103 protein-coding genes, 1 tRNA gene and 1 other RNA gene (2 of these 105 running past the window's edge) are annotated in these 114,132 nt (G+C 68.5%); 71 read left to right on the top strand and 34 right to left on the bottom strand.

The window, feature by feature from the left end:
• The 8 genes from J7I44_RS06375 to J7I44_RS06340 form a co-directional block, all read left to right on the top strand.
• Positions 1-26, top strand: the 3' end of a protein-coding gene (locus J7I44_RS06375; RefSeq protein ID WP_209617612.1) for a MurR/RpiR family transcriptional regulator. It extends 826 nt beyond the left edge of the window; only the last 26 of its 852 coding nucleotides appear in the window; the start codon falls outside the window, past its left edge; the stop codon is at positions 24-26.
• 330 nt (positions 27-356) lie between these two features.
• Complete coding sequence (locus J7I44_RS06370) at positions 357-1,121, top strand: L,D-transpeptidase family protein (RefSeq protein WP_209617610.1); 765 nt, start codon at positions 357-359, stop codon at positions 1,119-1,121.
• Complete coding sequence (locus J7I44_RS06365; protein ID WP_209617608.1) at positions 1,118-2,377, top strand: dicarboxylate/amino acid:cation symporter; 1,260 nt, start codon at positions 1,118-1,120, stop codon at positions 2,375-2,377. Before J7I44_RS06370 ends, J7I44_RS06365 begins: the two co-directional genes overlap by 4 nt.
• A gap of 58 nt (positions 2,378-2,435) precedes the next feature.
• Positions 2,436-3,569 carry an NAD(P)/FAD-dependent oxidoreductase gene (locus tag J7I44_RS06360; protein WP_209617605.1) on the top strand — a complete coding sequence of 378 codons (1,134 nt, stop codon included), beginning with the start codon at positions 2,436-2,438 and terminating at the stop codon, positions 3,567-3,569.
• Between the two features lie 157 nt (positions 3,570-3,726).
• Positions 3,727-4,326, top strand: a complete 600-nt coding sequence (locus J7I44_RS06355) for an anthranilate synthase component II (RefSeq protein WP_209617601.1) — start codon at positions 3,727-3,729, stop codon at positions 4,324-4,326.
• Positions 4,323-5,369 carry an anthranilate phosphoribosyltransferase gene (trpD, locus tag J7I44_RS06350; protein WP_209617598.1) on the top strand — a complete coding sequence of 349 codons (1,047 nt, stop codon included), beginning with the start codon at positions 4,323-4,325 and terminating at the stop codon, positions 5,367-5,369. The genes J7I44_RS06355 and trpD overlap by 4 nt, the downstream gene beginning before the upstream one ends.
• An 81-nt stretch (positions 5,370-5,450) precedes the next feature.
• Positions 5,451-6,245 carry an indole-3-glycerol phosphate synthase TrpC gene (trpC, locus tag J7I44_RS06345; protein ID WP_209617595.1) on the top strand — a complete coding sequence of 265 codons (795 nt, stop codon included), beginning with the start codon at positions 5,451-5,453 and terminating at the stop codon, positions 6,243-6,245.
• A gap of 4 nt (positions 6,246-6,249) precedes the next feature.
• Entirely contained in the window at positions 6,250-6,924 is a 675-nt protein-coding gene (locus J7I44_RS06340) for a haloacid dehalogenase-like hydrolase (RefSeq protein ID WP_209617592.1), read from the top strand.
• Positions 6,925-7,112: 188 nt separating this feature from the next.
• On the opposite strand, the gene crp is transcribed toward J7I44_RS06340, so the two are convergent.
• Positions 7,113-7,808 (bottom strand): cAMP-activated global transcriptional regulator CRP, encoded by a 696-nt coding sequence (crp, locus tag J7I44_RS06335; RefSeq protein ID WP_342451875.1) that lies wholly within the window; start codon positions 7,806-7,808, stop codon positions 7,113-7,115.
• A 273-nt stretch (positions 7,809-8,081) separates the two neighbouring features.
• Here crp and speD point away from each other — a divergent pair, with 273 nt between their 5' ends.
• The gene (gene speD / locus J7I44_RS06330) at positions 8,082-8,867 is read left to right on the top strand and encodes an adenosylmethionine decarboxylase (protein WP_091334588.1); all 786 of its coding nucleotides are present in this window, start codon (positions 8,082-8,084) and stop codon (positions 8,865-8,867) included.
• Between the two features lie 63 nt (positions 8,868-8,930).
• Positions 8,931-9,620, top strand: coding sequence for an extensin-like domain-containing protein (locus J7I44_RS06325; RefSeq protein WP_209617589.1), 690 nt, complete (start codon positions 8,931-8,933; stop codon positions 9,618-9,620).
• Between the two features lie 100 nt (positions 9,621-9,720).
• Here J7I44_RS06325 and coq7 read toward each other — a convergent pair whose 3' ends face one another.
• A complete protein-coding gene (gene coq7 / locus J7I44_RS06320) occupies positions 9,721-10,362 on the bottom strand; it encodes a 2-polyprenyl-3-methyl-6-methoxy-1,4-benzoquinone monooxygenase (RefSeq protein ID WP_209617586.1) in 642 nt (213 codons plus the stop codon).
• A complete protein-coding gene (locus J7I44_RS06315) occupies positions 10,359-11,567 on the bottom strand; it encodes a (Fe-S)-binding protein (RefSeq protein ID WP_209617583.1) in 1,209 nt (402 codons plus the stop codon). The genes coq7 and J7I44_RS06315 overlap by 4 nt, the downstream gene beginning before the upstream one ends.
• 131 nt (positions 11,568-11,698) lie before the next feature.
• Here J7I44_RS06315 and rplM point away from each other — a divergent pair, with 131 nt between their 5' ends.
• From rplM to J7I44_RS06295, 4 genes are all read left to right on the top strand, one after another.
• Complete coding sequence (rplM, locus tag J7I44_RS06310) at positions 11,699-12,127, top strand: 50S ribosomal protein L13 (protein ID WP_209617581.1); 429 nt, start codon at positions 11,699-11,701, stop codon at positions 12,125-12,127.
• An 8-nt stretch (positions 12,128-12,135) separates the two neighbouring features.
• The gene (gene rpsI / locus J7I44_RS06305; protein ID WP_209617579.1) at positions 12,136-12,528 is read left to right on the top strand and encodes a 30S ribosomal protein S9; all 393 of its coding nucleotides are present in this window, start codon (positions 12,136-12,138) and stop codon (positions 12,526-12,528) included.
• A 54-nt stretch (positions 12,529-12,582) separates the two neighbouring features.
• Positions 12,583-12,656, top strand: a tRNA-Gln gene (locus J7I44_RS06300).
• 314 nt (positions 12,657-12,970) lie between these two features.
• Complete coding sequence (locus J7I44_RS06295) at positions 12,971-14,548, top strand: MASE1 domain-containing protein (RefSeq protein WP_209617576.1); 1,578 nt, start codon at positions 12,971-12,973, stop codon at positions 14,546-14,548.
• 286 nt (positions 14,549-14,834) lie between these two features.
• On the opposite strand, the gene J7I44_RS06290 is transcribed toward J7I44_RS06295, so the two are convergent.
• The gene (locus tag J7I44_RS06290; RefSeq protein ID WP_209617571.1) at positions 14,835-15,317 is read right to left on the bottom strand and encodes a hypothetical protein; all 483 of its coding nucleotides are present in this window, start codon (positions 15,315-15,317) and stop codon (positions 14,835-14,837) included.
• 321 nt (positions 15,318-15,638) lie between these two features.
• On the opposite strand from J7I44_RS06290, the gene J7I44_RS06285 reads away from it, so the two are divergent.
• On the top strand, positions 15,639-17,525 hold the full coding sequence (locus J7I44_RS06285) for a chloride channel protein (protein WP_209617566.1): 1,887 nt from the start codon (positions 15,639-15,641) through the stop codon (positions 17,523-17,525).
• 247 nt (positions 17,526-17,772) lie between these two features.
• On the opposite strand, the gene rpiA is transcribed toward J7I44_RS06285, so the two are convergent.
• The 6 genes from rpiA to J7I44_RS06255 form a co-directional block, all read right to left on the bottom strand.
• The gene (gene rpiA, locus J7I44_RS06280) at positions 17,773-18,408 is read right to left on the bottom strand and encodes a ribose-5-phosphate isomerase RpiA (protein WP_209617562.1); all 636 of its coding nucleotides are present in this window, start codon (positions 18,406-18,408) and stop codon (positions 17,773-17,775) included.
• 57 nt (positions 18,409-18,465) lie between these two features.
• Positions 18,466-18,933, bottom strand: a complete 468-nt coding sequence (locus tag J7I44_RS06275; protein WP_209617559.1) for an EVE domain-containing protein — start codon at positions 18,931-18,933, stop codon at positions 18,466-18,468.
• Between the two features lie 118 nt (positions 18,934-19,051).
• Positions 19,052-19,657, bottom strand: a complete 606-nt coding sequence (locus J7I44_RS06270) for a 5-formyltetrahydrofolate cyclo-ligase (RefSeq protein ID WP_209617556.1) — start codon at positions 19,655-19,657, stop codon at positions 19,052-19,054.
• An 86-nt stretch (positions 19,658-19,743) separates the two neighbouring features.
• Positions 19,744-19,928, bottom strand: a non-coding RNA gene (gene ssrS / locus J7I44_RS06265) — 6S RNA.
• A gap of 7 nt (positions 19,929-19,935) precedes the next feature.
• On the bottom strand, positions 19,936-20,253 hold the full coding sequence (locus J7I44_RS06260; protein WP_209617553.1) for a cell division protein ZapA: 318 nt from the start codon (positions 20,251-20,253) through the stop codon (positions 19,936-19,938).
• Positions 20,253-20,477 (bottom strand): TIGR02449 family protein, encoded by a 225-nt coding sequence (locus J7I44_RS06255; protein ID WP_209617550.1) that lies wholly within the window; start codon positions 20,475-20,477, stop codon positions 20,253-20,255. The genes J7I44_RS06260 and J7I44_RS06255 overlap by 1 nt, the downstream gene beginning before the upstream one ends.
• 167 nt (positions 20,478-20,644) lie before the next feature.
• On the opposite strand from J7I44_RS06255, the gene J7I44_RS06250 reads away from it, so the two are divergent.
• From J7I44_RS06250 to cydB, 4 genes are all read left to right on the top strand, one after another.
• Positions 20,645-21,211 (top strand): UPF0149 family protein, encoded by a 567-nt coding sequence (locus J7I44_RS06250; RefSeq protein ID WP_209617547.1) that lies wholly within the window; start codon positions 20,645-20,647, stop codon positions 21,209-21,211.
• Positions 21,169-22,518, top strand: a complete 1,350-nt coding sequence (locus J7I44_RS06245) for an aminopeptidase P N-terminal domain-containing protein (protein ID WP_245187963.1) — start codon at positions 21,169-21,171, stop codon at positions 22,516-22,518. Before J7I44_RS06250 ends, J7I44_RS06245 begins: the two co-directional genes overlap by 43 nt.
• Positions 22,519-22,892: 374 nt before the next feature.
• Positions 22,893-24,296, top strand: a complete 1,404-nt coding sequence (locus J7I44_RS06240) for a cytochrome ubiquinol oxidase subunit I (RefSeq protein ID WP_209617540.1) — start codon at positions 22,893-22,895, stop codon at positions 24,294-24,296.
• A 2-nt stretch (positions 24,297-24,298) separates the two neighbouring features.
• A complete protein-coding gene (gene cydB, locus J7I44_RS06235) occupies positions 24,299-25,309 on the top strand; it encodes a cytochrome d ubiquinol oxidase subunit II (protein ID WP_209617538.1) in 1,011 nt (336 codons plus the stop codon).
• A gap of 329 nt (positions 25,310-25,638) precedes the next feature.
• On the opposite strand, the gene pepQ is transcribed toward cydB, so the two are convergent.
• From pepQ to rph, 8 genes are all read right to left on the bottom strand, one after another.
• A complete protein-coding gene (pepQ, locus tag J7I44_RS06230; protein ID WP_209617532.1) occupies positions 25,639-26,958 on the bottom strand; it encodes a Xaa-Pro dipeptidase in 1,320 nt (439 codons plus the stop codon).
• 103 nt (positions 26,959-27,061) lie between these two features.
• Entirely contained in the window at positions 27,062-27,409 is a 348-nt protein-coding gene (locus tag J7I44_RS06225; protein ID WP_209617529.1) for a PilZ domain-containing protein, read from the bottom strand.
• Positions 27,406-29,535 carry a DUF1631 family protein gene (locus J7I44_RS06220; RefSeq protein WP_209617525.1) on the bottom strand — a complete coding sequence of 710 codons (2,130 nt, stop codon included), beginning with the start codon at positions 29,533-29,535 and terminating at the stop codon, positions 27,406-27,408. Before J7I44_RS06220 ends, J7I44_RS06225 begins: the two co-directional genes overlap by 4 nt.
• Before the next feature lie 68 nt (positions 29,536-29,603).
• Positions 29,604-29,951: a hypothetical protein gene (locus tag J7I44_RS06215; protein ID WP_209617522.1), complete on the bottom strand. Its 348-nt coding sequence runs from the start codon at positions 29,949-29,951 to the stop codon at positions 29,604-29,606.
• Entirely contained in the window at positions 29,948-32,218 is a 2,271-nt protein-coding gene (locus J7I44_RS06210; RefSeq protein WP_209617519.1) for a DUF1631 family protein, read from the bottom strand. Before J7I44_RS06210 ends, J7I44_RS06215 begins: the two co-directional genes overlap by 4 nt.
• Positions 32,219-32,296: 78 nt before the next feature.
• A complete protein-coding gene (gene hemW, locus J7I44_RS06205; protein ID WP_209617515.1) occupies positions 32,297-33,463 on the bottom strand; it encodes a radical SAM family heme chaperone HemW in 1,167 nt (388 codons plus the stop codon).
• 2 nt (positions 33,464-33,465) lie between these two features.
• Positions 33,466-34,062, bottom strand: coding sequence for an RdgB/HAM1 family non-canonical purine NTP pyrophosphatase (gene rdgB, locus J7I44_RS06200; RefSeq protein ID WP_209617511.1), 597 nt, complete (start codon positions 34,060-34,062; stop codon positions 33,466-33,468).
• 3 nt (positions 34,063-34,065) lie between these two features.
• A complete protein-coding gene (gene rph, locus J7I44_RS06195; RefSeq protein WP_209617508.1) occupies positions 34,066-34,788 on the bottom strand; it encodes a ribonuclease PH in 723 nt (240 codons plus the stop codon).
• 76 nt (positions 34,789-34,864) lie between these two features.
• Here rph and J7I44_RS06190 point away from each other — a divergent pair, with 76 nt between their 5' ends.
• From J7I44_RS06190 to J7I44_RS06160, 7 genes are all read left to right on the top strand, one after another.
• Positions 34,865-35,728, top strand: a complete 864-nt coding sequence (locus J7I44_RS06190) for a YicC/YloC family endoribonuclease (RefSeq protein WP_209617504.1) — start codon at positions 34,865-34,867, stop codon at positions 35,726-35,728.
• Positions 35,725-36,387, top strand: a complete 663-nt coding sequence (gene gmk / locus J7I44_RS06185) for a guanylate kinase (protein ID WP_209617501.1) — start codon at positions 35,725-35,727, stop codon at positions 36,385-36,387. The genes J7I44_RS06190 and gmk overlap by 4 nt, the downstream gene beginning before the upstream one ends.
• 114 nt (positions 36,388-36,501) lie before the next feature.
• Entirely contained in the window at positions 36,502-37,329 is an 828-nt protein-coding gene (locus J7I44_RS06180) for an ABC transporter ATP-binding protein (protein WP_209617498.1), read from the top strand.
• Positions 37,326-38,096: a lipid asymmetry maintenance ABC transporter permease subunit MlaE gene (gene mlaE, locus J7I44_RS06175; RefSeq protein WP_209617495.1), complete on the top strand. Its 771-nt coding sequence runs from the start codon at positions 37,326-37,328 to the stop codon at positions 38,094-38,096. The genes J7I44_RS06180 and mlaE overlap by 4 nt, the downstream gene beginning before the upstream one ends.
• A 20-nt stretch (positions 38,097-38,116) precedes the next feature.
• Positions 38,117-38,977, top strand: coding sequence for an outer membrane lipid asymmetry maintenance protein MlaD (gene mlaD / locus J7I44_RS06170; RefSeq protein WP_209617492.1), 861 nt, complete (start codon positions 38,117-38,119; stop codon positions 38,975-38,977).
• A gap of 26 nt (positions 38,978-39,003) precedes the next feature.
• Entirely contained in the window at positions 39,004-39,675 is a 672-nt protein-coding gene (locus J7I44_RS06165) for an MlaC/ttg2D family ABC transporter substrate-binding protein (protein WP_209617489.1), read from the top strand.
• Complete coding sequence (locus tag J7I44_RS06160; protein ID WP_209617486.1) at positions 39,672-39,971, top strand: STAS domain-containing protein; 300 nt, start codon at positions 39,672-39,674, stop codon at positions 39,969-39,971. The genes J7I44_RS06165 and J7I44_RS06160 overlap by 4 nt, the downstream gene beginning before the upstream one ends.
• 98 nt (positions 39,972-40,069) lie before the next feature.
• Here the strand turns inward: J7I44_RS06160 and J7I44_RS06155 are convergent, their stop codons facing one another.
• On the bottom strand, positions 40,070-40,900 hold the full coding sequence (locus J7I44_RS06155) for an MlaA family lipoprotein (protein WP_425599746.1): 831 nt from the start codon (positions 40,898-40,900) through the stop codon (positions 40,070-40,072).
• Between the two features lie 187 nt (positions 40,901-41,087).
• Between J7I44_RS06155 and rpoZ the strand changes: the two genes are divergently transcribed.
• The 7 genes from rpoZ (at position 41,088) to J7I44_RS06120 (ending at position 49,295) form a co-directional block, all read left to right on the top strand.
• Complete coding sequence (rpoZ, locus tag J7I44_RS06150) at positions 41,088-41,381, top strand: DNA-directed RNA polymerase subunit omega (RefSeq protein WP_209617480.1); 294 nt, start codon at positions 41,088-41,090, stop codon at positions 41,379-41,381.
• A gap of 112 nt (positions 41,382-41,493) precedes the next feature.
• On the top strand, positions 41,494-43,653 hold the full coding sequence (locus J7I44_RS06145) for a RelA/SpoT family protein (protein WP_209617477.1): 2,160 nt from the start codon (positions 41,494-41,496) through the stop codon (positions 43,651-43,653).
• Positions 43,654-43,771: 118 nt separating this feature from the next.
• The gene (locus J7I44_RS06140) at positions 43,772-44,155 is read left to right on the top strand and encodes a RidA family protein (RefSeq protein ID WP_091334502.1); all 384 of its coding nucleotides are present in this window, start codon (positions 43,772-43,774) and stop codon (positions 44,153-44,155) included.
• Between the two features lie 101 nt (positions 44,156-44,256).
• Positions 44,257-46,371, top strand: coding sequence for an ATP-dependent DNA helicase RecG (recG, locus tag J7I44_RS06135; RefSeq protein WP_209617474.1), 2,115 nt, complete (start codon positions 44,257-44,259; stop codon positions 46,369-46,371).
• Between the two features lie 80 nt (positions 46,372-46,451).
• Positions 46,452-47,384 carry a nucleoside hydrolase gene (locus J7I44_RS06130; RefSeq protein ID WP_209617467.1) on the top strand — a complete coding sequence of 311 codons (933 nt, stop codon included), beginning with the start codon at positions 46,452-46,454 and terminating at the stop codon, positions 47,382-47,384.
• A 120-nt stretch (positions 47,385-47,504) separates the two neighbouring features.
• A complete protein-coding gene (locus J7I44_RS06125; protein ID WP_209617464.1) occupies positions 47,505-47,750 on the top strand; it encodes a type B 50S ribosomal protein L31 in 246 nt (81 codons plus the stop codon).
• A 249-nt stretch (positions 47,751-47,999) separates the two neighbouring features.
• Positions 48,000-49,295 (top strand): citrate synthase, encoded by a 1,296-nt coding sequence (locus tag J7I44_RS06120; RefSeq protein WP_209617461.1) that lies wholly within the window; start codon positions 48,000-48,002, stop codon positions 49,293-49,295.
• A gap of 219 nt (positions 49,296-49,514) precedes the next feature.
• On the opposite strand, the gene J7I44_RS06115 is transcribed toward J7I44_RS06120, so the two are convergent.
• Entirely contained in the window at positions 49,515-50,189 is a 675-nt protein-coding gene (locus tag J7I44_RS06115; protein ID WP_209617445.1) for a hypothetical protein, read from the bottom strand.
• Positions 50,190-50,262: 73 nt separating this feature from the next.
• Entirely contained in the window at positions 50,263-52,794 is a 2,532-nt protein-coding gene (locus J7I44_RS06110; RefSeq protein ID WP_209617443.1) for a penicillin-binding protein 1A, read from the bottom strand.
• A gap of 251 nt (positions 52,795-53,045) precedes the next feature.
• Here J7I44_RS06110 and J7I44_RS06105 point away from each other — a divergent pair, with 251 nt between their 5' ends.
• The 11 genes from J7I44_RS06105 (at position 53,046) to J7I44_RS06055 (ending at position 65,339) form a co-directional block, all read left to right on the top strand.
• On the top strand, positions 53,046-54,104 hold the full coding sequence (locus J7I44_RS06105; protein ID WP_342451874.1) for a pilus assembly protein PilM: 1,059 nt from the start codon (positions 53,046-53,048) through the stop codon (positions 54,102-54,104).
• Complete coding sequence (locus J7I44_RS06100; protein WP_209617439.1) at positions 54,104-54,742, top strand: PilN domain-containing protein; 639 nt, start codon at positions 54,104-54,106, stop codon at positions 54,740-54,742. The genes J7I44_RS06105 and J7I44_RS06100 overlap by 1 nt, the downstream gene beginning before the upstream one ends.
• Positions 54,739-55,410: a type IV pilus inner membrane component PilO gene (locus J7I44_RS06095; protein WP_209617436.1), complete on the top strand. Its 672-nt coding sequence runs from the start codon at positions 54,739-54,741 to the stop codon at positions 55,408-55,410. The genes J7I44_RS06100 and J7I44_RS06095 overlap by 4 nt, the downstream gene beginning before the upstream one ends.
• Positions 55,407-55,949 carry a pilus assembly protein PilP gene (locus J7I44_RS06090; protein ID WP_209617433.1) on the top strand — a complete coding sequence of 181 codons (543 nt, stop codon included), beginning with the start codon at positions 55,407-55,409 and terminating at the stop codon, positions 55,947-55,949. The genes J7I44_RS06095 and J7I44_RS06090 overlap by 4 nt, the downstream gene beginning before the upstream one ends.
• Before the next feature lie 53 nt (positions 55,950-56,002).
• Entirely contained in the window at positions 56,003-58,198 is a 2,196-nt protein-coding gene (locus tag J7I44_RS06085) for a type IV pilus secretin PilQ (protein ID WP_209617430.1), read from the top strand.
• A gap of 160 nt (positions 58,199-58,358) precedes the next feature.
• On the top strand, positions 58,359-59,354 hold the full coding sequence (locus tag J7I44_RS06080) for an AAA family ATPase (protein ID WP_209617425.1): 996 nt from the start codon (positions 58,359-58,361) through the stop codon (positions 59,352-59,354).
• On the top strand, positions 59,354-60,283 hold the full coding sequence (locus J7I44_RS06075; protein WP_209617422.1) for a DUF58 domain-containing protein: 930 nt from the start codon (positions 59,354-59,356) through the stop codon (positions 60,281-60,283). Before J7I44_RS06080 ends, J7I44_RS06075 begins: the two co-directional genes overlap by 1 nt.
• A complete protein-coding gene (locus J7I44_RS06070) occupies positions 60,283-60,774 on the top strand; it encodes a DUF4381 family protein (RefSeq protein ID WP_245187983.1) in 492 nt (163 codons plus the stop codon). Before J7I44_RS06075 ends, J7I44_RS06070 begins: the two co-directional genes overlap by 1 nt.
• Positions 60,767-61,765 carry a VWA domain-containing protein gene (locus tag J7I44_RS06065; protein ID WP_209617417.1) on the top strand — a complete coding sequence of 333 codons (999 nt, stop codon included), beginning with the start codon at positions 60,767-60,769 and terminating at the stop codon, positions 61,763-61,765. The genes J7I44_RS06070 and J7I44_RS06065 overlap by 8 nt, the downstream gene beginning before the upstream one ends.
• On the top strand, positions 61,762-63,657 hold the full coding sequence (locus J7I44_RS06060) for a tetratricopeptide repeat protein (RefSeq protein ID WP_209617413.1): 1,896 nt from the start codon (positions 61,762-61,764) through the stop codon (positions 63,655-63,657). The genes J7I44_RS06065 and J7I44_RS06060 overlap by 4 nt, the downstream gene beginning before the upstream one ends.
• Positions 63,654-65,339: a BatD family protein gene (locus J7I44_RS06055; protein ID WP_209617410.1), complete on the top strand. Its 1,686-nt coding sequence runs from the start codon at positions 63,654-63,656 to the stop codon at positions 65,337-65,339. Before J7I44_RS06060 ends, J7I44_RS06055 begins: the two co-directional genes overlap by 4 nt.
• On the opposite strand, the gene J7I44_RS06050 is transcribed toward J7I44_RS06055, so the two are convergent.
• Positions 65,326-65,853: an O-acetyl-ADP-ribose deacetylase gene (locus J7I44_RS06050; protein ID WP_209617407.1), complete on the bottom strand. Its 528-nt coding sequence runs from the start codon at positions 65,851-65,853 to the stop codon at positions 65,326-65,328. The genes J7I44_RS06055 and J7I44_RS06050 overlap by 14 nt on opposite strands.
• 53 nt (positions 65,854-65,906) lie before the next feature.
• Between J7I44_RS06050 and J7I44_RS06045 the strand changes: the two genes are divergently transcribed.
• The 7 genes from J7I44_RS06045 to J7I44_RS16955 all read left to right on the top strand — a co-directional run bounded on the left by J7I44_RS06045 (position 65,907) and on the right by J7I44_RS16955 (position 77,771).
• Entirely contained in the window at positions 65,907-66,374 is a 468-nt protein-coding gene (locus J7I44_RS06045) for a MarR family winged helix-turn-helix transcriptional regulator (protein WP_209617404.1), read from the top strand.
• A 215-nt stretch (positions 66,375-66,589) separates the two neighbouring features.
• Positions 66,590-67,702, top strand: a complete 1,113-nt coding sequence (locus J7I44_RS06040) for an efflux RND transporter periplasmic adaptor subunit (RefSeq protein WP_209617401.1) — start codon at positions 66,590-66,592, stop codon at positions 67,700-67,702.
• A 193-nt stretch (positions 67,703-67,895) separates the two neighbouring features.
• Positions 67,896-70,991, top strand: coding sequence for an efflux RND transporter permease subunit (locus tag J7I44_RS06035; RefSeq protein WP_209617398.1), 3,096 nt, complete (start codon positions 67,896-67,898; stop codon positions 70,989-70,991).
• 70 nt (positions 70,992-71,061) lie between these two features.
• Positions 71,062-72,534 carry a Wadjet anti-phage system protein JetA family protein gene (locus J7I44_RS06030; RefSeq protein WP_209617395.1) on the top strand — a complete coding sequence of 491 codons (1,473 nt, stop codon included), beginning with the start codon at positions 71,062-71,064 and terminating at the stop codon, positions 72,532-72,534.
• Complete coding sequence (locus tag J7I44_RS06025; RefSeq protein ID WP_209617392.1) at positions 72,531-73,163, top strand: DUF4194 domain-containing protein; 633 nt, start codon at positions 72,531-72,533, stop codon at positions 73,161-73,163. The genes J7I44_RS06030 and J7I44_RS06025 overlap by 4 nt, the downstream gene beginning before the upstream one ends.
• Positions 73,150-76,572, top strand: coding sequence for an SbcC/MukB-like Walker B domain-containing protein (locus tag J7I44_RS06020; protein ID WP_209617389.1), 3,423 nt, complete (start codon positions 73,150-73,152; stop codon positions 76,570-76,572). Before J7I44_RS06025 ends, J7I44_RS06020 begins: the two co-directional genes overlap by 14 nt.
• Complete coding sequence (locus J7I44_RS16955) at positions 76,569-77,771, top strand: Wadjet anti-phage system protein JetD domain-containing protein (RefSeq protein ID WP_209617387.1); 1,203 nt, start codon at positions 76,569-76,571, stop codon at positions 77,769-77,771. Before J7I44_RS06020 ends, J7I44_RS16955 begins: the two co-directional genes overlap by 4 nt.
• On the opposite strand, the gene J7I44_RS06010 is transcribed toward J7I44_RS16955, so the two are convergent.
• Positions 77,751-78,263 (bottom strand): hypothetical protein, encoded by a 513-nt coding sequence (locus J7I44_RS06010; protein WP_209617386.1) that lies wholly within the window; start codon positions 78,261-78,263, stop codon positions 77,751-77,753. The genes J7I44_RS16955 and J7I44_RS06010 overlap by 21 nt on opposite strands.
• Positions 78,264-78,553: 290 nt before the next feature.
• Between J7I44_RS06010 and J7I44_RS06005 the strand changes: the two genes are divergently transcribed.
• Positions 78,554-78,943: a hypothetical protein gene (locus J7I44_RS06005; protein WP_209617384.1), complete on the top strand. Its 390-nt coding sequence runs from the start codon at positions 78,554-78,556 to the stop codon at positions 78,941-78,943.
• A gap of 53 nt (positions 78,944-78,996) precedes the next feature.
• On the opposite strand, the gene J7I44_RS06000 is transcribed toward J7I44_RS06005, so the two are convergent.
• From J7I44_RS06000 to J7I44_RS05990, 3 genes are all read right to left on the bottom strand, one after another.
• On the bottom strand, positions 78,997-80,433 hold the full coding sequence (locus J7I44_RS06000) for a M20/M25/M40 family metallo-hydrolase (protein WP_209617382.1): 1,437 nt from the start codon (positions 80,431-80,433) through the stop codon (positions 78,997-78,999).
• Between the two features lie 306 nt (positions 80,434-80,739).
• Positions 80,740-81,141 (bottom strand): large-conductance mechanosensitive channel protein MscL, encoded by a 402-nt coding sequence (gene mscL, locus J7I44_RS05995; protein WP_209617380.1) that lies wholly within the window; start codon positions 81,139-81,141, stop codon positions 80,740-80,742.
• Positions 81,142-81,187: 46 nt separating this feature from the next.
• Positions 81,188-81,874 carry a fumarylacetoacetate hydrolase family protein gene (locus J7I44_RS05990; protein ID WP_209617378.1) on the bottom strand — a complete coding sequence of 229 codons (687 nt, stop codon included), beginning with the start codon at positions 81,872-81,874 and terminating at the stop codon, positions 81,188-81,190.
• 186 nt (positions 81,875-82,060) lie between these two features.
• Between J7I44_RS05990 and J7I44_RS05985 the strand changes: the two genes are divergently transcribed.
• The 4 genes from J7I44_RS05985 (at position 82,061) to J7I44_RS05970 (ending at position 86,567) form a co-directional block, all read left to right on the top strand.
• The gene (locus J7I44_RS05985) at positions 82,061-83,293 is read left to right on the top strand and encodes an efflux RND transporter periplasmic adaptor subunit (protein ID WP_209617375.1); all 1,233 of its coding nucleotides are present in this window, start codon (positions 82,061-82,063) and stop codon (positions 83,291-83,293) included.
• An 82-nt stretch (positions 83,294-83,375) separates the two neighbouring features.
• Positions 83,376-84,062: an ABC transporter ATP-binding protein gene (locus J7I44_RS05980; protein ID WP_245187962.1), complete on the top strand. Its 687-nt coding sequence runs from the start codon at positions 83,376-83,378 to the stop codon at positions 84,060-84,062.
• Between the two features lie 10 nt (positions 84,063-84,072).
• Complete coding sequence (locus J7I44_RS05975; protein WP_209617371.1) at positions 84,073-85,239, top strand: ABC transporter permease; 1,167 nt, start codon at positions 84,073-84,075, stop codon at positions 85,237-85,239.
• Between the two features lie 11 nt (positions 85,240-85,250).
• A complete protein-coding gene (locus tag J7I44_RS05970) occupies positions 85,251-86,567 on the top strand; it encodes an ABC transporter permease (RefSeq protein ID WP_209617368.1) in 1,317 nt (438 codons plus the stop codon).
• A gap of 88 nt (positions 86,568-86,655) precedes the next feature.
• On the opposite strand, the gene J7I44_RS05965 is transcribed toward J7I44_RS05970, so the two are convergent.
• From J7I44_RS05965 to J7I44_RS05945, 5 genes are all read right to left on the bottom strand, one after another.
• A complete protein-coding gene (locus J7I44_RS05965; protein ID WP_209617364.1) occupies positions 86,656-88,074 on the bottom strand; it encodes a short-chain fatty acid transporter in 1,419 nt (472 codons plus the stop codon).
• A gap of 209 nt (positions 88,075-88,283) precedes the next feature.
• Positions 88,284-89,195, bottom strand: coding sequence for a drug/metabolite exporter YedA (gene yedA, locus J7I44_RS05960; protein WP_209617362.1), 912 nt, complete (start codon positions 89,193-89,195; stop codon positions 88,284-88,286).
• A 27-nt stretch (positions 89,196-89,222) separates the two neighbouring features.
• A complete protein-coding gene (locus tag J7I44_RS05955; protein WP_209617358.1) occupies positions 89,223-89,609 on the bottom strand; it encodes a VOC family protein in 387 nt (128 codons plus the stop codon).
• Positions 89,610-89,757: 148 nt separating this feature from the next.
• Complete coding sequence (locus J7I44_RS05950; RefSeq protein ID WP_209617355.1) at positions 89,758-90,624, bottom strand: methylated-DNA--[protein]-cysteine S-methyltransferase; 867 nt, start codon at positions 90,622-90,624, stop codon at positions 89,758-89,760.
• Positions 90,625-90,696: 72 nt separating this feature from the next.
• On the bottom strand, positions 90,697-90,969 hold the full coding sequence (locus J7I44_RS05945) for a hypothetical protein (protein WP_209617351.1): 273 nt from the start codon (positions 90,967-90,969) through the stop codon (positions 90,697-90,699).
• 75 nt (positions 90,970-91,044) lie between these two features.
• Here J7I44_RS05945 and J7I44_RS05940 point away from each other — a divergent pair, with 75 nt between their 5' ends.
• Complete coding sequence (locus J7I44_RS05940) at positions 91,045-91,386, top strand: Rieske (2Fe-2S) protein (protein ID WP_209617348.1); 342 nt, start codon at positions 91,045-91,047, stop codon at positions 91,384-91,386.
• 111 nt (positions 91,387-91,497) lie between these two features.
• Here the strand turns inward: J7I44_RS05940 and J7I44_RS05935 are convergent, their stop codons facing one another.
• A complete protein-coding gene (locus tag J7I44_RS05935; RefSeq protein WP_209617338.1) occupies positions 91,498-92,580 on the bottom strand; it encodes a polysaccharide biosynthesis/export family protein in 1,083 nt (360 codons plus the stop codon).
• Positions 92,581-93,237: 657 nt separating this feature from the next.
• Between J7I44_RS05935 and J7I44_RS05930 the strand changes: the two genes are divergently transcribed.
• The 9 genes from J7I44_RS05930 (at position 93,238) to J7I44_RS05890 (ending at position 104,619) form a co-directional block, all read left to right on the top strand.
• Entirely contained in the window at positions 93,238-93,672 is a 435-nt protein-coding gene (locus tag J7I44_RS05930; protein ID WP_209617335.1) for a low molecular weight protein-tyrosine-phosphatase, read from the top strand.
• A gap of 24 nt (positions 93,673-93,696) precedes the next feature.
• Complete coding sequence (locus J7I44_RS05925) at positions 93,697-95,913, top strand: polysaccharide biosynthesis tyrosine autokinase (protein ID WP_209617332.1); 2,217 nt, start codon at positions 93,697-93,699, stop codon at positions 95,911-95,913.
• Positions 95,914-95,953: 40 nt separating this feature from the next.
• The gene (locus tag J7I44_RS05920) at positions 95,954-97,336 is read left to right on the top strand and encodes a UDP-glucose dehydrogenase family protein (protein WP_209617893.1); all 1,383 of its coding nucleotides are present in this window, start codon (positions 95,954-95,956) and stop codon (positions 97,334-97,336) included.
• A gap of 143 nt (positions 97,337-97,479) precedes the next feature.
• Positions 97,480-98,697 (top strand): polysaccharide pyruvyl transferase family protein, encoded by a 1,218-nt coding sequence (locus tag J7I44_RS05915; protein WP_209617329.1) that lies wholly within the window; start codon positions 97,480-97,482, stop codon positions 98,695-98,697.
• Between the two features lie 14 nt (positions 98,698-98,711).
• The gene (locus J7I44_RS05910) at positions 98,712-99,617 is read left to right on the top strand and encodes a glycosyltransferase family 2 protein (RefSeq protein WP_209617328.1); all 906 of its coding nucleotides are present in this window, start codon (positions 98,712-98,714) and stop codon (positions 99,615-99,617) included.
• Between the two features lie 2 nt (positions 99,618-99,619).
• Positions 99,620-100,678: an EpsG family protein gene (locus J7I44_RS05905; RefSeq protein WP_209617325.1), complete on the top strand. Its 1,059-nt coding sequence runs from the start codon at positions 99,620-99,622 to the stop codon at positions 100,676-100,678.
• Positions 100,679-100,854: 176 nt separating this feature from the next.
• Positions 100,855-102,312, top strand: coding sequence for an asparagine synthase-related protein (locus J7I44_RS05900; RefSeq protein WP_209617322.1), 1,458 nt, complete (start codon positions 100,855-100,857; stop codon positions 102,310-102,312).
• Positions 102,309-103,406 carry a right-handed parallel beta-helix repeat-containing protein gene (locus J7I44_RS05895; RefSeq protein ID WP_209617319.1) on the top strand — a complete coding sequence of 366 codons (1,098 nt, stop codon included), beginning with the start codon at positions 102,309-102,311 and terminating at the stop codon, positions 103,404-103,406. The genes J7I44_RS05900 and J7I44_RS05895 overlap by 4 nt, the downstream gene beginning before the upstream one ends.
• 43 nt (positions 103,407-103,449) lie before the next feature.
• Positions 103,450-104,619 (top strand): glycosyltransferase family 4 protein, encoded by a 1,170-nt coding sequence (locus J7I44_RS05890; RefSeq protein ID WP_209617315.1) that lies wholly within the window; start codon positions 103,450-103,452, stop codon positions 104,617-104,619.
• 212 nt (positions 104,620-104,831) lie between these two features.
• Here the strand turns inward: J7I44_RS05890 and J7I44_RS05885 are convergent, their stop codons facing one another.
• The gene (locus J7I44_RS05885; protein ID WP_209617312.1) at positions 104,832-105,986 is read right to left on the bottom strand and encodes a right-handed parallel beta-helix repeat-containing protein; all 1,155 of its coding nucleotides are present in this window, start codon (positions 105,984-105,986) and stop codon (positions 104,832-104,834) included.
• A 751-nt stretch (positions 105,987-106,737) separates the two neighbouring features.
• Positions 106,738-107,892: a right-handed parallel beta-helix repeat-containing protein gene (locus tag J7I44_RS05880; RefSeq protein WP_209617308.1), complete on the bottom strand. Its 1,155-nt coding sequence runs from the start codon at positions 107,890-107,892 to the stop codon at positions 106,738-106,740.
• A gap of 470 nt (positions 107,893-108,362) precedes the next feature.
• Between J7I44_RS05880 and J7I44_RS05875 the strand changes: the two genes are divergently transcribed.
• The 5 genes from J7I44_RS05875 to J7I44_RS05855 all read left to right on the top strand — a co-directional run.
• Complete coding sequence (locus tag J7I44_RS05875) at positions 108,363-109,817, top strand: tyrosinase family protein (protein WP_209617305.1); 1,455 nt, start codon at positions 108,363-108,365, stop codon at positions 109,815-109,817.
• Positions 109,818-110,183: 366 nt separating this feature from the next.
• Positions 110,184-111,368, top strand: a complete 1,185-nt coding sequence (locus J7I44_RS05870; RefSeq protein WP_209617302.1) for a right-handed parallel beta-helix repeat-containing protein — start codon at positions 110,184-110,186, stop codon at positions 111,366-111,368.
• Positions 111,369-111,510: 142 nt separating this feature from the next.
• Positions 111,511-112,392 (top strand): glycosyltransferase family 2 protein, encoded by an 882-nt coding sequence (locus J7I44_RS05865; RefSeq protein WP_209617299.1) that lies wholly within the window; start codon positions 111,511-111,513, stop codon positions 112,390-112,392.
• Positions 112,393-112,538: 146 nt separating this feature from the next.
• Entirely contained in the window at positions 112,539-113,234 is a 696-nt protein-coding gene (locus J7I44_RS05860; RefSeq protein ID WP_209617296.1) for a sulfotransferase family 2 domain-containing protein, read from the top strand.
• A 408-nt stretch (positions 113,235-113,642) separates the two neighbouring features.
• Positions 113,643-114,132, top strand: the 5' end (the start) of a protein-coding gene (locus tag J7I44_RS05855; protein ID WP_209617285.1) for a glycosyltransferase family 2 protein. It continues 503 nt past the right edge of the window; the window shows 490 of its 993 coding nt (coding positions 1-490); its start codon is at positions 113,643-113,645; its stop codon lies off the right edge, out of view.

The raw sequence follows: 114,132 nt of genomic DNA, 5'->3' as shown, positions 1-114,132 counted from the left end.
GAATCCAGTTGATGCTGGAGCCTTAAGGTGGCCGCGCAGACGTTCCCGGGGCTGCAGCCCTTGAGCCCCTCTCCCCCCGGGAGAGGGGTTGGGGAGAGGGTCCGCCCAGCGCGCGCACCCCGCTCCGCCCGGACCCTCACCCGCCTGTCGGCACCCTCTGCCGACGGGAGAGCGATTCGCCTTTGGGGGTTACGGCAGGCGCTTCGACTTCGGCCTGTGGCCTACGCTCAGCGCGACCGGCCAGGAAAAGCCGAACAGCGCAAGCGGGCATCGAAAACGTCATCGCAACCGTTCGCCCTGAGCGTAGCGAAGCGGAGTCGAAGGGCATCCCCCCTCACCTCAGGAGTATCCCGGTCATGCGCAACGTCGTGCTGCTGACTTTCGCGCTCGCCTTCGTCGGCAACGCTCTCGCCGCCAGTAACGAATCCACCGCCTGGTCCGACGCCCGCCAGATGGTCGTGGTCACCACGCCCAGCTGGAACGTCAACCACGGCATCTTGCGCACCTACGCGCGCACGGCCGGTGCCTGGAAGGAAATCGGAACCGCCGCGCCGGTCACCCTCGGCAAGGCCGGGGCCGCCTGGGGCCTGGGGCTGAATGCGCCGCGACACGACGGCCCGGTCAAGCGCGAGGGCGACCTGCGCAGCCCGGCCGGCGTGTTCGACATCGGCGAGGCGTTCGGCTACGCGGCCAACGCCGATACCGCCATGCCCTACCGCGCGCTGAGTGCCACCGATTACTGCGTCGACGTCAGCGGCTCGCCGCAGTACAACCGCATCGTCGACGCCAAGGTGGTGGGCGAGAAGGCGGTCGAGGGTTCGACCGAGCCGATGCGCCGCGACATCCACGTTCATGGCGACCAGCGCTACGCCCAGGGCTTCGTGATCGAGCACAACCCGCAGCAGCGTGCGCAGGGTGGCAGCTGCATCTTCGCGCATCTGTGGAAATCGCCGGTCGATGCCACCACCGGCTGCACGGCGATGGATCCGTCGTTGATGCACCGCCTGCTGGCCTGGCTGCGTCCGGACGACCACCCGGTGTTCGTGCTACTTCCCACGCCCGCCTATGAAAAGCTCCAGGCCGACTGGCGCCTGCCGGCGCTCGGGGATGCCGCCCGATGAGCCCCACCGCGCGCGTGCTGGGCGGCCTGGCGGCCGGCGCCATCCTCGGCCTGGGCCTGGCGGCATGGAATCCGCTGGTCGCCACGCAGGTGGCCGACGTGGTGCAGCCGATCGGCAAGCTGTGGCTCAACGCATTGCAGATGACCGTGGTGCCGCTGGTGCTGGCGCTGGTGGTGGTCGGCGTCAACACGGCGACCGACGCGGCGGCCTCCGGACGCATCGCGCGGCGCGCTATCGTGGTGTTCATTCTGTTGCTGCTGCTCGGCGCGCTGTTCACCGCCGCCGCCGCGCCGGCGCTGTTCTCGCTGTTCCCGCACAACCCGGCGCTGCGCACCGCGTTGGATCATGCGGTCGTCGGCACGGCCGCCCAGACCGGCCCGGTGAGCTGGTCGGCCGCGCTGGTGGCGATGATCCCAAGCAACGCGATCATGGCCGCCGCGCAGAGCGCGATGCTGCCGCTGGTGGTGTTCGCGCTGTTCCTGGGCTTCGCCCTTACGCGGATTGCGCCGGCGCGCCGGGCGATGCTGGTGGAATTCTTCCAGGCCATCGCCGACGCCATGATCGTGATCGTGCGCTGGGTGCTGTGGGTGGCGCCGCTGGGCGTGTTCGCGCTGATCCTGGGCGTGTGCGCGCGCTCGGGGCTGGGCATGCTGAGCGCGCTGGGCGTGTACGTGCTGGCGGAGATCGTGCTGTACCTGGCGGTGACCGCGATGATGTACGCGGTGGCCGTGGTCTGGGGCGGCGAGAAGCTGCGCCGCTTCGCCAGCGCGCTGCTGCCGCCGCAGGCGGTGGCGATCAGCACGCAGTCGTCGCTCGCGTCGCTGCCGGCCATGCTGGAGAGCGCCGGGCAGCGGCTGGGTTACCCCAGGCAGGTCAACTCGCTGGTACTGCCGATGGCGGTCACCCTGTGCCGCCTGACGAGCCCGGTGCAGTACCTGACCTCGGCGGCGTTCATCGCCTGGGCGTACGGCATCGACCTGTCCGCCACCCAGCTCATCGCCGGCGCGGTGCTGGCGGTGGTCATCAGCCTGGGCTCGGTGGGCCTGCCGGGCGCGGTCACCTTCATCGCGACCAACCTGCCGGTGGCCCAGTCGATGGGCCTGCCGGTCGGGCCGCTGGGCCTGATGCTGGCGGTCGACACGCTGCCCGACGCCTTCGCCACCCTGGGCAACGTCACCGCCGACGTGACCGCCACCAGTGTGGTGGCGCGGCAGTCGCGCGAGGTCGCCCCGGCGACGCACGCGGACAACGGATAAGCCGCCTACTTCCCCACCTCTCCTGCCACAGGGGAGGGAATCCTCAGACGAGTCGCGCATGCAATCGATCGAAACCGATGTGATCGTGATCGGCGCCGGCATGGCCGGCGCCTCGGTGGCCTACTTCCTCGCGCCGCACGCACGCGTGCTGGTGCTCGAGCGCGAGAGCTACGCGGGCATGCATTCGACCGGCCGCTCGGCCGCGCTGTTCAGCGAGACCTACGGCTCGCCGCAGGTGCGCGCGCTGACCCGCGCGACTCGGCCGTTCCTCGACAACCCGCCCGTGGGCTTCGCCAGCGCGCCGATCCTGACGCCCCGCGGCGCCACCGTGATCGGCACCGCCGCGGACGCCGAGCGGGTGCGTGCCGAGTACGAGGCGATCCTGCCGTACACGCGCGACCTCGAACTGCACGACGCCGCCCGCCTGCGCGCGAGCGTGCCGGTGCTCAGGCCCGAGGCGGCGCACATCGGCATGCACGAGCCGGGCGCGGCCGACATCGACGTCAACGAACTGCACCAGGGCTTCCTGCGCGGCCTGCGCGCGCGCGGCGGACAGCTGCGCCTGGACGTGGCCATCCGCGCGATCGAGCGCACCGCCGCCGGCTGGGAAGTCGATGCGGGCGAGACCGTCTACCGCGCACCGCTGCTGCTCGACGCCGCCGGCGCCTGGGCCGACCAAGTCGCACGGATGGCCGGTGTCGCGCCGCTGGGCCTGCAGCCGAAGCGCCGTTCGGCCTTCGTATTCGAGCCGCCGGCGGGCATGGATGTGCATCGCTGGCCGTTCGTCTGCGACATCGCCGAGACGTTCTACTTCAAGCCCGACGCCGGCCTGTTGCTCGGCTCGGCCGCCAACGCCGATCCGGTCGATCCGCACGACGTGCAGCCGGAGGAGTACGACATCGCGCTGGGCATCCACCACATCGAGCAGGCCACCACCCTGGAAATCCGCCGCCCGACCCGCACCTGGGCTGGCCTGCGCTCCTTCGTCGCCGATGGCGACCTGGTCGGCGGCTTCGCGCCCGACGCCCCGGGCTTCTTCTGGGTCGCCGCCCAGGGCGGCTACGGCATCCAGACCAGCGCCGCGATGGGCGAATGCTGCGCCAACCTGGCACTGGGGCGACCGTTGCCCGGGCACCTGGCCCAGGCCGGCATAACCCCGGCCATGCTCGATCCGGCGCGCCTGCGACGGTGACCCGAACTTCCGCTGCCAGGTCCCGCCAGGATGCAGATCTGCGGCGGCGTCCAGCATGGCCTGAAACGCACCGCGGCCGCTGGCGGGTTGCCCCGCCTGAAGCGCCTGCCGCCTGGCCCGGCTATCATGCCGATTGGCCCGTCGCCGCGTATCCACCATGCTCTTGATGATCGACAACTACGACAGCTTTACCTTCAACCTCGTCCAGTACCTCGGCGAGCTGGGGCAGGAGGTGCGGGTGGTGCGCAACGATGCGCTGGACGTGGCCGGCATCCGCGCGCTGAAGCCCTCGCACATCATGATTTCGCCCGGGCCGGGTACGCCGGACGACGCGGGCGTGTCATTGGCGGTGCTGCGCGAGCTGGCCGGGGAGATTCCGGTGTTCGGCGTGTGCCTGGGCCACCAGGCGATCGGGCAGGCGTTCGGCGGCAAGGTCATCCGCGCCAAGCAGATCATGCACGGCAAGACCTCGCCGGTGCGCCATCGCGGGCAGGGCGTGTTCGCCGGCCTGCCGGACCCGTTCGAGGCCACGCGCTATCACTCGCTGGTGGTCGAACAGGGCTCGCTGCCGGACTGCCTGGAAGTCACCGCGTGGACCGAACACGCGGACGGTTCGATCGACGAGATCATGGGACTCAGACACAAGACGTTGCCGGTCGAGGGCGTCCAGTTCCACCCCGAATCGATCCTGACCCAGTACGGCCACGACCTGCTCGCCAACTTCCTTGGCCTGCCGCGGCGGAAGCTGGCTGCATGAGTCCGCGCGAGATTTCGATCACGCCGCAGGAGGCGCTCCAGCGCACCATCGAACACCGCGAGATCTTCCACGACGAGATGATCGCGCTGATGCGCCAGATCATGCGCGGCGAGGTCAGTCCGCTGATGACCGCGGCGATCATCACCGGCCTGCGCGTCAAGAAGGAAACGGTGGGCGAGATCACCGGCGCGGCGCGGGTGATGCGCGAGCTGTCCGCCAGGGTCGACGCGCCGGCGCATCCGCATTTCGTGGACATCGTCGGCACCGGCGGCGACGGCGCGTCGAGCTTCAACATTTCCACCGCCTCGATGTTCGTCGCCGCGGCGGCCGGCGCGCGCGTGGCCAAGCACGGCGGGCGCAGCGTGTCGTCCAAGTCCGGCAGCGCGGATGTGCTCGAGGCGCTGGGGGCGGTGATCGATCTGGGTCCGGCGCAGGTCGCCCAGTGCATGGAGGAAACCGGCATCGGTTTCATGTTCGCGCCGAACCACCATCCGGCGATGAAAGTGGTCGCGCCGGTGCGCAAGGAAATGGGCGTGCGCACGCTGTTCAACATCCTGGGACCGCTGACCAATCCGGCCGGCGCGCCGAACATCCTGATGGGCGTGTTCCATCCCGACCTGGTCGGCATCCAGGTGCGCGTGCTGCAGGCGCTGGGCGCGCGGCACGCCATGGTCGTGTGGGGCCGCGACGGGATGGACGAGATCTCGCTGGGCGCGGCCACGCTGGTCGGCGAGCTGCGCGGCGGCGAGGTGCGCGAGTACGAGATCGAGCCGGAGGACTTCGGCCTGGCGATGGCCTCCAGCCGCAACCTGCGGGTGGAAAGCGTGGACGAGTCGCGCGCCATGCTGCTCGATGCGCTCGGCGGCCGCGCCGGCGTGGCGCACGACATCGTCTGCCTCAACGCCGGTGCGGCGCTCTACACCGCGGGTGTGGCAGGTGACATTGACGAAGGCATCGCGCTCGCGCGCCAGGCCATCGCCAGCGGCGCCGCGCATGCGAAAATGGTGGAATTCATCGCCGCGACGCGCCGGCTCGCCATGTAGGAGCGCACTCGTGCGCGCCCGGCGCCCGGCAGCCGCCCCGTTGGCTTTCCGCGCACAGCTGCGCTCTTACCGTTCGACGCCATGACCGACATCCTGCAACGTATCCTCGCCCGCAAGGCGGAGGAAATCGCCGAGCGCAGCGCCGCGCTGCCGCTGGCCGAGCTCGCCTCGCGCATCGAGGACCTGCCGCCCACCCGGGGCTTCGCCGCCGCCATCGAGGACAAGCTCGCCGCCGGCCTGCCGGCGGTGATCGCCGAGGTGAAGAAGGCCAGCCCGAGCAAGGGCGTGATCCGCGCCGACTTCGATCCGGCCGCGATCGCGCGCAGCTATGCCGCGGGCGGCGCGGCCTGCCTGTCGGTGCTGACCGACAGGGACTTCTTCCAGGGCAGCGAGGCGTATCTGCAACAGGCGCGCGAGGCCTGTGCGCTGCCGCTGCTGCGCAAGGACTTCATCGTCGACCCCTACCAGGTGTACGAGGCCCGCGCGATCGGCGCCGACTGCATCCTGCTGATCGTTGCGGCGCTGGACGATGCCGCACTGCTGGAACTGTCGCTGCTGGCCGCCGAGCTCGACCTGGATGTCCTGTGCGAAGTGCACGATGCCGCGGAGCTGGAGCGTGCGCTGGCCCTGCCGGTGCCGCTGATCGGGGTGAACAACCGCAACCTGCGCAGCTTCGAGACGACGCTGGACACCTCGCTCGCGCTCAAGCCGCGCATGGCCGACGACGACCGAGTGTTGGTGGCCGAGTCCGGCATCCACACGCGCGAGGACGTGGCGCGCCTGCGCGAGGCAGGCATCCACGCCTTCCTGGTGGGCGAGGCGTTCATGCGGGCCGGGGACCCGGGCCAGGCGCTCGAGCGGCTGTTCGCGGCCTGATGCCATGGACGGGCAGGACACCCCCGCCGCCGACGCACCGCCGGTCGTGCTGTTCGATTTCGACGGGGTGCTTACTCACGCCGATACCTATGAGCTGTTCATCCGCGAGCGCTATGCACGCTCGACCTGGCGCCAGCTGCTCGCCCTGCTGGCGCTGCCGGGGCTGATGCTGCTGTGGCCGCTGACCCGTCGGCTGCGCCGGCCGCTGGTGCACATCGCGCTGCTCGGGTTGGACGAGAAGCGCTACCGCGCCGTGATCGATGCATTCGCTGGCGAGCTGGTGCGACGTCCCGGCCAGTTCTGCCGCGACGGCGTGCGCGCGCTGCGTCGACACCAGGCGGCGGGCGAGCGGGTGATCGTGGTGACCGGTTGCGAGCACATGCTCGTCGAGAGCCTGCTTGCGCAGCTGGGGCTCGTCGGCGTGGAGGTGGTCGCCTCCCGACTCAAGCCCGGTCCCTTCGGCCTGCGCCTGGCGCACCACAACATCGGCGCCGGCAAGCTCAAGGCGCTCACCGCGCACGGCGTGCCCGCCTGGCAGCGCGCCTATGGCGATTCGTTCAACGACCTGCACATGCTCAAGGCCGCGGCCGAACCGGTGCTGGTCAACGGCACGCCGAAGCTGTGCAAGCGGATCGAGCGGGCGTTGGGCCGGTCGCTCGAGCGGGTGGCCTGGCACTGACCCGCACCGGCTCCGCGCCGGGCCGGGGCTTGCAGGGTCGCGCCGTACTGCGCCCTCGCGCACCGACGGCTGCATCACGAATCCCGCCTGCTCGTGCGAGCGCGCGGACGTCTGCATGATCTAACGGCCGAAAACGTCGCGGCAGCCCTGAGGCTGCCGCGTTACCGGAAGGCGTTGAGCGCGAAGCCTCAGCGCGTGCCCTTGACCACGATGGTCTTGCCGGACACGTCGATCATGCCCTGCTCTTCGAGCTGCTTGAGCACGCGACCGACCATCTCGCGCGAGCAGCCCACGATGCGGCTGACCTCCTGGCGCGAGATGCGGATCTGCGTGCCGTCCGGATGGGTCATGGCGTCGGGCTCCTGGCACAGGTCCAGCAGCGTGCGCGAGATGCGGTTGGTGACGTCCATGAAGGCCATGCGGCTGACCTGGCGCGACGTGCGCAGCAGGCGGTTGGTCAGTTGCGAGCCGATCGCGAAGAGGATTTTCGGGCACTCCTCGCGCAGCGGGCCTTCCATCAGCTGGAACAGGCGCTCATAGCTGATCTCGGCCATCTCGCACGGGGTGCGGCTGCGCACGATCGACTCGCGCTGCGCCTGCTCCACGAACAGGCCCATCTCGCCGATGAACTGGCCGCGGTTCAAGTAGGCCAGGATCAATTCGCGACCCTGCTCGTCCTCGGTGCAGACCGCCAGCGAGCCCTCGATGATGTAGTAGAGCGTGTTGGCCGGATCACCCGGGCGGATGATCGCGGTCTTGCCGGGGTAGCGCCGACGATGGCACAGGGCCAGGAAGCGCTCCATCGATGCGGGGTCCGGCGCGAAGCTCAGTGGTGCCTGGGACCGTTCGAATGCCTGCTGGAGTTGGTATTTGAGTTGCGCCACGAGGGTATCCGCTGGTTGAGCCACGGCGCTGCCGCCAAGGCCTTACCATGCATCACGCGTCTCGGCTGATCAAGAGATGACGCGGCTTGCGGGCGTGAGTTCTGTTTTCCGGGGTTTTGCCGCATACTTCGCAGTCTTTCGGCCAAGCTGCATACCAGCCGGAACCCTGGGTCGCGCAGGATGAGGGTCCTGGCGCGCCTTTTTCTTTTCGCGGGGACCCTTGCTGCTAACCCGCCTCATCTGCTGGCCGCATTCCGGCCATGGAGAGTCGCCGTGGTGAAACCGCTCCCGCGCCTGCGCCTGCAGGGCTTCAACAACCTGACCAAGGCCCTGAGCTTCAACATCTACGACATCTGCTACGCGGTGTCCGAAGACCAGCGCCAGCGCTACATCGAATACATCGACGAGCAGTACGACGCCGATCGCCTGACCCAGATCCTCACCGACGTGGCGGAGATCATCGGCGCGAACATCCTCAACATCGCGCGCCAGGACTACGATCCGCAGGGTGCGTCGGTGACCATCCTTATTTCCGAGGAGCCGGTGGTGGAGAAGCTCGGCCGCGACACCATCTCCGGTGCCGTGGTGGCGCACATGGACAAGAGCCACATCACCGTCCACACGTACCCGGAAACGCATCCGCACAACGGCATCGCGACCTTCCGCGCGGACATCGACGTGGCCACCTGCGGCGTGATCTCGCCGCTGAAGGCGCTGAACTACCTGATCGACAGTTTCGAGTCGGACATCGTGGTGTGCGACTACCGCGTGCGCGGCTTCACCCGCGACGTGAAGGGCAAGAAGCATTTCATCGACCACAAGATCAACTCGGTGCAGGACTACCTGGCGCGTCACATCCGCCAGAAGTACGAGATGTTCGACGTCAACGTCTACCAGGAAAACATCTTCCACACGAAGATGCACATCAAGGACTTCGACCTGGACACCTATCTGTTCGAGGCGCACGCGGACGACCTCTCGTTCAAGGAGCGCCAGCGCATCGAGTCGCTGCTCAAGCGCGAGATCGAGGAACTGTTCCACGGCCGCAACCTGATGTAACGAAACCCCGCCGCGAGGCGGGGTTTTTCATTGTGCGCACAGGGCGATGCCCATGCCTGGTCCATGCGCGCCTTCCTGCTGTTCCTGCTGCTGCTCGCCCTGCTGGCGCTGGTGTGGTCGCGTGGCTGGCGTCCGCCGGATCGCTACAACCCGTGGGCGCCGCTGGACCTGCGTGCGCCGCCGGACCTGTTCTTCCGTTACAAGCTGGACCGGCTGGGACGCGAGCCGCGCGCGTGCAGGGCGGCGTTGGCGCAGGCGGGCGCGCGCTTTACACCCTTGCCCGACCGCGACGGCCCGGGCGCCTGCGGCTGGATCGATGCGGTTCGCCTGCGCGGTACCGGCGCGGCGGCGATCGAGCGACCGGCGATCGTTTCCTGCCCGCTGGCGGCAACCCTGGTGCTGCTCGATCGCCAGGTGTTGCAGCCCGCCGCCAGGCAGCTCTATGGCACAGCGGTGCGCCAGGCCGACCACGTCGGCAGCTACGCGTGCCGCAACATCTACGGCCGTGCCAGCGCCCCGCTCAGCCGCCACGCGCGGGCGGCCGCGATCGATCTGACCGGCTTTGTGCTGGCGGACGGCCATCGGCTCGATATCGCCGGCGACTGGGATGCACGGGGCAGGGCGGGCGCCTTCCTGCATCTCGTGCACAACCGCGCCTGCGAGGTGGCCGGCCTTGTGCTGGGGCCGGACTACAACCGCGAGCACCGCAGTCACTTCCACGTGGAAGCGCAAGGCTGGGGCTACTGCCGCTGACTTGCCGCCTTGGCAGGAGCGCGCTTGCGGGTGGCGCCTTGGTTATCCGCCGTCAAGCGAAAGCATCGCCCGCAAGCGAGCCTGCACGAGCCGGTCGGCATCAGATGCGGTAGGCAATGCCCTTCATCACCAGCGAGCTCAGGTGCATGAGTCCCGGAATCGGGAAGGGCAGATCGATGCCGCCGCGCGCCTTGGCGTTGTCGCCATGGCGTACTTCGTCGGCCTGCATCTGTGCGAGCACAGCGCGCGAGCGCTCGTCCTGCCGCGGCAGGCGTTGCAGGTGATCTTCCAGGTGGGCTTCCACCTGCCGCTCGGTTTCCACCACGAAGCCCAGGCTGACCTTGTCGCCGACCAGCGCGGCGGCGGCGCCGATGGCGTAGCTGCCGGCGTACCACAACGGGTTGAGCAGGCTCGGCCGGCTGTCCAGTTCGCGCAGCCGCTGTGCGCACCAGGCAAGGTGGTCGGTCTCCTCGTCGGCGGCGTGCTGCAGGTGCTGGCGCGTCTCCTCGTCGCGCGCGAGCGCGGCCTGGCCGTCGTACAGCGCCTGCGCGCAGACCTCGCCGGTGTGGTTGATGCGCATCAGCCCGGCGGCGTGGCGGCGCTCGGCGTCGTCGAGCGGCGCGTCGTCCAGCGATGTGGCGGGGGAGGGGCGCGCGGCTTCCGGCGCACCGGCGACGGTTTCCAGGGCGCGCTCGATGCCTGCCAGCAGGCGGTCGAGTGGAGAAAGCGTGCGAACGTTCATGACGGATGTCCCGGGATAAGTTGCCGTGCCAGCAGTACCAGCGGATGCAGGGTTGGTACAGCGATCTCCTGCCCGGCCAAGCCCGCGGCCAGGTGCACGCGGCAACCGATATTGGACGACAGCAGCGCCTGCGGCGCCAGCGTTGCGATGGCCTCGAGCGTGGGAGCGCGCAGGGCTGCCGCGCGCTCGGGGAATTCAAGCATGTGGCTGCCAGCGGCGCCGCAACAACGTGGCGGGAGTAGCGTCACCTGCAGCTCCGGCACGCGCGCGAGCAGTGCCTGCAAGGCATCGCCGCTGCGCGCCACATTCTGCTGCGTGCACGGCAGATGGAGCGCCACGCGTTCGGAGAGCGGGCGGAAGTGCAGGCGGTCGGCCTGTGCCGCGAGCAGGGGGTAGGGATCCACGGTCTCCACGCCAGGCAGGGCGTGCCGCAATTGGCCCAGGCAGCCGGGGGTGACCGTCACCAGGATCGCGGCGCCACTGGCTCGCCAGCTTTCCCGGACGCGCCGGGCCGCGCGCGCGGCCGCCTGCGCGTGGCCACCGTGGGCGTCGAGCGCGCCACAGCAGAAGGCCGGCAGGCGTGTCACCGGATGGCCGGCAGCCTCGAGCAAGGTGACCGCCGCCTGCTGCGCGGATGCGTCGTCGACGCTGCCGACGCATCCGGGAAAAAGCGCCACCCGGGGCAGCGCCCGTGTGCGCCGTGATCTTGCGGGGATCGTCTGCGGCTGCGGCTGCGGCTGCGCGGCCGGCGGCAGCGAGGCGATGGCCAGGGCCGCACGCCAGCGCGAGCGCTTTGGCAGCCCGCGTGCGAGGCGCGCAAACCAGCGTCGCAGGCCGGGGAACCTCGTCCATCGCACGAGCGTGGGCCGCTTCGCCAGCGCGAGCAGCACGCGTGGCCGCCCCGGTGCGGGCCCGAGCAGGGCGCGCGTTTCCACCAGCAGCTCGCCGAAGCGCACGTGGGCGGGACAGACTCGTTCGCAGTTCAGGCAGCCAAGGCAGTGGTCGAGAGGCTCGCGCAGTTCGTCCGAAACCGGCGCCAGCCCGTTGGCAAGGGCGGCGGCAATGGCGATGCGCCCGCGCGGCGATTCGGCTTCGTTACCGTCCAGCGCATAGGTCGGGCACGCCGGCAGGCACAGGCCGCACTGCACGCACTGGTCGGCCAGCGCGGCGATACGCGCGGACTTGTTCTCGGGCATGGCGGACATGCTATCATTGGCAGCTCACAGTCGGCCGACCGGCAGGCTTGCGCGATGGATGAAAGCTCCGTTATCATCTCGCGCCTTTGTTCCACCGATTCCGCTAACCGCCCTCGTGGCGGCAGACAGGTATTCTTGAAATGAAAACGTTCAGCGCCAAGCCGGAAAGCGTCAAGCGCGACTGGTACGTGGTCGACGCGACGGGCAAGACGCTCGGCCGTCTCTCCACCGAGATCGCCCGTCGCCTGCGCGGCAAGCACAAGCCGGAGTTCACCCCGCACGTCGACACCGGCGACTACATCGTCGTGGTCAACGCCGACAAGGTCGCGGTCACCGGCGCCAAGCTGGACGACAAGATGTACCACCGCTTCACCGGCTACGTCGGCAACCTCAAGACCATGAGTCTGAAGGACATGCTGGCCACGCACCCGGAGCGGGTGATCGAGATCGCCGTCAAGGGCATGCTGCCGAAGAACCCGCTGGGCCGTGCGATGTATCGCAAGCTCAAGGTGTACGGCGGCGCCGACCATCCGCATACCGCCCAGCAGCCGCAGGCGCTGGAGATCTAAGGAAACCCATGGCTATCCAGCAGAATTACGGCACCGGCCGCCGCAAGACCTCCGCCGCCCGCGTCTTCCTGCGCAAGGGCAACGGCGCGATCGAAGTCAACGGCAAGACCCTCGACCAGTTCTTCGGTCGCGAGACCTCGCGCATGATCGTGCGCCAGCCGCTCGAACTGACCCAGAGCACCGACAAGTTCGACATCAAGGTCACCGTCGCCGGCGGCGGCATCACCGGCCAGGCCGGTGCCATCCGCCTGGGCATTGCCCGCGCGCTGATCGAGTACGATGAAACCCTGAAGTCGCCGCTGCGCAAGGCCGGCTTCGTGACCCGCGACGCCCGCGAAGTCGAGCGCAAGAAGGTCGGTCTGCACAAGGCCCGCCGCGCCACCCAGTTCTCGAAGCGCTAACATCCGCTTCGAGGGACGATGCAACCGGTCAGAGCGCATCGTTCCCAAGGGTTTTGGGAGATCGTCTAACGGTAGGACAACGGACTCTGACTCCGTTTATCTAGGTTCGAATCCTAGTCTCCCAGCCAAAAAAAAGAGGCCCGCCATTGGCGGGCCTCTTTTTTGCATGTGTGGTGGCGTGGCGGAAAACCGGCGTCTCCATTTTCTGCAGCGGGTGCCCGCATGCCGATCCTGCGACATAGGGCACAGTGGCGCAGCGGCGCCAAACGTTGCATCGGCCCCGCTTGCGCTAGGATGGGCGTTGTCGGCGCGGCCGCGGTAGGTTGTTGGTTTCACTCGTTTTTCACGCAAAGAATTGTTGTATAGGCGGAATAACATGTCGACGTGGACCGGTCGCGGAATTGGGGCGATTCAGGCCATCCATGCCAAGGGGGTAAGGACAATGCGGACAAGGATCTGGGACAACATCTGGCTTCGACAGCTGGCAGTCGCAGTCGGCTATGCCGTCAGCTACACGCTGCTGCGCGAGATTTCGTTCTCCCATTGGGTGCTGTTCGCTGGCCTGCGCCTGTGCGCGCTCATGTTGATGCCTTACCGCTACTGGCCGGCCCTGCTGGTCGGTGAATTGCTGCCGCTGGGCTACATCAGCTTCGATTGCATGGAGCAGTACGGCTGGATGTGGTCGGCTGTGATGGTGGTGCCGCCCATCGGCCTGGCCATGCCGATCGTCCGCTTCTGCAGGGAGCAGCACCGCCTGTTCCCATCGCGTTCGATCACCAGCATGAACGTGTTTCTGCTTTGCGCGTTGCTGGTCTCGTTTGTCTGGACCTTCGCCGATACCACAGCGCTGGTTCTGGCTACGGCCCAGTCTCCGTATGACTATCGCGCGGCCGCGGGACGGTATTTCCTCGGCTCGTATACCGGCATCCTGACCGTCGTGCCGCTGGTGCTGGCGGTACGAGAGAAGTTGATGGGCATGGCGATGAGGCAACTGCTGGCATCGATGTCCGAGAACCGCCTGGTGCTTGAAACCGTCTCTCTGCTCTTGCCGGCGCTGGCGCTGCTGGTTTGGCTCGCCTCGGGTGTCGCCGGCGATGCAAGCCAGGCCGCCCGGATGGCGATGTTCCTGCCGGTCGCCTGGCTGGCGCTGCGCCACGGCTGGCACGGGGCCGCGATAGGCGGCACCGCGGCGAGCATCGCGGTGATCCTGACCATGCCCGTGATGCATGACCACGAAACCGTGCAGGCCCAGGCATTCATCGCCTTCACCTCCACCACCATGCTGATGCTTGGCGCGCGGATCGCAGTGCTGCACCAGCGTGAGAGGCAGGAACGCACGGATTCGCGTCTGGCTCTGGCGATGGCGCAGCGCAACGTCTACCTGGGTGAACTGCAGCTGCGGCAGACCTCCTATGCGCTGGAACAGATGAGCGGGGCGATCCAGGCCTCCTACACGCAACTGCTCGGCAGGTTGCGTTGCCTGCTGCCCGGAACAGACGAGCGCACTTACTATCGCCAGGCGGCGGTCGCACAGCACCAGATCTACCGCCTTGCCGATTCGCTGTATCCACTGTCCTGGCGTGACCGCGGCCTGCCTGCGGCGTTGCGCGAGGGTTCCATTCCGCGTGCGCTCGACGAAGGCGGCATCGTTTACTGGTGCGACATCCAGGGCGAGATCGATCAGCTTTCCACCAGTGTCCACATGGCGCTGTACCGGTTGGCGTCGGAAGCCATTGCGCTTGCCTGTGCCAAGCGCAACGTCAGCAAGGTTCGCGTGCGGCTGCGTGGTGGCCAGTCCGGCGGACGGCGCTGGGCGGTGCTGTGCGTCGACAGTGACGTCGATTACGAGCGGCTGGCGCGCGTGCGCTGGGATGACATCCAGTCGGCGCTTGGCGGGAGCGGCATGGGGCTGGGGGCACTCAAGGACCGCGCCGGCATCTTCGAAGGCAAGGTGCATGCGCGCGCTCACGGTACCGGCAGCCGGATCAGCCTGATCCTGTTCGATCCGGAACTCGTCTGACCTGCGAGCATCCTTCTGGCAATCCTGGGGACAGGATGCCTTTTGCCAGTTCGGGCGAGGGTTGAAGGGCTCGCCGAGCGCTTGATCAGCCGCCGCCGTCGTTCGCAGCTTGTTGGGCGCAAGAGGACAGTAGGGGTGATCACCGTATGCGGAGTGCGCCAGGCCGTGACGACGCCGGCGGTCCCGGGCAGCTCACTGATCCTGCCGTCATCCATCCTTGGCAGGCCGGGAAACAAAAAAAACCGCCTCAAGGGCGGTTTTTTCGTCTCGCATCCATTGATGATGCCTACGGCGAGTGGCTGCTGCACTCTTCCGGATCATCGCAAGGGGCAGCTGTCGCCGTGGGGCTGGCGGGAGCCGCCGTGAACGTGACGGTGCCATCGCTCATAGGCACGGCCTGCAGCTTGACACTACTGCTCTGGTAGACCGTCTCTGCGTACGAAACCAATGCTACGGCCGTACTGCTGGTCAGGCCCGTCTGCTGCGGAGTGGAGAGTCGCTGCGCATCGCGCCCCATGGGCAAGACCAGAAACTGCCCGTTGATATTGGCGAAGGCCACGCGCACGTTACCGAAGAGGTCGTTCACCTGAACGTACTGCACGCCATTGTTGGCGAACGTGTACACATGCCAATGCGTGCTTGCGCTCACGTCCTGTGCATTCGGCCAGGCTTGACCCAGGCCCGTGCCTGTAGCCGCCACGGCAGAGGCAGAAAAGCCCATGACGACCAAGCCCGCGAGAAGTGCGCGGCGCGGCAGGATTTTGATCATAGCCATGTCCCCTTTTGTTGGACTGCTCACTGATTGAGCAATCGCACTCTACCTTCCAATAGTGATTTTTTCGCGAAGACGCGCTCCGAAACTGAGCGTCACGTTAAGTTTTCCGAGGCCTACGGGGGCTCGCCCGTGGCAGTCGTCGAGTGCCTCGGTGCGGCGCCGCATCAAACGTGCGGCATGGCGCCAGGGTGACATGCGCCTTCGCTGGAGCGGTAACGCCAGGCCCCGGGGCGCTGGACGGGCGCCAGGGAGCCCGCCGCTCTTCGGTTCCTTGACCTGGAGGCGTAAAATCCCCGTTTTACCCGCGGTATTTCCATGACTTCCCCCTCCGAGAAGCCGGCGCCCCCGCCGGGCGTGCGCCTGGAAGGCAGCACGGACGCCTTGCCCCTCTCTCCCGCGCTGGGGGTCAGCCTCGATGCTACGCGCATGCCCCGTCGCTCCACCCTGGTGGATCGGCGGGTGTTGCGGATCACTGCGGTCTCGGTGGTGCTGGGTCTGGCGGCAGCCCTCATCGCGCAGGTGCTGACCTCGCTGATCGGGCTGGTCACCAACCTGGCCTTCTATGGCCGCGTGTCGACCGAATTCTCTTCCCCGGCTGGCCACCACTTGGGCGCCTGGGTGATCGTGGTGCCGGTGATCGGCGGTCTGATCGTCGGCGCGATGGCGCGCTGGGGTTCGCGCGCCATCCGTGGTCACGGCATTCCCGAGGCAATGGAGCAGGTGCTCCTCAACGAATCGAAGATCCCCCCGCGGATCACCTTCCTCAAGCCGGTGTCCTCCGCCATCGCGATCGGTACCGGTGGGCCGTTCGGCGCCGAGGGCCCGATCATCGCCACCGGCGGCGCACTCGGCTCGTTCATCGGGCAGCTCCTGCGGGTCACCGGCGGCGAGCGCAAGGTATTGCTGGCGGCCGGTGCCGCCGCGGGCATGGCCGCGGTATTCGCCTCGCCGGTGGCGGCGGTGGTGCTGGCGGTGGAACTGCTGCTGTTCGAACTGCGCCCGCGCTCGCTCATCCCCGTCGCGCTGGCTACCGTGGCGGCCACCTCGGTGCGTTATGCGTTCCAGGGAACCGCGCCGGTCTTCGCGATGCCGGCCCTGGCCGAGCCGGGTGCCGTCGCGCTGGCCTGCTACGTGGGCGTCGGTGCGGTGCTGGGACTGATCAGCGTCGGCGTGACCCGCATCGTCTACGGCATCGAGGATGCTTTCGAGAAGCTGCCCATCCACTGGATGTGGTGGCCGGCGCTCGGCGGCATCGCAGTGGGCGTGGTCGGCTATTTCGCGCCGCTGACCCTGGGCGTGGGCTACACCAATATCGAAGGCATCGTCAGCGGCGAGTTCACCCTGCACACGCTGTTCTTCCTCTGCGTGATGAAGTTCATTTCCTGGTCGATTTCGTTGGGCAGCGGTACCTCGGGCGGTACGCTGGCGCCGCTGTTCACCATCGGTGGCGCGCTCGGCGCGCTGATCGGCCTGGGCCTGGCCGCCCTGCTGCCGCAGTTCGGCATCGACCCGCGCATCGCGGCGCTGGTGGGCATGGCGGCGATCTTCGCCGGCGCCTCGCGCGCACTGTTGACCGCGGTGGTATTCGCATTCGAGACCACGGGTCAGCCGGCCGGCCTACTGCCGCTGCTGGGCGGCTGCACCGCCGCGTACCTGATCTCGGCGCTGATGATGCGCAACACCATCATGACCGAGAAAATCGCCCGCCGCGGCGTGCGCGTGCCTTCCGAATACGCGGCCGACTATCTCGACCAGGTGGCGACCGGCGATGCCTGCACGCGCGCCGTGGTGACCCTGCGCACCACCCAGATCCTGGGCGAGGTGCGCCATTGGCTGAACGAGGGTTCGTCCGAGTCGCAGCATCAGGGTTACCCGGTGGTCGACGAGAACAACCAAGTGCTGGGCGTGCTGACCCGGCGCAGCCTGCTCGATCCGCAGTGGTCGTACTCGCTCGCGCTGGGCGATCTGGTCACGCGTCCGCCGATCATGGTCAAGGAAGATCACTCGCTGCGCGAAGCGGCCGACCACATGGTTGCCGAGCAGGTCGGACGGCTGATCGTGGTGAGCAAGGACGCGCCGCATCGCATGGTGGGCATCATCACACGCGGTGATCTGCTGAGTGCGCACAAGCGCCGACTGCGAGAGGCGCGGCAGGCCAGCCGGCACCTGCGCTTCGGACGGAACGGCGTGCGCACGGTCTGACGCGCGGTCGTTGCCAGGTGGGCTTCGTCCCACCACGTTGCCGGAAGGAGGGCTGAAGCCCACCCCGCGGCGGCACGCGAAACCGATTTTTCTCGTGGCTGGTCGTGACCGCGCCGGGATCGGGTGCGACTCGGCCTCCAGCGCACCGGTTCGCCCGAGCTGAGTCACGGTTGTTGCAGGGTGGGCTTCAGCCCGCCGCGACGTTGCAGGACGGTGGGCTGAAGCCCGCCCCACCGCGCCATGCGGCCTACATTTCCTTGTCGCCGACCAGCACGATGTCCGCGGCACGCCGCGCGAACAGGCCGACCGTGACTACGCCCGGGATCTGGTTCAGTTCGGCCTCCAGCGACACCGGATCGGTGATCTGCCAGCCGTGCACGTCGATCACCCAGTTGCCGTTGTCGGTCACCACGCCGTCGCGCCAGACCGGTTGGCCGCCGCGCTTGACGATCTCGCGGCCGACCAGGCTGCGCGCCATCGGAATCACTTCGATCGGCAGCGGGAAGCGGCCAAGCAGATCCACGCGCTTGCTCGAGTCGATGATGCATACGAACTTCGCGCTGGCCTCGGCGATGATTTTCTCGCGCGTCAGTGCAGCGCCGCCGCCCTTGATCAGGCGCTTGTGCGGATCGCACTCGTCGGCGCCGTCGACATAGAGCGACAGCGGGCCGGTGCTGTTGAGGTCGAGCACTGGAATGCCGTGCCGCTTCAGTTGCGCGGTCGACTGCTCGGAGCTCGACACGGCGCCATGGATGCGGTCCCTGATGCCGGCCAGCGCGTCGATGAAGAAGGCCACGGTCGAGCCGGTGCCGACGCCGACGATGGCGCCGTCCTCGACGTAGCGGAGGGCGGCCTCGCCAGCGAGACGCTTTTCGTTGCTCATGGACGTTTTCCTTGGGGGTCTTGCCGGCCAACCAGCGGGCTGGCGTTGGAGGGGTGGCTACTCGAGCGCCAGGATGAAATTCCAGTCCTGCGCGTCCACCGGCATCACCGACAGCCGGTTGCCCTTGCGCACCAGCGCCATGTCCGCGAGCGCAGGCTGGTTCTTGAGCTCATCCAGCGTGATCACTCGCTTGAGCTTGCGGACGTACTTGACGTCCACCAGCATCCAGCGTGGTTTGTCGCGCGAGCTGGCGGAATCGAAATACTTGCTCTTGGGGTCGAACTGGCTGGGGTCCGGATAGGCCTCGCTGGCCACCTCGGCGATGCCGGCGATACCAGGTTCGGCGCAGTTGGAGTGGTAGAAGAACACCTTGTCGCCCTTGCGCATGCCATCGCGCATGAAGTTGCGCGCCTGGTAGTTGCGCACGCCGTCCCACGGCTCGCGCTTGCGCTGCCTGAGGTCGTCGATGGAGAAGGTGTCCGGCTCGGATTTCATCAGCCAGTGAGAGTAGGGCCGCTCGCTCATCGGGACCTCGGGACGCGGAGATGTGGCAGGTGTGCGTGCTGTGCCCGAACGGCCTGCCGCGTATGGGCGTCGGGGACGAAGGTTCCACTACGGGCTGCGGAGGCGGCAGCTGTCGCGCTCACGGCGTGTCTTCCGCGTGGCAGTCGATCAACTCGCGGTCGGTGGCGATGTAGTCCAGCGGCACGTCCCACGATTCGGACTTGATGGCCGGCAGTTCCTGAAAATCGTACGCGACGCCCACCAGCAGAGGCTCGGTGGGGCGCGCCTGATCGTTCAGGAACGCAAAGCTGCGGTCATACCAGCCCCCGCCGTAGCCGAGCCGGTGACCATGGCGGTCGAAGCCCAGCAGCGGAACGAGCACCAGGTCGAGCTGGAACGGCGCGAACCACTCTCGCGGCGCCACCGGCTCGGGGATGCCATAGCGGTTGGGCTCGACATCTTCGCCGGCCGACCAGGGCGCAAAGCGCAGTTCGCGGTCCTGACCCAGCACCGGCAGCAGGAAGCGCTGGCCGCGTGCGGCCAGTGGCGGAATCACCAGGTTGAGGGGCAACTCGCCGTCGCAAGCCCAGTAGCCGGCCACGCGTGCGTCGGTGTGGTACTCGGGGAGTTGTTCGAGGCTGTGCCTCAGGCCCTGCGCAGCGGCAATGCGTTGCGCTGGCGTCAGGGCGCGGCGGCGAGCGGCGAGATGCTGGCGCAGTTCGCGGCGTTGGGCGGTGGCGTCCACGGCGCATCTCCTGGAAGACGGCGCGACCGGCGCCGCTCGCGCCCGGCCGGCGTTGCGTCAACGTCAACCAGGCGGGGAAAGGGGTGGCGTCAACCACGATGCCGCTGCCCACCGAACGACCTTGATCCGCTTGGATCAGGTGGGAGGGCTACATGGCCTTAAAGGCTTTCCGCACGCGGCGGACATGCACAACAACCATGTGAAGCCGACCCGGGGCCGTATATAGGAACAAGGCAAATGTAGAGTGTGCTGGCGCACACCGCAGAAAACGCCGGGGCCTATCTTACTTGCGCGTCGAGCGCCGCTTCAAGCTTGCGGCGCAATGCAGCGAGGCCGTCAGTCACGCTGCGATCAGCCCCGTCGTGCTGCTTGCGCAGGCCCAGGTATTCGTGGGTGACGCTGATCGCCGCCAGCACCGCCAGCCGGTCGAAACCCGGCGTACGTGCATTGGCGCGAAGCTCGCGCATCTTCTGGTCGAGAAAGGTGGCCGCGGCGAGCAGGCCGTCCCGTTCCTCCGGGGCGCAGGCGATCAGGAATTCGCGATCCAGCAGGCGCAGCGCGACCGGCTCGGAAGCGGGGGAGGGCGTGCTGCTCATCAGCCGTTGTTCTCGAGGGCTTTCAACCGTTGGATCATCGCCTCGACGCGGGTGCGCGCCTGGTCGTTGCGCGCCATCAGGCCCGCCCGCTCGTTGGCCAGCTGTTCCTGGCTGTGCCGCAGGCTGCGGTTCTCCTCCTGCAGCCGGCGCACGAGGTCCAGCAGGCGGTCCAGCTGCTGGTTCAGGGTGGCCAATTCCTGCTGGACGGGATCGGGCGTGCTCATGGTGTGAAATATACCAAGCCTGCCGCGCGAAAAGGTGCGGCACTTCCCCGTAGAACCGCACTCCGTGCGCGACCGGCCTTGGGGCGGCCCCCGGTCGCGCACAAAGTGTGCTCCTACCCAGGCTTCGGCGGATTAGACTGGGTGGCCGATTCCCATGGAGAGCCCCGATGACTGGCAGCGATATGCTCGGTTACGACGAGCTGGATGCCGCGCTCGTGCGCATGCGCGTCGGCGCGGACGCCAGCGAACTGCATGGCTCGCTGTGCGGTTTCCTGGCCGGTGGCGGCGCGCTGGACAAGCAGCGGCTGTTGACGGCGCTGGAGTTCGAGGGCGGCGAGACAGTCGTGCCGGCGCCGCATGACCAGGCGCTGCTGGAGCGGTTGGCGACCCAGTCCCGCGGCGAGCTGGCTGATCCCGAACTGGGCTTCGAACCGTTGTTGCCGGCGGACGACCGCCCACTGGCCGAACGCGCCGAGGCGCTGGTGGAGTGGTGCCGCGGCTTCCTTGGCGGTTTCGGCCTGGCCGGCGCCGGCGCGCATGCGAAGTTGTCGGACGAGGCGCAGGAGATCCTGCGCGATTTGACCACCATCGCCAGCTCGGCGTTCGATTTCGGCGACGAGAGCGAGGACGAGGATGCGCTGATCGAGGTGCACGAGTTCGTGCGCATGGGCGCGATGTTGTTGTTTGCCGAATGCCACAGCGCCCAGCGCCCGGCGAACGACACGCTGCATTGAGCATTGCGATCGCGGAATTCGCGCGCCGGCGACGTCAGCTGATGCGCATGGCCGGTGCCGACGCGGCGCTGCTGATCGCCGCCGCGCCCGAGCGCATGCGTAACGCCGATGCGGCCTGGCCGTACCGGCAGGATTCGGACTTCCATTACCTCACCGGCTTTCCGGAAGCGGACGCCGTGCTGGCGTTGCTGCCCGGTCGCGCGCACGGCGAAGCGGTGCTGTTCTGCCGCGAGCGCGACCCGGCGCACGAGCGCTGGCACGGCGAGGTGGCCGGCACCGAGCGCGCGGTCAGTGCGTTCGGGCTGGACGACGCGTTCCCGATCGAGGACATCGACGACATCCTGCCCGGCATGATCGAGGGGCGGGCGCGGGTGTACTGCCACTTCGGGCGCGAGCCGGATTTCGATGCGCGCCTGCTCGGTTGGATGCGGCGTCTGCGGCAGTTGCGTGGCGGTGGCGTGGTGCCGAAGGAGTTCGTGGCGCTGGGGCATCTGCTGCACGACCTCAGGCTCTACAAGTCGCGCGGCGAGCTGAAGCTCATGCGCCAGGCCGCGGGCATTGCCGCCGAAGCGCACGTGGCGGCGATGGCGGCGGCATTGCCCGGACGCCTGGAGTACGAGGTCGAGGCCGAACTGCTGCGGGTGATGCGCAGCCGGGGCGCGGTGCCGGCGTTCCCGCCGATCGTCGCCGGTGGCGTCAACGCGTGCACCATGCATTACGTAGCCAACCGCGCGCCGCTCAAGGATGGCGACCTGTTGCTGATCGATGCCGGCGCCGAGGTGGACTGCTATGCCTCCGACATCACGCGCACCTTCCCGATCAACGGCCGCTGGTCGCGCGAGCAGCGCGCCCTGTACGAGGTGGTACTGGCTGCGCAGCAGGCGGCGATCGACGAGGTCAGGCCGGGTCGCCCGTTCGACGCCGCGCACCACGCGGCGGTGCGGGTGATCGCCGAGGGGCTGTGCGCGCTGGGGCTGCTCAAGGGCGCGGCCGATGCGGCGATCGAGAGCGGGGCGTACAAGACCTTCTTCCCTTCCAAGACGGGCCACTGGCTCGGCCTGGACGTGCACGACGTGGGCGATTACCGCGTCGATGGCGACGCGCGCCTGCTCGAGCCGGGCATGGTCGTGACGGTCGAACCGGGCATCTACGTGCCGCCCGACCTGCGCGGCGTGGGCGAGCGCTGGCGCGGCATCGGCATTCGCATCGAGGACGACGTGGCGGTGAGCACCGACGGGAACGTGGTGCTCACGGAGGCCGTGCCGAGGGAGCCGGAGGAGTTGATGCGGGTGCTGGGCGGGCGCTGAGCGCTCGCGCGCGAGCTGGTTCGTGCGAGGGAATACATGACGAGCCGTGGTGTGCGCCGCCGGATCCGCCGCTGCCCCATCCTGTCCCGAGGGAGCCGACTCACGCTCTGCAGGGACAAACCCGTTCGCACTGGGCGTAGCCGGCAGGCCGAAGTCGAAGCGCTGGCCTCAAGACCCGCGCCGGCAGCGCTCCTTCGGCAGAGACTGCCGGCAGGCGGGCGAGGGTCAGGGCGCCGCGCGGCGCCCGGATGCAACCATCCATCTTCCGTCGAGCGTTCCTGCGGCACCACGCCGCGCGGCAGCCTGTCGCGATGCCGCAGCCATCACGCCATCCATGTCTATAGTCGACGACGCCCTTCCCCCGGGAGTGAAGCATGCCGACTGCCGAGTTCCTCTCGCGCCTGCAGTTCGCGTGGGTGATGTCCTTCCACATCCTGTTTCCCGCCTTCACCATCGGCACGGCGGCGTGGCTGGCGTTCATCGAGGGCGTCTGGCTGGTCAAGCGCACGGACCTGTGGCGCGACCTGTATTTCTTCTGGCTGAAGATCTTCGCCGTCGCCTTCGGCATGGGCGTGGTGTCGGGCATCGTGATGAGCTTCCAGTTCGGCACCAACTGGGCCGGCTTCTCGATCGTCGCCGGCAACGTGGTCGGGCCGTTGCTCAACTACGAGGTGCTGACCGCGTTCTTCCTGGAGGCCACGTTCCTGGGCGTGATGCTGTTCGGCTGGAAGAAGGTCAGCGACGGCATGCATTTCCTGGCCACCTGCATGGTCTCGCTGGGAACGCTGTTGTCCTCGTTCTGGATCATGTCCGCCAACAGCTGGATGCAGACGCCGGCGGGCTACGACATCCGCGATGGCGTGTTCTACCCGGCGGACTGGTGGCAGGTGATCTTCAACCCCTCGTTCCTGGTGCGGCTGCCGCACATGGTGCTGGCCGCGTTCATTTCCACCGCCATGGTGGTCGGCGGGGTTTCGGTCGTCTATCTGCTCAAGGGACGCTTCGTCGACCGCGCCGGGGCGATGCTCAAGCTGGCGCTGGCGTTCCTGGCGATCGTCATCCCGATCCAGATCGTGATCGGCGACATGGCGGGCCTGAAGGTGCGCGAGTATCAGCCGGCCAAGCTGGCTGCGATCGAAGCGCGCTGGGACACCGCGAGCAGCGTGCCGCTGGCCCTGTTCGCATGGCCGGACGAGCAGGCCGAAACCAACCATTACGCGGTGGAGGTGCCGCACCTGGGCAGCCTGATCCTCACCCATTCGTGGGACGGCGAGGTCAAGGGCCTGAAGGACTTCCCGCGCGACGAGCGGCCGCCGGTCAAGATCCCGTTCTTTTCCTTTCGCGTCATGGTCGGCCTGGGCCTGCTGATGCTGGCGCTGGCGCTCACCGGCCTGTGGCGCTGGAAGCGCGGCAGCCTGCTGCGCGACCGCTGGTACCTCAGGGCGTGGGTGGTGATGATCCCTTCCGGCTTCATCGCGCTGCTCACCGGCTGGTGGGTGGCCGAGGTCGGCCGCCAGCCGTGGGTGGTGCAGGGGCTGATGCGTACCTCGCAGGCGGCCACGGTGCTGCCGGCGTCCAGTGTGCTGGCCTCGCTGATCACCTTCGTGGTGGTCTATCTCGGCATCTTCGGTGCCGGCATCTGGTACCTGTTCAAGCTGTTCCGTGACGGTCCGCTGCCGGCGCCGCAGCGCGGGCAGCCGGCCACGCCGGTGCACGGCAGCCACCACCGCACGCCGGCGCGTCCGCTGTCGGCGCCCGACGACCCGATGGGAGACTGACGATGGACTGGGCGACCGTGCTCCCCGTGGTGTGGTTCTTCATCATCGGCTTCGCGGTGATGATGTACGTGTTGCTGGACGGCTTCGTGCTCGGGCTGGGCATCCTGCTGCCGTTCGCCGACGACGAAGACCAGCGCGACCACATGATGAACACCGCCGCGCCGATCTGGGACGGCAACGAGACCTGGCTGGTGCTCGGCGGCGCCGGTCTGATGGCGACCTTTCCCAAGGCCTACGCGATCGTGTTGTCGGCGCTGTACCTGCCGATCCTGGCGATGCTGATCGCGCTGATCTTCCGCGGCGTGGCGTTCGAGTTCCGTTTCAAGGCACATACCTCGCGCTGGCTGTGGGGCGTGGCCTTCAGCGTGGGCTCGGTGGTCACCGCCTTCGCGCAGGGGCTGATCCTGGGTGCGCTGGTCGAGGGCATGCCGCTGACCGGCGGCAAGTACGTGCAGGGCGCGTTCGGCTGGTTCAGTCCGTTCGCGGTGATGACCGCGGTGGCGGTGGTGTTCGGCTACGCCTTGCTCGGCGCCACCTGGCTGATCCTCAAGACCGACGGACGGCTGCAACGGATCGCGTTCGATCTGACCCGGCCGCTGATGCTGGCGGTGATCGGCTTCATGCTGATGGTCAGTGCGTGGCTGCCGTTCCTGGATTCGCAGCTGATGGAGCGCTGGTTCACCGGCGCGCACATCCTGTGGCTGTCGCCGGTGCCGATCCTGACCGTGCTCAACGCCATCACGCTGTGGCGAGCGGTGCTGAAGAACCGCGAAGTGCAACCGTTCGTGCTGGCGCTGTGTTTCTTCGCGCTGGGCTTCATCGGGCTGGTGGTCGGCATGTGGCCGAACATCGTGCCGCCAAGCATGAGCATCTGGGAGGCCGCCTCGCCGCCGTCGTCGCAGGGTTTCGTGCTGGTCGGGGCGGCGTTCCTGATCCCGGCGGTGCTGGCCTATACCGTGTATTCGTATCGCGTGTTCCGCGGCAAGGTACTGGCTGGCGAGGGGTATCACTGAGGTTCGGGATTCGGGAGTCGGGATTGGGGATTCGGGAAAGCGAAGCACGGCTCCGCTCTGACGAGTCCCGAATCCGGACTCGCGGCTCGCGGCTCGCGGCTCGCGGCTCCCGGCTCGCGGCTCCCGGCTCCCGGCTCCCGGCTCCCGGCTCCCGGCTCCCGAATCCCGAATCCCGAATCCCGAATCCCGAATCCCGAATCCCGAATCCCGAATCCCGAATCCCGAATCCCGAATCCCGAATCCCGAATCCCGAATCCCGAATCCCGAATCCCGAATCCCGGGTGCGCGCGACCCGCATCGCCCACAACTGGGCTCCGACGGGTCTCCCGCTAGAGCAGGGCGAAGGCGTCGCGGGTGAGGTTCTCCGGCGCGCCGTCGCTGCACACCACGTCGTCCTCGATGCGGATGCCGCCGTAGGGCCGGAACGCATCGACCCGGGCCCAGTCGACATCCTTCGCCGCCGGGTTCGCGCGCAGCTCGTCCAGCAGCATGTCGATGAAATACAGGCCAGGCTCGATGGTCACCACCATCCCGGCCTCGAGCACGCGGGTCATGCGCAGGAACGGGTGGCCTTCCGGACGCGCAATGCTGCCGCCGCGCTCGTTCTGCTGGAACCCGGCCACGTCGTGCACCGCCAGGCCGATCGGGTGGCCCAGGCCATGCGGGAAGAACGCCGAGGTCACGCCGCTGGCGACCGCCGACTCGGGGTCCATGCGGATGATGCCGTGCTCGCGCAGCACGCTGGCCACCAGGTGGTGGGCGTGGATGTGCAGCTCGGGGTAGCTCTGGCCGGCGCGCACCTTCGAGGCCAGCTCGCGCTGGGCGGCGTCCATGCTGTCGATCAGCGCCTGGAAATCGCCGGCGCCGGTAGCGGCGTAGGTGCGCGTGATGTCGCTGGCGTAACCGGCGCAACTGGCGCCCGCGTCGATCAGGAACGAGCGATGCACGGACGGCGGCTGGCGGTCGAAGTGGCTGTAGTGCAGCACCGCCCCGTGCTCGTTCAGGCCCACGATGCTCGAGTAGGGAAGCTCGGCGTCCACCTGCCGCGCGGCGGCGAGGTAGGCCATGTGGATGCCGAACTCGCTCTCGCCGTTGCGGAACGCCGCTTCGGCCGCGCGGTGCGCGCGCGTGCCGATACGGCTCGCCTCGCGCATCAGCGCCAGCTCGTAGGGCGTCTTGTAGCTGCGGTGCCAGTGCAGGTAGTTCATCACCGGCTCGGGGTTGTTTGCCTGCACGCCTTCGATGGACGGACAGGCCGGTCCGATCACGGCGTTGCGGCCCTGCTTCGGCAGTGCGGCGACGGCGTCGGCGTCACTACGCACGACCTGGATGTCGAACTGATCGACCCAGTAGCCGCTGGGGGCGGCCGGCACCACGTGCCAGTAGTCGCGCGGCTGTACGAACACCAGCTTCGGTTTCGCACCGGGCTCGTACACGATCCAGCTGCCCGGCGCGTCGGTCAGCGGCAGCCAGTGGCGGAAATGCGGGTTGGAGACGAACGGGAAGTCCTGGTCGTCGAGGAACTTGTTCAGCGGCTTGCCCGCGGCGATTAGCAACCGGTCGAAGCCGCCCAGCGCGAGCGCCTTGTCCGCGCGTTCGCGCAGGGTGGCCAGGTGTTTGGCGTAGAGCGGGGCGAGATTCTCGGTCATGCGGCGTCCTTCATCGGGCGGCGGGCGCGAAGGCGGTCCCGCCGGTGGGGAGACTGCCCATGATCGCGCGGTGGGCCGCCGAGGGCCACCCTTAAAGAAAACCTCAGCCGGGCATGTCGAGCCAACGCTGGAGCTGCGCCGATTCGACGTCGCCGATGGCGATGATGCGGTAGCCGGCCCAGACCTGGCCGGGCGTGGCCGCTTCCTCGTGCCACTGCTCCTGCACGCCCACTTCGATCGTCGGCGTCGCTTCGGCCAACCCTGGCAACGGGAGCCGCAACTGGTAGATCGCCTCGTTGCGTGGCGCCTCGCTGCCGATCAGCAGCATGCCGCTGGCCGACAGGTTGCCCAACTGGCCCATGCGCCGGCCGCTGATCGCATCGACCACTTCGGCGGCGATGTTGACCGGCTTGCGATGGGCGCGGCGGCTTTCCTGCGGGTTGGGCGTCACGAACGGGCTCCGGGTATCGGTGTCGCCTGGCGCAGGCTGTCGGTCAGCGCGCGCCAGGCACGGTCCAGGTCACTCTCGTTAGCGGCCGGTACTTCGCGGACTTTACCCGCGGCGATCGCCTGGGCGAGATCGGCCAGGCTCATCTCCTCGGCGCGTTGCCCATGGCGCGTCACAAACAGGCCGCGCGCGGCGCGTGGCGAATACCAGGCCAGCTTGCGCGAGACCCGGCTGCCGTCGGGCTGGACGAATTCGAACCAGCCGCCGGGATGCCGGCCAAGGCGTTGATGCAGGCGCAAGGCTTCGGCCGAGGGCACGGGCGCCGGGGCATGAGTCGGCGGCGCAACTTCGCCCGGTCCATGCCGCTGTTTCAGGCGCATCGCCAGACTGGTAAGCCCTGCCGGTTCGCCTTCCTGCATGACCGCACCGGCGCCGATCAGGCGTTGCGCGATTGCGGTGGCCTCCTCGCCGTGCATGCCGATCTGTTGCAGTCCGGCCACCACTTCGGCTTGAAGGGCATCCAGGTTGCCGGGAGGGAGGCGGCCGAGCAGCTGGTCGGTGATCACCAGCCGGCGGGCGAAGGTGTCGCTCTGCTCGCCGTGGCGCAGCAGGGTCAATGCCAGCACGTCCGACCAGGCGTGTTCGAGCAGTGCGCGCAGCGCGGCGCGCGGTGGTGCCTTGGCGAGCTGCCCGGCGAGCAGGTCGGCGGCGCGCTGGCGAGCCTGTTCCAGCCGTTCGCGGCCTTGCATCGCCTCGACGTGCCGACGCTCGGTGACCTGGGCCTTGCGCTGCTGCTGGGCGATCTGGCGCTCCAGTTCGGCCGCAAGGTCCGCATGCAGCGCAGGCGTGGGCGGTTCGCGGTCGAGGCGTTCGAGCAGTTGTTCCAGCGGCGCCACCAGGCCGCTTTCGCTCCCTTCCAGCCAGTCGCGGGCCGCTTCGAGCAGGTGGTCGAGCAGCTGGCGGGCCGGCTGTTCGCGATGTTCAAAAAAGCCTTCGTCCGCCAGGGCGGCGCGCAGCACGGGCAACTGCACTCGGTCGAGCAGATCGCGCGCAGCGGCCTGGGGTGGCTGCTGACGCCGCAGGGTGTCGAACAGCCGGGCGATCAGTTCCAGCGCGTCGTCGGCGTCCGGGCCAGGCAGGATGGGGACGGCGTCGATCGGCTGCCCCGCGTTGAGCTGGTCGACCAGCGCTTCGCGCAGGCGCGGAGCGCGCCGGAGCATGTCCGGGTCCACCCGCCGGCGCGAAAGGTTGGCGAGTGCGGCATCCAGTTCGCCCGTGCTGGCAAAGCGCGCGTGGCCTGACACCGGACGCGGGCCGCGTTGGCGGGTGAGCAGTTCGCGCAGGCCGGAGGGCCTCGCCGGTGCGCCGGAGGTTTCGGCGGCCGGCGCGGGAGCCGCCGGGAGTGGGCGCGGAGGGCGGGGTGGCCGCGGCGAGCGCGGTAGCGGGAAGGGACGCAACCGCGGCAGGATGCCGGCGTTCGCCAGGTGGTTGTTGACCACCTCGTGCAGCGGGGTCAGGCCCTGGATCAGCTTGCCCTCGACCGCCTGCAGCAACAGCAGGTGGTGCTCGGCGGGCAGCCCGAGCGCCGCGCTGGAATCGCGGAACGCCCTGGCCATCGCCTGCGGGCCCAGCGGCATAGCCTCGCTCTCCAGCGGCGGCGTGCCGATCAGCACCGCCAGGCGATAGCTCAGCTCCACCAGCAGCGGGCCGCCACGCGCGGCGCTGCGGGCGACCAGCTGGTCCAGCGCAGCGGTCATCTCGTGCTCGATCGGATCGAGCAGGCTCAGGGTCAGGCGCACGGGTTGCGCCCTGGCCTCCGCCGGCTGCGCGCCCAGTTCCAGCAGCGCGTGGTCGATGCTTTCGATGAAGCGTTGCTCGAATGCCTGGCGCTCCTGCACCAGGCGCTGGCGAGTGGCCTGGTAGCGCTGCTGGTCGATGTGGCTTCGGGCGCTGGCTGCGTGCTCGTGCAGGGCGCGGTCGAAGTCCGCCAGGCATGTTCTCAGTGGCCCGGACAGCCACTCACGGCACAACTGGCGGATTTCGTCGACCAGACGGCGTGTCTTCGCCGGCCAGTGCGCCGGCGGGGCGACTGGGCTCGAGCGCGACCGGTCCGGTTGTTCGACATCCATGGGAAGCCTTGCATACCACGATGTCTGCGAGTCTATGCCGATGAGGCAGGCGCGTCACGGTGGCCGGTTCAGGCCCGCTGCAGCCAGTGCGCGAGGGTCAGCGCATCTTCCGGGGCGATCGCGATGATGCGGTAACCGACCCACATCTGGCCGGCGTTGGCGGCCTGGTGCCACTGCTCCTGCAGCCCGATCTCGATGGCCCGGGCGCCAGGGCGCCCATCGGCCAGTGGCAGACGGGCCTGGAACACCGCTTCGCTGCGCGGGCGTTCGGGAGCGATCAGCAGGACACCGCTGGCCGACAGGTTGCACAGGTGGCCCAGCGGCCGGGTGCTGATGGTGTCGGTGACCAGCGGCGAGGCGGCCGTGCGCTTGCGCGGCGCGCGGCGCTGGTCGAACGAAATGACCTGGGCGGTCATGCGCGGGCGGTCGGGCGCTGCAGGCTGCCGGTGAGTGCGCGCCAGGCGCGGTCGAACAGTCCGTCGCGTGGCACCAGCTGTTCGCGTACCCGGCCGCCGGCGATGGCCGAGGCCAGCTCGCGCAGGTTCATCTCCGCCACCCGCTGGCCGCGCCGGTTGACGAACAGGGTGTTGCCCGACAACGGCGAGAACCACGCCAGCTTGCGCCGTTCGACGGCACCGGTATGCGTGTCGATGAACTCGAACCAGCTGCCGAACGGCAATTGCCGCAGGCGGTTGTGGATGCGCGCTTCCAGTGGGCCAAGCGGGGGTTCGGCGGCTTGCGGGGTGGCCGGGCGCGTCTCCTGGCCGCGCTGCTCGCCCAGGCGCTGGCGTTGCTTCAGGCGCAAGGCTAGGTCGGTCGCGCTGGGCGGCTCGGCCGCCAGCGCGTAGGCGGCCAGCGCTGGCATGTCGGCCGCAGCCGGCGCCGGTATCGTCGTCCCGACCGGTTCGGCCGATCTGGGAGATTCGCCACCGCCGATCAAGCGTTGGGCCACCTGTTCGGCTTCCTCCGCCTGCATGCCGATCTGCTGCAGGTGATCCTCCACCGCCAGGCGCAGGCGCAGCGGGTCGTCCACCGGTAGGCGGCCGAGCAGCTGGTCGGTCAGCCGCAACCGTTCGGCGAAGGCTTCGCTGTCCTCGCCGTGGCGCAGCAGCGCCAACGCCAGCACGTCCGACCAGGCGCGGTCGAGCAGGGCGCGCAGCAGGCCACGCGGCGTGGTTTCGGCAAAGCGCGCCGCCAGCACCTCGGCCGCGCGCTCGCGCGCCTGGTGCAGGCGCTCGCGACCCTGCATGGCCTCGACCTGGCGCCGTTCGGTCACCTGCGCCTTGCGGCTGAGCTGGGCCAGGTGGTGGCGGATGTCCGCCAGCAGGCTGGTGTACAGGCCGGCGCTGGGCGCCTCGCGTTGCGCGCGGGCGACCAGGCGGTTGAGTTGCGTGGCCAGGTCCGGGTCGATGTCCTTGCCATCGCCCCAGTCGTTGGTCGCCTCGGCCAGCGTGCCGAGCAGGTGGCGGGCCGGATGTTCGGCCTGCTCGAAGAAGTCGCGGTCGCTCATCGCCACGCGCAGGATCGGCACCTGCAGATCGCCCAGCAGGGCGGTCGCGCCCGGGCCGGGGTGCAACTGCTGGCCGAGCTGCTCGAACAACCGCGCGACCAACTCCACTGTGTCGTCCTGCTCAGGGCTCAATCCCGTACGGGCGGCGCCAGCGGGTTTACCCGCATTGAGGTGGGTCAGCAGTTCCTCGCGCAGGCGCTGGGCGCTGCGCAGTTCGCGGCTGGCGCGGTCGGTGACCTGCACCAGGTGCTGCTGCAGGGCGCCGAGCGCAACCTCCAGTTCGGCGGCGCTGGCGGCGTGGCCGGCGACCGTGCGCGCCTCGCCAGCACGCTGGCGCGACAGCAGGTCGCGCAGGTTCTCCAGCACGGCGATCGGTTCGTGGCTGGCGGCCGGTGCCGGCCGGGTTGGCTCGTTCGCAGGCGTCGGAGCCTTCATCGACGGCGGTGCCGGTGGTGCGTTGGCCGGTCGTGCACCGGCGAAGGCGCGCAGGTGGGGCAGGATGCCGCCGGCGAGCAGATGCGCGTTCGCCGCTTCGTAGAGAGCGGGGAGCATGGGCGCCAACTTGCGCTCCAGCGCCTGCACCAGCAGCACCTGGTGGTCCGCCGGCAGGTCCAGTGCCGGGATGGCCTGTCGCACGGCGGCCGACAGGCTCTGTGGCGAGGCGGGCAGCGCCTCGCCTTCCAGCGGCGGTGCGCCGACCAGCACGGCCATGCGATAGGAAAGCTCGGCCAGCACCGGGCCGGTGTGGGCTTCGCCGCGGGAGGTCAATTGTTCCAGCGCGGCATTGAGCTCGTGCTCGTCACGGCCGAGCAGGCTCAATGAAGCCATGGGGGCCAGGGTGTCGGCGCTGTCGCTTACCTGACCCAGCCGCGCGAAGCGGCTGGCGAGATGTTCGGCGACCTGTCGCAGAAAGGCGGCGCGGTGGCAGCGGGCCATCGCGCGGCTGTCGAAGCAGCGTTGCTGTTCGAGATGGCCGCGCGAGCGTTCGGCCAGCTGGTAAAGGGTGTCGTCGAGCGCGTCGAGCGCTTCGCCCAGGACCGGCTCCAGGCGCGTGTTGTACAACCCGCGCAACTCGGTCACCAGGCGCTGGACACGCACGGGCAGGTGCTGCTGGGTGGCCGGGCCGTCCAGTCCGGGCAGGGCCGCTGGGTGCTGCCTTTGCTCGACATCCATGACGCAGTTCTCGGATTTTTGACGTTCACCAGTGTATGCGCCTGGATTCCGCTCCGCCATAGGCCGGATTTCACGGCGTCAGGCCATGAACAGCTCGATCAGGTCGTTGAGGAAGCGCTGGCCGAGCAGCGAGGGCTGCAGCCGTCCCGGGATATCCTGCAGCCAGCCACGGGTGCGCGCCTGGTCCAGCGCAGGGGCGATGCGTTCGAGCGCTAGCCCGGTACGCTGGGTGAACGCGTCCAGCGGCACGCCCTGGTAAAGCCGCAGGGCGTTGAGCATGTACTCGAACGGTAGCTCGGCCGGCTCGACCGGGCCGTCGCCGCCGATGCGCGCGGGGCCGCCGGTGGCCTCCAGGTAAGTGCGCGGGTGGCGGCTCTTCCAGCGCCGCAGCACCGTGCCGGCGGCCGCGTCGGTGAGCTTGCCGTGCGCGCCGGCCCCAATGCCCAGGTAGTCGCCGAATTCCCAGTAATTGAGGTTATGTCGGCAGCGCCGGTCGGGCCGCGCGTAGGCAGACACCTCGTACTGGCCGTAGCCGGCCTCGGCCAGGCGCGCTTCGCAGGCTTCCTGCATGGCCCATGCCGCATCGTCGTCGGGCAGCGGCGGCGGGCTGGCGGCAAAGGCGGTGTTAGGCTCGAGCGTGAGCTGGTAATGGGAGACGTGGGTCGGCGCGAGCGCGAGCGCACGCTCCACGTCGGCCAGCGCGCCTTCGAGCGACTGCTGCGGCAACGCGTACATGAGGTCGAGGTTGAGGTTGGCATAGCCCGCGTCCTGCGCCGACTTCACCGCTGCCTCGGCCTCGGCCGCGGAATGGATGCGGCCCAGGCGCGCGAGCTTGTCGTCGTCGAAGCTCTGGATGCCGAAGGAAAGCCGGTTCACCCCGGCCGCCAGGTAGCCATCGAAGCGGCCGTGTTCGACCGTGCCGGGGTTGGTCTCCAGCGTGATTTCGCAGTCGCCCACGAAGGGCAATCGCGCGCGGGCCCCATCCAGGAAGCGCGCGATGTGCTCGGGCGCGAACAGGCTGGGCGTGCCGCCGCCGAAGAAGACGCTGACGATCGAGCGGCCTTCGACGGCGGCGCCGAAATCGGCCAGGTCCGCGTCCAGGTCCGCCAGGAGGGTGTCGACATAGGTCGCGTAGGGCGGCGGCTCGCCGCGCACGCCGTGCGAGTTGAAGTCGCAGTACGGACACTTCTTCACGCACCAGGGCATGTGCACGTACAGCGCCAGCGGCGGCGCGATCAACGCCATGGCTAGTGCCCGGCGCTCAGCCGGGCGTGCAACTCCGCCAGCGCCTGGCCACGGTGGCTAAGGCGGTTCTTGAGCGCCGGATCGAGTTCGGCGGCGGATTGGGACTGGCCGTCTGGAAGGAACAACGGGTCATAGCCGAAGCCAAGATTGCCGCGCTCGGCCTCCAGCACGCGGCCGTGCCAGCGACCTTCGGCGATCAGCGGGGCCGGATCGTCAGCGTGGCGCAGCAGCACCAGCACGCAGATAAAGAAGGCGCCGCGGCGTTCGGCCGGTACGCCCTCAAGCGCATGCAGCAGCTTGGCGCGGTTGGCGGCCGCGTCGCCATGGCTGCCGGCGTAGCGGGCCGAATACAGGCCCGGGGCGCCATCGAGGTGTTCCACGCACAGGCCCGAGTCGTCGGCCAGCGCCGGCAGCCGGGTGATGCGTGCGGCGTGGCGCGCCTTGAGCAGCGCGTTCTCCACGAAGGTGGTGCCGGTCTCTTCGATGTCGAGCACGCCCAGGCTGCCCTGGGCGACGACCTCGAAGCCGCCGTCGGCGAGCAGGTGCTCGAACTCCGCGAGCTTGCCGCGGTTGCCGCTGGCCAGCACCAGGCGACGCACGGCTCAGCCCTCCGCCAGCGCGGCGCGCTGCGCGGCGACCAGTTCGGCAATGCCCTTTTCGGCCAGCGCCAGCATGGCGTCCATCTCGTCGCGGCGGAACGCGTGGCCCTCGGCCGTGCCCTGCACCTCGATGAAGCCGCCGCCGTCGTTCATCACGACGTTCATGTCGGTATCGCAGGCGGAGTCCTCGGCGTAATCCAGGTCCAGCACCGGCACGCCCTTGTAGACGCCGACCGATACCGCCGCGACCGCGCCGATGATCGGGCTGCGCTTGAGGTTCTCGCGCTTCATCAGGAAGTTGACCGCGTCGACCAGCGCCACGTAGGCGCCGGTGATTGCCGCGGTGCGGGTGCCGCCGTCGGCCTGGATAACGTCGCAATCCAGCGTGATCACACGCTCGCCCAGCGCCTGGCGGTTGACGCAGGCACGCAGGCTGCGGCCGATCAGGCGCTGGATTTCCAGCGTGCGCCCGCCCTGCACGCCGCGCGCTGCCTCGCGCTGGGTGCGCGTGCCGGTGGCGCGCGGCAGCATGCCGTACTCGGCGGTGACCCAGCCCTCGCCCTTGCCGCGCAGCCACGGCGGCACGCGGTCTTCGATGCTGGCGGTGCACAGCACGCGGGTGTCGCCGAAGCTCACCAGCACCGAACCTTCGGCGTGACGGGTGTAGTGACGCTGCAGCGTCACCGGGCGAAGCTGGTCGCTGGCGCGGCCGCTCGGACGGGTCATGGCGGATCTCGGGTTGGGCAAGGCGGGACGCGAGAGTTTACCATTGCCGCTTTCCCCCGACCGTAAGGCTCGACGCATGATCCGCAGCATGACGGCCTACGCCAGTGCCGAAACCGCCGGCCCTGCCGGCACGCTCAGTTGCGAGCTGCGCACCGTCAACCACCGTTACCTGGAGCTCAGCCCGCGCTTGCCGGAAGAGCTGCGCAGCTTCGAGTCGGCGCTGCGCGAGCGCGTGGCCGCGCGGCTGTCGCGCGGCAAGGTGGATCTCACCGTGCGCCTGCGCGGGGGCGAGGCGCGGGGCGAGTCGCTGGAAGTGGACGAGGTGACGCTCGGTCGCCTGGCGACGTTGAATCGCGAACTTGCCGGCCGTTTCCCCGGCATGCAGGTGCAGCTGACCGAGCTGCTGCGCTTCCCGGGCGTGCTGCGCCAGGCGGAAGTGGATGCCGATGCCCAACAGGCGGCCCTGTTCGAGGTGCTTGACCGCGCGCTCGACGCGCTCAGTGCCACCCGCGAGCGTGAGGGCGCGCAGCTGGAGACGATCCTGCGCGACAAGCTCGATGCGATCGAGAAGATCGTGGCCCAGGTACGCCAGTGGATGCCGGAAATCCGCACCGCGCTGCGGTCGCGCCTGGAAGCCCGCCTGGCCGACCTCAAGCAACCCGCCGACCCCGGTCGTCTGGAGCAGGAGCTGGTGCTGCAGGTCACCCGCAGCGACGTCGACGAGGAGCTCGACCGCCTGGCTACCCATGTCGGCGAAACCCGCCGCGTGCTGGGGCTGAAGGAACCGGTCGGCCGCCGCCTGGACTTCCTGATGCAGGAGTTCAACCGCGAAGCCAACACGCTCGGCTCCAAATCGGTCGATGCACGCTCGACCAACGCTGCGGTGGAACTGAAAGTGTTGATCGAGCAGATGCGCGAGCAGGTGCAGAACATCGAATGAGCGCCGCGCAGCCCGGAACCCTGTTCATCGTTGCTGCGCCTTCCGGTGCCGGCAAGTCCACGCTCGTCAACGCGCTGCTGGAACGCGAACCGACCATCTCGCTGTCGATCTCGCACACCACGCGTCCGCCGCGGGTGGGCGAGGAGTACGGGCGCCATTACTACTTCGTCGAGCGCGCGGAGTTCGAGCGGCAGATCGCCGCCGGGACGTTCCTCGAACACGCCGAGGTGCACGGCAATTTCTATGGCACGTCGGTGGCGACGGTGCAGGAACTGCTCGACCAGGGCCGCGACGTGCTGCTGGAGATCGACTGGCAGGGCGCCGCGCAGATCCGTCGCGCGAAGCCCACTTGCGTAAGCGTGTTCATCCTGCCGCCCTCGCGCGCCGAGCTCGAGCGGCGGCTGCGCGGACGCGGGTCGGACACGCCGGAGGTGATCGAGCGGCGCCTGCATAACTCGCGCGAGGAGATTTCCCACGCGCACGAGTTCGACTACATCGTGGTCAACGACGGCTTCGACGAGGCGCTGGGCGACCTGCAGGCGATCGTGCGGGCGGTGCGCCATCGCGGCGAGCTGCAGTGGAAGCGGCACGAGGCGTTGATTGCCGAGCTGCTTGAGGAGCCGGGAATCGGGAACCGGGAATCGGGAATCGTTCGCTAGCGTTCGCGCCCCCGTTGCGTTCCTCCCCGGCGGCGACGCCGGTTACGCGAATTCCACGACCCGGGCTCTCCGGCGCTTGGCCTGTCTTCACCGCTCGGCTACCTTAGCCCGCTTATGACCGCCCCCGCCGCCTCTCCCGAACCGCTGGTGTCCATCCGTGGCCTGACCACGGTGCTCAACGGCAAGACCATCTTCGACGCGCTGGATCTGGACATCCCGCGCGGCAAGGTGACGGCCATCATGGGGCCGAGCGGTACCGGGAAAACCACGCTGCTCAAGCACATCACCGGCCAGATGCGTGGCGACGCGGGGCAGGTGATTGTCGACGGGCGGGACGTGCCGGAGCTGTCGCGCGAGAAGCTGTTCGGCCTGCGCGAGAAGATCGGCTATCTGTTTCAGAACTCGGCCCTGCTGACCGATTTCGACGTGTTCGAGAACGTGGCCTTTCCGTTGCGTCAGCACACGAAGCTGCCCGAAGTGCTGATCCGCAACATCGTGCTGACCAAGCTGCAGGCGGTGGGCCTGCGCGGTGCCGCGGGGCTGATGCCGGCGGAGCTCTCCGGCGGCATGGCCCGTCGCGTGGCGCTGGCGCGGGCGATCGTGTTCGATCCGATGCTGATCCTCTACGACGAGCCTTTCGTCGGTCTGGATCCGATTGCGTTGAGCCAGGTGCTCAAGCTGATCCGCACGCTGAACGAGACGCTGGGGATCACCAGTGTGCTGGTGGCGCACGAGCTGGACGCGATCAAGCAGGTGGCCGACCTGGTTTATCTGATCGCCAGCGGCAAGGTGGTGGCCCAGGGCGATCCGAAGACGATCGCCGACGACGGCTCGCCGTGGACGCGGCAGTTCTTCGGTGGCGACATCGACGGCCCGGTGCCGTTCCAGTACCCCGCCGGCGATTACGCCCAGGCGCTCGGCCTGGCAGGAACCAAGGCATGAGCGCCCGCCCGCAACGCAACGTCATCCTCAACGCACTGGCGCAGATCGGCGAGGCCGGCCTGTTCGGGCTGACCCTGCTGGCGGCGGTGCCGCGCAGCCTGCGCTACCTGCGCGAGACGGTGCGCCAGCTGTGGTTCGTCGGCGCGATGAGCCTGACCATCATCATGGTCTGCGGCCTGTTCGTCGGCATGGTGCTTGGGTTGCAGCTCTACTACGTGCTGTCGATCTTCGGCGGCACCGCCGCCAGCGGCACGGTGGTGGCCATCGCGATCTACCGCGAGCTCGGCCCGGTCGTTACCGCGCTGTTATTCGCCGGTCGCGCCGGCACCTCCATCACGGCCGAAATCGGCCTGATGCGCGCGACCGACCAGCTGGCCGCGATGGAAATGATGGCGGTCGACCCGATCGCCTACGTCGCGGTACCGCGTTATCTGGCTGGCCTGATTGCGATGCCGCTGCTGTGCGCGGTGTTCTGCGCGCTGGGCATCTTCGGTGGCCACCTGGTCGGGGTGACCTGGCTGGGCATCGACAACGGCACGTTCTGGTCGAACATGACCGCCACCGTCGATGTCTGGAAAGACGTGGTCAACGGCATCCTGGTCAAGAGCCTGGTCTTCGGCGCGGTGGTCTCGCTGATCGCCGTCTACCAGGGCTACACCACGCCGCCGACCAGCGAAGGCGTGGCCTACGCCACCACCCGTACCGTGGTCGCCTCGTCCATCGCGATCCTTGCGCTGGACTTCGTGCTAACCGCGTTTTTGATGTGATTCCCCTGAGGACCTGAGCCGTGAGCCAGAGACATTCCTACGCCGTGGGCACCGGCCTGTTCATCGTGCTCGGCTTCGCCGCGCTGGCGTACCTGGCGACGCAGACGACCTCGGTCGCCAATACACACCAGGGCGCCAGCTACAGCGTCCAGGCCCGCTTCGCCAACATCGGCCAGCTCAAGGAGCGCGCGCCGGTGAAGATCGCCGGCGTGCGCGTGGGCCAGGTGAGCGCGATCGTGCTCGATCCGAAGCAGGAAGTGGCCGACGTGACCCTGTCAATCGACCAGGACTACAGCCACATTCCGGACGATTCGGTCGCCACGATCTTCACCAGCGGCCTGCTCGGCGACCAGTACGTGGGGATCCAGTACGGCAGCTCGAAAAAAGACCTCGCCGACGGCGGCACGCTGGCGCGCACCAAGCCCGCGCAGCAGCTGGAGGAGATGCTGGGCAAGTTCTTCGGCGCCGGCGGCGTGGCGGACAACCTGGGCGGCAGCTACACGGTGAAGGCGCGCTTCAGCAACGTCGGCGCGCTCTCGGTCGGCGCGCCGGTGAAGATGGCTGGCGTGGCGATCGGCAGCGTGGCGGCCGTGCACGCCGACCCGGTCAAGCTCGACGCCGAGGTGGAGCTGTCGATCGACAAGAAATACGACCAGATACCGGACGATTCGGCCGCCGCGGTGTTCACCAGCGGTTTGATCGGCACCCAGTACGTTGCGATCCAGCCCGGCGGCTCGCCGGAGTTCCTGAAGAACGGCGATGAAATGGTGCTGACCCAGTCGGCGATGCAGCTGGAAGACCTGATCGGCAAGTTCCTGGTCAACGGCTCCCCGTCCGAAAAGAAGGACGCCGCCAACGAATCCCCCGCCGGCAAGCAATGAGCCGGCTTCCCACAAGGAGTTTCCCCATGTTGCGCACTCTGGCTTTCGCCATGGTCATCGCGTTCGGTACGGTGGCCGCCTCGCCCGTGTTGGCTCAGGATGCGGCCGCACAGGCGCCGGTGTCCCGGCAGACCCCGGAGCAGGTGGTCCAGGAGATCGCCCACCAGCTGGACAGCACCATCGCCGGCCATCGAGACGAGCTGAAGAATGACAAGGAAAAGTTGATCTCGGTGATCGACGACGTCTTCCTGCCGCACTTCGACATCGACTACGCCTCGATCCTGGTGCTCGGCCGCCATGCCCGCGAGGCCACGCCCGAGCAGCGCGAGCGCTTCGCCAAGGCGTTCTACAACTCGATCACCCACCGCTACGCCGAAGGCCTGCTCAACTACACCAAGGGCGCCGTGCAGGTGCTGCCGTTCAGTGGCGACCTGAACGACAAGCGCACCGTCGTGCGCACCCAGGTGGTGCTGGACGACGGCAAGAAGCTCTCGGTCGACTACGCCTTCCGCAAGAGCAAGGAAGGCGACTGGAAGGCCTACGACGTGATCATCGAGGGCATCTCCTACGTCACCAACTACCGCAACCAGGTCGATGCGGAGATCCGCAAGGTCGGCATCGAGAAGCTGATCGCCAACCTGGAGAACCAGGGCGAGAAAGCGCTCGAGTCGATGGACAAGGACGCCAAGGCCTCGTGAGCGCGGCAGCTTTCGATCTGCGCCGCGAGGCACCGGGCACGCTCGGCGTCAGCGGTGTGCTGAGCTTCGATACCGCTGCCGCCGCGCTGGAGGCGATCGGCAGGGCGCTGGCGGATGGAGCCGTGGCGCGCCTGGACCTTGCGGGCGTGGAACGCAGCGACAGCGCAGGCCTCGCCTGCGTGCTGGCGGCGCAGGCGCAGGCGCGCCAACTGGGGCGTGCGCTGGCGGTGGAAAACATGCCCGAGGGCATGCGCGCGCTGGCGCAGGTCTGCGAGGTGGACGACCTGGTCGGTTGAGCCAGGGCGATGCGCAAACAAGAAAAAGGGGCCGCAAGGCCCCTTTTTCGTAGGGTGGGCTTCAGCCCACCTTGCCGGGTGGTGGGTCGAAGCCCACCCTACGGCTGTTTCTGGTCACTGTCCGAATGCTTGTTTTCCCACTGGTGTTGCTCGTCCAGCAATTGCTCGGGATCGAAGTTGTCGTCGTTCAGGCCCTGCATCTGCTGGATGACCTCGGCCGGCGGGTTGCCGTCATAGATCTGGTACAGACGCCGCTGGCGGTAGGCGTCGCGCATGAACACGTACGGGTCGTAGGCCGATTCCAGGAAACTCTCCGCATCGATGCCACGCGAGCGCAGCGTTACCAGGTACATCATCTGCGGCAGGTACTGCTGGCCGTACTTGAAATCGTGGTTGCGCGCGTAGATCGACAGCGGATCGAAGAAGTAGCTGTCCACCGGCATGCGCCACACATCGCGCACGGTGGTCGGGCCGACCAGCGGCAGCACCAGGTAGTCGCCGTCAGGCACGCCCCAGCGCGCCAGGGTCACGCCGAAATCGTTGTCTTCCAGCGGAATGCCGAGCTGGCTGGCCGGGTCGAAGAAACCACCCAGGCCCAGCGTGAGGTTGACCAGGAAGCGCCCGGTGCTCTGCAGGGCGTGCTTCGGCCGCGCCTGCAGCAGGTCGTTGGCCACCGTGATCGGCATGCGGATGTTGGTGAAGAAGTCGCTGACCGAACGGCGTACCGGTGGATTGGTGACCTTGCGATAACCCACCGCCACCGGGCGGATCACCGCCTGGTCCACCGCGTTATTGAACGAGTAGACCTTGCGGTTGAACTTCTCCAGCGGATCGTCGGTGCGCGGCTTGGCAATGGTGCAGCCGGCCAGCAAGGCCAGGGCAGCCAGCGGCAGCAGGCGGCTGGGGGAGAATCGGGGCAAGGAAAGCATCGGCTGAAGAGATCCGCTACGGGTACCGCAAAAGTGTACCGCCTGGTTCTATATTTTTGCAGTCAGGCGGATCGGCGCCGTTCGCCGGCGATCGAACCGCGCATGATACGCGCATGCCGCATTGCCAGCCAAGCCGCCGCTCCGCTACACTTGCCCGTCTCTAAGTTGCCTTTGTGCCTGAGGATTTATGGCCCGCATTACCGTGGAAGATTGCCTCGAGGTGGTCGACAACCGCTTCGAGCTGGTGCTGATGGCGACCAAGCGCGCCCGCCAGCTGGAGAAGGGTGCCGAGCCGGCGGTCCACCCGGACAACGACAAGCCGACGGTGCTTGCCCTGCGTGAAATCGCCGATCGTCGCATCGACCAGGCCACCATCGACGAGATCGATCGCGCCGAGCGTGAGCGCGCCGAGCGCGAGGCGCTGGAATGGGCGGCCGCCGAAGTCGACAACGACGACCTGTCCAAGGGCGGCGACGACTGATGCCCGCTGGCGGCTGCCGACCGCGCAGTCGCCCTGCCGGCCCCGCCGGCAACCTTGTCGTGGCCGGCCATCACCCGCACGGAAGCACTGTCTGAACGGGGATCGCGAACCCATGACGGCGACCACGCCCTCCGATTCCGTGGACCCGTCCTTGCTGCCCCCTTACGTGCTGGCGCTCAAGGAGCGCGTGGCCTATCTGCCGGAAGCCCAGGTGGCGCGCGTGCTGCGCGCCTACGAGGTCGGTGCGCACGCGCATCGTGGGCAGGCGCGCAAGAGCGGCGAGCCGTACATCACCCATCCGGTCGCCGTCGCCGGCATCCTGGCTGAGCTGGGCCTGGATGCCGAGACGATCATCTCGGCGATCCTGCACGACACGCTCGAAGACACCGCGCTCAGTCGCGAGGACATCACCGCCGAATTCGGCGATTCCGTGGCCGACCTGGTCGACGGCGTCACCAAGCTGGACAAGATGCGCTTTTCCAACCGGCAGGAAGCCGACGCGGAGAGCTTCCGCAAGATGCTGCTGGCGATGGCGCGCGACATTCGCGTGATCCTGATCAAGCTGGCCGACCGCCTGCACAACATGCGCACGCTCGGCGCCAAGGACGCCGCCTCGCGCCGGCGCATCGCCCGCGAGACGCTGGAGATCTACGCGCCGATCGCCCAGCGATTGGGCATGAACAAGTTCAAAGCGGAGCTGCAGGACCTGGGCTTCCGCGCGCTCTACCCCGACCGCTATCGCGTCATCAGCGAGCGCATCCGTGCGGCGCTGGGCAATCGCCGCGAGGTGATGAGCAAGATCGAGCACGCGCTTGCCGCCCGGCTGGCTGCCGAGCATCTGCCGGCCAAGGTCGTCGGGCGGATCAAGTCGCCGTGGAGCATCTATTCGAAGATGCGCAACGAGCACAAGAGCTTTGCCCAGCTGATGGATGTGTATGGCTTCCGCGTGGTGGTCGATACCGCGATGAGCTGCTACATGGCGCTGGGTGCGGTGCACTCGCTCTACAGCCCGGTGGACCGGCGCTTCAAGGATTTCATTGCCATTCCCAAGGCCAACGGCTACCAGTCGCTGCACACGGTGCTGCTGGGGCCCTTCGGCGCGCCGATCGAGGTGCAGGTCCGCACTGCAGAAATGGATTCGGTGGCCGAACGTGGCGTGGCCGCCCACTGGGCCTACAAGACCGATTCGGGTCCGGCCAACAGCGCGCAGGCACGGGCGCGCGAGTGGCTGTCCGCACTGGCCGACAGCCAGGCGCACACGCCCTCGTCGGCCGAGTTCATCGAGAACGTCAAGATCGACCTTTTTCCCGATGAGGTCTACTTGTTCACCCCCCGTGGGGACATCCTGGCGCTGCCGCGCAATTCCACCGCGCTCGATTTCGCCTACGCGGTGCACACCGACGTGGGTGACCATGCGGTGGCCGCGCGCGTGGACAAGAAGCTGTTGCCGCTGCGCACGCGGCTGGAGTCCGGTCAGCTGGTGGAAATCATTACGGCGCCCTCGGCGGTGCCTAATCCAGCGTGGCTGGAGTTCGTGGTCACCGGCAAGGCACGCACGGCGATTCGCCAGTACCTGAAACACCTCCAGCACGAGGACGCGGTCGACTTCGGCCACCGCATGCTCGACCGCGCGCTTGACGCGCTGGGCACCAACATCGACGCGATCCCGGCCAAGGTGCTGGAGCGCTTCCTGGAGGAGGCGAAGCTGCGTCGGCTCGAGGAACTGCTGGCCGACATCGCACTGGGCAACCGGATGCCGGACCAGGTCGCGCATCACCTGGTCGCGCTGCGCGGTGGTGGCCGTCCGACCGAAGCGCCGCACACCCACGAGAACATCCGCATCACTGGCGCCGAGCGCGGGGTGCTCAGCTTCGGCAATTGCTGCCATCCGCTGCCGGGCGACGAGATCATCGGCTACCTCTCCTCCGGCAAGGGCATCGTGGTTCATCGTGTGGAATGTCCCAACGTGGCCGAGTTCCGCAAGTCGCCCGCGCGCTGCGTCGGCATCGAATGGGACCGTGACGTGCAGGGCGACTACCGCGCGGAGCTGCGCATCGAAGTCATCAACCGTCCCGGCGTCCTTGCCACCGTCGCCGCGGCCATTGCCGCGGCCGATTCGAACATCGAGAACGTCGAATACGTCGAGCGCGACGCGGCCGCGGCCACCCTGCTGTTCGCGATGGAAGTAAAGAACCGCAAGCACCTCGCCGACGTGATCCGTCGCGTGCGGCGCACCGGCGTGGTCAGTGGCGCCTACCGCTATCCGTTGTAGGCGTAGGGTGGGCTTCAACCCGCCGCCGAGCCACGCAAGTGGTGGTCGGCTGAAGTCCATCTGCGTGCCGAGGCAACCGCTCCCTTAGACTTCGCCTTTTCCCCAACGAGGCCCGTCCATGTCCCGCAGCATCATCCACTCCGAACAGGCTCCCGCCGCGATTGGCCCCTACTCACAGGCGGTGCGCCACGGCAACACCGTGTACTTCTCCGGTCAGACGCCGCTGGATCCGGCCACCGGCACGCTGGTCGAGGGCGACATCAGCACACAGACCCGGCGTGTGTTCGACAATCTGGCCGCAGTGGCCAAGGCAGCCGGCGGCTCGTTCTCGCAGTTCGTGCGGGTGGGCATCTATGTCACCGATCTGGCCAATTTCGCAGCGGTCAACGCGGTGATGGCCGACTACTTCCAGCAGCCCTATCCGGCGCGTTCCACCATCGAGGTATCGGCGTTGCCCAAGGGCGCGCAGGTGGAGATCGACGCGATCATGGTGCTGGACTGACGCATGCCCGCCCGCCGCGCCGTGGTCTGACCGTCCGGCGCGGCGTGTGCCCACACCACGCTGCTGCATCTCGCCCGGCCGCTGGGCTAGGCTAGCGATTCATGCCCGCCCGTAGCACCAGCATCGCCGTACCGCCCCTTGCCGACCCTGGCCTCGCGCCGGTCGGCACGTTGCCGGGCGTCGGTCCTGCACTCGCTGCCACGCTCGCCAAGATCGGGCTGGAGCGGGTGCAGGACCTGTGGTTCCACCTGCCGCTGCGCTACGAGGACAAGACCCGCGTCACCGCCATCGGTGACCTGAAGGCGGGCGAGCGGGCGCAGGTGGTGGGGGCGGTCGAAGCGGTCGAGCGCGGCTTCCGCTACCGGCCGCAGCTGAAGGTCGCCATCGGCGACGACTCGCGGCAGACGCTGCTGCTGCGCTTCTTCCATTTCCATCGCGCGCAGGCCGACCAGCTCAAGCCCGGCGTCAGGCTGCTCTGTTATGGCGAGGTACGTCATGGCGCGCAGGGGCTGGAGATGGTGCACCCGCAGTACCAGCGGGTGGGCGATGAGCAGGCCGTGGCGGTCGACGATCGGCTGAGCCCGATCTATCCGACCACCGAGGGCCTGGGCCAGAAGCGGCTGGCCGGCGTGATCGACAAGGCACTCGCGCTGCTGCCGCCCGATGCAGCCCTGGAGCTCATTCCCCCGCCGCTGTGCCTGGCCCATGGGCTGACCTCGCTGCGCGAGGCACTTCTCTACGTGCACCGCCCGCCGCCGGACGCGCCACTGGCCGACCTGACCAACGGTAGTCATCCGGCGCAGCAGCGGCTCGCCTTCGAGGAGCTGCTGACCCAGCACCTGAGCCTCAAGCGCATGCGCGCGGCCGTGCGTCGCCGGCGTGCGCCGGCGCTGGACGGAAACGGTGAACTGCGCGGCCGATTCGTCGGCAGCCTGCCGTTCCAGCTCACCGGCGCGCAGCTGCGGGTCACGCGCGACGTGCTTGCCGACATCGCCTGCGCCAAACCCATGCTGCGCCTCGTGCAGGGCGATGTCGGCAGCGGCAAGACCGCGGTCGCCGCCATGGCGGCGCTGGCTGCCGTGGAAGCCGGCTGGCAGGTGGCCTTGATGGCGCCCACCGAGCTTCTCGCCGAGCAGCACCTGCGCAACTTCCGACACTGGCTGGAGCCACTGGGCATCCACGTCCAATGGCTCGCCGGCAAGCAGCAGGGCAAGGCGCGCGCGCAGGCACTGGCTTGCGTCGCCGACGGCGCGCCCGTGGTGATCGGCACGCATGCGCTGATGCAGGAAGGTGTGGCGTTCTCGCGGCTGGGCCTGGTCATCGTCGACGAGCAGCACCGCTTCGGCGTGCAGCAGCGGCTGGCGCTGCGCGACAAGGGCCTGGAAGGTGACCTGGTGCCGCACCAGCTGGTGCTCACCGCCACGCCGATCCCGCGCACGCTGGCGATGAGCGCCTACGCGGATCTGGACGTCTCCTCCATCGACGAGCTGCCGCCCGGGCGCACCCTGGTGCAGACGGTGGCCGTGTCCAACGCGCGCCGCGTCGAAGTGATCGAGCGTATCCACGCCGCCTGCGCCGAAGGTCGCCAGGCCTACTGGGTGTGCACGCTGATCGAGGAGTCCGAGCAACTGCGTGCGCAGGCGGCCGAGGTGGCGCACGCGGAGCTTTCCGCCGCACTGGAGGGCTGCTCCGTCGGGCTGATCCACGGCCGCATGAAGCCGAAGGAAAAGCAGGCCGTCATGGACGCCTTCAAGGCGGGCGGGCTGTCCGTGCTGGTGGCCACGACGGTGATCGAGGTGGGAGTTGACGTACCCAACGCAAGCCTGATGGTGATCGAGAACAGCGAGCGGCTGGGCCTGGCCCAGTTGCACCAGTTGCGCGGGCGCGTGGGGCGCGGCGCGGTCGCCTCCAACTGCGTGCTGCTCTACCAGCCGCCGCTCGGCCAGCTCGCGCGCGAGCGCCTCAACGTCATGCGCGAAACCTGCGATGGCTTCCGTATCGCCGAGAAGGACCTTCAGCTGCGCGGTCCCGGCGAGGTGCTTGGCACGCGCCAGACCGGCCAGCTCGCCTTCCGTATCGCCGACCTGGCGCGCGATGCCCATCTGCTGCCGGCGGTCCAGCAGGTCGGCGAGGCGATGTTGCGCCAGCATCCGCGTGATGCCGAGCGGCTGATCGAGCGCTGGATCGGCGCCGCTGCGCGCTACGCGCACGCCTGAGCGGCTCGCGTCGGCTCGCGTTGCTGTCTCTTCGATCGCTGGCGGTCGTAAGCTAGTCGTTTTTACCGGCACCCGACGCGATGACCCGACCCCAGCTCCTGATCGATACCGATCCTGGCGTGGATGACGCGCTCGCCATCCTGATGGCCCATGCACACGCCGACGTCGCCGGTCTGTCCATCGCCGCGGGCAATGTCGGCCTGGAGCACACGGTGCACAACGCGCGCGTGCTGGTAGATCTGCTCGGCGCGAGCACGCCGGTGTTTCCCGGTTGCGCCACGCCGCTGGTGCGCCTGCCCGAAGAGGACGCAGCCTTCGTGCATGGTCGCGACGGCTTCGGTGACGTGGGATTCCCGCAGCCGGGGATTGCCGCGGCGGACGAAGCGGCCGCACTGGCGCTGCTGCGCCTGACTCGCGAACGGCCTGGTGAGTTGACCCTGGTGGCGCTGGCGCCACTGACCAACGTGGCGCTGGCGTTGCGGCTGGACCCGACCCTGCCGCAGCGGGTCAGGCGGCTGGTGGTGATGGGCGGCGCGGTGACCGGGCAGGGCAATACCGGTCGCGTGCCGGCCGAGTTCAACATCGGCTTCGATCCCGAGGCCGCGCACGTGGTGTTCGAAGCGTTCGGGGATTTCGATCTGGTCGACTGGGAGCTGACGCTGCGACATGCCTTCGACGAAGACGCGTTCGACGGCTGGCTCTCCGCCGGCGACAAGCGCGCGGCGTTCTACGGAAGCATTTGCCAGGTCGCGCGCAGGACCAACCGCGAGCGCGGTCGCCGCGGGATCATTGCCGCCGATGCGCTGGCGATGGCGGTGGCGATCGATCCGGCGGTGGTGGTGCGCAGCGAACGGCGCGCGGTCGCGGTCGAACTTGATGGCCGCCTGACCCGTGGCGCCACCGTGGTGGACTGGGCCGGTCGGCTGGGTCGCCCGATCAACGCCAATGTGGTGCTGGAGCTAGACCAGGACCGCTTCGCGGCGATGGTGCGGGAGGCGCTTGGTGCCGGATGATTCGGACAGGCGGACGGCAACAGCGAACGGTCTTCGCGCCCCGCGTTCTCCGTTGAGTTGACCCTGCCGTCACCCGCCCGCTACAATGCCGCTCTTTTCACCCGCCGCTTTGAGCCCGTCATGAAGCCTGATATCCATCCCAACTACCGCCCGGTGGTGTTCCAGGACCTGTCGTCCGACTTCGCGTTCCTGACGCGCTCGACGATCGCCACCAAGGAAACCGTCAAGTGGCAGGACGGTAACGAGTACCCGCTGGTCAAGGTGGATATCTCCAGCCATTCGCATCCGTTCTATACCGGCAAGCAGAAGACCCTCGACGTGGGCGGTCGCGTGGACAAGTTCCGCCGTCGCTACGGCCAGAAGTAAGCGAAGGTCGCTTTACGCCCGCCGCCGCGGCAGTGGCGGGCCTGACATTCCAGGACACGGGGCGGGCCAGCGGCTCGCCCCGTGTCCTTTTGCGTGTCCATCCGGCCCATCCGCGGGCGGATGTTGGGCCGGCCGATGTGCGATAATGCGCCGGTTGCATCGGCCGCTTTCCCCCGCGCGATGCCATTCCCTTGCCGGGCGGCGCCCACCGCGGATGCCCCCGGTACGTCTTTCGAGAAGGAGGTTCCCGTGTCCGATTCCAAGGTCGTCAAGCTCGTCGATGAATCGAGCAACCGCAGCGCCGAGCTGCCCCTGCTGAGCGGCACGCTGGGCCCCTCGTGCATCGACCTGGGCACCCTGTACAAGGACACCGGCCACTTCACCTACGACCCGGGCTTCGGTTCGACCGCCAGCACAAAGAGCGCGATCACCTACATCGACGGCGACAAGGGCGTGCTGCTGTATCGCGGCTACCCGATCGAGCAGCTGGCCGAGAAGTCGACCTTCCTGGAAGTGGCCTACCTGCTGCTCAACGGCGAGCTGCCGAAGAAGGACGAATTTGCGACCTTCGAGCACCAGATCACGCATCACACGATGATGCACGAGTCGCTGAAGAACTTCTTCCAGGGCTTCCACCACGACGCGCACCCGATGGCCATGCTGGCCGCTTCGGTCGCCTCGCTGTCGGCCTTCTACCACGACGATCTCAACGTCGACGATCCGGCTGACCGCAAGCTCGCCGCGATCCGCCTGATCGCAAAGATGCCCACCATTGCGGCGGCGTGCTACCGCTATTCGATCGGCTGGCCGTTCCGCTATCCGCGCAACAATCTCGAGTACGTCGAGCGCTTCCTGCACATGATGTTCGAGGTGCCGAGCGAGCCGCTGCAGTTGAATCCTGTGGCCGCCAAGGCGCTGGACCTGTTGTTCATCCTGCACGCCGACCACGAGCAGAACGCCTCCACCTCGACCGTGCGCCTGGTCGGTTCCACCGGAGCCAACCCGTACGCCTCGATCGCCGCCGGCATCACCGCATTGTGGGGCCCGGCGCACGGCGGCGCCAACGAGGCGGTGCTGGAGATGCTGCAGGAGATCGGCTCGCCCGATCGCGTCGAGACCGCCGTCAAGCGCGCCAAGGACAAGAACGACAACTTCCGCCTGATGGGTTTCGGCCACCGCGTCTACAAGAACTTCGATCCGCGCGCCAAGATCATCCGCGAGATGTGCCACAAGGTGCTCGCCGAGCTCGGCGTCAACGACCCGCTGCTGGACGTGGCGATGAAGCTGGAAGAGGCGGCGCTGAAGGACGAATACTTCGTCGAGCGCAAGCTGTATCCGAACGTCGATTTCTATTCGGGCATCATCTACAAGGCGCTGGGCATCCCGACCGAGATGTTCACCGTAATGTTCGCCATCGCCCGCACTGCTGGCTGGATCTCGCACTGGATCGAGCAGCACGAGACCCCCGGGTCGCGCATTGGCCGTCCGCGCCAGATCTACACCGGCGCCGACGTACGTGATTACACGGCGCTCGGCAAGCGCTGATAGCGGCGCTCGTGTGGATGCAGGACGCCCCGGTCATGCCGGGGCGTTTTTGTTTGCGATGACCTCGTAGGAGTGCACCCGCGCGCAACCACGCGGGCGGTACTGGGCGGGCGCGCTGGGACGCGAGGCTTGGTTGGATAGGGGGATGGACACGCGATCGCGTGGCCGGCCGATGCTTGGCGGCCGTGCACGGGTGGGCTCCCGCACGATGTGCAAGGCTTAGCGGCGGACCGCGGCCAGCATCCGCTCGAACTCGTCCCCGGCATCGGGCTCGGCCAGCAGTTCCTCCACCGCGCCGAGCGAAGCGCGGCGCATCGGCTTTTCGTCGATCCGGTCCAGCGGCGCCTGGCGCAGGGCGTCGCGCGGCATCACCGTCAGATCGAACGGCAGGCCGTCGGCAGCGAACAGCAGCACCGGATAGTCCGCCTGCTCCTCGCGACTCAGGCGCAGCCGACGGGTCTGCAGCTCGGCCGGCACGCCGTGTTCGCGCAGGAACAACATGACCGCGTCGGGATCGTCACTGAAAACGTGCAGGCAGACGGCCGAATGTGCGTCGGCCGTGCCCTCGAGCACCGGCCCGACCAGCCGCGGGTCGAACCGGTCGAGGAAACGCATCGCTTCCACCGCGGCCTCCCGGCGGGCGCCGAGCTGTTGTGGCTGGCTGTCCGCGTCGAACAGGCGCTGGCGCTCGCGCAGCGCATCCTCGATTTCCTGGTTGCGCGGCAGCGCCTGCGCGTCGTGGATGCCCAGTCGCTCGGCAGCCTTGAGCTTGGCATGGTGGAAGTCGCGGATACCGTGCTCGCTCATCAGCCGGGCCGCTTCCTGGGCCACGCGCAGCCGGTTGCGCTGCTGGCGGTCCTGGGCATGGATGCGATGGTGTTCGCCGCGTGCCATGTCGCTTCTCCGGTAGGGCCGGATCGTCAGCAAAGCCGATCCGGCGTGAGGGGTGCGTCGCCGCAGGCGTCCGTCAGAAAATATCGTACGGGTGCTGCTCGTCCTGGTTCTGCTGCTGCTGCGCGGCCTGTGCGCGCAGGCGGTCGACGTCCTCGACCTTGAGGATCTCGCTCATCGCGTTCGGGTCGTCGGGCGCGGTCGGCAGGCCGCTCTGGCGATTGATCTGCACGGTGGCGATGCCCGGGGGCATCGACAGCGCGTTCGAAGGCAGGCCTTTGAGCACCGTGCCCATGTACTCCATCCAGATCGGCAGCGCGGCCTGCGCGCCAAATTCGCCCACGCCGTTGGCGCGGCCCAGCGAGCTGAAATCGTCGAAGCCGACCCAGACGGACGTCGAGACGTCGCCGTTGAAGCCGACGAACCAGGCATCACGGTGATCGTTGGTCGAGCCCGTCTTGCCGGCCAGGTCGTCGCGGCCCAGCGCCTTGGCCGCGTAGCCGGTGCCGCGCAGGATGACGTCCTTCATCAACGAGGTGGTCAGGTAGTCGTTGCGCACGTCGATGACTTGCGGTGCGAGCAGCGGCGGGTGCGCGCCCTCGCCGTGGGCGTCGGCCGGCAGCACCGCATCACCGACGCCGGCGACGGTGCTGGCGCCCGCGGGCACCTGCGCGATCGCGTTGGCCGGATGGCCGCCCGGGTCAGCGGGCGGTGGGCCCGGCGGGCGGGTGTCGAGCAGGCGCTCCTGGCAGTTGCGGCAGGCGCGGGTCGGGTTGGCCACATAGATCGGCTTGCCGTCGCGGTCGTCGATCTCCTTGATGAAGTACGGCGAGACGAGATAACCGCCGTTGGCGAACACCGCGTAGCCTCGCGCCATGCCCATCGGCGAGACCGAGGCCGTACCCAATGCCAGTGACAGGTTCTTGGGCAGCGCATCGAGCGGAAAGCCGAAGCGTGAGATGTAGTCACGCGCGAACCGTACGCCGATCGCATCGAGCAGGCGTACCGACACCAGGTTCTTCGACTCCACCAGCGCCTCGCGAAGACGCATCGGGCCTTCGAACTTGCCGTCGTCGTTCTCCGGCGTCCACAGGCCGTTCGGCTTGGACGGGTCGGGCAGGGCGAGCGGCGCATCGTTGACAATCGACGCGGGCGTGAAACCGCGCTCGAACGCGGCCGAATACAGGTACGGCTTGAAGCTGGAGCCCGGCTGGCGCGCGGCCATCACCGCGCGGTTGAACTTGCTGCGCAGGAAGCTGAAGCCGCCCACCAGCGCCTGGACCGAGCCATCCTCCGGGTTTACCGAGACCAGCGCACCCTGCACCTTGGGCAGTTGCGCCAGTTCCCAGTCGCCCTTGTCGTTGCGCGCCACGCGCACGATGTCGCCGCGCTTGAGCACGTCGTCCACCTGCTTGGGCGAAGGTCCGGTGTGGTTCTCGTTGCGGTAGGGGCGCGCCCAGGCGACCGCGTCCAGGCCCAGTTCCACCGTCTGCCGGCTGGCCAGGTACAGCGTGGCCTTGCCGTTGTCGACCGCCGTGACGATCGCCGGCTGCATGCCGGAGATATCGGTGTACCCGGACAGCAGGCGGTCCAGGTCGTCGTTGCCCGCACCCGGCGCCAGCGTCTGGTGCGCCTCCGGACCACGCCAGCCGTGGCGGCGGTCGTAGGCGATCAGGCCGTCGCGCATCGCTTCCACCGCCGCCTGCTGACGCTCGCCTGTCACCGTGGTGCGTACCACGTAACCCTCGGTCAACGCGTCGTTGCCCAGGCGGTCGAGTGCCTGCAGGCGCACCATCTCGGCCAGGTAGGGTGCGTCCACCTCGATCGGCTGTTCGTGCGGGAAGGCGTTGTTCGGCTCGTTCACCGCCTGCTCGTACTCGGCCTTGCTGATATAGCGGTGCTCCAGCATCTGGCCGATCACCCAGTTGCGACGCGCCAGCATCCGCTTGGGGCTGTTGATCGGGTTGACCAGCGAGGGCAGCTGGAAGGTCGAGGCGATCGTCGCGCACTGGGCGATGGTCAGCTGGTCGAGCGTCTTGCCGTAGTAATACTCGGCGGCCGCCGCCACGCCGTAGGAGCGATGCCCCAGGAACATCTTGTTGAGGTAAAGCTCCAGGATCTGGTCCTTGGTCAGCTCGTTCTCCATGCGCAGCGCGATGAAGATCTCGATCAGCTTGCGCGAGTAGAGCTTCTCCGGGCTCAGGAAGAAGTTGCGCGCGACCTGCTGGGTGATGGTCGAGCCGCCCGAGCCCTTGTCGCCACCGGAGATGATCACGTGCCAGCCGGCGCGGGCGATGCCGTGCCAGTCCACGCCCGGATGGTTGTAGAAATCGGCGTCCTCGGCCGCGAGCACCGCGTGCTTGAGCTTGTCCGGCACCTTGTCGATGTCGACCGGGATGCGCCGGGTTTCGCCGAACGTGGCGATCAGTTTGCCGTCCGCGCTGAGGACCCGCAGCGGCACCTGCATGTGGTAGTCCTTGAGCATCGCCACCGAGGGCAGGCGAGGGGAGACCAACCAGTAGGCCACTCCGACGGCAGCGATGGCCAGCAACAGACCGGTGAAGGCCAGGACCAGGGCCCAGCGCAGCAGACGCTTAAAAATTTGCATGGTTTGGAAGAGCGAGACTCAAGTCAAAACACTGTCGAGTATAGATGTTGCACTATCGATCGCCCGCCCGAACCGGGGCTGGATCGCGAAAACGGCCCACCAGGGGCAATGTCAACCAAATGTGCAGGCCATCACGCCATTTTGTTGAGATAGTTGCCGTAGGCCGTTGCCATAGCGTTAATTTTTCGATCTAATGCCTTCGCGCATCCGCCGGTTTCCGGCCTGGACGCCAGGGGCCAAGGGGGAAAATCGTGGGTCTGTTTACACCCAAGAAGCCGCCGCTGATCGGCGTCGACATCAGTTCGACGGCGGTCAAGCTGCTACAGCTGAGCCAGGCCGGTGGCCGTTATCGCGTGGAGCACTACGCGGTCGAGCCACTGCCCCCCAATGCCGTGGTCGAGAAGAACATCGTCGAGGTCGAGGCGGTGGGCGAGGCGATCCGCCGTGCGTTGGCGCGTTCCGGTTCCAAGCTCAAACATGCCGCCGCCGCCGTTGCCGGTTCGGCCGTCATCACGCGCATCGTGCCGATGTCCGGCGATCTGTCCGAGGAAGACCTCGAAGGACAGATCCAGGTCGAGGCCAACCAGTACATCCCCTATCCGATCGACGAGGTCAGCCTCGACTTCGAGGTGATGGGGCCGGTGCGCGACAACCCCGACATGAACAACGTTCTGCTGGCCGCCTCGCGCACCGAGAACGTGGACATGCGCGTGGCCGCACTGGACCTGGGCGGGCTGACCGCCAGGGTGATCGACGTGGAAGCCTTCGCGATGGAGAACGCCTTCGCGATGCTGGTCGACCAGCTCAACGTCGGCCGCGATGCGCTGGTTGCCGTGGTCGACATCGGCGCCACCATGACCACGCTGTCGGTGCTGCGCCACCAGCGCACCATCTATTCGCGCGAACAGGTCTTCGGCGGCAAGCAGCTGACCGATGAAATCATGCGCCGCTACGGCCTGTCCTATGAGGAAGCCGGCCGTGCCAAGCGCAAGGGCGGTCTGCCCGAGTCCTACGAGACCGAGGCGCTGGAGCCGTTCAAGGAGGCGCTGATCCAGCAGATCAGCCGCCTGCTGCAGTTCTTCTTCGCTGGCAGCGAATACAGCAAGGTCGACCAGGTCGTACTGGCCGGCGGTTGCGCGTCGATCGAGGGACTGTGCCCGATGCTGGAGGAACAGCTGGGCGTGCCGTGCATGGTGGCCAACCCGCTGGCGCGCATGTCGCTGGCGCCCAAGGTGCAGGCGCAGACGCTGGCGCAGGACGCGCCGGCGCTGATGATCGCCGTCGGCCTGGCGCTCAGGAGTTTCGACTGATGGCACACATCAACCTACTTCCCTGGCGCGCCGAACGGCGCAAGCAGCGCGAGCGGGAATTTTTCATGCAGCTGGGCGCGGCCTTCGTGGCGGCGCTGCTGGTCGTGCTGCTGTGGGTGTTCTGGATGGGCATGCGCATCGACAACCAGAACGAGCGCAACGCCTACCTGCAGGGCGAAATCAAGCAGCTGGACGAGCGCATCGCCAAGATCAAGGACCTCGAAAAGGTCCGCCAGCGCCTGCTTGCCCGCAAGCAGATCATCGAGCAACTGCAGGCCAACCGCTCGCAGATGGTCCATCTGTTCGACGAACTGGTTAAGACGATCCCGGCCAGCGTCCGCCTTACCAGCATGAAGCAGAACTCCGACTCGATGGTGCTTTATGGCGTGGCCCAGTCCAACGCCAGCGTGGCCGAATACATGCGCAACCTCGACGCCTCGCCCTGGATGGGCAACGCGGACCTGGACAAGACCGAAATCAAGTACCGCGCCGGGCGCATGCCCTACACGTTCGGCTTGAGCGTCAAGCTGAGCCAGCCGACCGAAGAGGAGACTGGCAAGACGCCGGTACTGCTGCAGGGCAACGGTGCCCCCGCCGCATCGGGATCCGCGGCCGTCAGTGGGGGGGCTGCCAAATGAAGTTCTTCGACGAACTGCGCAACCTCGACCGCAACAACATCGGCGGCTGGTCCAAATCGATCAAGATCTTCTTCACCGTGCTGGTGTTCCTGGTCGTGATGTTCCTTGGCTGGTATCTGCACGTCAGTGACCAGCAGGACTCCCTGGAGACGCTGGCCGCGAAGGAGGTGTCGCTCAAGCAGGAGTTCACCCAGAAGCAGGCCAAGGCGGTCAACCTCGAAGCGCTGCAGCAGCAGCTCGACGAGATGCAGGACATGCTGCGCCAGTTGCTGCGCCAGCTGCCCAGCAAGACCGAGATGCCCGAGCTGCTGGTGGACATCTCGCAGACCGCGCTGGCTGCAGGGCTGGAAATCCAGGTGTTCGATCCGGGTACCGAGCAGCCCAAGGACTTCTACGCCGAGGAGCCGATCAACCTGAAGATGGTCGGCACCTACCACCAGTTCGGCAATTTCATCAGTGGCGTCGCCTCGCTGCCGCGGGTGGTGATCCTCACCATGCACGACGTTTCGCTGTCCACGCAGCTTCCGATCGGCGCCAATGGCGAACCACCGGCCGGCGGGCAGCTGGTGTTGCAAGGCACGGTCAAGACCTACCGCTATCTGGAAGACGAAGAGAGCGGTGAGACCAAGCCCGCCAAGGGCAAGGGCAAGGCGAGGGGGCGCAAATGAGCAGGTTTAACGCCATCAGGCCTACCCATGTGGCGCGGTTGCTGCTGATGCTCGGCGCCTTGCTGCTGCTGGCCGGTTGCACCCGCGGCATGTCCGACCTGCGCGACTGGGTGGCCCAGGAAAAGAGCAAGAAGGGCGCGCCGATCCCGCCGCTGCCGGTCATCAAGACATTTGAGACCTTCCAATACTCCGACGACGGCAAGCGCGATCCGTTCAGCGCGAGCACCGCCGAGCTGCAGCCGAGCGGCCCGTCGAACGGACCGCGTCCGGACGAGGGGCGCGCCAAGGAGCCGCTCGAGATGTTCGCGCTGGACAGCCTCAAGATGGTGGGCACGGTCGGCACCGGCGCAGGCATCGAAGCGCTGGTGAAGGATCCCGGTGGCGTGATCCACCGTGTCCATGCCAACGAATACATGGGACAGAACTACGGTCGGGTCACCGACATCGCGGAAGACCACATCGACCTCGTCGAACTGGTTTCCAATGGCAATGGCGGCTGGATGGAACGTTCGGCCAGCATCGGGCTCGGCGACAAATGAACACAGGGGCTGACGCAATGAGCAACCACATCCAACCTGTCCGGGGCCGAGCCATGCGCCAAGCACGCCGCTGCCTGTTGACCGGCCTGCTGATGGCCGCCGCCGCATGGGCCGGCGATGCCGTGGCAGCCACCAACACGCTCAAGGGAATCAGCTACGACACGTTGCCGGGGGGCAAGGTCGAGCTGCACATGAACTTCGCTGGCGGCCCGCCGCCGCAGCCGCGCATCTTCACCACGGGCAATCCGCCGCGCATCGCGGTCGATTTCGCCGATACCGCCAATGCCGCGCCGCGCCACCTGGACATCGGCAAGGGCTCGACCTCGGGCGTTTCGGCCGTTTCCGCGGGCGGTCGCACCCGCGTCGTGGTTGAACTGATGCGCGATGCCTCCTACGCCACGCGCGTGGACGGCAACGATCTGGTGATGACCGTCAACAACGGTACCGCCGCGCAAACCACCACCACCGCCGCGACGGTCGATCCGACCAAGGCGCTGCCTTCGGCCATGAACGGTCCGTCGGTCTCCAGCATCGACTTCCGTCGCGGGCCGAACGGCGAAGGCCGCGTGCTGATCGGCTTCAGCGGCGCCGGCGCGGATGCCGACATGCACCGCGAGGGCGGCAAGCTCATCGTCAACCTGAACCACGTGAAGCTGCCGGCCGAGCAGGCCCAGCGCCTGGACGTGCTCGACTTCGCCACGCCGGTGCAGTCGATCACCACCCGTGCCGGCATGGGCGGCGGTGCGCACATGGAAATCGACTTCAAGGGCAACGTGGAGACCTCCTCCTACCAGACCGCCGACCAGTACGTGGTCGAGGTCGCGCCCAAGAAGGACGCCGTCGCCGACGGCAAGCTCGCCAAGGGCCAGCCGCAGGCCTACAGCGGCACTCGCGTGACCTTCAACTTCCAGGACATCCCGGTACGCGCTGCGTTGCAGTTCATCGCTGAGATGTCCAAGAAGAACCTGGTGGTGGCCGACAGCGTGGGTGGCAGCGTTACCCTGCGGCTGGTCAACGTGCCCTGGGATCAGGCGCTGGACGTCATCCTGCGTGCCAAGGGCCTGGACAAGCGCAGTGACGGCAACGTCATCTGGATCGCTCCGCAGCAGGAGCTGGCCAACTACGAGCAGAATCTGGCCGAAGCCCGCCTGAAGGCCGAGGACACCGCCGAGCTCGTCACCGACTATGTGCCGATCAGCTACGGCAAGGCGGCCGACATCGCCAAACTCCTGACCAGCGGCAGCAAGGGTGGCGCCGGCGGCAGTGGCGGCAGCGGCAGCCGTGGCTTCCTCTCGCCCCGCGGCAGCGTCTCGTACGACGAGCGCACCAACACCCTGCTTCTCAACGAGACCCCGGACAAGGTCCGCGAGCTGCGCGAACTGATCGGCGTGCTCGACCGCCCGGTGCAACAGGTGCTGATCGAATCGCGCATCGTGGTGGCCACCGACGACTTCACCCGCGAGCTGGGTGTGAAGTGGGGCGTGCAGGCACTGCACACCACCAGCGGCGGCAACGTGATCACCACCGCTCCGCAGGGCGGCGCCAACGGCGCCGGCAGCATGGCCATCGAGCGTGGCAACAACAACTCCGGTGCGCCCAATGCCACGAACGTGACGACCTACCAGACGGGCGCAGGTGGCTTCAACGTGAATCTGCCGGCGGCCAACCCGATGGGCAGCTTCGGCTTGGCGATCCTTGGCGCGAACTACCTGGTCGACCTGGAGCTTTCCGCTGCGCAGACCGAAGGTCGTGGCGAGGTCATCTCCAGTCCGCGCGTCATCACCGCCAACCAGCAGGAAGCGGTCATCCGCCAGGGCCAGCAGATCGGCTACGTGACCTACCAGAACAGCGCCACCGGTTCGGCCGGCAGCGGCACCGCCACGGTGCAGTTCAAGGACGCTGTGCTGGAACTGCGCGTGACCCCGACGATCACTGCCGACAGCCGCGTGTATCTGAAGATCAACGTCAAGAAGGACGCGTTGGCCAAGTTCATCGACGCCCCGGGCAGCGGCCAGGTGCCGCAGATCGACACCCGCGAGATCAACACCTCGGTGCTGGTGGACAACGGTCAGACGGTCGTGCTCGGCGGCATCTACGAAATCACCAAGGCCAACACCATCAGCAAGGTGCCGGGCCTGGGCGATATCCCCGGCCTGGGCGCGCTGTTCCGCAAGACGGTCAAGAACAACAACAAGGCCGAACTGCTGATCTTCGTGACGCCGCGCATCCTCAGCGAAACGCTGCAGTAAGCGCACGTCGTGCAGGAAAAAAGGGCGGCCTCGGGCCGCCCTTTTTCTTTGCGGATGCGAGCGCGACCATGCGGACCGGCACACGCGGCGCCTGCACCGGCACGCCTAAACTTCCGGGCGTTGGCGCGGTCAGTACCGCGTTGCCTTCTCTGGATCGCCGATGGACACACCGCAGACCGCCGCCCCCAACCGCCTGCAGCAGGCCTTCGTGCATTTGCGCGATGAACTGCAGCGCGAAGTCATCGGCCAACCACACCTGATCGACTGCCTGCTGATCGCGCTGCTGGCCGATGGCCACCTGCTGGTCGAGGGCGCGCCGGGCCTGGCCAAGACCACCGCGGTCAAGGCGTTGGCCGCGCGCATCGAGGCCGATTTCCACCGCGTGCAGTTCACTCCCGACCTGCTGCCGGCCGACCTCACCGGTACCGATGTGTTCCGCCCGCAGGCGGGCAGCTTCGAGTTCGAGCGCGGGCCGTTGTTCCACAACATCGTGCTGGCCGACGAGATCAACCGCGCGCCGGCCAAGGTGCAGTCGGCGTTGCTCGAAGCCATGGCCGAACGGCAGATCACCGTCGGCCGCAGCACCTGGCGCCTGCCGGACCTGTTCCTGGTGATGGCCACGCAGAACCCTATCGAGCAGGAAGGGACTTTTGCGCTGCCCGAAGCCCAGCTGGACCGCTTCGTGATGCATGTGACCATCGGCTATCCCGACGCAGCCGCGGAGCTGGCGATCCTGAAGCTGGCCCGCGAACAGGCGCGCCGCGCGCTGCATCCGGCGGCGCCGCCGCGTGCGCTGCTCAGCCAGGCCGACGTGTTCGCCGCTCGCGATGCTGCACTCGAGGTGCACGTGGCTCCCGCGCTGGAGGAATACCTGGCGCAACTGGTCCTGGCTACCCGTGACGCCGGCCGCTACGGAGCGGAACTGAAACGTTGGATCGCCTGGGGCGCGAGTCCGCGCGCGACCATCGCGCTGGACCGCTGCGCCCGCGCGCGCGCCTGGCTTGCCGGGCGCGACTACGCGTTGCCGGAGGACGTGCATGGCGTCGTGCATGAAGTGCTGCGCCACCGCGTGCTGCTCAGCTACGAGGCCGAGGCGGAGGGCGTGCGCAGCGACCAGGTGATCGATCGCCTGCTGGATCTCGTGCCGCTGCCGTGATGTCCGCCGTGCCCGTGCGCGCCGATGGCGACGGTCGCACCACCGTCTCGCTGGCCGAACTGCTCGCCTTGCGCGCGCGGGTCGGTCGCGTGCGCCCGCTGCCGCTGGACAGTCGCGCCGCGCGCGCCGGCCAGCAGGCCAGCCGTCTTTACGGCCGCGGCATGGACTACGCCGAATCGCGCGTCTACCAGCCCGGCGACGACGTGCGCCGGCTCGACTGGCGGCTCACCGCGCGCAGCGGCGAACTGCACACCAAACTGTTCCAGGAAGAACGCGAAGGCAGGCTGCTGATCCTGCTCGACACCCACGCCAGCATGCACTTCGGCACCCGCGTGCGCTTCAAGTCCGTGCAGGCCGCGCGCGCCGCCGCGCTCGCCGGCTGGTATGCAGTACGCGCCGGCGAGCGTGTCGGGGCGATGGCCTTCGGCAACGGCCAGCACCTGATCAAGCCGCGTGGTGGAGCGCGCGGTGCGGTCACCCTTTGTGGTGCACTGGCCGATTGGGGTGCCGGCGCCGCCTCCCGCGGGAACGACGAACCTCTATCCGACGCACTCGCCCGCGCGGGCCGCCTGCACGGCGCCAGCCGCGTCCTGCTGATCAGCGACGGCCTGAGCTGCGACGAGGCGGCACGCGCCCGCCTGCGCGAAGTGGCGCGGCATGCCCGCGTTGCCGTGCTGGTGGTGGCCGATGCGCTCGAGCGTGAGTTGCCACCACCGGGGCGTTATCCCTTCGAGCATGCCGGCGAGCGTCGCGAGGTCAGCCTCGAAGGCATGCGCCAGCGCAGCGAGTTCCAGCACGCGCTCGGCGCCGGACAGGCACGCTTGGTTGCACTGGCCCAGTCGCTGGGGTTGCGCTGGCGCAGCATCGACACCGCAGCCGACCCGCTGGCGGCGGTGACGGCGCTGCTCGGTGCGAGGCCCGCCCGATGATGCGCCACTTGCCTGCACCGCAGGGTCCCGAGCTGCGTGACATCCATCTTCCGCCAGCGCCACCGTGGTGGCCGCCGGCACCCGGATGGTGGCTGCTGGCGGCGCTCGGGGTGGTGCTTCTCGGCGCCGGCGTGTGGTCGTTGCTGCGCGCCCGCAAGTGGCGGCAGCGCCGCGCCCGCATCCTTGCCGAGGTCGATGCGCTGGCTACCCGCCACACGGCCGACGCGCAGGCGTTGGCCGCCGGGCTGCATCAACTGCTGCGCCGCGTCGCGCGGACACAAGACCCTGCGGCTGCACGGCTGAGCGGAGAGGCTTGGCGCGAGGCGCTGGCGCGCGTGCCGGTCGATGCGCCGACGCTGCAGCGCCTGCTCACGCTGGAGCAAGCGATGTACAGGCCCGGCCCCTACGACACCCACGCCATGCTGGGGGCCGTGCGTCGCTGGCTGCACGGCGCGCTCGCGGCGCAAGGCCGGAGGTGGCGCCGTGCCTGAGTTTGCCTGGCCCGAGTTCGCCTGGCCGTGGGTGGCGCTGCTGCTGCCGCTGCCGTGGCTGCTGCGCCGCTGGTTGCACCCGCTGCCGCCCGGGCAGGCCTTGCACCTGCCGCACCCGGGCGTGGCGCTGGCGACGATCGAGCGACAGCCTGGCCGTGGAAGGACCCATTGGTGGCTTGCGCTGGCCTGGGTGTGCCTGGTCGCCGCGGCGGCGCGTCCGCAGTGGGTTGGGCCACCCCAGGCGCAACAGCGCAGCGGGCGCGCGATGCTGCTGGCGATCGACCTGTCCGGCAGCATGCGCACCGAGGACATGCATCTGGCCGGACAGAACGTCAGCCGCTTCGAGGCGGTGGAGACCATCGCCAGCGACTTCATCGCGCGCCGCGCGGGTGACGAGTTGGGGCTGGTGCTGTTCGGCAGCCGCGCCTTCCTGGTCACGCCGCTGACCTACGACCTCGACGCGGTGCGCGCGCAGCTGAAAGGCTCCGCCGTCGGCCTGGCCGGCACCGAGACGGCCATCGGCGACGCCATCGCGGTGGCGGTCAAGCGCCTGGCGGGCCTGCCACAGCAGGCACGCGTCCTGGTGCTGCTCACCGACGGCGTCAACAACGCCGGCAACATCGCCCCCGAACAGGCCGCCGCCGCGGCCAAGGCGGCCGGCGTGCGCGTCTACACCATCGGTGTGGGTGCCACCCAGATGCGCGTGCCGGACTTCTTCGGCATGCGCCTGGTCAATCCGTCCGCCGACCTGGACGAGGCGATGCTGACCAGGATCGCGCAAGACACCGGCGGGCGATTCTTCCGTGCCACCGACACGCATGAACTGGCCGCCGCCTACCAGACCATCGACACGCTCGAACCGATGCCCCAGCACGGCCCGGTGCTGCGTCCGCGCCACGAGCTGTTTCGCGTGCCGCTCGGCGCGGCGATGCTGCTGCTTGCGCTAGCCCTTGCCTCACGTGCAGGCGCCTGGCGGGAGCGCCTGGCATGAGCGAGGCCCTGCATCAGTTCCATTTCCTGCGGCCGCTCTGGCTGTGGCTGCTGCTCGCCCTGCCGCTGCTCGCATGGTTGGCCACGCGCGGGCAGGCTGCGCAGGCGCAACTGGAAAAGCTGGTCGATCCGGAACTGCTGCCGCACCTGCTTTACGGCCGCAGGCAGCGTCGTAACGTGCCGCCTGCCTTGCTGGCGCTGGGCTGGATGCTTGCGGTGCTGGCGTTCGCCGGGCCGAGCTGGAGTCGGGTAGCGCAACCGCTGTTTGCGGATCGCGCGGCGCAGGTCGTGGCGGTCTCGCTGTCAGAGCACATGCTGGCGCGCGACGTGACGCCGAGCCGGCTCGATCGCGCGCGCTATAAGGTGCGCGATCTCTTCGCGGCAAACGGTGGCGGGCTCAACGGCCTGATCGCCTATGCAGGCGAGGCGTTCGTGGTCGCACCGCTGACCAGCGACGCCAACAGTCTCAACGATCTGCTTGACGCCCTCTCGCCCGACACCATGCCCGTCGAGGGCGACAACGCCGCGGCAGCAATCGCGCGCGGCGTGGCGCTGATCCGCGACGCCAAGGTCGGTGGCGGCTCGCTGGTGCTGGTCACCGACGACGCCGGAACCGATGCCCTGCAGGCTGCCCGCCAGGCCCGCGCCGATGGCGTGCGCGTGTCGGTCCTGGGCGTCGGCACGATCGAGGGTGGGCCGGTGCCGCTCGACGATGGCGGCTTCCTGCGCGACGCCAGCGGCCAGGTCGCCATGGCCGGGCGCGACGATGCCGCGCTGGCAGCGCTCGCCGCGGCGGGCGGTGGCCGTTACGTCCCGATGCGCGCGGACCATGCCGACATCGACGCGTTGCAAGGCCAGCTGCGCACCGGCGATGCCGATCCGGCCACCGGGCAGGCGAGTGCGCAGTGGGAAGACCGCGGTCCCTGGCTGCTGCTGCCACTCCTGCCCCTGCTCGCGCTGGCCTTTCGCCGTGGCTGGTTGCTGCTGTTGCCGCTGGTGCTGCTGCCGCTGCTGGTGCCCGCTCGCGCCGAAGCCGGCACCTGGCAGGACCTGTGGCAGCGTCGCGACCAGCAGGCGGCGCAGGCGTTGCGCGAAGGCCAGCCGAAACAGGCGCTCGCACTCGCCCGCGATCCGGCGTTGCGTGGTGCGGCTGCCTACCGTACCGGCGACTACGACAAGGCGATCGATGCCCTGCAACCGGTCGACACCACCGACGCGCAGTACAACCTCGGCAACGCCCTGGCCAAAACGGGGCGCTACCAGGACGCGCTGGCCGCCTACGACCGGGCGCTTGCACTCGATCCGGCCAACGCCGACGCCGCAGCCAACCGCAAGGCCGTCGAGGACTGGCTGCGCCGCCAGCCGCCGCCGCAGGACCAGGACGCCGACGCGCAGAACCAGGAGGGCGGCAAGTCCTCGCAATCGAAGCAGGGCCAGGGCGACGAGCCATCGAAAAAGGACAGCCAGGGCAACCGCCGCGGCGAGCAGCAGGACGGCAAACAGGACAGCCAGGGCCAGCAGGGCAAGGGCCAGCAGCAGCCGAACGCCCAGGGCAACCAGGACGGTGCGCGCAACGGCGAACAGCGCGAACAGCAGGGCGCCACCCGCCCGCTGACCGCGCAGGAACGCGCCGACCAACAGGCGCGCATGGCGCGCGCGAGCGAGGCGCTCAAGCAGCAGATGGACCGTGCGCTCGGCGACAAGGCCAAGGCCCAGGGCAGCGAGCACCAGCTCGGCGCGCTGGACAAGGACGACCCGCAGGCGCGCCTGCCGGCCGAATTGCGCCAGGCGTTGCAGCGCGTTCCGGATGATCCGGGTGCGTTGCTGCGGCGCAAGTTCGAACTGGAATACCGCCAACGCCACGGCGTGGCGAACCCGGAGGACCTGCCGTGAGGCGATGGATCGCGTGGTTCCTGTTGGCCCTGCTGCCGGTGCTGGCGCACGCGGCACAGGTGCAAGCCTCGCTCGATCGCAGCCAGGTGCAGCTGGGCGAAACGGTCACGCTCAATCTGCGCGTCGAAGGCGGCGGCCTGGCGCAGGCGCCGGACCTGTCCGCGCTGGCTTCCGATTTCGACGTGCTAGGCCGTTCCAGCAATACCAGCGTGAGCATCGTCAACGGCCAGCGCAACATGCAGTTCACGATCGGCATCGCGCTGCGCCCTAAGCACGCCGGCCAGCTGACCATTCCTTCGCTGGATTTCGCCGGCGGGCGCACCCAGCCGCTCACGCTGACCGTCACGCCGCCCGATCCCCGCGCGGCGGCCAACAGCGGCAAGGCGGTGTTCCTCGAAACCAGCGCGCAGCCGACCACGGTGCGCGTGGGCCAGCAACTGCTGTTCACCGTGCGGCTGTATTTCGCCGGCAGCCTGAGCAGCGGCTCGCTGGAGGACCCGCGGCTGCCGGGCATCGACGCGCGGCGGCTCGGAGACGACCTGGACTACGACGTCGTCCGCGGGGGCCGCGCCTACCATGTGATCGAGCGGCGCTACGCGCTGATTCCGCAGCACGCCGGCACCATCGACATTCCGCCGTTGCAGTTCCAGGGTGAGCTGATCGATCCGACCGACCCGGACAGCTTCTTCGCCATGGGCACCCCCGCAACGGCGGCTTCGCCCGCGGTATCGATCGACGTGCAGCCGGTACCAGCCCAGTGGGGCAGCAGCGCCTGGCTGCCGGCGCGTGCGCTGAGCCTGACCCTGGAGGGCATCCCCGCCGACGGCAAGGCGCGCGTCGGGCAGCCACTGGACCTGGCGATGACCCTGCAGGCAACCGGCCTGCCCTACGAGGCGTTGCCCGCGCTGAGCCTGCCGGACCTCAAGGGCGCCACGGTCTATCCCGACAAGCCGGTGACCGGGACCCGCAACGACGGCCAGTGGCTGATCGGCCGGCGCCAGCAAAACTTCGCCATCGTTCCCAGCCAGGCCGGTGCGCTCACCCTTCCCGCGATCACGCTCAAGTGGTGGAACGTGCAGAGCGGCCAGGCCGAGGAAGCGCGCATCGCGGCGCAGACGCTGACCGTGCTGCCTGCGGCGGGCGGCACCGCGGCGCCGGCGGCGAGTGAGCCCGCGCCGGCAAGCTCCGCGCCTGCGCCGGTCGCCGTCGCGACGCCAGCCACGGCCGGGTCCGGCAGCACGCCAGCCTGGCGCGTGCTTGTGCTGATCGCCGTGGCGTTGCTGTTGCTCGGCGGTGCGCTGGCAGTGGCATGGATCTGGCGCCGGCGCGTGCGTTCGGGTGCCGGTGCATCGGGGACCGCCACGCCGTCCCACCGTGCGTTGCGCCTGGCGTTCCTCGCCGCCGCGCGCGGCGGCGACGTAGCCGCCCAATCGCATGCGTTGCTTGCCTGGGCGCGCGCGGAGCGGCCCGGGCTTACCGGACTGGGCGCGCTGGCCGAGGCGCTGGCCTCGGCCGCCCAGCGCGAGGCGATCGAGGCGCTGCAGCGGCGCCGCTTTGCCGCGGACGCAGGCGGCCCGGCCCCCGACCTGGCAAGCGCGTTCCGGCAGGGCTTCCAGTGGCGCGAACCGCCGTCGGGCGAGGAGCCGCCACTGCCGCCGCTCTACCCGTTCAAGCTGCGTTGAACACGCGCTGCCACAGTTGCGTCATCGCTCCATCGAGGAAGCAGACACGCACATCCATCGCCGGCGCGCCCAGCCGGGCGAGCGTCCTGCGCAGGCTGGCGCAGGCGACCCCGGCGGCCAGTTCCGGCGGGTAGCCATAGGCGCCGCAGCTGATCGCGGGAAAGGCGATCGAGCGCAGGCCGTGCTCGCGCGCCAGTTCCAGCGCGTTCCGATAACAGGCGGCGAGCAGTTCCGGTTCGCCGTGGCTGCCGCCGCGCCAGATCGGCCCCACCGTGTGGACCACGCAGCTGGCCGGGAGGTCGAACCCGGGCGTGATGCGCGCCTCGCCGGTCGGACAGCGCACGTCGGCCGACGCCTCCGGCAGAGCCCGGCAGGCTTCGAGCAGGCGGGGGCCCGCTGCGCGGTGGATCGCGCCGTCGACGCCGCCGCCGCCGAGCAGCTGCCGGTTGGCGGCATTGACGATGGCATCGACCGCAAGTCGGGTCAGGTCGGCAGTAAGCAAGGTAATGGACATGGACAATAGTGTTTCGCGCAGGCCGCGCTTTATGCTCTGACTTGGGACGGGAGATGCATAACAAGATGAAACCGGAAGACATTCCGTTCGGTTACCTGCTCAGCGACGTCACTTTGCTGTTCCGCAAGCATTTCGACCGGCGAGCCGTGCGTTTCGGACTGACTCGCGCGCAGTGGCGGGCGATCAAGATGCTCCACCACCGGGGCGAGAATCTCCGCCAGACGGAACTTGCCGAGCTGCTCGAGATGGAACCCATCGCGGTAGGCCGCGTGATCGATCGCCTGCAGACGGCCGGCTTCGTCGAACGCCACCCCGACCCGAAGGACCGCCGCGCCTGGCGATTGCACCTGACGGCGCGTGCGCGTGCGGTGATCGACGACATGCAGGACATCGGCCGCGGCCTGCGCAAGGACGCCACCGCCGGCATCAGTGCCGAGGAGCTGAGCCAGGCACTGGCGGTGATCGGCCGGATCAAGGACAACCTGCAGGCGCTGGAGCAGGGCGAAGACGGGGCCGATTAGAGCCCGAAACAGGGACCGCGCGGCTGCTTCTGCTGCCCGGAACGTTGCTTCCGCCCGGACCCCAGGCCCTCTGGCAGGGGGCACGACCGCCCGCTTGGCTGAAAATGGCCGCGACAGGTAAACCGCTGGCCGCCTGCCGCGTTGTGGCAGGTTCGCACCATGGCACAGGCCTGCCCGCGCGCTGACCGTGCGGGGCCCCCGAAACGAACGCGCGCATGTCCTCGAAGAAAATCCTGCTGCTCCTGGCCGTCCTGGTGCTCGTCGCCGTCGGCGTGCATTTCGCCTGGCGAACGGATTCGGCCGCGCCGGTCGATGCGAAGCCGGCGGACCGGGCCGTCCCGGTGCAGGCGGCAGTGGCCCGGCAGGGCGACCTGGACCTTTCGCTCACGCTGGTCGGCCGCGCCGAAGCGTGGTCCAGCGTGACCCTGCGCGCGCAGGTGTCCGGCCAGCTCGAGTCGCTCGCCTTCCAGCCGGGCAGCCGGGTGAAGAAGGGCCAGTTGCTGGCCCGGCTCGACACGCGCCTGCTGCAGGCACAGCTGGACCAGGCGCGCGGCCTGGTGGCGCGTGACCAGGCGCAGCTGAAGAAGGCCCAGGCCGACCGCGAGCGCTACGCCGACATGCTGGGCAAGGGCTACGTGTCCAAGGCCGACTTCGACACCTACCAGGCCAACCTCGCCGTGGCGCAGGCCACGCTGCAGGCCGATCGCGCCGCGCAGGAACTGGCCCAGGCCAACCTCGACTACGCCTGGATCGTCGCGCCGTTCGACGGCGTCACCGGCGCGCCGCTGGTCTGGCCCGGCGCGCAGGTCAGCGCGCAGACCACCGACATCGTGGTGCTCAACCAGGTGCAGCCGATCCGGGTCGCGTTCAGCCTGCCGGAGGCGAGCCTTGGCGCCGTGCGTGAGGCGCTGGCGCGTGGGACGGTCACCGTGCACGCGACCGTACCCGGCCAGTCGACTTCGCTCGCTGGCACGCTGCAGTTCATCGACAACGCGGTGGACAACACCACCGGCACCATCCTGCTCAAGGCGCGCTTCGAGAACCCCGACATGCGCCTGACGCCGGGGCAGTTCGCGCAGGTCAGGCTGCCCACCACGCGCATCCGCAATGCGGTGTCGGTGCCGGTGACTGCGCTGCAGAGTTCCTCGCGCGGCAGCTTCGTCTTCGTGGTCGGGCCGGACGATACCGTCGCGCAACGCTACGTCACCACCGGGCCGGCGGCGGGCGGGCAGCAGGTCATCGCCACCGGGCTGAAGGCCGGCGAGCGGGTGGTGACCGAAGGGCAAATGCTGCTGGTCGACGGGACGAAAGTCCGTGTGGCCTCGTAGCCGCCTTGCACCCTCTCCCCTGCGGGGAGAGGGCTGGGGTGAGGGGCCGGGGCTCGCGGGAAGCCTTCTGCAAGGCCAGGACAAATCGTTACAAGCCCTCGCACGAACAACCTCCCCCGCAAGCGTCACCCCTCACCCCAACCCTCTCCCCGGAGGGGAGAGGGAGCCGGATCAGGAGTAATTGGTCGACCCCATGAACATCCCCCAGCTCTGCATCCGCCGCCCGGTGATGACCACGCTGCTGATGGCCGCGCTGCTGGTGTTCGGCATCGTGGCCTACCCGCGGCTGCCGGTGAACGAACTGCCGAACGTCGACTTCCCCACCATCAGCATCAGCGCCAGCCTGCCCGGCGCCTCGCCCGAGACGATGGCCTCCGCGGTCGCCACGCCGCTGGAAGGCAAGCTCTCGACCATCGCCGGCATCGAATCGATGAGCTCGACCAGCGCGCTGGGGTCGACCTCGATCACGCTGACGTTCGAGCTGGACCGAAACATCGATGCCGCGGCGCAGGACGTGCAGGCGGCGATCTCCTCGGCACAGCGCCAGTTGCCCCGGGAGATGACCACGCCGCCGACGTTCCGCAAGGTCAATCCGGCGGACGCGGCGATCCTGTACCTGGCCATGAGTTCCTCCACGCTGCCGCTCACCCAGGTGGACGAGTACGCCGAAACCGAGCTTGCGCAGCAGCTTTCGATGGTCGACGGCGTGGCGCAGGTGAACGTGTACGGCTCGCAGAAGTACGCCGTGCGCATCAGCCTGGATCCGGACAGGCTCGCCGCCAGCGGGATCGGCATCGACCAGGTGCAGGCGGCGGTGGCCAACGCCAACGTCAACAAGGCCACCGGATCCCTTTACGGACAGCGCCAGCAGCTGCCGATCCGCAGCGACGGCCAGCTCGAGCGCGCGGCCGCCTACAACGACGTGGTGGTGGCGTACCGCAACGGCGCGCCGGTGCGGGTGGGCGATCTCGGCGAGGCGCGCGACAGCGTGCAGGACGACCAGAAGGCGAGCTGGTTCAACGGCGAGCGCGCCATCGTGCTCGCGATCCAGCGCCAGCCCGGGGCCAACACGGTCGAGACGGTCGACCGCATCAAGAAAGTGTTGCCCGGCTTCGAGGCCGGCCTGCCACCCTCGGTGAAACTGCAGGTGTTGTACGACCGCTCGCAATCGATCCGCGCCTCGGTCGACGACGTGCAGTTCACCCTGGTGCTCGCCGGCGTGCTGGTCGTGCTGGTGATCTACCTGTTCCTGGGCAACCTGTCAGCCACGTTGATCCCCGCGGTGGCGCTGCCGATCTCGATCATCGGCACGTTCGGGGTGATGTATGCGCTCGGCTACAGCCTGGACAACCTCTCGCTGCTGGCGCTCACCCTCGCGGTCGGCTTCGTGGTCGACGATGCCATCGTGATGCTGGAAAACATCGTGCGCCACATCGAGGCGGGCCAGGCGCCCTTCGACGCCGCGGTCCGGGGCGCCGGCGAGATCGGCTTCACCATCTTCTCGATGACGCTGTCGCTGATCGCGGTGTTCATCCCGGTGATGTTCATGGGCGGCATCGTGGGGCGGCTGTTCCACGAGTTCGCGGTGGTGATCAGCGTGGCGATCCTGATCTCCGGCGTGGTGGCCATCACGCTGACGCCGATGCTGTGCAGCCGCTTCGTCAGGGCGCACGACCATGACGCCAAAAACTGGTTGATCGGCGGCTTCGACCGCGGCTTCAACGCCGTGCACCGCGGCTACCTGGGCAGCCTGCGCTGGTGCATGGACCGCCCGCGGCTGGTGCTGGCCGCCTTCGTGGCGAGCCTCGTCGTCACCGCGCTGCTGTTCGCGGTCGCGCCGAAGGATTTCATCCCCGCCGGCGACAGCGGCCAGCTGCGCGTCAACACCGAAGGCCCGGAAGACATCTCTTACGACGCGATGGTCGCGCGCCAGCGGGAACTGGCCGACATCGTGGCGAAGGATCCGAACCTGGCCGGCTACATGTCCAGCGTCGGCGCGGGCGGCTCGCGCGCCACCGTCAACAACGGCTCGATCCTGCTGCTGCTCAAGCCGGCCAGCCAGCGTGCGCTCGACGTCGACGGCGTAATGGAGGAGCTGCGCCGCAAGTTCGCCCAGGTACCCGGCATCCGCACCTACATCCAGAACCCGCCGGCGATCCGCGTGGGCGGCCGGCAGAGCAAGTCCGAATACCAGTACACGCTGCAGTCGATCCACATCGACGCCCTGTACGACTGGTCGGCCAGGGTCACCCATGCCTTCGCCGCGCTACCGGGCTTCCAGGACGTCACCAACGACCTTGACCTGAACAGCCCGTCGATCGTGGTGCAGGTCAATCGCGACAGGCTCGCCCCGCTCGGTCTGTCCATGGCGCAAGTGCAGGACGCGCTCGGCGCGGCTTTCGGCGAAAACCAGGTCTCCACCATCTACGGCGCGGCCAGCCAGTACTGGGTGATCCTGCAGGTCAAGCGCGCGCTGCAGGACGACCCGGCCGTGCTCTCGCGCCTGTACGTCACCTCCGACACTGGCAAGGCGGTGCCGCTGGATACGGTCGCCAGCTTTGCACGCAAGCCGCAGGTGCTCACCGTCAACCACCAGGGCCAGCTGCCGGCGGTGACGGTGTCGTTCAACCTGGCGCCCGGGGTGAGCCTGAGCGAGGCGGTCGGCGAGATCGACGACGCCGTGGCGACGATGGGTCTGCCCGCCACCATCAGCGGTTCGATCCAGGGCACCGCGCAGGCGTTCGCCGATTCGATGCAGGGCATGGGCCTGTTGCTGCTGCTCGCGGTATTCGTGATCTACCTGGTGCTGGGCATCCTGTACGAGAGCTTCATCCATCCGCTGACGATCCTCTCAGGCCTTCCGGCGGCGGCGGTCGGCGCGTTGCTCACGCTGGTGCTGTTCGGCGCCTCGCTGGACCTGTTCGCGTTCGTCGGCATCGTGATGCTGATCGGCATCGTCAAGAAGAACGCGATCATGCTGATCGACTTCGCGCTGGAGCGGCAGCGCGAGGAAGGCATGGCGCCGGCCCAGGCCATCTTCGACGCCTGCCGTGTACGCTTCCGCCCGATCATGATGACCACCATGGCCGCCTTCGCCGGCACGCTGCCGATCGCCATCGGCTTCGGCGCCGGCGCCGACGTGCGCCGCCCGCTGGGCTTGGCGGTGGTCGGCGGCCTGGTCGTCTCGCAGGTGCTGACCCTGTACCTGACCCCGGTGATCTACCTGTACCTGGACCGCCTGCAGCAGCGCTTCGTGCGCAAGCCGCGGATGCGCGTGCTGCCGGACTGAGGTCGCCGGAACTCCTGCAGGGGATCCGGGCGATGCCGCATAATCGAGCGATGAACCGCCGGACGCCCGCTTGAGCACCACAGCCCCGCCCCCGCTGTTCTCGGTGGTGCCCCCGGGGTTGTTCGCCCCGCTGGCCAGCGCCAACCGCGAACGCTACTGGGCGCTGCTCTGCCGGCTGTTCGACCAGTTCTTCGGCCCGGACGCGCCGTTGCCGCCCAGCACCGGCTTCCAGCGCCGCGAAATCACCGGCGCGCTGGAGAACTACCTGCTCACCGACGATCCCTGGGTCAATGACGGCGGGATCGACGAAGCCGACGATGGCGCAGTGCCGGGCGCCTCGCTGGCCGATCGCGCCAATGCCATCTACGAGCGCTTCCGCTCCACCGGCTGGCTGCGCCAGGAGCGCGTGGGTGCGCGCGAGATGGTGTCGATGATGCCGGCGGTAGCGCAGTTCCTCTCCACGCTCGCGGAGTTCGCCGAACACGGGCCGACCTTCGTCTCGGCCAAGGTGCGTTCGATCGAGCTGCAATTGCAGCAGGTGGTCGAGGGGAAACTTGCCGGCGATGCACTGGACGAGGCGGCCGACCAGGCGCGCCGGCTGCTGGTTTCGCTCTCCTCGATGAGCCTGAAGGTGCGCGACCTGATGCCGGAGCTCTCGCGTGCCGAGACCACTGCGCAGTTTGCGCGGCAATGGTTCGAGCGTTACGTCTCCAGCTTTTTCGTCGGCGACTATGCCGACCTGCACAAGGCCGACCATCCGCTGGCCCGGCGCAGCGCGATCCTCTCGATGGCGCAGCAGATCGAGGGCACCGAGCTGCGCGACACGCTGCTCGGCTGGTATCGCGAACACCTGACCGCCGGCGATGCCGAGCGCGCCGAATTGCGACTGCAGCGCAGCCTGCGCCGGCTGTACGAGCTGGAACGCATCGACGAATACTTGGGTCGCCTGGACGAGGACATCCGGCATGCCAACCGTCGCGCGCTGGCCTTCCTCGACTACCGCCTGCGCGCGCCCGACAAGCTCGATGTGCTGCTGCGACGCGCCTGCCGCGGCGTGCTGCAGGCGCCCGAAGACGAGTTGCGCCTGCCGGTGGCGCCCGGCGCGTTGATGGACGACACCCAACTGCGCCCGCCACGCCGCAAGCCGCAGCCGATCCCGCGCAGCGCCAACGCCGCGCAGCAGCCCACGCCCGAACAGCTCGCGCGACTGAGCCTGCTGCGCCGGATGAAGCGCGCGCGGCTGGTTACCCCCGAGGACATGGCGCGCTACGTTGGCCGCCACCTGAGAGAAGGTGCAGTCGATTCGAGCGAACTGGAGGTGGCGTCCATCGCGGACCTGCGCGCTTACCAGACCCTGCTCACCCTGGCCCTGCGCAGCCACCGCATCGGCGGCCTGCGTCGCGACGACCCGCTCGGCCGACTGCTGCGCGGCTTTCGCGTCGAACTGATCGACGCGGGCGAGCGCGCCGACAACGGCTACCTGCGCGCGCCACGCTTCGCTATCCACCGACTGAAGTCCGCATCCGTGAAGATCCGCGCATGAAACGCAGCTGGAATACCTTGAGCCAGCAATCCAACGGTCTCTACGCCGTGGCCGACTTCGAGCGTGCTGCCTACCGCCTGGTCACCGAGCAGGTGCTCTACGCCGGCGACCGCGGCACCAGGGTGGCCTACCACCTGGTCGAGGACCACTTCGACGATTTCGTCGCCGCGCTCGCCCCGCTCGGTATCCGGCTGGATCGCAACGCGCACTACCGCTATGTGGTCGCGCTGCCGGCGCACGGCGAAGGTTCGCCAGTGACGCTCGACGAAACGCTGTTGCTGCTGGTGCTGCGCCAGCGCTACGACGAGGCCATGCGCCAGGGGCAAATCGAGGACCAGGGCGAAGTCATCGTGGAACTGCCCGAGCTGCAGGAGGCCTACCAGGCGCTGGTCGGCCGGCCCATGCCCGAAACCGGTGCGCTGCGCACGCTCGCCCGCACGCTCAGGCGCTGGGGCGTGTGCCGGCTGGTCGACTCGGAAGCCGACGATCCGCAACCGTTCCACCTGCGCGTGCGCCCGGCCATCGTCGAGGTGGTCGGCGAGACGTGGCTGCAGCGGCTGGACCAGCACAACCGCGACGAGGACGAGGACGCCGTCGAGGCCACGGAGGACGACGATGCAGCTGCTTGAGCGCGTGCACCTGGTGCAGTTCTTCCTGTTCGAGGCGCAGACGCTGACGCTGGACGCCACCAGCGCGATCATCGCGCCCAACGGCGCCGGCAAGAGCGCACTGCTGGATGCACTGCAGATCGTGCTGCTCGGCGGCGACCGCAGCCGCATCCGCTTCAACGCGCAGGCCGGCGGCAGCGCCCGCGCGCGCAGCATCCGCGATTACTGCCTGGGCACCTGGCGCAGCGGCGAGGAAGGGCGCAAGCGGCGCACCGCCACCACCTATGTCACGCTGGTCTTCCGCGACCAGGACAGCGGCCTGCCGCTGACTGCCGGCATCGCGCTGGGCGCCTCCGCGGACGAGCCGGACCACCGCGTCTACGGCCAGTACATCCTGCCTGGCGTGGCGCTGGAACTGGAGGATCACCTCGAGCGCGGCAAGGGCAGGGAATTGCCGCTGGAATGGGCCACCTTCAAGGAGCTGGCCGTGCGACGTTGCCGCGAGGCTGGCACGAAGCCCGAGCTGCATCCGACCAGCGAGCGCTTCGTCAAGGACCTCCTGTTCCGCCTGCGCGCCGCGCCCACCGCCCACCCGGACCTCAATGCCTACCGCAAGGCTTTCCAGAACGCGCTCAACCTGCAGCGCGTGGAAGACGTGGACCTGTTCGTGCGCACGCTGGTGGCCGAGGACCGGCCCACCGACATCGGCCGCTTCCGCGCGCTGCTGGACACCTTCCGCCAGCTCAAGGAAAAGATCGAGCAGGTGGTGCAGCGCATCGGCGCGGCCGAAGCGGTGGAGCAGCAGTACGCGAAGATTGCCGCGCAGGCGGTGCGTGCCGCCAGCTACCGCGCGCTGGCCGCCGAGTACGCACGCGACCTGCTGGCCGAGCAGGTGGACCAGGCCGAGACGGCCTGCGCCTCGACCTCGCGGCAACTGGCCGACACCCGCCGCGCGCTGGACGAGGCCACGGCCGAGCAGCAGTCGTCCGAGGATGCCCACGCCCAGGCCCAGGCACGCCTGCAGGGCAGCCAGGGTTACGGCGAGCAGGCGCAGATCGACGAGCTGGCCGGGCGCGACCGCGGCGAGCTGGCCCGACTGCAGCGCGAATTGCTCAAGCACGTGGCCTACGTGCGCGACCAGTGGCAGCTCGCCGCGAAACTCGAGCTGCCTACGCTGGATGGCGCCGCGCTGGCGCGGGCGCAGGCGGTGTGGAGCGAGTGGTATGCCGCGCTGGCTGCCTTGCCGGCCGAAGCCGCGCTGCCGTGGGAGGCCGCGGCGATTCACTCGCAGGCCCGCCAGGCGCTGGCTGTCACCCAGCCACTGATCGCCGCCGTGGATGCCCATGCCCGCGCGCTGCATGCACGTTTCGACGAGGCGCAAGGCCGGCTCGCTGCCGCGCGGCAGAACCAGAAGCGGCTCGCCGCAGGACAGGCAGAGCTCAACCCCGATGCCGTGCGCCTGATGAACTACCTGCAGGACGAGGGCATCGCCGCGCGCCCGGTGTGCGACCTGGTGCGCGTGGCCGATCCGGCCTGGCAGCCGGCGATCGAGGCGTACCTGCGCAGCAACGTCGAGGCGCTGCTGGTCCCCGCCGCCGACGAGGAGCGTGCCGTACGGCTGTATCGCGCGCTGAGTGGCGGGCGCAGCGTGTACGGTGTCAAGCTCGCCCTTTCCAGCCAGGCGCGCGGCGCCCGTGCTGCCGAGTCCGGCAGCGTGGCGGCCCTGCTCGAAGGCGACAACGTCGAGGCGCTGGCCTTCCTGCGCCGCCAGCTCGGCGAGCTGCGTTGCGTGGAGACCGAGGCCGAGCTGATCGCCACGCGCCAGGGCCTCACCCGCGATGGCCTGCTGGCCAAGGGCGGCAGCATCGAGCGGCTGCGCCTTCCGGCCGGCGGCGAACTGAAGATCGGCGCCACCGACAATCGCGCCCGTCTGCGCGTGTTGCGCGAAGAGCTGGACGCCGCCGAGCGCGACGTGCGCGCACTGGAACCGCCACTGCGTCGCGCCGAGGCCTGCCAGCGCGGCCTGGCGCCGCTGTCAGATCCGGAGGTGATCGCGCAGTCGCTGCATGACGTGGTGCTGGAACACCGCGCGGTCGAACGCCGCTACCGCGATGCGCAGCAGGACCGCGCCGCGGCGCTCGACCCGGATTTGCTGCGCCTCTCCGAACAGGTGCGCGAACTGGCCGCGCAGGTGGCCGCCTGCCGCAAGCACCGCGACGAACTGCTCGGCAAGGTGGCGGTGCAGGAGGGCGAGGAGAAGTCGGCGCAGCGCCTGCTCGAAGGCCTGCGCGCGCAGGAGGACCTGGTCGCGCAGCGCGCGGTCGAGGCCTTCCGCCACCCGGACGTCGATCCCAATCGCGTCGAGCGCCAGCGCGAGGAACTGGACACCAAGCTGACCACGCTGAAGGAGCGCAGCGACCGTTGCGAGGACCGCGCCCGCGACAGCGACCGGCAACTGGCCGGCCTGCTGCCCGAGGCGTGGAGCACACTGGCGCAGTACGCCAAGGACCACGGCCTGGAGGTCGATTTCGCGCCCGACGCCTGGCGCGACTCGCGCACGTTGCTGGCGAAGGAGCTGGCCCACCTGCGTGACACCGAGCTGGCCAACTACCAGGGCGAAGCCGAGCAGGCCTACGCCACCGCGGTGGAAACCTTCCGCGCCAACGTCGCCTCCGCGCTGTACGACAACTTCAGCAAGCTCAAGTACCAGATCCACACGCTCAACCGCACGCTGCGCGCCAGCCCCGCGTTTTCCAACAACGAGCGCTACCAGTTCCACTACGAGGTGGCGCCGGAGTACCGCGAGCTGCACCGCTTCATCCAGCGCGTGGCCGATGTCGGCGGCGAGGACAACCTGTTCGGCAACGCCGGCGAGGTGCCGCCGGCCTTCCGCGAACTGATCGAGGACAACCTGGCCACCCGTGCCGCCGCCTCGCCACTGGACGACTACCGTCGGTTCTTCCGCTTCGAGGTGCAGATCCGCCACGACGAGCGGGTGATCGGCACGCTCAGCGAGCGCATGCGGTCAGGTTCCGGCGGCGAACATCGCGCACCGCTGTACGTGATCGCCGGCGCGGCGCTGGCTGCGGCCTACGGCAAGAGCGAGGCGCACCCGGACGGCATCGGCCTGATCCTGCTGGACGAGTTCGGCGACAAGATCGACGCGCAGAACGCGCGCGCCACCGTCGACTACCTGCGCTCGCTGGGCCTGCAGCTCGTGCTGGCCGCGCCGGACACCGCACAGGGCACGCTCTCGGGCGTGCTGGAGAGCTACATCGAGCTGTTCCGCGACGGTGACCTGCTGCAGGCCGAGCGCATCGAGGTCAAGCCGGCCGCGCGCGCGCTGCTGCTCAGCGACCAGTTCGACCTGCACCCGGAGCTGCTGGCCGAGGAGGCCGCGCGTATCGCCAGCGAGCAGACCCCTGCGTGAGCCCCGCCCGGCAGGTACTCGAACGCCTGTTCCGCCGCGCCGAAAGCGCGTGCCGGCGGGGTGCCGACGCGCGCGTCTCGCTGTCGATGACCCATGCCGCCGACTACACCTCGCTGCGCTCGCTGGGCGAGCTCGAGGCCTTTCATGCCGCGGTGGCGCTGGCCGAGCGCGAAGGCGCGATCCTCGTCCGGCGCGAGGGCCGCAGCGGCGACGGCTCCAGACTGCTGCGCCTGACCGTGGCCGACCCGGCGGCGCTGGCCCGGCATCTGGAATTGCCGCTGCTCGGTGACCAGGTGGCGGCGGCCGCGCGCGAGCTCGAGCCATGGATCGCGCGCTTTCCGGTGATCGCCGAAGCGCTCGAAGCCTGGGGCCAAGGTCGCAAGGTGCGCGGCGTGGGGGCCGAGGCGGCCGCCGATCTCGCCGCGGCCGCCAGGGCGGTCGCCGCACGCGAGGAAGATGCCGGCCACGAGCGCGTCCTGCGCCGCGAGAGCGCGCGCCTGCTAGGCGACAGCAAGCGACTGGAAAGGCTCAGCGCGTGGCTGGACTTGCTGGTGACCGGTGAACTCGCGGCCAGCGGCTGGCCGAAGGAGGATGTCTGGGCGGCCATCGGCCTTCGCCGCGAACCGCAGCCGATGCTGCTCGCCGGCGACGGCACGGTTGACCTGGCCGGCACCACGTTGCCGCTGGTGCGGCCGTACCTGGGCCTTCCGGTCGAGCGTGTCCAAGCCGTGGCGACCCGCGCCGCCTGCGTACTGACCATCGAGAACCTGGCCACTTTCCACGAGGCGGCCGTCGTCGCCGCAGGCGCGCCGGTACTGTTGATCTACACCGGCGGCATGCCCTCGCCCGCATGGCGCGCCGCCTACGTGCGCATCCTGCGCGGGATGGATGCGCAGCCGTCGGTCCTCCACTGGGGCGACATCGACGAGGGCGGCTTCCGGATCGCCGCCGTACTGGCACAGGCGGTAAAAGATGCGGCGTGCGTCTTGCGGCCTTGGATGATGTCGCCAGCCGACCTCCCGCCAGACGCGCCCGGCGCCCGCGAACCGACCGCCGCCTCGCTGGCGCGCATGTGCCGGTGGGCGGAACGTGCCGGCTGGAACGTGGTGGCGGAGGCACTGCGGCGTCGGCCGGTCCAGCTCGAACAGGAATCGCTCGTCCCGTTGCTGCCCACCGGTTCAGTTTGCACCCGAAGCTGACGTATCCGGGAAGGGCAGGCGTTCGGCGAAATCGAAGGCGAGTTGTCGCGGGATGCGTTCGCGTCGGTATCGGCGCCACGGCCCGAGCCTCAGCGCCGCACGATCCGCTGGCGACTCGAGGGGAAGGACGTGCTGACGCGCGATGGCGCGCCGCGCCTTGGCGCAGCAGTGGTAGGCGTGCGCAACGGAGATCAGCAGGCGACCGGCGACAGTGCGCATGCGATTGTCGTGGGCGCGTAGCAGCAGTGCCCAGGCGAGCGCGAGGGACAGCGGCAGGCTCGCCTCGTCCGGCGGTTCGCGAACGCTCTCGCCGGCTAGGAGATGCGAAAGCGGATCGCGGCCCTCGTCGCTGACCAGCCGCCCCATCAACGGATGCGCGGCACCGGTTTCGCAGTCGCCGTGCACTGCGTGATCCAGTCGCGTCGCATAGCGGAACCGGCGGTCGCCGTAGACCAGCTTCCGGCGCAGATCGACGATGACCTGTGCCTGCACTACAGGGTCGAGAAAATCCGGCTTGGCGCCCGACCCTGACGCGAGCTCGCCGGCCGTGAGCTACGCTTCCTGGCAGACGTCTTCGTATCGATGTTCGCCTTTCGTGGCGAAGGCAATGCTCCGCAGCACATCGGCGTGTTGCCGCAGGAAACGCGAGAAGTCATCCATCAGAGGTGATCGGGTGCCATGGGTCCGTGGCCGTTCTACGCGCACGGCGTGACGGCCGGATGAAACGGCAACTGCTGGCGCGGTTCGCTATGCTGGCCCTCCGCCAAGAACGGAGTTCTGCCATGGGTCGCTTCGCGCTACCGTCCCTGGGTCTGCTCGGCCTGCTACTCGCGACCGGTTGTTCCACCTGGGCGAACGAACCGGGCCAACTCGACGATGCCGCGCTGGCCGCCTATGCGGCCAAATCGTTCGACAAGCAGGCGATGATGGGCCAGACCGTCGAGCTCGGCCGCAACCGTGGCGTGCCGGTGGTGGCCTGGTTTCCCTGTTCAGACGTGTGCCCGCAATACACCGTGCGGATCATCCACTACCGTGTTCCCGAAGGCAGCGATTGCGCCGCTGCCGGTGGCGTGGAGAAGACCGTGGCGGTACCGGTCGCGATCGCGGTGCTGCCCAGGACCTTCTGCGTGCCGAAGGTGCTGGTGGAAAGCGGGGCCTACTACACCCGTTAGCGGCAGGCGGCGCAGGGTGGAATGAAGCCACCCTACGCGTTGCCCCGCCGAGGTCAGTCGCCGGCGCCGTCGTCGGCGAAGGCGCCGGGGGCGGAGCCGAAGTCGCCGTCGGCCTGCGCGGCCATGTACGAGAACGCGGCGTACACGGCCACGTTCTGCGCCAGGTCCTTCGGGTCGATCTTGTCGAAGGTGTCGTTGGCGGTGTGGTGCCAGTCGAAGTAATAGGTGCCGTCCTGGGTCAGCGACAACGCGGCCATGCCCTTGCCGTGCATCTGCGACAGGTCCGAGCCGCCGCCGCCAGGGCGCTTGGCGTCATAGGCCACGCCGATCGGCGCGAGCACCTTGGCGATCTGTTCGATCGCGCCGCGCGCCTGCGGCTTGACGCTGGCGCTCATGCGCCAGATCCGGCCGGAGCCGAAATCCGACTCCGTGCCGAGCTGGAACTTGCCCACCTCGTCCGCGTGCTTCTCGGCATAGGCGCGGCCGCCCCACAGGCCCATTTCCTCGTTGGCGAAGGCGATCACGCGGATGGTGCGGTCGGGTCGCTGCGGCAGGTCGTGGATCAGCTTGGCCGCACCCATGGCGATGGCCACGCCGGCGGCGTCGTCGATCGCGCCGGTGCCCAGGTCCCAGGAATCCAGGTGGCCGCCGATGGCGACGACCTGGTCCGGGTACTTCGCCCCGGTGATCTCGCCGATCACGTTGGCGCCGGTGTATTCGCCCTCGATGCCGCAGTCGAGGTCCAGCTTCACCGTGACCGGCTTGTCATAGGCGAGCACGCGTTCGAGCTGGTCGGCATCGGGATTGGACAGGGCAGCGGCGGGAATCGTCTTGGCCGGGTCGCGGAAGCCGGTGACGCCGGCGTGCGGCGTGCGGCTTTCCGGGTCGGTGCCGGCCGAGCGCAGCAGGAAGCCGGCCGCGCCCTTGGCCTGGGCGATCACCGGCCCTTGCGTGCGGATCGCCGAGCCCATGCCGTAGTCGTGGCCGTCCTTGTGCCGCTGCATGCGGAAGCCGATGTAGACGATCTTGCCCTTCACGCGCGCCGGGTCGGCGTTCTTGAGCGCATCCAGGCTGGCGAAGCGGACCACCTGCGCGGTCAGGCCACCCTTGGGCGTGCCCGGCGAATAGCCCAGCGAGGTCAGCGCCAGCGACTGCGGGAAGGGCGAGACGATCGCGCCGCTCTCGCTGTGGCGCACCCACTTCGGATAGGTGACCGGCTCGGTGTAGACCTTGTCGAAGCCTAGTTCCCTGAACTTGGCGATCGCCCACTCCACGCCGCGCTTGTCGGCCGGGCTGCCGGCAAGGCGCTGGCCCACCTCGGTGGTCAGCGATTCGGCAATGCGGTAGCCGGTATCGTCATGCATCGCCTTGTCGCGCAGCTGTTCGGCCGTCTTTACTGCTGCGGCGGGAATGGTGGTGTCGGCCGCGCAGGCGACGGTGCTGGCCAGCAACAGGCTGGCGGCGAGCAGGGTGAGGGAAGGACGGCGCATCGGGGGGACTCCACATGGGATGAACGCCCGATTATTGGGGCCGCGGCAGGTAACGGCGTAGGCCAGAAGTCACGCTGTTCTCCCAGGAGCCCCCATCCCGCCTGTCGGCACCTTACCCCCGCGTTCGCGGGGGAAGGCCCGGGAAGGAGGTGCTATGGCCCGATCTTCCCGGTTGCACAGGAAGGCCCGGGATCGAGGCGTGGCGGTTTGATCCTTCCCCCGTTCACGGGGGAAGGTGCCCGAAGGGCGGATGGGGGAGGCATTGCGACGGACCCATCGAGGCAACGCGCTCCCGAGGCGGCGACCCTACGCCTTGTTCTTCAACAGATCACGGATCTCGGTGAGCAAGACTACGTCCGGCGGCTGCACGGCCGGCTTGTCCTCCGGCTTGGGCGCCAGGCGGTTGATCGCCTTGACCAGCAGGAAGATCACGAAGGCGATGATCAGGAAGGTGATCACCGTATTGATGAAGGCGCCGTACTGGATCGCCACTTCCGCCGTCTTGGTCGCCGGGTCGGCCGGCTTGAGCACCCACTTGAGCCGCGAGAAATCCACGCCACCGGTGGCCAGTCCGATCGGGGGCATGATCACGTTGTCGACCAGCGAGCTGACGATCTTGCCGAACGCGCCGCCAATGACCACGCCGACGGCGAGGTCGATCACGTTGCCGCGCATGGCGAACTTCTTGAATTCCTCCAGCATGCTCATGGCTGTGTCCTTAGGTTGCGTTGGGATGACTGCGGAGCGGCCGGCCTCAGGCCATCCGGCCGTCCAGCACGGCGATGCCCTCGAGCTCGGCGTGGAAACGGTCGCCGCGGTGCAGCGCGGCGACGCCGGCCGGCGTGCCGGTGAACAGCAGGTCGCCCGGCTTGAGTTCGAACAGGCGCGACAACGCCGCGATGATCGCCGGCACGTCGTGCACCATGTCCGCCAGCGTGGCCTGCTGGCGCAGCACGTCGTTCACCTCCAGGCTGAGCCGCGTCTGCGGGCCGGGCCGGCCCTGCTCGACCGGGCGCAGCGCGGAGACCGGCGCGGAATGGTCGAACGCCTTGGCGACGTCCCACGGGTGGCCCTTGGCCTTGGCCTGGGCCTGCAGGTCGCGCCGGGTCAGGTCCAGCCCCACGCCGTAGCCGAACACCAGGGTGTCGGCGAGGTCGGCCGTGAGGTCGCGCCCGCCGCCGGCGAGCGCCACCACCATCTCCACTTCGTGGTGCAGCTCGGACGTGGCGGTGGGATAGGGCACGTCGGCGCCGTCGGTGACCACCGCATCGGCCGGCTTGCAGAAGAACATCGGCTGTTCGCGATCGACCGTGGCGCCCATCTCGCGCGCGTGGTCGGCGAAATTGCGGCCGATGCAGAAGATCCGGCGCACCGGGAAACGGTCGTCGCTGCCGAGCACCGGCAGGCTGGGGACGGCGGGCAGGGGAATGGCATAGCGCATCGCGCGAGCCTAGCAGACCGCACCGTCGTCTGGACGCCAAGGCACGCGCCCCGGCCGGTCACCTTCACGGCCGCCCCGGGCCCGCGTGACACCTGTCATTGCCGATGGCTGATGGCGCAACCTGCCGCCGGATGCCGGTTTGCCGCATCTTTTCCCCTCGCGTAGGGGATGACGGAAAACCAAGGCATGGACAACGGCGAACTGCTCAGGCAGCTGAAGATCGATCGCGGCCACCGCGAAGCGGTGAGCACCGCACCCGTGCGCTGGCCGTGGATTGCCGGCGGCGTCATGCTGGTGCTGCTGGCGCTGGGCATCGGCGGCTGGTGGATGTTCGGCCACCGGCCGCTGGTGGTGCAGACGGCCACGGCCGCGGCGCCCGCCGGCGGCGAAGCCGGCGCGGTGCTGCAGGCCACCGGCTACGTCACGGCACGGCGCCAGGCCACGGTTTCGGCGCAGATCACCGGCACGCTCACCGACGTGCTGATCGAGGAAGGCGACCACGTCACCAAGGGCCAGGTGCTGGCGCGGCTGGAGGACAGCGCCTACCGCGCCAACCTCGACGCCGCCCAGGCCAGCGCCCGCGCGGCGCAGGCGCAGGTGGGCCAGCTCCAGGCGCAACTGATCCAGGCCCGGCACGATGCGGCCCGGCAGGACGCGCTGGTCGGCCGCGGACTGGTGGCGAAGCAGGCGGCCGAGCAGGCGCACACCCAGGTCACCGCACTCGCCGCCCAGCTCAACGCGCAGCGCCGCCAGGCCGAGGCCGCGCAGGCACAGGCGAAGGTGGCCCAGGTCGACTTCGACTACACCGTGGTGCGCGCGCCGTTCGACGGCGTGGTCACCGACAAGGCCGCGCAGGTTGGCGAGATCATCTCGCCGCTGTCGGCCGGCGGCGGCTTTACCCGCACCGGCGTGGGCACGATCGTCGATATGGATTCCCTCGAGGTCGATGTCGACGTCAACGAGGCCTACATCGGCCGCGTCAAGCCGCACATGCCGGCCGAGGCGGTGCTGGACGCCTATCCGGACTGGCGCATCCCGGCCCACGTGATCGCCATCGTGCCGGCCGCCGACCGCGGCAAGGCGACGGTCAAGGTGCGCGTAGCGCTGGAGAACAAGGACCAGCGCATCGTGCCGGACATGGGCGTGCGTGTGTCGTTCCTGGAAGCCCGGCCCAAGGCCGCCGCGCAGGTGCCGCGCGGCGTGCTGGTGCCGGCGGCGGCGATCGCGCAGCGCGACGGGCACGAGGTGGTTTTCGTGGTGCAGGGCGAGCGCGTGCAGCAGCGGCCCGTGCAATCGCAGGCGCGCGGCGACCAGCGCCTGGTGTCCGAGGGCGTGCAGCCCGGCGAGACGGTGGTGGTGTCGCCGCCGGCCGAACTGCGGGATGGCACCGCGGTGCGTGTCGAGAACAAGCAGTCCTGAACGTCGAATGCAGTGGCGGGCGCCCGATCGTGGGCGCGCGCGAAGGCACCAGCAAACCATTACGGCTGACCGGAGAGAGCCCATGGGCAACCTGATCGAAACCCGCGACCTGGCCAAGGTCTACACGCGCGGCAAGCAGAAGGTCGAAGTGCTTCACCACATCGACCTGGACATCGCCGAGGGCGACTTCCTCGCCCTGATGGGCCCCTCGGGCTCGGGCAAGACCACGCTGCTCAACCTGATCGGCGGGCTGGACACGCCCAGTGCCGGCATCATCAGCGTCGGCGGCCAGCGCATCGACCAGCTCGGCGCCGGCGCGCTGGCCAAGTGGCGCGCCGCCAACGTCGGCTTCGTGTTCCAGTTCTACAACCTGATGCCGATGCTCTCGGCGCAGCGCAACGTCGAGCTGCCGCTGCTGCTGACCAGGCTGTCCTCGGCCGAGCGGCGGCAGCGTGCCTCGATCGCGCTGCAGCTGGTGGGGCTGGCCGACCGCGCTTCGCACAAGCCGACCGAGCTGTCGGGTGGCCAGCAGCAGCGCGTGGCGATCGCCCGCGCGATCGTCTCCGACCCCACGCTGCTGGTCTGCGACGAGCCCACCGGCGACTTGGACCGCCAGTCCGCCGAGGACGTGCTGGGCCTGCTGCGCACGCTCAACCGCGAGCACGGCAAGACCATCGTGATGGTCACTCACGACCCGAAGGCCGCCGAGTACGCCAACCACACGCTGCATCTGGACAAGGGCACGCTGGTCGAGCAGGCAATCGCCTGAGGAGGCTCGCATGAAATACCTGCACCTGATCTGGGCCGCGCTGTGGCGGCGCAAGACGCGCACGATCCTCACGCTGGTGTCGATCCTGGCGGCGTTCCTGCTGTTCGGCATGCTCGACGGCGTGCGCACCAGCTTCGCCAACGCGGGCAAGAGCGCCGCCGGCGCCGAGCGCCTGCAGACCGGCTCGAAGCTTTCCTTCATCGAGACCCTGCCGCAGTCGCTGCAGGCGCGCATGGAGCAAGTGCCGGGCGTGAAGATGGTGGCCTACGCCAACTGGTTCGGCGGCGCCTACCAGGACCCGCACAACCAGATCTTCACCTTCGCGGTGAGCGACAACTACGTGGACATGTACCCGGAGGTCGCGGTTTCGCCGGCCGAACGCAAGGCCTTCGAACAGACCCGCACCGGCGTGCTGGTCGGCGACCTGCTGGCGAAGAAGTACCACTGGAAGGTCGGCGACAAGCTGCCTCTGCAGTCGAACATCTTTCCCAACCGCGACGGCAGCAAGAACTGGAGCTTCGACATCGTCGGCGTGATCCACGCGAGCAAGCCCGACGACAAGCAGATGCTCCAGGGCGGCATCCTGATGCACTGGAAGTACTTCGACGAGTCCAACCCGTACAACCGTGGCCGGGTGGGCTGGTACGTCACCCGCGTGAACGACGCCAGCCAGTCCGACCGCGTGGCGAACGCGATCGACGCGCTGTCGGCCAACTCGGATCACGAAACCCGGACGATGACCGAACAGGCCGCGATGGCACAGTGGATCAAGCAGATGGCCGACGTCGGTTTCATCGTCGTGTCGATCATGGGCGCGGTGTTCTTCACCCTGCTGCTGCTGACCGGCAACACGATGGCGCAGGCGGTGCGCGAGCGCACCTCGGAACTGGCCGTGCTCAAGACCATCGGCTTCTCCAGCGTCAGCGTGCTGGGCCTCGTGCTGGCCGAGTCGGTGGCGCTGGTGCTGCTGGGCGGCGTGCTGGGGCTGGGGCTGGCCGCGGTGCTGGGACCGTTGCTCAGCGCAGGAACTGGCGGGATGGTCAGCATGCCGCCGGTGCCGGCGAGCAGTTGGGCGATCGGCGTCGCGCTGATGCTGGCGATCGGCCTCCTGGTCGGCTTGCTGCCCGCGATGCGCGCGATGCGCCTGAACATCGTCGATGCACTGGCCGGGCGCTAAAGGAGAAAGCCATGAAATCGTTTCTGCGTGGAGTCCTGCTCGCCCTGGTGGTGGTGGCGAGCATCGTGGCCTGGGCCGCGCTGCCCTGGCCGGTGTTGCTGGCGCTGGCGGTGCTGTTCCTGTTGTGGATGCAGCTGACCCGCGCCGGCCGGCAGGCCGGTTCGGCCACCAGCGTGGGCGTTAGCACGCTGCCCCAGCGCATCGGCTCGTCGTCGGTGGTGGTGGTCGGCATCGCCGGCGTGGTGGCGGTGCTGGTATCGCTGCTGGCGATGGGCGTGGGCTACAGCGAGGCGCTCAGCAACAGCGGCAGTACCGATACGGCCATCGTGTTGCGCGGTGGCTCGGCCTCGGAAGTCTCCTCGGTGCTCGAACACGACGCCGTCCTCGCCATCGCCGAGGCGCCCGGCATCGCACGCGACAAGGCCGGCAAGCCGATTGCCTCGCCCGAACTGGTGGTCGCGGCCAACCTGCCGCTCCGTGATGGCAGTGGCGACGAGGGCAGCGTGCAGCTGCGCGGCGTCGGTGACCAGGCCTGGGCAGTGCGCCCCGAGGTGAAGATCATCGCCGGGCGCACGTTCAAGCCGGGCCTGCGTGAGCTGGTGGCCGGCAAGGGCGCGCAGCGCCAGTTCGCGGGGCTGGCGCCGGGAAGCCAGATCAAGCTGGGCAGCCAGCTGTGGACGGTGACCGGCATCTTCGCCTCCGGCAACGCCACCGATTCGGAATTGTGGAGCGATGCCGACGTGGTCGCCTCGGCGTACCGGCGCGGCAGCAGCCGCACCTCCGTGTTCGCCCGGCTGACCGGCGCCAACGCCTTCGACGGATTCAAGGCCGCGCTCAAGGGCGACCCGCGCCTGCAGGTTGACGTCCAGACCACCCTCGACTACTTCAGCAAGCAGTCCGAGCAGACCAGCCAGGCGATCCGGATCATCGGCATCGTGGTGGGCGTGATCATGGCGATCGGCGCGGTGTTCGGCGCGCTCAACACCATGTTCGCTGCGGTCGCCGGCCGCGCCCGCGAGATCGCCACGCTGCGCGCGATCGGCTTCCGCGGTACGCCGGTGGTGGTGGCGGTGATGCTCGAAACCATGCTGCTTGCGCTGCTCGGCGGCGTGCTCGGCGGGTTGCTGGCGTGGCTGGCGTTCAACGGCTTCGCCGCCTCGACGCTCGCCGCGGGCACTACCGCGCAGATGAGCTTCCAGCTGCACGTGACGCCCGCCCTGTTGTGGACCGGCCTCAAGTGGGCGCTCGCGATCGGCTTCATTGGCGGCCTGTTCCCGGCCGTGCGCGCTGCACGGCTGCCAGTGACCACGGCACTGCGCGAGTCGTGAGCCAGGAAACGTAGGGTGGGCTTCAGCCCACCATCCCCTCTCGCGAACGGGTGGATGGTGGGCTGAAGCCCACCCTACGTGCCTGCCGTCACCCGGGCATCAGCGGCGGCACGTAGTCCAGCGTCAGGCCCAGCGCCCACAGCAACCCGAGCACCAACGGCACGTGCACCAGCAGCTGGATGAAGGTGAAACCGACCACGTCGCGTGCCTTCAGGCCCAGCACGCCCAGCAGCGGCAGCATCCAGAACGGGTTGATCAGGTTGGGCAGTGCCTCGGCGGCGTTGTAGACCTGCACCGCCCAGCCCAGGTGCACGTGCAGGTCGCGGGCCGCCTGCATCACGTAGGGCGCCTCGACCAGCCACTTGCCGCCGCCGGAGGGCACGAAGAAGCCCAGCACCGCCGAGTAGCCGCCCATCACCAGCGGAAAGCTGTCGGTGGTCGCCACGCGCACGAATACGCCGGCCAGGCGGTGTGCCAGCGTGGCGCCGTCGGCGCCGGGCGCGTGGGTGAGCAGCGCGGCGATGCCGCCGTAGAGCGGGAACTGGATCAACACGCCGGCGGTGCTGGGCACCGCGCGCGCCACCGCGTCCAGGAAGCTGCGCGGGCGCCAGTGCAGCAGCAGGCCGACGGTGAGAAACAACAGGTTGTAAGTATTCAGGTCGGCGATCGCCACGGCCGCCGGCAGGCTCGCGAAGCGCCGCAGCAGCCAGCCCAGCCCCAGTACGCCGACCAGCAGCGAGAGCAGCGGGCTGTACTCGAGCCATTCGCCCGGTCGCGTGCGTGGCGGCAGCACGGGCAGCGCGTCCGCATCGGCCACGCCGCAATCGCGCGCGGTGCGTGCACCCGCGCCGGTCGGCGTGGTGAACCAGCACACCAGCAGCGATACGCCGATCAGCACCGCGGTGAGCAGCAGCGACTGCCACAGGAAGATCGTCTGCGTGAACGGCACTACGCCGGTGATCGCCAGCAGTCCCGGCGGCATGCTGGCCGGATTGGCCTGCAGTTGCGCCGCGGACGACGAAAGGCCCATTGCCCACACCGCACCCAGGCCGAGGTAGGCCGCGGCGCCGGCGGCGCGGTAGTCCATCGCCAGCGCCGGGCGTCTTGCCAGCGCACGCACCAGCAGGCCGCCGAAGACCAGCGAAAAACCCCACGACAGCAGCGAGGCCAGCATGCTGACCAGCGCCACGTAGCACACCGCGCCGCGGCCGCTTTTCGGCACGCGCGCCAGTGCATCGATCAGCCGCGCCACGATCGGCGCGCTCGCCACCACGTAGCCGCCGATCACCACGAACGCCATCTGCATGGTGAAGGGGATCAGGCTCCAGAAGCCGTCGCCGAAGGCCTGCACGGTCGTCGCGGGCGTGGCGCCGAAACCCAGCGCGGCCAACGCCACCAGCACCAGGCCGAGCGCGGCGAACACCCAGGCGTCGGGAAACCAGCGTTCGGACCAGGCGGCGCAACGCAATGCCGCGCGTGCGGGCAGACCTTGCTGCGAGGAGTCCATGCCGTGCTCCGTTGCCTTGACCAGCCGGCATGTTGGCACGGGGACAACCCTTGCAGGAGCGCACCCTGTGCGCGACCGCCATTACCGCCGTTTGCCCCGACACCCTAAAGCAGGCGAGCTTTAACCGGCATGCTGGCGATGGCCGGTAGTTGCCGGCGACCCAGTGTCCCACGGTCGCGCACAGGGTGCGCTCCTACCATGGGCCCTATCTAACGGGCCGGCTTCTTCGCCAGCGTGATCACGCCCACGCCGACCAGGATGATCGCCATCCCGCCCAGGTCGAACGGCCCCACGTGCTCGCCGGCCAGCAGCACGCCGAACAGCACCGCCACCGGCGGGTTGACGTAGGCGTAGCTGGTCGCCAGCGCCGGGCGCGCATGCTTGAGCACGTAGAGATACGCGCTGAAGGCGAGGATCGAACCGAACAGCGCCAGGTACACCAGGGCCGCCGTGGCGCGCATCGTGGGATGCGCGGGCAGATGCTCGCCCGTGCCGAAGCCGACCAGCAGCAAGGCGACGCTGGCGCACAGCATCTGCGCGGCGGTGTTCATCGGGCCGGGCGGCATGTCCTGGCGCTTGCTCCAGGCCGAGCCGAAGGCCCAGCTCATCGCCGCCACGATCAGCGCCAGCGCGCCCAGCCGCGAGCCCGACAGCCCGCTGCCCAGGTTCAGCACCACCACGCCGGCGAAGCCGATCAGCAGGCCGACGGTTTCGCGTCGGCTGGGCCACTGGCCGTACATCCCGGAGAACACGGCAGCGAACAACGGCATGCTCGCCACCGCCACCGCGGCGATGCCCGAACTCACGCTCTGTTCGGCGTAGCAGACCAGCCCGTTGCCACCGAGCAGCAGCAACACGCCGGTCACCGCCGCATTGCGCCATTGCCGGCGCGTCGGCGGTCGCACGCCGCGCAGGCGCAGGAAGCCGTACATCGCCAGGCCGGCGCCGAGGAAGCGCACGCCGGCGAGCAGGAAGGGCGGGTAGCTCTCCAGCGCGTAGCGGATGCCCAGGTAGGTGGAGCCCCAGACCACGTATAGCGTGAACAGGCCGAGCGGGATCAGCAGGCGCGGCTCATCCTGCGTGCGGGCGGGAGCGGCGGAAACGTCGTCGATGGCGGACATGGGAGGGGCCGTGCGAGGGGAGGGAAATCAGCGGACCAGGTGGGTACCGATCCACCACAGATGGCCCTGGGGGTCGCGCAGCCCGGCCGAGCGGTCGCCGTAGGGCTGATCGGTCGGCGGGGACACGCTGTAGGCCCCGGCGGCGATACCGGCGGCGTGGCAGGCGTCGACATCCGGTACGTAGACGTGGGTCGAGCAGCGCACCGGCTCGCGCCCGTCCGGCCGTTCGCCGAGCATCACCACCGAATCGTCGATGCGCACTTCGGCGTGCATCACCGAGCCGTCCGCGCGCGCCTTGCGATGGAGTTCCTCTGCGCCGAAAGTCGCCTGCAGAAACCCGAGCATGGCGCGTGCATCGGTCACCAGCAGGTAGGGCGAAACTGCATTGTGGCCGGCAGGCTTGTGCGTGGGCATCGGCAGGATCCGTCGGGGGCCAGGGGCAAACGCCGGCAGCCGGCGGAGCCGGCGTCGATGCGTGGGGGTCATTGCCCGAAGCGCGCACGATAGCGGGAGCGGCCATGCCGCGGTAGCGCGCCGTGCTCAAACCAGCCTTGAGCGAGGCTCAAGAAGCGCGGCGGCGCTCCGGTGCGGCGACCCGGCTGCGCTCGCGCGCCAACAGCTCGCGCTTGCGATCCACGCCCCAGCGCCAGCCGCCCAGCGAGCCGTCCTCGCGCACCACCCGATGGCACGGCACGATCAGCGCCAGACGGTTGTTACCGCAGGCGTTGCCGATCGCGCGGGCGGCGTTGGGATCGCCCAGCTCCGTGGCAAGCGCGCGGTAGCTGCGGGTCTGGCCGGCGGGAATGCGGGTGAGGGCCTCCCACACGCGCCACTGGAACGCGGTCGCCGCGATGTCCAGCGGCGGCATGGCGGGCGCCGCGGCATCGCTCCAGCCCAGTTCGCTGGCGATGCGCGCGATCACGGCGTCGAGCCATTCCTCGCGCCCGGCGTCGACGCGCTCGCGCGTGGCATGCGGGAATTCCTCGGCAAGTCCGCGCTCGAGCGCCGCGTCGTCGTCGCCCAGGTTGACCGCGCAGATGCCACGCGTGGTGGTGGCCACCAGCAACCGGCCCAGCGGCGTGCCCGTCGTGGTGTAGCGAATACTCGCCCCGGCGCCGCCGGCGCGGTAGCTGGCCGGGGTCATGCCGAGCAGGCGGTTGCTGTGTTCGTAGACGCGGCTGCCGGAGCCGAAGCCGGCCTCGTAGACCGCGTCGGTCACGGCCGCGCCCTCGCGCAGGGCGGCCTTGAACTGGCCGAAGCGGCGCGAGCGATGGTATTCGGCCGGGCTCATGCCGAAGCGCCGGCGGAAGGCGCGCTGCAGGTAAGTGGGGCTCAGCGCAACCGCGCTGGCGAGGGCGTCCAGGCTGGGCGCGGTGTCGGCCTCGTCGAGCAGTCGGCGGGCCTGTTCAAGCGGTTCGATCGCGGACATGGCGGCGTTCCGGTTTCCAGATGGCGCCAGTCTGGAGGGACGGCCGCGGCGCGGCCATCCGCTTCTTGCGCGTCAACGCGCGGCCGGGCGACCCTCGTGCAACACCACGAAATCGCCTTCGAGCACCTGCGGACGCGCGGCCGCGGCAGGCGTCGCGCGACCGACCGCACGCGCGCGGTTCCACTGGCGCAGCGCCAGCCACAGCCCGCCGCCGACCAGCAGCACGCCGGCGACGACCAGGCCGAACACCAGCATCACGCCCAGCACGGCAATCCCCACGACCAGCGAGAGGGCGCGCGCGAGCGGGTGGCGGGAGCGGGAGGAGGGCAGCTGGAACAGGCGCATGTTAAAAATCCGTGTGGTAAAATCAACGACTTACGTCGCAACGATGGGGCTTTCACGCCCCCGAGGCAAGTGCCGATGGACCTACCCCCCGGGGCGCTTTGCCGCCTCGATCACATTCCCGACGGCACGGCGGTGGCCGTGGACGCCGACCTGCCGGATGGCCCGGAGAATCTCATCGTCTTCCGCGACGGCGAGGCAGCGCGCGCCTGGATCAACGTCTGCCCGCACGCGGGGCGCCGGCTGGACTGGGCGCCGGGCCAGTTCCTGATCAGCCGCGGCACGCTGATCTGTGCGGTGCACGGGGCGAGCTTCCGCACCGGGGACGGTTGTTGCGTGGGCGGGCCCTGCCGCGGGCAGTCGTTGCGTACCGTGCCGGTCAGAGTGGAGCGCGGGATGGTCTGGCTGGCCGGCGACTGAGCGCCCTCTCCCCTCGGGGGAGAGGGCGCCAAAAAGAGAAGCCCGGCTTGCGCCGGGCCTCTTCTCGTCCATGCCGGCGGGCCTTCCCTGGCCCGCCAGCCAAACCTTGCCTCAGGGGTTGTTGACGCGATCGGCGGTACCGGCCGCCTGATAGATCAGGCCCGACAGCGGCAGCAGCTGGCTCAGGAAGCGGTTCCACTTGGTGATGCCGGCCGCGCCGACCCACACCACGTCGCCCGGCTTCACGCGGAAGTTGTCCGCCAGGGCATAGGACGCCGGCGAGCGCGCATTGAGGTGGAACACCTGCGCGGGCGTCTGGGTGAGCTTCTCCGAACCGCGGATCACATAAACCGCGTTGCCCGAGGCCGTGACCGGGCTCAGGCCACCGGCACGGCCCAGCGCCTGGGTGAGGGTCAGCGCGGTGGTCTTGAAAGTGATGGCCTGCGGGCGGATCACCTCACCGACGACATACACCTCCTTGTTGTCGTTGTACGGCAGGAACAGCTTGTCGCCCGGCTTGAGATAGATCTGGCCACCGGCACCCTGGTTGAGTGCGGTCAGGTCGATCGGGTAAGTCTGCCCGTCGCGGGTCAGCGTGAAGCCGGACAGGTCCGCTTCCTGCGTGTTGATGCCGGCCACGCCGATCGCCTGTGACAACGTCACCGGGACCGAGTTGAGCACCTGCGCGTCGGTGTGCTGGAACGCACCCTCCAGCGTGATGCGGTGGCTGCCGTAGCCGACCACGTTGACGTCCACCTGCGGCTCGCGCACGAAGCTGCTCAGCTTCTTGGTCAGCGACTGGCGCAATTCCTCGACCGTGAGTCCGGCCGCCTTGATGGTGCCGGCGTACGGATAGAACAGCGTGCCGTCAGGGCGCACCAGGCGGCCGTTGGCGACTGTCTGCTGCTGCGAGCCCGCGGGCGAGGTCAGCTCGGGGTGGTCCCACACGGTGATGTAGAGCGTGTCGCCCGCGCCGATGCGGTAGTCCTCCGGCTGGTACGACAGCAACTCCTGCGGAAGCGTGCTGGCCTGCGCCTGGCTGCTCTCCACCAGCTCGGGCGTGATCTGCAACAGCTGCATATGGCTGTCTTCGCGCTGCAGTGCGCCCTCGTCCATGCGCTGGCCGGGAACGATCGCGCAGCCGTTCAGCGCGAGGGCGAAGAGAAGGAGGGCTACTGCGGGTAGCGTTTTCATAATGCGTCCTTTCTGCTGGGCCACTACTTGGATAATCGTGACGAATGAATGAATGAACTCGTCAGAACCGTCCGCGCAGCGGCATTTTTGGCTAATGGCGACGGTTAATGCGAGCGGGTGTATCAGTGTTTTTCACGGTTGCCTCCACGGCGGACCTTCCCGCCGTGACGCGCACGCTTCGTCCACCAACGCCGTCGAGCAGCGCGGCGGGGATGCCGCCGGACTGGACCTGTAGCGACCCGAGGGCCGCCGGGCGCGCAGCCGTAGCGTGAGATGCCTTGTGTGCCAAGGCCTGTCCGGTCATCAGCAAGCCGGCAAGCGGAAGCACGAGCTTCAACATGTGCATGGGTTGGGCCCCCCGAAGATGGAACGGTTGCCAAGCGGGCTCGACGAATCTAACGCGATCATTCGTGAATGCGGTGAGAAAGCGGAGTCTTCGAGTTGGCGATATGGCGAGGCCAGCCGGCGTGAAGAAAAGATGCACCCGGGAAAGCATTTTCTTCACGTAAATGAAGGGAGTGTCCAACATGATTTTTTCACGGAACAGGAGTTTAGACTGCCGACTCTCTCCCGACCGGTTCGGCGCTCATCGTGCGTCCGGTTGGCGGGGCATCAACAGGGGCCACATGGCCTTGGGTATTCGGGAGTGTGCGGATCGTGTTCAACAGCATCCTCGTGGTCTGCGTCGGCAACGTTTGCCGCAGCCCGGTGGCGGAATTCCTGTTCCGGCGCGAGCTCGGCGAGCGCGACATCCATGTCAGCAGCGCTGGCCTGGGCGCGCTGGTGGGGCGGCCGATCGACGAGAACGCCGCCGCATTGCTGGAGGACGAAGGCATCGACGCCAGCGAACACCGCGCGCGGCAGCTCGAGCCCTCGATGCTGCGCGAGGCGGACCTGGTCCTGGCGATGGAGCGCCGACATCTGAATTCCGTGGTGAAGCTCGCGCCGGAGGCGAGCGGCAAGGTTTTTCTTTTCGACAAATGGCACGCGGGCAGCGACGTGCCGGATCCGTTTCGACGTTCGCGCAGTGTCTTCGAGCAAGTACACGCCTCAATCGAACGTGGCGTCGGCAGTTGGCTGCGCTACCTGTGAACCCCTCAGCCTAGGAATCGGGCTATGACCACCAAACAGACCTTCCCGTCCTCACCGCGTCGCGATGACGACATTGACCTGCATGCACTGCTGGGCACGTTGCTCGACCACAAATGGTTGATCATCGGCGTCACCGCGGTGTTCTTCGTGATCAGCGTGGTGTACGCCACCTTGACCACGCCCATCTACGAGGCCACCGCCACCGTGCAGGTGGAGCAGAAGGTGCCCAGCCTGCCGGGTCTGGACGACCTGTCGCAGACGCTCGGCGCCACCTCTTCGCAGGCCACCACCGAGATCGCGTTGATCACCTCTCGCACGGTGATCGGGCAGGCGGTGAACAACCTCAAGCTGGACATCACCGCCAAGCCGGAACGCTTCCCGGTGATCGGCGACTACATGGCGCGCAGCTACAACCCGCAGATGCCGGGCGACGTGGCGCCGCCGTTCATGGGCATGGACAGCTACGACTGGGGCGGCGCGGAGTTGGACATCTTCCAGCTCGACGTACCCTCGGCCCTGCTGGACCGGCAGCTGCGCCTCGTCGCCGGCGAGCATGGCACCTACACCCTGACCGATGCGGGCGACAACGTGCTGCTGACCGGTCGCGTGGGCGAGTCGGCCACCGGCAACGGCATCACCATGCAGGTGCAGGCGCTGCACGCCAATCCGGGCACCGTGTTCGACGTGGCGCGCCACTCGCACCTGGGCACGATCACGGGCCTGCAGGGCGCGATCAATGCGACCGAGCAGGGCAAGGACTCCGGCATCATCGTGCTCACCTACGACAACGCCGATCCGGTGCTGGCCACCCAGCTGCTGGACCAGATCAGCGCGCTGTACGTGCAGCAGAACGTGGAGCGCAACTCCGCCGAAGCGGCCAACAGCCTGAAGTTCGTCAAGGAGCAGTTGCCCAAGGTCAAAATGGACCTTGAGAAGGCGACCGCCGCGTTGAATGCGTTCCAGATGCGCGCTCATTCGGTGGACATCAGCCTGCAGACCAAGGGCCTGCTCGACCAGACGGTGGCCCTGGATACGCAGATCGAGAACCTGCGCATGCAGATGGCCGACGTCGAGCGCAAGTTCACCTCCAACCATCCGACCTACCAGGCACTCGCCGCGCAGATCGGCCAGTTGCAGGGCAAGAAGAACGCGTTGGAGAAGCAGGTCGGCCACCTGCCCGATACGCAGCAGGAACTGCTGCGCCTGACCCGCGACGTGCAGGTCAGCAACGAGACCTACACTAACCTGCTCAACCAGGCCCAGCAGCTCGACATCGCCCGTGCCGGCACCGTCGGCAACGTGCGCGTGGTCGACCGCGCCGCGACCAACACCAACCGTCCGGTGTGGCCGCCCAAGACCATCCTGGTGCTGGCCGGCACCGCGTTGGGTGGCCTGCTCGCGCTTGCCTTCATCTTCATCCGCCAGCTGCTCAACCGTGGCGTGGAAGACCTGGCCGCCATCGAACACGTCGGCCTGCCGGTGTACGCCTGCGTTCCGCTGTCGGCCGCCGAGCGCGAGATCACCGATCGCAACGGCCGCGTGCGGCGAGGAGCCTATGCGCAACACCTGCTGGCGCAAAGCGCGCCGGACGACCTCGCGGTCGAGGCGTTGCGCAGCCTGCGCACCAGCCTGCACTTCGCCCGCCTGGAGGCCAAGAACAACCTGCTGATGATCTCCAGCCCGGGTCCGGGCGCCGGCAAGACCTTCGTCGGTTCCAACCTGGCGGCAGTGATCGCACAGGCGGGACAGCGCGTACTGCTGATCGATGCGGACATGCGCAAGGGCGCGCTGCACACCGTGGTCGGCGGTCGCCCGGAGCAGGGCCTGTCGGAACTGATCTCCGGCCAGATCGGCCTGTCCGAAGCCGTGCGCACGGTGGAGGGGGCGAACAACCTCTACTTCATCGCGCGCGGCAAGGTCCCGCCGAATCCGTCCGAGCTGCTGATGCATTCGCATTTCACCGCGCTGCTGGAGAAGCTCAAGCCGCGCTTCGACCTGATCATCATCGACACCCCGCCGATCCTGGCGGTGACCGATGCCGCGGTGATCGGCCACCACGTGGGCACCAGCCTGATGGTCGTGCGCTTCGGCGTGAACCAGGCGCGCGAGATCGCGCTGGCCAAGCAGCGCTTCGAGCAGAACGGCGTGCCGGTCAAGGGCGCGATCTTCAACGCGGTCGAGAAGCGCAGCGCGGGCTACTACGCCTACGCGTACTACGAGTACGCCGGCGCCAAGGCCTGATACAGCCTCCCTCCTCGAATCAGAAGGATTTCGCATGACACTGAAAGTCACCCTGTTCGGCACCGGCTACGTAGGCCTGGTCACCGGCACCTGCCTGGCGGAAATGGGCAACCGCGTGCTTTGCGTGGACGTGGACGCGGGCAAGGTCGCGCGCCTGAAGAACGGCGAGGTGCCGATCTTCGAGCCGGGCCTGTCGCCGATGGTCAAGCGCAACTTTGAGAGCGGCCGGCTGGACTTCACCACTCAGGCGGAGCCTGCGGTGCACCACGGCGAGGTGATCTTCATCGCGGTGGGCACGCCGCCGGACGAAGACGGCAGTGCCGACCTGCGCTACGTGCTGGAAGTGGCGCGCAGCATCGGCCAGCACCTCGATCGCTACGCGGTGGTGGTCAACAAGTCGACGGTGCCGGTGGGCACCGCCGACAAGGTGCGCGCGACCATCGCGCAGGCGCTGGCCGAGCGTGGCGCGGTGATCCCGTTCGACGTGGTCTCCAACCCCGAGTTCCTCAAGGAAGGCGACGCGGTGGAGGACTGCCTGCGCCCGGACCGGATCGTGATCGGCAGCTCAAGCGAGCGCGCCACCCAAGTGCTGCGCAAGCTGTACGCGCCATTCAACCGCAACCATGACCGCACGGTGGTGATGGACGAGCGTTCGGCCGAGCTGACCAAGTACGCCGCCAACGCGATGCTGGCGACCAAGATCAGCTTCATGAACGAGATCGCCAACATCGCCGAGCGGGTCGGCGCGGACGTCGAGCAGGTGCGCCGCGGCATCGGCTCGGACCCGCGCATCGGCTACCACTTCATCTACCCCGGCTGCGGCTACGGCGGCTCGTGCTTTCCCAAGGACGTGCAGGCGCTGGAGCGCACCGCGCGCACGGTCGACTACGACGCCAGGCTGCTGGGTGCGGTGGAAGCGGTCAACCACGCCCAGAAGGGCAAGCTGTTCGAGTTGATCGAGCGCCATTACGGCGGTGCGCTCAAGGGCAAGACCGTGGCGTTGTGGGGCCTGGCGTTCAAGCCCAACACCGACGACATGCGCGAGGCGTCCAGCCGCCGGCTGATGGAACAGCTGTGGGCCGCCGGAGCCAAGGTTCGCGCGTTCGATCCGGAGGCGCGCGCGGAAACCACGCGCATCTACGGCGAGCGGGCGGACCTGACGTTGTGCGAGGACGCTTACGAGGCGCTGGACGGCGCCGACGTGCTGGCGATCGTGACCGAGTGGAAGGCGTTCCGGGCGCCGGACTTCGCGCGCATCCGCGACGTGCTCAAGGATCCGGCCGTCTTCGACGGGCGCAACCTGTACGACCCGGCGCAGGTGGAAGACATGGGGCTGGCCTATTACGGCATCGGGCGCGGGCGTTCGCTCGCCTCGGTTCCCGTGCCGTCGGCGGCCATGCTGCGGCCGGCCGCTACGGCCTGAAACGCATCGCCCGTCGGCCGCGACAAGCCGCGGCCGACGGGCGACTGCCGCCGCGCAGAACGGCATCCGGACGATGTCGCGGTCCGCACCGGATGCAGGTTGCTCATCCACCCTCACTCGCACTCACACGCCAGGACGCTCTCGTGAAACGCTTCTACCTCTCCGGACAGCGCACGTTTCGCAACCGCGGTTGCGAGGCCATCGTGCGCAGTACGGTCACCCTGCTGAAGGAGCAATTCGGCGACGTCGAGGTGCTGGTACCTTCGGTCAACATCGCGCGCGACAGCGCGCAGTGGCCGACCGCCGCCAGCGACGGCGTGCGTCTGGTGCGCGCCTATCTGCCGCCGCCCTCGCGCTACTGGGTGCAGCTGCAAAGCCTTCCGCTGCCGTTGATCAAGCGCGCCGGCTGGCCGTTTCCGATGCCGCGCTGGCTGCGCCGGCAGCTCGAATCGGTCGATGCCGTGCTGGCGGTCGGCGGTGACAACTATTCGCTGGACTACCGGATCCCCTCGCCGATCATGAGCGTGGATGGCTGGGCCATGGACATGGGCAAGCCGGTGATGCTGTGGGGCGCCTCGGTCGGACCGTTCGAGCGTGAGCCCGAATTCGTCGAGCCGGTCACGCGCCACCTGGCGCGAATGCATTTCGTCGCGGCCGGCGAATCGATGAGCCACGACTACCTGGTCCACAAGCTGGGCCTGCGCAACGTGATCCGGATGGCCGAGCCCTCGTTCATGCTCGGCAAGGAGCCGGTCGACCTGGCACCGTTCTGGCCGCGCGGCGAGGGCCACGTGCTGGGCCTCAACGTGAGCCGGCTGATCGAACGGCACAAGCGTCAGGACAAGGATCTGCACGCCGAACTGGCCGCCTTCATCCGCCACGCGGTGAAGGAATACCAGTTGGGCGTGCTGCTGATCCCGCACGCCGATCCGCTGCGCGAGGACCCGCGCGGCGGCGATGCGGCCTACATGGAACCGCTGCTGGCGCGGCTGGCCGACCTGGGCGACTGCGTCAAGATGATGCCCAACGATTTCAATGCGGTGCAGACCAAGTACGTCATCAGCTACCTGCGCTTCTTCATCGGCGCGCGCGCGCATCCGGTGATCTCGGCGCTGTCCAGCGGCGTGCCCACCGTGTCGATCGCGTACAGCGTCAAGGCCTGCGGCATCAATCGCGACATGTTCGGCAACCAGGAAATGGTGCTGCAGGCGCGCAACCTTTCGGCGACCACGTTGCGAGAGGCGCTCGAACAGATGGTGCAGCGCGAGGACACGCTGCGCAGCCTGCTCGAGCAGCGCACCGCCGAATGGCAACTGGCCGCGCGCGCGGCCGCCGCGCGCGTCCACGACTGCCTGTGCTGACACCGGGAGCCCCCATGCCGACCCTGATCACGGACAACCCGACGCGCCCCGCGCTCGCCCCCGACAGCAAGGTCGCGCCGGTGAGCGTGGTGGTGCCCTGCTACCGCTGCGTCGACACCATCGGCCCGGCCGTGGCCTCGGTCGCCGCGCAACGGCTGCCGCCGGCCGAAGTGCTGCTGGTCGACGATTGCAGCGGCGACGGCACGCTCGAGCGCCTCCACCAGGTCGCCGCCGACTATCCGGACGGCTGGGTGCGCGTGTTCACGCTGCCGCGCAACGGCGGGCCCAGCGCGGCGCGCAACTGCGGCTGGGAACAGGCGCGCCAGCCGTATATCGCCTTCCTGGATGCCGACGACACCTGGCACCCGGAAAAGCTGGCGATCCAGATGGACGTGCTCGCCAGCGATCCGGGCATCGCGCTGCTGGCGCACGGCATGAACGTGCAGGCACGCACCGATCCGCCGCCGGCGTTCCGTCGCCCGGTCGCGGTGCGCGTGCTGCCCAATCGCCTGCCGCTGCTGGGCAGCCCGTTCCCCACCGCGTCGATGGTGCTGCGCCGCGACCTGCCGTTCCGCTTCGACGAGCGCCGCCGCCGCGCGGAGGATTTCATGCTGTGGGCGCAGATCCTGCTCTCCGGCTACCGCTGCGCGCGCATCGAGCCGGTGCTGGCGTCGTGGCACAAGCCGCCGTTCGGCGCCGGCGGTCTGAGCGGTGACATGGAGGCGATGTATGCCGCCGCGATCGACGTGCGCCGTGCGCTCCACGAACAGGGCCTGATCGGCGGCGCCCGGATGCGCGTGGCCGCCGTGCTGGGCGTGGTCCGCCACGCACGTCGACGCGCCATTACCTATGCGCGCCGGTTCTCTTCAGGCACGCGCGCCACCGGCACGCAAGCCACCCAGGCCGACCAGGCGAGCTGACGATGAACACCACCACCATGAACACGCCCGTCGCGCTGATAGACAGCCCCACCAACACCAACGCCCGCGTCCTGCTCGGGTTGATGCTGGTGGCGGCGGTGATCGTCATCGTCGACTTCGCGGTCGCCACACGCGGCAACATCGGTACCGACACGTCGGTGTATGCGAGCTTCTACGAAAGCCTGGTCCATCACGGCGAAGTGCAGAGCCGCTTCGAGCCGGTCTTCTACTACCTGAGCGTGATGCTGGCCGCCACCGGCATGAGCTTTCCCGCCTACGAGGGGGTGATGTTCTTCGTGATGGCTGGCACCGCGCTGGTGGCGACGCGCCGCTACCACACGTTCCTGGGGAGCGAGACCGGCTACAGCACCTTCCTTGCCGCGTCGCTGCTGTTCCTGTTCATCTCGCCGGTGATGTCCAACGCGACGATCAACGTCATGCGCCAGGGACTGTCGTCGCTGCTGGTGTTCACCGCGCTGCTGGCGTTCTACCAGCGGCAGTGGCGTGCATTCGTCCTGTGGGGCCTGATGGCGACCGGATTCCACTACTCCGCGCTGCTGTACCTGTTCTTTGCGCCGGTGCTGCTGCTCAACACCAAGCTGCTGCGCGTGGCCGGCATCCTGGCGTTCCTGGCCTACTGCAGCGGCGTGACCATGGTGCTGGTGCGCGCGATCGTGCCCAGCGTCTACACCATGGTGATGGCCTATGACGCCGGCTCGTCCTACAAGGCGGGCGTGCGCCTGGATTTCGCGGTGTTCTCGCTGTTCTGGTACGTGCTGCCGTGGGTGGTCGCGCCGCTCGTGCGCGAGCCGGTGCGCGAGCGCATCAACCAGAGCACCGCCGTCTACCTGGTGCTGATGCTGCCGTTCTTCGCGGTGGGCTGGGGCAACTTCTCCAACCGCTATCTGCTGCCGGCGTGGCTGTCGGTGTCGCTGATCCTGGCCGCGATCTGCTGCGACAACCGGTTCTCGCCACTGCGCAACCCGGTCGTGCTGCGCATGGGGCTGGTCGGTGCCGCCGGCGTGTTCTGCTACTACGTCACCCACGGTGTGGTGCTGTGAGATTCGCGCGGCCGCACCCAGGCGCCATCGGCGTGCTTCACCCGTCGCCTGCATCGCGCCTGCTATGTGTAAGCGGGTGCGCGCGTCGCCGAGCGGCGCCGTAGCGGGCGGTTGCCCGCCCCGTCCGCGCCAGTCGTCCCACGCCGTTCCGAGGCGTCTGCAAAGGAAAACCGCCCATGTCCATCGTCACCGCTCCCGTGCAGGATGCCGATCCCCGCATCAAGCTCCGGGTCTCGCCATACCGGAACGACGCCGATTTCGCGCCGCTGTCCGGACTGGGCGGTGGCCGGCCGCTGGACCCGGTTTCGATCGCCGACGTGCTGCGCAATGCGTTCGTCTATCCGCCGCATACGATCTACCGCGACGTTCGCGTGGCGGTGATCGGCTTCGATCCGGAACGCGACCTGCACGCGGCGCCTGAATACCGCTTCCCGTTCCGCTCCTCGCCCGCGCCGCAGCGCCCGACCGCGCAGGTCGCCGACGAGGATGCATTGCTTCAGACCTATCACCGTCTGCTGTGCGACGCGGTCACGCGTTCGACCGCCGGCATGCAGGTGCCCTGGATGCTGCAGAGCGGCGGCAAGGATTCCAGCTCGCTGGCGATCGCCGTCGCCGAAGCACGCCCGGATACCACCTGCCTGACTTACCTCGGCGGGCGCGAGGAGGACGAGGTCGAATCCGCACGCGCGGTGGCACGGCAACTGGGTCTGCGCCACGAGGCGCTGGTGTGCGAGCCCGGCCGCGCGTACGACCGCTACCTGGCGATGGTCCCGCGCCTGCCGCTGCTGTCGGCCGACTTCGCCATGCTGTCCTACGCCGACCTAGTCACCGAAATCGCGCGTTCCGGCGGCGACGGCGTCGTCGATGGGCTCGGCTCGGACATCTATTTCGGCACACCGGTGGATGCGCGCAAGAGCACGCTGTTTCGCATGGCCCGGGACTTGCCGGTGCCGGCGAAGCTGTTCGAGGCCGGCCCGGTCAGCCGCAGTTTCGTCGCCTGCTTCGTGCTGGCCACGCTGGGCATGGATCCGTTCGAGCGCTACTTCCCCGGTTCGCGCTTCAGCGACGCGGAAGTCGATCGCCTGCTCGGGCGCCCGGTGGCGGCGCAGTCGCGCCAGCGCCTGCGCGTGTTCCAGGAGGAACTGGCCAACGCCCGCACCATCGAGGCGCGCAAGCGCGTCACGCTGGCCATCGTCGAGGCGGGCGCGGGCTTTCCCAAGGGGCAGTACACCACCACCGCGCTCGGCCTGCGCCAGGCCTATCCCTTCTGTGATGCGCAGCTGGCGGAGTGGGTCTACCGCGAGGTGCCCGACGCGTTGCTGATCGATCGCGAGGGCCACAACAAGCCGCTGGTGCGCAAGCACATCGCGCGCCGCTTCGGCGAGCTGCCGTACGTGCGGGCCAAGGGCTGCTTCCGCTTCGACCTGTGCGGGCTGGCGGCGGAGCGCTTCGAGCAGGTGCACGCGTTCGCCGTCGAGGCGCGCGACCTGGTTCCCGGCGCCGCGCGCTGGCTGGAGGACTACCGCGGCCGCATGGGCAACAAGTTCTTCGCTTCGAAGTTCTATCTGCTGGCGGTGGTGCTGCCGTGGCTGCTCAGCCGTGCCGATGCCCCGGCGCAGAGGCCGGACGCATGACCGGGCGCGAGGCCAACGCGCGCCGCCTGTTCCTGCAGCGCGCCCTGGCGCTGGGGGCGGCCACGCTGCTGCCGGCGCTGCCGCGCATGGCCAGCGCGGCGGCCAACCAGATTGACGTGCGCGCCAAGGGCGCGCGCGGCGACGGCAAGACCGACGACACCGCCGCGATCCAGGCGGCCATCGACGCTATCGCCACCACTGGCGGCACCGTGCGCGTGCCGGCGGGCAACTACATGATCGACGCCGCGCGCGCGATCAGCCTGCGCTCGAACATACGGCTGGAAATGGCGCCCGACGCGCAGTTCACCGCCTTGCCCAACACCCTCAAGCGCTACCACGTCATCCGCGTGTGGCGGGCAAGCAACGTGCAGATCATCGGCGGGCGCGTGCTCGGCGAGCGCGACCAGCATCGCGGCGACAAGGGCGAGTGGGGTTATGGCATCAACATCCAGGCCTCGCACAACGTGCTGGTCGACGGCACCCACATCGCCGACTGCTGGGGTGACGGCATATGGATCGGCGCGTTCGGCCGCGGCGCCAAGGCGGACATCTCCACCGACGTCACCGTGCAGAACGTGGTGAGCACCAACAACCGCCGGCAGGGGCTGTCGCTGGGGCCGTGCCAGCGCGTGCGCATCCTCAACAGCACCTTCAGCAACACCCACGGCACCAAGCCGCAGTCGGGCATCGACCTGGAACCCATGGGGCAGGGCGACACCAGGGACGTGCTGATCGAGGGCTGCACCCTGACCGGCAACTACGGCTGCGGCGTGGAGATCCACCACAACGTATCGGGCGTGGTGATCCGTCGCTGCACGATCCGCGACAACCACGGCTATGGCGTGCTGGCCGCGCAGATGAACGACCTGTGGGTGGACGACAACGTCATCACCGACAACGGCATGAACGGGGTCAAGCTCGCCGGCCTGACCCGCGACGTGAAGGTCACCGACAACACCCTGACCTCCAACAGCGCGCGCTCGCTGCGCCGCGCCCTCAAGGCCATGGTCTCCGACTCCGGCGGTGCGCATCCGGCGCAGCTGCACGTCGGCGACAAGACGTCCAACGTGCACGTGTCCGGCAACACGTTCTAGCGCGGCACGCGCCCAGGAGCGCAACAGCAAAGGAACCCCAGCGATGAAATTCGTCTTCTACGCCAACACCGACTGGTATCTGTACAACTTCCGCCTGTCCACCGCGCAGCGGCTGCAGGCGGACGGGCACGAAGTGGTGATGCTCTCGCCGCCGGGCCCGTTCGGCGGGCGCTTCGCCGCGCGCGGCTTCCGCTGGCTCACCCTGCCAATGGACCGGGCCAGCCTGAACCCGCTGCGCGAGGCGGTGACCCTCAAGCACCTGGTGCGCATCCTGCGCCGGGAGAAGCCGGACCTGCTGCACAACTTCACGGTCAAGTGCGCCGTCTACGGCGGCGCGGCCGCACGCATGGCCGGCGTGCCGGCCACGGTCAATGCGGTGGCCGGCATGGGCTACGTGTTCACCAGCAATGACCTCAAGGCGCGCTGCCTGCGCCCGATGGTGCAGGCGCTGATGCGCGGCACGCTCGACCATCGTCGCTCGCTGCTGGTCCTGCAGAATCCGGACGACGCGGAGATCTTCCGCCGCTCGCGGCTGGTTGCGCGCGAGCGCATCCACGTGATCCGCAGCTCCGGCGTGGACACCTCGCGCTTCCGGCCCAGCTCGATGTCCGGCCGCGACGGCCGCCTGCGCGTGCTGCTGGCCGCTCGCCTGCTGTGGGAGAAGGGCATCGGCGAGTACGTCGAGGCGGCCCGCCAGCTCAAGGGGCAGGGGCGCGACATCGAGTTCGTGCTGGCCGGCGCGCCCGACCCGGGCAACCCGCGCTCGGTGAGCGACGAGCAGGTACGGCGCTGGGCGGAAGAGGGCGTGATCACCTGGCTGGGCCACGTCGAGGACATGCCCGCGTTGCTGTCCACGATCGACGTGATGGCGTTGCCCAGCTACTACCGCGAGGGCGTGCCCAAGAGCCTGATCGAAGGCGCCGCGGCCGGCCTGGCGCTGATCACCACCGACCAGCCCGGTTGCCGCGAAGTGGTCACCCGGCACGGCATGGACGGACTGGTGGTACCGCCACGCAATGCCGCCGCGCTGGCCACGCTGGTGGCGCGGCTGGACGACGACCGCGACCTGCTGGCCCGGCTGGGTGCCGCGGCGCGCGAGAAGGCGGTGGGCGAGTTCGACGAGCGCGCGGTGATCCAGCGCACCCTCGACGTCTACGAGCGCCTGCTGGGGGCGGACATGCCGGGCGGCTCGCTGGCCGGGTCGACCTCGTAGGGCGCCTGTTACCTGTCGCGGGCCCGTAAGAGCGCCCTTGGGCGCGACCGCCGGGCCGAAATATGCGGGGCGGCCGCGCCCAAGGGCGCTCCTGCAAAAGGCCGAGTGCCCTGCGGTGGTCTTTTCGAGCAAAGAAACGCCGGGGCAGCGTGGCTGCCCCGGCGCGAGGTCGTGCGTTGACGCAACAGCCTGTCGGCTGCCCGTGGCGCGGCTTACTTCCGCTTGGGCGAAAGCGTGTTGTTGGACTGGGTGATCGAATACGCCTTCTTGCTGATCTGGATGTCGCGGCTGGTGCCGCCACCGGCGCTGCTGGCCGACATGTAGCGCGTGCTGTTGTACTGCAGCTTGTTGTTGGTGATGTTCACATGATGGGTCTTGGCGCTCATGCGAAGTCCGGCCAAGCCGTTCTTCGTGGCGTGGTTGCCCTGGATCTTCATGTGGTGCGCGTTGATAGACATAAGACCGAAGCCGCGATTGCCGGTGAACGTGTTGCCGGCGAAGGTCACGTCGGAGACGTGGGCGTGCATCTCGATGCCGTTGCCGTTGTTGCCCGAGATCACATTGTTCTGCAGGCGCACGTTATCGACCGGACCCTGTTCCTGCGGCTCGAAGTCGATGCCGGCCTCGGGCAGCGTGCCCTTGGTGTCCTTGAAGGTGCTGTTGACGATGTAGAGGTGCTGCACCGGACCGATCGACAGACCCTGGCGACGGTTGTGCGAGGACGTCACGTTGTTGACGGTCACGTAGTTGGAGCGGTCCAGGCGGCTGTTGCGGCCCAGGGCGCCGATCCACATGCCGTCACCCCAGAACTCCGACAGGTTGACGTTGCGCACCAGCACGTGGTCGGAGCCGGAGATGTTGATGCCGTAGCCCCACTCGCCGCGGTTGCCCTTGTGGCGCGCGCGGTCGCCGATCATCTTGCCGCCGACGATCTCGACGTTGTTCGCGTTGTGCACCTTGACCACCCAGTAGCGGCTGGCGCCGTTGGGGATCACGCGCAGCTCGGCGCTGGGATCGAGCTTCAGGCGCGTGTGGGAACGCAGCTTGAGTGCCTTGGTCGCATCGATCATGTAGCGGCCCGCCGGCACGAACACGGTGCCGCCGCTGTTGGGCAGCGAATCGATCGCCTTCTGGATGGCGGCGGTGTCGTTGTGCGAACCGTTGCCGCGGGCACCGAAGTTCTTGACGTTGACCGTGCGCGAACCGATCGAGATGTTGGGGGTGGCGTCCCACCAGGAAGCAGCAGCAGCAGGAAGTGCCACGGCAGACAGTGCCAGCGAGGCAGCGATCACCAGGGGCTTTGCGAGGAATGAGCGCTTGGCGGTGGCCGGCTTCGCCGAGGACTGGGTGTCGTGCAAATGCATCATCAGGTTTTGACCCTCTCGTCACGTGGAAGTGACACGCACCATGCGGGACCTTCACGTCGACTAACAAGCTCGACCATTGGGCTCTATTCATGAAGATCCGCGCTGGCGCCGCTGGGGGTGTCAGGCGTGACGCGATCTATCCGTAAGCGTTCCGTTTCATGAGTGCAATCAGCGTGTTAAACGTGAACGATCGAAGTGCGGCCCGAGCGGGAACGACACAGTCCTGCGATCGCCATCACACCCTGCAACCGCAGGATGTCGCGGGGTTTCGTAGACGATTTCTTGACTCGGAACGGCCGAACTGGACGGCTACGGGTTCGCCGTCGAAGTGACCTCCCCGGCGCGCCGCGTTCACGCGTGTCCGCATCGGCAACGGGCGGGTAAAAATAAATGGGCGGGAGGGGGCGGCTCGCGTGCCGAAGCGAGCACGACTGCCTTGCCGGCGTGGTTCGCCTGGCGGACTCGAGCAGGGCGGGGTGCGACTGCGAGATCTGCTGCAGGAGGTCGATGGCGCCCTGGCGATCGGTGGATGCCGCCCTGCTTCTGCCGGAGCGCACCTTGTGTGCGAGCGGCCGCCTGCCGCTTCTGGCGGTGGCACGGCGGGTGCGCTTACGAGGGGGCCGGCCAGGCCGCTGTTCGGCATTCGCTGCGATCGCGCAGGTTGTGCGCCCGTGCCGCGGCGACCGAAAAAAAACGCCGGGCATCGCTGCCCGGCGTTCGTCGTGTGGCGCAGGCCGAGTTCGGCCAAGGCTCAGTTGGGCGTCAGCTGGTTGCCCGACAGGGTGATGGACGAGGTCTTCTTGCCGATCTTGATGTCGCGGTTGTCCGCGCCGCCGGAGCGGGTGGGCGACATGTAGTGCGTGCTGTTGTACTGCAGCTTGTTGCTCTTCACCGACGAGTGGTGCGTCTTGCCGCTCAGGCCCACGCCGGCCAGGCCGTTGCGCGTCGCATAGTTGTTGGTGATGGTCAGGTACGGCGCGCTGATCGCCAGCATGCCGAAGCCGTCATTGCCGCTGAGCGTGTTGCCGGTGATGGTGATCTGCGAAATGTTGTAGTGCAGCTCGATGCCGTTGCCCGCATTGCCGGAGAAGGTGTTGTTCTCCAGGCGGATGGTGTCGGCCGGGCCCTGGTCCTGCGGCTCGATGTCGATGCCGGCCTCCGGCAGCGTGCCCTGGGTGTCCTTGAAGGTGCTGTTGACGATGTAGACGTGCTGCGCCGGCCCGATCGACAGGCCCTGGCGGCGGTTGTGCGAGGAGGTCACGTTGTTGACCGTCACGTAGTTGGAGCGGGTCAGCTTGCCGCCGGACTTCACGGCGCCGATCCACATGCCGTCACCCCAGAACTCCGACAGGTTGACGTTGCGCACCAGCACGTTGCTGGAGCCGGAGATGTTGATGCCGTAGCCCCACTCGCCGGTGTTGCCCTTGTGCTGGGCGCGGTCGCCGGTCACCTTGCCGCCGACGATCTCGACATTGTTGACCTCGAACACCTTGACCACCCAGTAGCGGCCGGCGCTGTTCGGGATGACCTTCAGTTCGGCGCTGGGATCCAGCTGCAGCCGCGTGTGCGAGCGCAGGTTGAGCGGCTTGAGCGCGTTGATCATGTAGCGGCCGGCGGGAACGACGACGGTGCCGCCGCTGCTCGGCAGCGAGTTGATGGCGGCCTGGATGGCGGCGGTGTCGTCGTGTGAGCCGTTGCCCAGCGCACCCTTGTTCTTGACGTTGACGGAAGCGGAGCCGATCGAGATGTTCGGGTTCGCGTTCCACCAGTTCGACGCGGCAGCAGGCAGTGCCACGGCAGACAGCGACAGCGAAGCGACAGCGATCATCAAGGACTTTTTCATGGAGAAATCTCGCTTGGTGGTGCCCGGCTTGGCCGAGGACTGGGTGTCGTGTTGGTTGGTCATCAGGAGGTTGACTCTCTCGTCACATGGAAGCGACGCGAAAGATGCAAGTCCTTCACGGTGCTAACAAGCGCGACCATTGGGTCCGGTTCATGGAAAACAGGCCGGCCCGTGCGCGCCGAACCCTTGGCGCACGGGGCTGGCGGGCGGCCGGGCGCTGCGGGCGCGCGCGTGCGATTGCCTTGGGAAGGGCCGCGATGGCCGCTGCGCGAAGCGCGCAGCCAGCCGTGGGGCAGGCAGGTGCCTGCCTGACGCGGATGTATGCAGCGAGGCGGCGCTTCCTATACCCCCGGTTGACGTGCCTCGCTATTCACTGAATAGGTGCCTAGGACGGCACCTCCACCTGCGGCTCTCCGGAATGGTTCTGGCCGCGTCGAAAGTCTGCATTCCTGCGTGAGGTCTCGTCCCCACATCCGTGCCGGGCAACCCGGGCGCGTTGATCCGCGAGACCGCTTGCCCCATGGAGGACAACCATGATTTCAAGAAGACGCTTTCTTCAGTCGTCCGCTTCCCTTGCCCTGTTGCCGCTGCTGCCCCGCGTGGTCAGGTCCGCCGATACGGTGGTGCGCACCCGGCCCAGCTGGGACACGTTCTGCACGGGCCCCCTGTATGAGCCGTTCGTCGCCGCGATCGGCGCCATGCGGGCCAACCGCGGTACCACCACGCCTGCGAACTGGGGCTATTGGGTGGACGTCCACCAGAGCTCCTGTCCGCACCGGTCGCCGTATTTCCTGGCCTGGCATCGCGGCTTCCTGTACCGCTTCGAGGAGAACCTGCGCACCGTCTCGGGCAATCCGGACATGGTGCTGCCGTACTGGGACTACTACACCCATCCGCAGATCCCGCCGGAGTTCCTCGACACCACCTCGCCGCTGTGGCGCAAGGAGCGCACCGGCGAAGACGTCACCGAGGCGCTCAGCCTCGACCCCTTCGCCGACGACGTGATCAACTTCCAGCGCGGCAGCGGCAACGCGTTCGAGCCCAAGCTGGAAAACGCCCCGCACAACCCGGTGCACAACCTCATCGGCGGCGCGATGGGCGACGTGGCGATCTCGCCGCGCGACCCGCTGTTCTGGGTGCACCACGCCAACATCGACCGGTTGTGGCTTGCCTGGTTCGAGGCCGGCGACGGACGCCACATGCCGCGGGCCTACCAGAACTACTGGCAGGGCTCGTTCCAGTACGGCGACGCGGTGGAGGAAGTGCCACGCGTATGGGCCCGCAACCCGTCGCGGTACATGTTCTACCAGTACGAGAACGAGACCATGCCCGCCGCGCTGCCGCCCACCGATCCGCCGCCGAGCACCTCCACCGCGACCGCGCGCGCCGCCACGCTGTCGACCTTCTCCCTGCGGGGCACGGCTCCGCTGCGGCCCGCGAGCGTGGGTACCACCGCCCTGGGCACGTCGCAGTCGCTGGTGCTGGACGAGCACTCGGTCACCGTCGACGTTGCGCTGACCGCGCAGAACGCCAGCCAGGTGCGCTCTATGCTGCTTCGGCCACAGGCGGCGCAGGCCACCGCCAAGCCCGATCCGCTGCGGCTGGTGCTCGACGGCGTGCAGCTCACCGGACTGGGCGCCAAGGGCGGGTACTTCTACAAGATCTACGTCAACCTGCCCGAGCAGCCGGGCGTGAACCAGCCCGAGCGTACCTACCTGCTCGGCATGCTGGGGTCCTTCGAGATCGGTGTGGCGCAGATGCAGGCGGCCATGCAGGGCAAGGGCATGCAGGGCATGCACGACATGCGTGCGGCGGGCGGCAAGCCGGACGTACGTTTCGTGTTCCCGATGAGCGAGGCGCTGCGGGGCATCTGGCCGACGGACCTGGACACGCTCAGCATCTCCTTCGTACGTGCGAACGGCCGTGCGCATCCGGCCAAGGGCCACACCATCCGCGTCAAGACCCTGCGCGTGGAGGCGGACGACTGAGCCGTTTCCGCCAGTGATGGAATGGCTGGCCCATGCCGGCCAGCCAGGGGCGTCGTAGCGATACGGCGCCCCTGTCGTTCGTGGCCCGCCAGCGGGTGCTTCGACGGTCCGTGCAACGCGTGACCGGAATCGGGTTGCCACGTGGCAGCCGCCTGCCAGCGTGCTCTACAGCCCTTCTGTGATGCGGTTCTCGCCGGCCCGGGCGGGCTCTACGGGCGGCCGGAATCCTTTTGCCAACCTGATCATGTTTCGCTCACTTGGGTGTTTCTGTCGAGCTTGCTTAGGTACGTGACGAGCGCGCATTTTTTGCGTGAGCTTCGCGTGACGAAGCGCTACCCGACAAAACACCTGAGACACCGTCCGATCATGAACACTTCCGTTAAGAATCAGCAGCTTGCCGCCTCTGTCCGTACCGCCGTCACCGCGAAGAATTTTGTGAAGAAGCCGCTGATGCTGGCGTTTGCCGCGCTGGCCCTTTCCGCCGTCGCCGCGCCCTCGTTCGCTGCCGACTGGTGGACGGCGATGCCCAAGCCGGTCATCGGCAAGAGCATGACCGTCGACGTGCGCACCAAGGGTGCCCTGGGCGACGGCGTGCACGACGACACCGCCGCCATCCAGGCCGCGGTCGATGCGCTGCCGACCTCCGGTGGCACGGTGTTCGTGCCGGCCGGTCACTACATGGTCAACGCGACCAAGCCGATCAAGCTGCGCTCGCACACCCGCCTGCTGATGGACCCGGCGGCGACCCTGGAAGTGATCCCGACCAGCAACAGCCGCTACATGGTCATCCAGATCTACAACGCCACCGACGTGCGCGTGGTCGGCGGCAACCTGGTCGGCGACCGCGTCAAGCACCTGGGCGACACCGGCGAGTGGGGCTACGGCATCAACGTCACCGCCGCGACCAACGTCGTGCTGAAGAACGTCAACCTGTCCAACTTCTGGGGCGACGGCGTGTGGATCGGCGCCAAGGACGTCAACAAGGTTCACGTGCGTTCGGACTACGTGACCGTCGACGGCATCGTGTCCAGCAACAACCGCCGCCAGGGCCTGTCGATCGGCCCGTCGCAGCACGTCTACATCGTCAACAGCACCTTCCAGGGCACCAACGGCACGCTGCCGGAGGCGGGCATCGACATCGAGCCGATGACCGAAGGCCTGACTAACGCCATCCGCCTGGAGAACAACACCTTCGCCGACAACCACGGCAACGGTATCGAGATGCACGCCAATATCTCCGACATCGCCATCGTCGGCAACACGATGAAGGGCAACTACGGTTTCGGCGTGCTGGGCGTGTCCGCCCCGGGCGTGACCGTCACCGGCAACTTCATGACCGAGAACGGCTTGGCCGGCGTGCGCCCGAGCGGCAAGTCGCATGACTGGTCGATCACCGGCAACACGCTCAAGTACAACAGCACCCGCTACATGTCCGCCACCAAGGAAGGCGGTGCGCTCAGCCGCGACCTGCAGTTCGGCGCCAACACCTACAACATCTCGGTGTCGGGCAACATCTTCTCCAACGCCAAGTACAACACCTACACCCGCTGAGCCTCATCGGCTGGGTACTCCCCGGGGCAGCCTTCAGGCTGCCCCTTTTTTTGCCTGCGCCCCGCCGCGGCGGCTTTGACGACGCATTGATCCGGGCCGGTCAATCCTAGGTCGTTAAATTTCCGCACGGTCGAGGTCGGTCATGAACAAGGAGCGTGAGGCTCACGTCGTCCTGGAAGGGGATGCCCGGGCCCGGGCCATGCCTTCGGGGGCGTTTGCACCGGTAAGCGTGGTGGTGCCGTGCTACCGCTGTGCGGAAACCATCGACGACGCGGTCGCCTCGATCGCCGCGCAGACACTGCGCCCGGCCGAGGTGCTGCTGGTGGAGGACGCCAGCGGCGACGACACGATCGGGGCGCTGCATCGGGTCGCCGCGGCCTACGGCACCGACTGGATCCGGGTGATCGCGCTGCCGGCCAACCGCGGACCCTCGCACGCGCGCAATGTCGGTTGGCAGCAGGCGCAGCAGCCCTACATTGCGTTCCTCGATGCCGACGACAGCTGGGGCCCGCGCAAGCTGGAGCTGCAGATGGCGGCGCTGGAGGCCGACCCGGAGATCGCGCTGATCGCCCACCAGATGCAGGTGCGGCCGCGCGGTACGGTGCTGCCGCCGCCGCGGGCGACGGTGGGCGTGGATATCGTGGGGCGTGGCACCTTGCTGGTGCGCAACCCCTTTCCGACCGCCTCGGTGGTGTTGCGCCGCGACCTTCCGTTCCGCTTCGACGAGGAGTTCCGCCGCTCGGAGGACTATCTGCTGTGGTCGCAGATCGTGCTGTCCGGCTACCGCTGCGCCAAGATCGACCAGGTGCTGGCGATCTGGAACCGGCGCGAGAACGGCGAGGTCGGCCTGAGCGACGATTTCGACGCGATCCACCGCGGCCGGCGCGACCTGCGCCGCAAGCTGGTGCGCCAGGGGCTTCTCAGCAGGTACGAATACCTGTTCGCCAGCACCATCGGCCTGGCCAACAAGATGCGCCGCACCGTCGTACGCGGGCTGCGCCGCCGCGCCCACGCGCCTGCCTGACGAGGCCTGCGTGGACATCGGAAGCGGACGCGACGCTGACGCTCCCTCCACGTTTCTGTCGAAAGAATGTACGAGCCTTGCCGCCCGGGCGCAGGACACTGCGCCGGCGCGGCATCCCCTGCTGCGGGCGAGTTAGGAAGACTGCCATGATCGTTTCACACAAGCACAAGTTCATCTTCCTCAAGACCAACAAGACGGCCGGCACGTCGATCGAGATCGCGCTGTCGAAGTTCTGCGGCCCGGACGACATCATCACGCCGATCTCGCCGGTGGACGAGGAAACCCGCCAGGCGCTGGGCTACCGCGGGCCGCAACACCACCTGGCGCCCTGGTACGAATACGGCGTTCGCGATGTCGTCGAACGCGTGTTCAAGGGCAAGCGCCGGTCCCGCTTCTACAACCACATGACGGGGCGGGAAGTACGCGATTTCGTGGGCCCGGAGGTGTGGAACAGCTATTTCAAGTTCTGCTTCGAGCGCAACCCCTACGACCGCCTGATCTCGTACTACCACTGGGCGCATCGGTCCTCGCCGTCGCGGCTGCCCTTGTCCCGCTTCATTCGCACGTCGCGGGCGATGATGCTCAAGAAGCGCGGCTACGAGGTGTACACGCTGGACGGCAAGGTGGCGGTCGATCGCATCTGCCGCTTCGAGTCGATCCACGAGGAACTCGAAGAGGTGCGCAGGATCATCGGACTGCCCGAACCGCTCGAGCTCCCCCATACCAAGGTGAGGAAGCGCAGCGACGCGCGCGGCTACCGCGAGGTGCTGGGCGAGGAAGAGCGCGACTGGGTCGACCGGACCTTCGGCGACGAGATGCGGTTGCTGGGTTATCACTACTGAAAAGCCCGCGCTGGCTCTCTGTTCGGGGCGAAGGGGCAAGCTGAACGACACCCGCCGGACCGCAGACATGGGTTCTCTCTCTCCTCCGGGGGAGGTTGAGGGCGCTCGCGCGAGGCGCCCAACCAACGTGGCTTTTCAGAGCTTTGTTGCCCGCAGGCAACCGGTTCCCCGCGAGCCCGGCCCCTCACCCAGCCCCCTCCCCGGCAGCGGGAGGCTCAGCCTGGGGAACGTCGGGCTTGCTCATGCTTGCGCTTCTTGAACGACGATTTCACGGCAAAACCCCAATCATCGGGCCGGCAAACAGGCCGCGCGGACGCCCCTTGCGAGGGACGGCCGAAGGCCCCGGGCCTGCCGCTTGCGAAAGTGCGGACCGGCCTGCAATCCGAACGAAGTGAAGGGCTTGGCTAGATGGATCCGATCGACCGCAAGCACGGCAACAGGCCAGGGGGAAGCATGAACCTCAGCGTGGTGGTGCCTGCCTACCGTTCCGAGCGCTGGGTCGAACGCACGATCCGCTCGGCGATCGCCGAGGGCGTGGCCGAGCGCAACATCATCGTGGTCGAGGACGGTGTGCTCGACGGTACCGGCAAGGTGGTCCAGGCGACTGGGGCGCGGCTGTTCTCGCTGCAGCAGAACGGTGGCGCGCCGCACGCGCGCAACCTGGGGCTGGCCCAGGTGGACACCGACTACGTGATGTTCCTGGATTCGGACGACTACGTGGAGAACGGCCTGCTTGCCGGCCTGGTCGACGTGCTCGAACGCGAGCGCGCGGACGTGGCGATCGGCCCGTGGGTGTACGACGGCGAGGGACGCGAGCGCGGCATGCTGCGCCAGCCGCCATCGCTGGACAACGGCGAGCGCATCTTCCACTGGGTGATGCATGCGTTCTTCCCGCCCT

The sequence above is a fragment of the Frateuria flava genome (genome assembly GCF_017837635.1).
Taxonomy (GTDB): domain Bacteria; phylum Pseudomonadota; class Gammaproteobacteria; order Xanthomonadales; family Rhodanobacteraceae; genus Frateuria_A; species Frateuria_A flava.
The sequence above is the reverse complement of the archived record's forward strand: the minus strand, read 5'-3'. Positions and strand labels throughout refer to the sequence as shown.

Coding starts and splice junctions, on each gene's coding strand:
- J7I44_RS06370 (WP_209617610.1), top strand. CDS start 357: ATGCGCAACGTCGTGCTGCTGACTTTCGCGCTCGCCTTCGTCGGCAAC.
- J7I44_RS06365 (WP_209617608.1), top strand. CDS start 1,118: ATGAGCCCCACCGCGCGCGTGCTGGGCGGCCTGGCGGCCGGCGCCATC.
- J7I44_RS06360 (WP_209617605.1), top strand. CDS start 2,436: ATGCAATCGATCGAAACCGATGTGATCGTGATCGGCGCCGGCATGGCC.
- J7I44_RS06355 (WP_209617601.1), top strand. CDS start 3,727: ATGCTCTTGATGATCGACAACTACGACAGCTTTACCTTCAACCTCGTC.
- trpD (WP_209617598.1), top strand. CDS start 4,323: ATGAGTCCGCGCGAGATTTCGATCACGCCGCAGGAGGCGCTCCAGCGC.
- trpC (WP_209617595.1), top strand. CDS start 5,451: ATGACCGACATCCTGCAACGTATCCTCGCCCGCAAGGCGGAGGAAATC.
- J7I44_RS06340 (WP_209617592.1), top strand. CDS start 6,250: ATGGACGGGCAGGACACCCCCGCCGCCGACGCACCGCCGGTCGTGCTG.
- J7I44_RS06325 (WP_209617589.1), top strand. CDS start 8,931: ATGCGCGCCTTCCTGCTGTTCCTGCTGCTGCTCGCCCTGCTGGCGCTG.
- coq7 (WP_209617586.1), bottom strand. CDS start 10,362: ATGAACGTTCGCACGCTTTCTCCACTCGACCGCCTGCTGGCAGGCATC.
- J7I44_RS06315 (WP_209617583.1), bottom strand. CDS start 11,567: ATGTCCGCCATGCCCGAGAACAAGTCCGCGCGTATCGCCGCGCTGGCC.
- rplM (WP_209617581.1), top strand. CDS start 11,699: ATGAAAACGTTCAGCGCCAAGCCGGAAAGCGTCAAGCGCGACTGGTAC.
- rpsI (WP_209617579.1), top strand. CDS start 12,136: ATGGCTATCCAGCAGAATTACGGCACCGGCCGCCGCAAGACCTCCGCC.
- J7I44_RS06295 (WP_209617576.1), top strand. CDS start 12,971: ATGCGGACAAGGATCTGGGACAACATCTGGCTTCGACAGCTGGCAGTC.
- J7I44_RS06290 (WP_209617571.1), bottom strand. CDS start 15,317: ATGATCAAAATCCTGCCGCGCCGCGCACTTCTCGCGGGCTTGGTCGTC.
- J7I44_RS06285 (WP_209617566.1), top strand. CDS start 15,639: ATGACTTCCCCCTCCGAGAAGCCGGCGCCCCCGCCGGGCGTGCGCCTG.
- rpiA (WP_209617562.1), bottom strand. CDS start 18,408: ATGAGCAACGAAAAGCGTCTCGCTGGCGAGGCCGCCCTCCGCTACGTC.
- J7I44_RS06275 (WP_209617559.1), bottom strand. CDS start 18,933: ATGAGCGAGCGGCCCTACTCTCACTGGCTGATGAAATCCGAGCCGGAC.
- J7I44_RS06260 (WP_209617553.1), bottom strand. CDS start 20,253: ATGAGCAGCACGCCCTCCCCCGCTTCCGAGCCGGTCGCGCTGCGCCTG.
- J7I44_RS06255 (WP_209617550.1), bottom strand. CDS start 20,477: ATGAGCACGCCCGATCCCGTCCAGCAGGAATTGGCCACCCTGAACCAG.
- J7I44_RS06250 (WP_209617547.1), top strand. CDS start 20,645: ATGACTGGCAGCGATATGCTCGGTTACGACGAGCTGGATGCCGCGCTC.
- J7I44_RS06245 (WP_245187963.1), top strand. CDS start 21,169: ATGCCACAGCGCCCAGCGCCCGGCGAACGACACGCTGCATTGAGCATT.
- J7I44_RS06240 (WP_209617540.1), top strand. CDS start 22,893: ATGCCGACTGCCGAGTTCCTCTCGCGCCTGCAGTTCGCGTGGGTGATG.
- cydB (WP_209617538.1), top strand. CDS start 24,299: ATGGACTGGGCGACCGTGCTCCCCGTGGTGTGGTTCTTCATCATCGGC.
- pepQ (WP_209617532.1), bottom strand. CDS start 26,958: ATGACCGAGAATCTCGCCCCGCTCTACGCCAAACACCTGGCCACCCTG.
- J7I44_RS06220 (WP_209617525.1), bottom strand. CDS start 29,535: ATGGATGTCGAACAACCGGACCGGTCGCGCTCGAGCCCAGTCGCCCCG.
- J7I44_RS06215 (WP_209617522.1), bottom strand. CDS start 29,951: ATGACCGCCCAGGTCATTTCGTTCGACCAGCGCCGCGCGCCGCGCAAG.
- J7I44_RS06210 (WP_209617519.1), bottom strand. CDS start 32,218: ATGGATGTCGAGCAAAGGCAGCACCCAGCGGCCCTGCCCGGACTGGAC.
- hemW (WP_209617515.1), bottom strand. CDS start 33,463: ATGGCGTTGATCGCGCCGCCGCTGGCGCTGTACGTGCACATGCCCTGG.
- rph (WP_209617508.1), bottom strand. CDS start 34,788: ATGACCCGTCCGAGCGGCCGCGCCAGCGACCAGCTTCGCCCGGTGACG.
- J7I44_RS06190 (WP_209617504.1), top strand. CDS start 34,865: ATGATCCGCAGCATGACGGCCTACGCCAGTGCCGAAACCGCCGGCCCT.
- gmk (WP_209617501.1), top strand. CDS start 35,725: ATGAGCGCCGCGCAGCCCGGAACCCTGTTCATCGTTGCTGCGCCTTCC.
- J7I44_RS06180 (WP_209617498.1), top strand. CDS start 36,502: ATGACCGCCCCCGCCGCCTCTCCCGAACCGCTGGTGTCCATCCGTGGC.
- mlaE (WP_209617495.1), top strand. CDS start 37,326: ATGAGCGCCCGCCCGCAACGCAACGTCATCCTCAACGCACTGGCGCAG.
- J7I44_RS06165 (WP_209617489.1), top strand. CDS start 39,004: ATGTTGCGCACTCTGGCTTTCGCCATGGTCATCGCGTTCGGTACGGTG.
- J7I44_RS06155 (WP_425599746.1), bottom strand. CDS start 40,900: ATGCTTTCCTTGCCCCGATTCTCCCCCAGCCGCCTGCTGCCGCTGGCT.
- rpoZ (WP_209617480.1), top strand. CDS start 41,088: ATGGCCCGCATTACCGTGGAAGATTGCCTCGAGGTGGTCGACAACCGC.
- J7I44_RS06145 (WP_209617477.1), top strand. CDS start 41,494: ATGACGGCGACCACGCCCTCCGATTCCGTGGACCCGTCCTTGCTGCCC.
- J7I44_RS06140 (WP_091334502.1), top strand. CDS start 43,772: ATGTCCCGCAGCATCATCCACTCCGAACAGGCTCCCGCCGCGATTGGC.
- recG (WP_209617474.1), top strand. CDS start 44,257: ATGCCCGCCCGTAGCACCAGCATCGCCGTACCGCCCCTTGCCGACCCT.
- J7I44_RS06130 (WP_209617467.1), top strand. CDS start 46,452: ATGACCCGACCCCAGCTCCTGATCGATACCGATCCTGGCGTGGATGAC.
- J7I44_RS06125 (WP_209617464.1), top strand. CDS start 47,505: ATGAAGCCTGATATCCATCCCAACTACCGCCCGGTGGTGTTCCAGGAC.
- J7I44_RS06115 (WP_209617445.1), bottom strand. CDS start 50,189: ATGGCACGCGGCGAACACCATCGCATCCATGCCCAGGACCGCCAGCAG.
- J7I44_RS06110 (WP_209617443.1), bottom strand. CDS start 52,794: ATGCAAATTTTTAAGCGTCTGCTGCGCTGGGCCCTGGTCCTGGCCTTC.
- J7I44_RS06100 (WP_209617439.1), top strand. CDS start 54,104: ATGGCACACATCAACCTACTTCCCTGGCGCGCCGAACGGCGCAAGCAG.
- J7I44_RS06095 (WP_209617436.1), top strand. CDS start 54,739: ATGAAGTTCTTCGACGAACTGCGCAACCTCGACCGCAACAACATCGGC.
- J7I44_RS06090 (WP_209617433.1), top strand. CDS start 55,407: ATGAGCAGGTTTAACGCCATCAGGCCTACCCATGTGGCGCGGTTGCTG.
- J7I44_RS06085 (WP_209617430.1), top strand. CDS start 56,003: ATGCGCCAAGCACGCCGCTGCCTGTTGACCGGCCTGCTGATGGCCGCC.
- J7I44_RS06080 (WP_209617425.1), top strand. CDS start 58,359: ATGGACACACCGCAGACCGCCGCCCCCAACCGCCTGCAGCAGGCCTTC.
- J7I44_RS06075 (WP_209617422.1), top strand. CDS start 59,354: ATGTCCGCCGTGCCCGTGCGCGCCGATGGCGACGGTCGCACCACCGTC.
- J7I44_RS06070 (WP_245187983.1), top strand. CDS start 60,283: ATGCGCCACTTGCCTGCACCGCAGGGTCCCGAGCTGCGTGACATCCAT.
- J7I44_RS06060 (WP_209617413.1), top strand. CDS start 61,762: ATGAGCGAGGCCCTGCATCAGTTCCATTTCCTGCGGCCGCTCTGGCTG.
- J7I44_RS06050 (WP_209617407.1), bottom strand. CDS start 65,853: ATGTCCATTACCTTGCTTACTGCCGACCTGACCCGACTTGCGGTCGAT.
- J7I44_RS06045 (WP_209617404.1), top strand. CDS start 65,907: ATGCATAACAAGATGAAACCGGAAGACATTCCGTTCGGTTACCTGCTC.
- J7I44_RS06040 (WP_209617401.1), top strand. CDS start 66,590: ATGTCCTCGAAGAAAATCCTGCTGCTCCTGGCCGTCCTGGTGCTCGTC.
- J7I44_RS06035 (WP_209617398.1), top strand. CDS start 67,896: ATGAACATCCCCCAGCTCTGCATCCGCCGCCCGGTGATGACCACGCTG.
- J7I44_RS06025 (WP_209617392.1), top strand. CDS start 72,531: ATGAAACGCAGCTGGAATACCTTGAGCCAGCAATCCAACGGTCTCTAC.
- J7I44_RS06020 (WP_209617389.1), top strand. CDS start 73,150: ATGCAGCTGCTTGAGCGCGTGCACCTGGTGCAGTTCTTCCTGTTCGAG.
- J7I44_RS06005 (WP_209617384.1), top strand. CDS start 78,554: ATGGGTCGCTTCGCGCTACCGTCCCTGGGTCTGCTCGGCCTGCTACTC.
- J7I44_RS06000 (WP_209617382.1), bottom strand. CDS start 80,433: ATGCGCCGTCCTTCCCTCACCCTGCTCGCCGCCAGCCTGTTGCTGGCC.
- mscL (WP_209617380.1), bottom strand. CDS start 81,141: ATGAGCATGCTGGAGGAATTCAAGAAGTTCGCCATGCGCGGCAACGTG.
- J7I44_RS05990 (WP_209617378.1), bottom strand. CDS start 81,874: ATGCGCTATGCCATTCCCCTGCCCGCCGTCCCCAGCCTGCCGGTGCTC.
- J7I44_RS05985 (WP_209617375.1), top strand. CDS start 82,061: ATGGACAACGGCGAACTGCTCAGGCAGCTGAAGATCGATCGCGGCCAC.
- J7I44_RS05980 (WP_245187962.1), top strand. CDS start 83,376: ATGGGCAACCTGATCGAAACCCGCGACCTGGCCAAGGTCTACACGCGC.
- J7I44_RS05975 (WP_209617371.1), top strand. CDS start 84,073: ATGAAATACCTGCACCTGATCTGGGCCGCGCTGTGGCGGCGCAAGACG.
- J7I44_RS05970 (WP_209617368.1), top strand. CDS start 85,251: ATGAAATCGTTTCTGCGTGGAGTCCTGCTCGCCCTGGTGGTGGTGGCG.
- J7I44_RS05965 (WP_209617364.1), bottom strand. CDS start 88,074: ATGGACTCCTCGCAGCAAGGTCTGCCCGCACGCGCGGCATTGCGTTGC.
- yedA (WP_209617362.1), bottom strand. CDS start 89,195: ATGTCCGCCATCGACGACGTTTCCGCCGCTCCCGCCCGCACGCAGGAT.
- J7I44_RS05955 (WP_209617358.1), bottom strand. CDS start 89,609: ATGCCCACGCACAAGCCTGCCGGCCACAATGCAGTTTCGCCCTACCTG.
- J7I44_RS05950 (WP_209617355.1), bottom strand. CDS start 90,624: ATGTCCGCGATCGAACCGCTTGAACAGGCCCGCCGACTGCTCGACGAG.
- J7I44_RS05945 (WP_209617351.1), bottom strand. CDS start 90,969: ATGCGCCTGTTCCAGCTGCCCTCCTCCCGCTCCCGCCACCCGCTCGCG.
- J7I44_RS05940 (WP_209617348.1), top strand. CDS start 91,045: ATGGACCTACCCCCCGGGGCGCTTTGCCGCCTCGATCACATTCCCGAC.
- J7I44_RS05935 (WP_209617338.1), bottom strand. CDS start 92,580: ATGAAAACGCTACCCGCAGTAGCCCTCCTTCTCTTCGCCCTCGCGCTG.
- J7I44_RS05925 (WP_209617332.1), top strand. CDS start 93,697: ATGACCACCAAACAGACCTTCCCGTCCTCACCGCGTCGCGATGACGAC.
- J7I44_RS05910 (WP_209617328.1), top strand. CDS start 98,712: ATGCCGACCCTGATCACGGACAACCCGACGCGCCCCGCGCTCGCCCCC.
- J7I44_RS05905 (WP_209617325.1), top strand. CDS start 99,620: ATGAACACCACCACCATGAACACGCCCGTCGCGCTGATAGACAGCCCC.
- J7I44_RS05900 (WP_209617322.1), top strand. CDS start 100,855: ATGTCCATCGTCACCGCTCCCGTGCAGGATGCCGATCCCCGCATCAAG.
- J7I44_RS05895 (WP_209617319.1), top strand. CDS start 102,309: ATGACCGGGCGCGAGGCCAACGCGCGCCGCCTGTTCCTGCAGCGCGCC.
- J7I44_RS05890 (WP_209617315.1), top strand. CDS start 103,450: ATGAAATTCGTCTTCTACGCCAACACCGACTGGTATCTGTACAACTTC.
- J7I44_RS05885 (WP_209617312.1), bottom strand. CDS start 105,986: ATGATGCATTTGCACGACACCCAGTCCTCGGCGAAGCCGGCCACCGCC.
- J7I44_RS05880 (WP_209617308.1), bottom strand. CDS start 107,892: ATGACCAACCAACACGACACCCAGTCCTCGGCCAAGCCGGGCACCACC.
- J7I44_RS05875 (WP_209617305.1), top strand. CDS start 108,363: ATGATTTCAAGAAGACGCTTTCTTCAGTCGTCCGCTTCCCTTGCCCTG.
- J7I44_RS05870 (WP_209617302.1), top strand. CDS start 110,184: ATGAACACTTCCGTTAAGAATCAGCAGCTTGCCGCCTCTGTCCGTACC.
- J7I44_RS05865 (WP_209617299.1), top strand. CDS start 111,511: ATGAACAAGGAGCGTGAGGCTCACGTCGTCCTGGAAGGGGATGCCCGG.
- J7I44_RS05860 (WP_209617296.1), top strand. CDS start 112,539: ATGATCGTTTCACACAAGCACAAGTTCATCTTCCTCAAGACCAACAAG.